Raw genomic sequence first — 115,343 nt, 5'->3', positions numbered from 1 at the left:
CTACAGAACCAGCGCAAGGACCAATTCGCCACGCGCGTAGAGCTGGACGGGAGTACCAAGAACACCGACGTAAGCCCTTTCCAGGCATTCATCGCAATTCTGCGTAACGCCTTCGTAGAGGCTTTCTCGGCGCGTTTCGAGCGCTCGCTGGGTGAAGATGAGGAGTAAGCGCGAACACCGACGGAACGGCCGCCCATTCAGTGACTGAATGATCCGCTCACGTTCACACTCGCGCGCCCATCACTTATAGTCGGTCGTCTAAATCAACATGAAGTGCCTGCGTGCCAGGCCCGATCCAAGGAAACTCCGATGAAGTTCGAAGGCACCCAGTCCTACGTCGCCACAGACGATCTCAAACTTGCCGTTAATGCGGCCATCACCCTGGAGCGTCCGCTCCTGGTGAAAGGCGAGCCGGGCACCGGTAAAACCATGCTGGCCGAGCAACTGGCTGAATCATTTGGCGCGCAGCTGATCACCTGGCATATCAAATCCACCACCAAAGCCCATCAGGGGCTTTACGAGTACGATGCCGTCAGCCGACTGCGTGACTCGCAGCTGGACTCCGACCGTGTCCACGACGTACGCAACTACATCAAGAAGGGCAAGCTGTGGGAGGCGTTCGAGTCCGAGCAGCGCGTCATCCTGCTGATCGACGAGATCGACAAGGCCGATATCGAGTTCCCCAACGATCTGCTGCAAGAGCTCGACAAGATGGAGTTCTACGTTTACGAGACCAACGAAACCATCAAGGCCAAGCAGCGGCCGATCATCATCATTACCTCGAACAACGAGAAGGAACTGCCCGACGCCTTTCTGCGCCGCTGTTTCTTCCACTACATCGCCTTCCCTGATCGCGACACGCTGCAGCGGATCGTCGACGTGCACTACCCCAATATCAAGAAGGACCTGGTGGCCGAAGCGCTCGATGTGTTCTTTGATGTACGTAAGGTGCCAGGCCTGAAGAAGAAGCCTTCCACCAGCGAGCTGGTCGACTGGCTGAAACTATTGATGGCCGACAACATCGGCGAAGCTGTCCTACGCGAGCGCGACCCGACCAAGGCGATTCCGCCGTTAGCCGGCGCCCTGGTGAAAAACGAGCAGGACGTGCAATTGCTTGAACGTCTGGCGTTCATGAGTCGTCGCGCCAGTCGCTGACCGGCGGCGGTTCACAGGAGCCGGACGCCTCACTTACTGGAGAAAGATCCATGCAAACGCATACCGGTAGTTGCCTCTGTGGCGTCGTTCGTTATCGCATCGACGCTCCGATCAACGAGCTGACCCATTGTCACTGCAAGATGTGTCGCAAAGCCCACGGTGCGGCTTTTGCCACTTATGCGGGCGTGCCGCTGGATTCGTTTCACTTTCTCTCCGGCAAGGATCAGTTGGGTGTCTATCACTCGTCCGACCATGTGACTCGGACGTTCTGCATTCGCTGCGGCTCCAACCTGCAATTCGTCGACAACCGCGAGCATGAGCTCGGCGTTGCTGCCGGCACGCTCGACTCGCCGTTGCCCGCCCCGCCTCAGGAGCACATTTTTGTGGGCTCGAAGGCGGACTGGTACGAGATCCGCGACGGACTCCCGACGCACGACGAAGACCGCTGACCATTAATACAAGGTGCCGCGATGACGGCACGCCTGAGGTTCTGCCATGTTGCTTGGCCTGTTCAATGAGATGCGCGCCGCCAAGGTTCCGGTGTCGGTGCGCGAGCTGCTCGATCTGATCAATGCGTTGAAACACAACGTCGTATTCGCCGATATGGATGAGTTCTATTATTTGTCCCGGGCGATTCTGGTGAAGGACGAGCGACACTTCGACAAATTCGATCGTGCCTTCGGCGCCTATTTCAAAGGCCTGGAAAATCTGGATCAGCATATCGAAGCCTTGATTCCAGAAGAGTGGCTGCGCAAGGAGTTCGAGCGTTCCTTGAGCGATGAAGAGCGCGCCAAGATCGAGTCCCTAGGCGGCTTGGACAAGCTGATCGAGGAGTTCAAGAAACGTCTTGAGGAGCAGAAAGGCAAACATGCCGGCGGCAACAAGTGGATCGGCACGGGCGGTACCAGTCCTTTTGGCTCCGGCGGCTACAACCCCGAGGGCATCCGCATCGGTGACGCAGGCAAGCGTCAAGGCAAGGCGGTGAAGGTATGGGATCAGCGCGAATACAAGAACCTCGACGATCAGGTCGAGCTGGGGACGCGCAACATCAAGGTCGCGCTACGCCGCTTGCGCAAGTTCGCCCGCCAGGGTGCGCAGGACGAACTGGACCTGGACGGCACCATCGACCACACCGCTAAAGACGGCGGCCTGCTGAATATCCAGATGCGCCCCGAGCGTCGCAATGCGGTGAAGCTGCTGATCCTGTTCGACATTGGCGGTTCGATGGATGCGCACGTCAAGGTCTGCGAAGAGTTGTTCTCCGCCTGCAAGACGGAGTTCAAGCACCTCGAGTACTTTTACTTTCACAACTTCATCTATGAGTCGGTCTGGAAAAATAATTTCCGCCGGACTTCCGAACGCACCTCGACCCTGGACCTGCTGCATAAGTACGGCGCTGACTATAAGGTGGTCTTCGTTGGCGACGCGGCCATGGCGCCCTACGAAATCACCCAGCCTGGCGGCAGCGTAGAGCACTGGAACGAGGAAGCTGGCTACGTCTGGATGCAGCGCTTTATGGAAAAATACAAGAAGCTCATCTGGATCAACCCTTACCCGAAGGACACCTGGGGCTACACCTCCTCCACCGGCATCGTCCGCGACTTGCTGGAGGACCGCATGTATCCACTAACCTTGAGCGGACTGGAAGAAGGCATGAAGTTTTTGTCGAAATAGGTCGCTATCGACCTTCAGCTGCAGGGACGCACCGATGAAAACACAGTTGGCCCTTTGGGCCGCCACAGCCGTGACGGCCATCTCCATGGCCGGTGCGCTACAAGCAGCCTTTGGCTTATCAGGTGAGCGTGCCATACATAGCATCGGTGCCAATGCGCCAGCGATAGCCCGCTTTGCGTTGGGCTATAAGCAGACCATCATCATCGTGAATCTAGCCGCTTCGGCTCTGCTACTGATTTGGTGGCTAACCGCAACGGCCAGGCCGACTCACCGACCCGCGTTGAGGCTGGCAAATGCTGCCTTCGGTAGTTGGATACTGGTCCAGATGCTGGTGATCTGGACGGCTGTCTTAGGCATTCTTCAGCAGGTCTCAGGATTAGCCGATGGAGAGCCTATTCAAGCTGCCTTACTGATCATTGGGGCCTCGTCGCTCAGATGGCTAATCCCGTCGACCTTCTTCTTGCCTATCCTTCAGTTAGGTTCGGGGGAATGGGCTTACCGGGTCACCGCGCGAGTAGCACATCTCCAAGGCGTCCGGACTATCGCTTCGACTGAAGCGGGCTAGCCGTACGACGGCGGCGTCGATAACGCTGTGGAAACAGAGCCTGGCGAAGCAAGACGAAGAGGCTTTCAATGATCCAGGCAAGCAACAGCGCGCAGCTTAGGCCCCAGGCGATGGCCTCGGGCGCCAACAGTACCTGAAAGCGGTAGCTATTCCATACCTGGCGTCTTATCTCACTGTTTGCCCCGACCAACACGTGCCAGGCCTGTGCGTACCAGGGCCCTTCCATGATCCGCCATTCACGATCAAGCAAACGTGCGCGCTCGACCAATGCCAAAACGCTGCGCGCATCGCTCTGAAACACCGCATCTTCGCTGGCTCGGTAATGCTCGACCAAGGCGTTCAGATCACCTTTGAAAAATCGCCCGGCTGTTTCCTGGAACCCAGCCAGACCCAGCTGCGCCTCTAGCCGACGCGCCTCGACGTGATCACTGTACGCATCGATGAAGCCCGGCACCTGAATACCGATGAGCAACCCAAGGGCAAACAAGGTCAGCCGCAGATAGCTTCTCAACATCATTGCACCTGCCCGCGCGCAACACACTCGCCCAGACGCCACAGCGTCCATTCGCCCGATTGATGAATATCCCACTGCTCGTTGTCGGTTAATGGCTCGGTTGCCAGTACCGTTACGACGTCGTTTGGCGTCGTCTCCGCGTTGAAGTCCACCGTCAGTTCGGCATCTTTCAGTTGCGCCGGGCCGAAAGGGGCGCGACGGGTGATCTGCGCCAGCTTGGTTGAGCAGAAACTGAACAGCCATTCACCGTTGCTGAGCAAGCAGTTGAATACGCCTTTGGTACGGTAACTGGCACAGGCATCGAGCAGATGCGGGACCAGATCCTCCGCAGCGACCCGCTCGGGAAAGTCGCCGCGTATGAGATTGAGCAGATCGCAGAATGCCGCTTCGCTGTCCGTATCCCCTACCGGCTGATAGAAGCCGCGCGCCGGGCTGAAATCCGCTAGTTGGCCATTGTGGGCAAAACACCAATGCTGCCCCCACAGCTCCCGGACGAAAGGATGCGTATTGACCAGCGCGACTTTGCCGACGTTGGCGTGACGGATATGGCCGATCACCACATGACTCTTAATCAGGTAATGCTGAACCATCTTCGCCACTTCCGACTCGCAGCTGGCCACCGGATCTTGGAACAGTCGCAGACCGCGACCTTCGTAGAACGCAATACCCCAGCCGTCCTTGTGTGGTCCAGTGCGGCCGCCGCGTTGCATCAGCCCAGTGAAGCTGAAATGGATGTCGGTGGGTACATTGGCGCTCATGCCGAGCAGTTCACACATGCGCTATCTCCCGATAGGTTTCTGCTGCGCCTTGGGCGAGAAAGGTTCAGTGTCAGAGTCTGGGTTCGGTCCGCGCCTCGTAGCGGTTCATCGGACGGTAGTCCTCTTCGTCGTCATCCTCGAGTCGTTCGCGCAGGGTACGAGGGTCCTCATGGCGCGATTCGCTCGGGTGCTGTTTCGCCCGCCGCTCGATCAGCCACCGTATAAGCACAAAAACCCCATAGGTCGCGAATGCAATCAAGCCGTAGAGCGCGAGGTCAGCCACGGCACGCCAGGCATTACTGCCGACCTTGAACAGCAGATCCAGAGCTGTGATGGCGACCGCCGGGGCGAATAGATCCTTGGCGGGATCGACGATGGTCGGCGTCAGCAGCAATACGGCCATGATCAGCCGCAACGGTTCGCGCAGCCAGCGCCACAGGGGACGGGTGATGCGCAACCAGACCAGCAAGCAGCCCAGCGCAGCGATACCGTAGGCAGACCAGGCAAGCAAATATTCATTGGCGGGTAGGAACATGGCGATCTCTGTACAGGCCGGAGGAAGCCCCGGCATTAACGCCGGGCATGATAACAGTCGTGAGCGACGGCACGGCTAGCCAACTGATGCAATGCAGCTGGCCATTGCGCATCCAACGCCGTATAAACCCTGAAAAAAAACGCGTTGCAGCCCATATCGCGTGCCTAGAAGCCATACTTGTAGCAACCGACATTTCAGGAGATTCATCATGATCTACCAGCATATTCTGGTCGCCACCGACCTGAACGACGATTGCCATCCTGTGGTCGCGCGCGCTCAGGCGCTGGCGACCGCCAGCGGTGCGAAACTGGCGTTGGTCCATGTCATCGAACCCATGGCGATGGCCTTCGGTGGGGACGTGCCAATGGATCTTTCAATGCTGCAACAACAGCAGTTCGACCAGGCCCGTGAGCGCTTGGCCGGGTTCGCCGATCGTTATCCGGGGCTAACCGCGGAACAACGCCACCTGGCCTACGGCCAGCCTCGTCAGGAAGTTCACCGACTCGCCAAGGAGCAAGGCTGTGATCTGGTAGTGGTGGGCAGCCATGGCCGCCACGGCCTCGCTTTGCTGCTCGGCTCCACGTCCAATGACATCCTGCATGGTGCGCCCTGCGATGTGCTCGCCGTACGCCTGAAAAAACCCGAGTGATTCGTCTCCCGGCCTGAGTCAGCTGGTTCAGGCCGTTTCGACACCGTCCCCCGCGCTCATCACAAGTGGCCGAATCTTTTGCAGCTGCGTCTCCAACGAGTAGGTCAGGCTCGATGCCATGGAGAAGAAGGTCAGGAAGGCCTTTAGGTTCGAGTCCTCATGACAGGTATCGTGGATGCGCTGCCAGAACGCTTGATTGACCAGCTGCAACTGCTGGAACGACCTCACCAATCCCCGCAACTCCCAATCGGCGTGCCGTCCTTCGCGCAGGTTGAAGTACTGTCTCGCCAGGTACAGCGATACCGCCCGAAGTACAAACTCCTGATTGCTCGCGAACGGCAAATGCTGATGGGCCATCGGCTTGAGCCGGCCAAGTATCGGACATGCACTGGTGGCCATGATCACACCCAGAAGCGCGCGCAATCCCTCTTCCAGCCCGACCAGCTTGTTGTACTCCCGCTCAGGGGTACGGACATGCACCTGCGCTTTACGAATGGCGGGCAGACCTTGGAAATCCTCGATGACTCGATGCAGGTCAACCGCCGCCGGGCAATGGCTGAACTCGTTACGACTCAACGGGCAATTGTTGCACTGCTGATGATCCAGGCGCGTCCATCTCGGCGCCAGCTTCGCAGTCTCGTGATCAAAGACACGGTCCGGCTCGATCCGGTAGCAGAACTCATGCTCGTCATCGAGGGTGATTCGGTATTCGATTGCCATCTATGCTCCGTCTGCTGGCAGATATCGTTATCTTCACGAAGTCCCGCTCAACGCAGACTCGTAAGTCGCACGCTCTATCGGTGAACGTGCGGGTCTTGCAGGCTGGCGTTGCGGACGGCTCAGCCCTCCAACTCGGCCCAACGCTCGAGCAGCGCATCGAGCTCCAGCTGCATCGCTTCGAGCTTGGCAATGGTTTCGCCGGTCCGCTCAGCACTCTGCTGATAGAACGCCGGCTGTGCCATCTCCTCTTGCAGCGCAGCGATGCCCTTTTCCACTGCGTCAATCTTGCCCGGCAGTGCTTCCAGCTCGCGCTGAACCTTGTAACTGAGCTTTTTTTTCGCTGGGGCCGGCTCAGCAGGCGCTTGCTGTGCAGCCGGCTTTGCCTGAGCCGCCTCAGCCTTCGCCTCTTTGCTCTCCTTACCTTCACCGACGCCGAGCAACTTTACCGAGCCGCCTTGACGCAGCCAATCCTGATAGCCACCGACGTATTCACGAACCACGCCATTGCCTTCGAATACCAGCGTGCTGGTCACTACGTTATCGAGGAATGCCCGGTCGTGGCTCACCATCAGAACCGTACCCTGGAAATTCAGCAGGACTTCCTCCAACAGCTCGAGGGTTTCCACATCGAGATCGTTGGTGGGCTCATCGAGGACCAGCAGGTTGGCGGGTTTGCTGAATAGCTTGGCGAGCAAGAGCCGTGCCCGCTCGCCGCCCGAGAGTGCTTTAACCGGCGTACGGGCGCGCTGGGGACTGAACAGGAAGTCTCCAAGGTAGCTCAGGACATGTCGGTTCTGGCCGTCGATGGTGATGAAATCGCGTCCCTCGGCAACGTTGTCGACGACGGTCTTTTCCAGTTCCAGCTGGTGACGCAGTTGGTCGAAATATGCCACTTCCAGCTTGGTGCCGGGTTCTACCGTGCCGCTGGTTGGTTGCAAATCGCCAAGTAGAAGCTTGAGCAACGTGGTCTTGCCGGTACCGTTGGCGCCGAGCAAGCCAATACGGTCGCCACGCTGCAACACCGCCGAGAAGTCGCGAATCAACAACTCGCCCCCCGGATGTCCGAAGCTCGCATGTTCGACGACGATGACCTGCTTGCCAGACTTTTCAGCGGCGTCAATCTGAATGTTGGCCTTACCCTGCTGCTCGCGTCGTTCGCTACGTTCAGCACGCAGGGCTTTCAGCGCTCGTACGCGCCCTTCATTGCGGGTACGCCGCGCCTTGATGCCCTGGCGAATCCACACTTCTTCCTGAGCCAGCTTCTTGTCGAACAGCGCATTGGCCGTCTCTTCGGCTGCCAGCTGCTGCTCCTTGTGCACCAGAAAGCTCGCGTAGTCGCCGTTCCAGTCGATCATGTGGCCGCGATCGAGCTCAAGAATGCGGGTTGCCAGGTTTTGCAGGAACGCGCGGTCGTGAGTGATGAACAGCACCGCACCGTTGAACCCGGTGAGCGCTTCTTCCAGCCAGGCGATAGCGCCGATGTCCAAGTGGTTGGTCGGCTCGTCGAGCAACAGCAGATCGGGCTCTGACACCAGCGCCTGGGCCAGCAGCACGCGCCGTCGCCAGCCACCGGACAACTCGGCGAGGGTTTTATCGGCCGGCAACTGCAAGCGGCTCAAGGTGCTGTCCACCAATTGCTGCAGGCGCCATCCATCCTTGGCTTCGAGCGCCTGCTGGACATGCATGAGCTTGTCGAGATCGGCTTCGTTCTGGATGTTTTGGCTCAGATGATGATATTCGGCAAGCAACTGCCCCACCCCGGCCAGCCCCTCGGCGACCACATCGAAGACCGTACGCTCATCGGCAATCGGCAATTCCTGCGGCAACTCGCCAATCTTCAACCCTGGCGCTCGCCAGATTTCGCCGTCATCTGGTAGCTGGCTGCCCTTGACCAGGCTGAGCATGCTGGATTTGCCGGTGCCGTTGCGCCCGATAATACAAACCCGCTCACCCCGCGCAATCTGCCAGGACACTCCATCGAGCAATGGATTGTTGCCATAGGCGAGGGACACATCGGTCAACTTGAGCAGGGTCATGACTATCTCCGGAAAACAGGGCGCGCATTCTAACAGAAGGCATCGCCCCGCCGGGCTGCAGCGGACGCCTGGCGGCCTGTTTGACGATAAATTTCCGCCGGCGCGTCAGCTTCTGCCTGAGCGGACCAGGACAGCCCTGACCCGGCACGGACATGACGCTCGTCGGAAGTTTCGCTTTGGACCTTTCAAGCGCTTAATCCTCGTTTAACTGCTTGAGCGGCCAAGCTAAGCTAGCCGCAGAAATTCCCGTACCTCCCCCCGTTTTCGGAAGTCTCATGCGCGGTCGACTCTCCAGTATCTGTTTGTCTCTGTTTCTCTCCGTCATCACCCTTGAAACCACCCAAGCTGCGAGTTTGCAGCAGCAGCGTCAGTTGTACGACGAAGCCAAGCGGGCCTTGGCCAAGGGCGATAGCGGACCATACCGGCGCCATGCCAGCGCCCTGCGTGACTATCCGCTCGAGCCCTATCTGGCATACGACGATCTGACCGCACGCTTGAAAACTGCCAGCAATGACGAAGTGGAGAAATTTCTCGCCGAGCATGGTGATTTGCCACAGGCGAGCTGGATGAAGCTGCGCTGGCTTCGGCTGCTGGCGGCGCGCGGCGACTGGCGCCCCTTCGTCGCTCACTACGACCCAAAGATGAACTTCACCGAACTTGACTGCCTGTATGGTCAATACCAGCTCATCAGCGCTCAGAAGGAACAGGGCTATGCCACCGCCGAAAAGCTCTGGCTGGTGGGCAAGTCCCAGCACAACGCTTGCGATGCCCTGTTCGAACGGTGGGAAGACGAGGGGCAGCTTACCGAGGCTCTGCGCTGGAAACGGGCCAAGCTGGCAGTCGAGAACGGCAACTATGGCCTGGCCAAGTTCTTGGTCAAAAGCCTGCCGACGCTGAAAGCACAGGGCGAGCTTCTGCTCGATGTCGCCCAGAAGCCACAGTTGCTCAGCCAGCCTGAACGCTTCTCGCCAGCCACCGAGACCATGGGTGATGTCGTCTCGATCGGCTTACGCCGGTTGGCCCGGGCAAACCCGGAGCAAGCCCTTGGACTGCTCGACAGCTACGCCAGGCGGATGTCCTTTTCGGCGGAAGAAAAGGTATCCATCGCACGTCAGATCGGCCTCACCCTGGCCAAGCGTTTCGACCCCCGCGCACTCAAAGTCATGGCTGAATACGACCCAGAGCTGCGTGATGACACGGTCAGTGAATGGCGGGCTCGTCTGTTGCTCCGCCTGGGCCGCTGGGATGACGTCTATGCGCTGACTCAGCGATTCCCCGAAGAGCTCGCCAACAGCAATCGCTGGCGGTACTGGAAAGCGCGCAGCCTGGAACTGGCGAAGCCCAAAGATGAGCGAGCCGTCCAGCTCTACCAACCGGTCGCTGGCGAGCGCGACTTTTACGGTTTCCTTTCGGCTGACCGCATCCAGGCGCCCTACAAGCTCAACCATCAGCCCCTCGCGCTTGACCCAAAGCTGGTCCAGAAGGTCCGCAATACCGCTGGGATTCGCCGCGCCATGGAATTCCATGCTCGCGGGCAAATCGTTGATGGGCGCCGCGAGTGGTATCACGTCAGCAGGCTGTTTAGCCGAGACGAGCTGGTTGCCCAGGCGCGACTGGCCTATGAGATGGAATGGTACTTCCCTGCAATTCGCACCATTAGCCAGGCGAAGTATTGGGACGATCTGGACATCCGCTTCCCCATGGCCCATCGCAGCAGCCTGGTGAACGCCGCGAAAGCGCGTGAAATCCACCCGAGCTGGGTGTTTGCGATCACTCGCCAGGAAAGCGCATTCATGGCCGACGCCCGCTCCCATGTGGGCGCCACAGGCCTGATGCAGTTGATGCCGGCTACAGCGAAAGAAACGGCCAAGCGCTTTGGCATTCCGTTGTCGTCGCCCCAACAAGTGCTCAACCCCAACATCAACATTCAGCTAGGCGCCGCCTATCTCAGCCAGATTTACGGTCAGTTCAACGGTAACCGAGTGCTAGCTTCGGCGGCTTACAACGCCGGACCCGGGCGGGTTCGCCAATGGCTGAAGAATGCAGACCACCTTCCCTTTGACGTGTGGGTCGAGAATATCCCGTTCGATGAAACCCGCCAGTACGTGCAGAACGTACTGACCTATTCGGTCATCTACGGGCAAAAGCTCAACTCGCCACAACCACTGGTGGAATGGCACGAGCGCTACTTCGATAATCAGCGATAAGGAGTAAGGATTGGATGAGCTGCGGCGTATGTTTGGCGCCGCAGCAGGCGCAGAAAGGCTTAGTTGTGGCGCCGTTCCAGGTGCGGTGGCTTGCCCCAGCCGAGGTTACTCGAGCACTTCAACAGGCATGCCAATCTGCAACTGGCCAGTGCCTTCGGCGATGAGATTCTGACCAAAGAATACGCCGCCATCGCCCTTCCGGTAGTTCATCAGCGTAGCCAGTGGCTCGCGGACGGGGCTCCGTTCACCGCTCAGCGGATCGATAGTCGGGATGATGCAACGTGAGCAGGGCTTGACCACGCGGAACGCCAGATCACCGATGCGAATGCGCCGCCAGCCATCCTCGGCGTAGGGCGCCGCCCCGGCGATCACTAGATTGGGCCGAAACCGGCGCACATCGAGTATTTGCCCAACCCGGGCCGAAAGATCATCGAGTGATCGCTGGCCGATCAACAGAAACGGAAATCCATCGCTGAATGCCGTGCATTCGCCTGGCCGGGCATAATCCTGATCGACCTGGATGCCCCGCGATGTGGGCAGATGCACCAGTCGACAAGGACGACCAAGCAGGCGTGTCAGCCACTCAGCCGCAGCGTCGCCAGCATCGGGCGCCTGTAGACTTTCCCGCCAGATCAGCACGCCACGCTCAACGCCACCCTCCTCCGGAACCGCAACAGCCAACGCATCCATCCCCGGCGCCGTCAACAGTAGCTCGGCGTCACCTTGCCAACGAGCGTTCAGCAACGCCATGCCGGGCAGCATTCGCTGGGTCAGGAATTTTCCGCTTGCGGCGTCGACCACCATCCAGCGCCGGTCACCATACACACCCAACTCGTCGCATCGTTCCTGTTCCAGTAACTCAGCCGAACCGGACTTGAGTGGAAAACGGTACAACGAGGAAAGGTGCATGCGGGGCCCTCGAGCGATTGGTCAGGTCAGCGTGTTTCGTCCAGCAACAAACGCTCGCGGACGACGTCCACCAGTTTCTCCGGCTGAAACTTGGAAAGGAAGTTGTCACAGCCAACTTTCTGCACCATTGCCAGGTTGAAGCTCCCGGAGAGGGAGGTATGCAACACCACGTAGAGATCACGCAGGCGCGGATCGTTGCGGATCTCCGTCGTGAGCCGGTAGCCGTCCATCTCCGGCATTTCGGCATCGGTGAACACCATGAGCAGACGATCAGTGAGCGCCTCCCCACTATCTGCCCAGGCCTTCAGTTTGTTCAAGCCCTTCATGCCATCGCTGGCGGAGTGCACGGTGATACCCAGCTGGCTCAAGGTTTCTCGCAGCTGCGCCAGGGCAACGGTCGAGTCGTCGACGCAAAGCACTTCGCGCCCTCTGGCGCGCTCGAGCACCGGATCAGTCAAGCGCTCCGGCGCGATGCTCGTGTTGTAGGGCACGATCTCAGCCAAGACCTTTTCCACGTCAATGACTTCGACCAGCCTGTCCTCGACCTTGGTGATCGCTGTGAGGTAGTGCTGCCGTCCCGCGGTGGTCGGCGGCGGCAACACTTCCTCCCAGTTCAGGTTGAGGATGCGGTCTACGCCGCCGACCAGAAACGCCTGAATCGAACGATTGTATTCAGTCACGATGATGGTGCTGCGCTCATCCGGAACCAAAGGTCGCAAGCCAATGGCACGCGACAGGTCGATGACCGGCAGCGTCTGCCCGCGCAGGTTGACCACGCCGCATACCGAGCCGTGCCGGTGCGGCATCAGCGTCATCTTCGGCAGCTGCACGACTTCCTGCACCTTGAACACGTTGATCGCGAACTGCTGCCGTCCGGACAGACGGAACATGAGAATTTCCAGGCGATTCTGCCCCACCAAACGGGTGCGTTGATCGACTGACTCCAGAATGCCGGCCATTGCGGGCTCCTTTGGCTAATAAGGGACTTAGGAGCTATCGGCCGCAAGTGCCCATGCTTTATCCGCTGGCGATAGATTTTGTCAGCCCTGCCCGCTCGTTGCGCTCGTATCTGAACCGCAAATGATCAGGCGGACGGATCATCGTGCTCGATCAGTGGCTCGTCACGCAGCAGCGGGCTGTCCGCAGGCAGGTGCAACCGCAGAGCTCGGCGTTTCACGGAGAAACGCATCTGCTTTGCAGCGACCGGTTCGCCGTCAAGATTAATACTGATTTCTTCGGGCGCCTCCACCTCGAACCATGGCGCACGGGCATTTACCGAGACCGTATCGATGCCCAGCAATCCGCCACTTAGCAAGGTACCGAGCGTCCCGACCGCATCGGCCGGCGCAGGGACGATACAAATATCGAGCAACCCGTCGACGATCGAGGCCTGAGGGCAAAGCTGCTGCCCACCACCCGACTGGCGACCGTTGCCAATGCCCAGCGCTAGAAATTCCCCCTCCCAAGTAAAACCGGGCGCCACGAAGCGCCCCCAAGTAGCCCGCAACTCACTGAAGCGCGACAGGCCGGTCAACAGATAGGCACTCCCGCCCAGAACCCGTTTAAGCTCTGACGAAGTGGTGGCGGTCACTTTGGAGCCGAAACCACCCGTCGCCATGTTCATGAAAAGCTCGCCGTTCATTTCACCGACGTCGACCCAAACAGGTTCGCGATTTAGCAGGGTGAGCGCGTCAAACGGTTCCAGCGGTATCTCTGCCGCATGGGCGAAGTCATTAGCGGTGCCCAGCGGCAACACCGCCAAACTCGCGTCAGTACCGCTGTCGATCAGAGCCTGTGCCATCTCCCGTAAGGTCCCGTCACCGCCGCCCGACACCAGGGTCCGATAACCCGCCGCCAGCGCTTCCTTGACCAGGCGCTCGGTGTCCCCCGGCTCCCACGTCACCCGGACGGCGAGCTCGTTACCCAGCTGACGCCATTCGGTTACGGCCGCCCTAAGTTCTTCGTTGAGCCCTTGCTTCCCATGAAGGACGAGCAATGCCTTGGGTTCATTCATGCAGGTCGTTCCAGTCATCCGTTTCAGTATGCGCAGATAGACACGCTGCAGGCGCATAAAGTTGTGGAAAGGCCCGCGCCACAGGCTTAAGCCGACCACGTAAAACACTGACCACCGGTCAGCGAAAGAAGCGGAAAAAGCCTGCAAGCCGACCTTTTTGATCGCTTTATCACTTACATATCAACGAGTTGCGTGGCGCATTTAATTCTTTTGGGGCAATTGGCTCTTTGCACGATTCCGGTGAACTCATTTCTTGAAGGGCGGTCGGAGCACTTGTCCAGGTGAGGGTTGCAATAGCGGCCTGCCATCAGAACCGCGGATCGCGGCGATCAAAACGAGTATTGAGCTAGCAATAGCCATAGGAAGGAGCCTTGTATGCGCTTACAGTCCGTTGGAACCCTTGAGTACGCCCACCCCAGTTTCGTTGATTACTTTCTTGCCAGCATTCGCCTGATTCACGGGCTGACCTCTGTGCTGCCGGGCGTTCTGTTGTTGCTGTTTCTGCCCCTCGACCTGCCCGCAGGCGGAGGCACGTTCAGCACCTTCCTGATGTTTTTCGGCGTGATCAGTGTCGTTATCTTTCAGTCGGTAGGCATCTACAGCGAGGAAGTGTTTAGCACGTTGCTGCGCTTTCGCACCATGCTCGTTGCCTGGGCCGCGGCTTTCAGCTTGATGATTTTCATGCACCAGGGCCTGGGCATGTTCGGCTACCTCGAAGCCAAACATCTGACCTTCTGGTTCGTCACGAGTGGCATCCTGTTCGGCGCCGAGCGACTGATGATGCTCGCGCTGTTCCGCCGCCTGATGTCGAAAGGCGTGTACCTGCAGAATGCCGTAATCCTTGGCGGCACCGACAACGGCGTGCGCGTTGCCGAGTATCTGGCTAATCACCGCGATATCCGCACTGGCGTGCTCGGCTTCATTGACGACCGCCTCGAGCGCCTGCCGAAGACGTTGGCCGATCTGCCGCTCCTGGGCAATACCCGCGACCTGGAACAGATGATCCGTGAGGAAAAGGTCACCCAGGTACTGGTCGCGTTGCCCTGGTTTGCCGACAGCCGCATCGGTCAGTTGATCAACGAGTTGCGCCGACTCCCCGTCAACGTTCTGCTGGTACCGGACATGGTCGCTTTCCGCCATGCCAACAAGCGCATCACCGAAGTCGGTGGACTGCCGACGCTGATTGCTTCTGATCTGCCGCTGCGTGGCTGGTCGCCAATGTTCAAGCGCATCGAAGACATCGTGCTTTCCAGCCTCGCTCTGCTGGCGGCTGCCCCGGTCATGCTCCTCCTCGCGCTGGCCATCAAGCTCGACTCGCCCGGCCCTGTGTTGTTCAAGCAGAAGCGCTACGGCTACAACAACCGACTGATCGAAGTGTTCAAGTTCCGCTCGATGTACCACGCCAAGTCGGATGCCAATGCCGAACGGCAAACGACGCGCGACGATGACCGCATTACCCGAGTGGGTCGTTTCATTCGCAAAACCAGCCTCGACGAGCTGCCACAACTGCTCAACGTATTCCTTGGCAGCATGTCCATGGTCGGTCCGCGCCCTCATGCAACCGCGACCAAGGCCGCAGGCGTGCTGTTCGAAGACGCCGTATCGGAATATTCCGCAAGGCATCGCGTCAAGCCGGGCATCACCGGCTGGGCGCAAATCAATGGCTACCGCGGTGAGACCGATACCCTGGAGAAGATCGAGAAGCGCGTCGAATACGACCTCGATTACATCGAGCGTTGGTCGGTCTGGTTCGACATCTACATCCTTGCCCGCACCATCCCCGCCCTTCTGTTCAACAAGGATGTCTACTGACCGCCACACGCATTGACCAGCTCCATCCTGGCACCAAGCCACATTCATGCGCGAGCGCAGCAGGAAGATTGAACTAATGAAGCGAGCCAATATCAGATTTGCGTTCTGCAACATGCAGACCTGTATGCCCATGACACCTGGGCTACGAGGCTGAGCGAAATGTTCCAGAACATATTGATTGTCTGTGTGGGCAACATCTGCAGAAGCCCCGCAGCCGAAGCGTTGCTAGCCCACAAACTTGAAGGCAAAGGCCTGACGATAAGTTCGGCAGGCATAGGTGCTCTAGTAGGCAACCCAATGGACAAGACTGCACATGAGGTGCTTAACGACCACGGAGTGGAACACACGTCCCACCGTGCCCGTCAGGTCGATAGCGAAATGCTGCATCGCGCAGACCTGATCCTTGTGATGGAACAAAGCCATGTCCAGCACATTCGTCAGATCGCACCCGAAGTACATGGCAAAACCTTCCTGCTGGGTAAATGGCTGGACGATACGGAAATCCCTGATCCCTACCGCCAGTCCAAGCCCGCATTCGAACATGTTCACAGCCTTCTGACTCAGTCCGTCGAAAGCTGGCTTCCTTACCTGAAATAAGAAGAAGGAACTTCAATGACCACCATGCCCCGACCCATCTATGAAACAAAAGAGGACAAGGACATTGACCTGGCCCACCTCTTTGACACGTTTCTAAATAACCGAGCGCTGATACTCACCATTACGGGGTTCTTCGCCGCGCTGGGTGTTGCCTATGCCCTGCTCGCGACGCCGGTATATCTGGCAAGCGCGATGATTCAGATCCAGGCGAAAGGTGGCTTGCCAAGCCTTACCGATGTGGTTGGCACCGCCCCAGCCGTTTCGCCGGCGCAGACCGAAATCGCACTACTCAAGTCGCGCTCGGTGGTTGGCGGAGCGGTCGAGGATCTGAACCTCGACATCATCATCGAGCCTCACCACTTCCCGGTGGTCGGCGGTTATATGTTCCGTCGATTCGAGCCCACCGAGGAAGGTGAGCTGGGCTGGTATCCCGAAGGCTTTGAATCCTACGCATGGGGTGGCGAATCACTGCGCGTCACGCAGCTGATCGTGCCAGACAAAATGCATGGCGAAGAGCTGACGCTGGAAGCCGCCGAAAACAACGGCTTCATCCTGCGCGACCCCGAAGGCGAGGTAGTCGTGCAAGGGGTCGTCGGCGAGCCCATCGAGACCCCGGATTACGGCATCACCGTGGCAGAGCTGAACGCACGGCCGGGCACCACCTTTACTGTGATCAAGAACCGCACCTACGCCACCACCGAGGACTATCAGAATCGCCTGAATGCCGGTGAGCGCGGCAAGCAGTCGGGCATCCTCAACGTGACGTTGGAGGGCACCGATCCAGAAAAAGCAGTCACGGTGCTTGAGGCAGTAGCGCAACGCTATGTCGACCAGAACATTGCGCGCAACGCGGCGGAAGCGACCCAGAGCCTTGAATTTTTGAGTGAGCAGGTGCCGGAGGTCCGCAAGAAGCTCGACGCCGCGCAGACAGCCCTGAACGAATTCCAAACCGGCAATCGTTCGGTGGATATCTCGGCGGAAACCCAGTCGGTGCTTGATCGCATCGTTGATCTGGAGAGCCAGATTTCCGAGCAGAACCTCAAGCGCACCGAGATGGAAAGCCGCTTCACCCGTCAGCACCCTAATTTCCAGGCGCTGATGAACCAGATCAATCAGTTGCAAGCGCAAAAGACTGAACTGGAAAAGCAGATCGGAACCCTGCCGTCTACTCAGCAGGAGCTGTTGCGCCTTAACCGCGATGTAGAGGTTTCTTCTGAAACCTATTCGATGCTGCTGAACAAGACTCAGGAGCTGGACATCATTCGTGCCGGGACAGTGGGCAACGTGCGCATCGTTGACCACGCTGCGGCAGACATCGACGAGCCAATCAAGCCGAACAAGCCGTTGATTGTCATCGTCGCCACGCTGCTTGGCGGGATTCTTGCGGTCGCCTTCGTATATGTCCGCGAAGCACTCAAGCGTGGCGTGGAAAATCCAGAAGAGATCGAGCGCGTTGGCATTCCGGTGTACGCGGCGATTCCGTTTAGCGAGAAGCAGGGCCTGCTGGAAAAGCGCCTGGCCAATTTCAAACGGGACAAGAGCAGCGCTTCGTATCTGCTCTCGATCAATGATCCCGCCGATCTGGCGACCGAAGCGATGCGCAGTCTGCGCACCAGCTTGCACTTCGCGATGATCGAAGCGAAGAACAACATTCTGATGATCACCGGCCCGAGCCCGGCGGTGGGCAAGTCGTTCGTGACCAGCAACCTCGCCGCAGTTATCGCGCAGTCCGGCAAGAAAGTTCTGCTGATCGACGCCGACATGCGCAAGGGGTATCTGCACAAGGTTATGCGCTGCCAGGGTGAAAAAGGCCTTTCCGACATCCTGTCTGGCCGTATCACGCTGTTCGATGCAATCCAGAAAACCCAGCTGAATAACCTGCACGTGATCACCCACGGCCAGCTACCGCCTAACCCATCGGAACTGCTGATGCACGAGAACTTCTCGCGCTTCGTCAAAGAGATCAGCAGCATGTACGACCTGGTGATCTTCGATACTCCGCCTATCCTGGCCGTCACCGACGCCGCACTGGTCGGCAGCCAGGCCGGCACCACCCTGATGGTGACGCGTTACGGGCTGAACGGCGTGAAGGAAATCGAGTTCGCCAAGCGACGCCTTGAGCAGAACGGACTTCTGGTCAAAGGCGTTATCTTCAATGCCGTGGTGCGCAAGGCGTCGACTTATAGCGAGTACGGTTATTACCAGTACGAGTATCAGAGCAAGTAACGCTTCTCTGACTTTAAGTAAGTCCCAGCACATTACCCACTGATGCTATCCGAACCGTTCTCCTGATTATCAAGGAGAACGGTTCGCATCGAGTACTTATCAACAGGGCCGTCGAGTTGACAGTTGGCCCTCTGGAGATAAAGGTCATCATGGAACGTCGCCCCCTTTCTCTTTTGTTTCGCACCGCAAGGTTGATAGCCGGCCTGACGATTGCCGGATGCGTGTCGTTTGTGCAAGCGCAGCCCAGCGAAGATAAAGGCATCGACCTGATCGGCATCAATATGTCCGGTGCAAACTTCGCTCCGCATATCACGCCTGGAAAACTCGGCACCAATTATTTTTATCCTGAAGAGAAATACTTCAAATATTACGCGGACAAGAACATTCGCTTGATTCGGTTCCCCTTCATCTGGGAGCGCCTGCAACATGATCTGTACAAAGGCGTGAATTTCGATCAGATGCGGTTGCTCAAGCGAACGCTCGACTTCGCCGCCCAACATAACCAGAAAGTCATTCTGGATATGCACAACTATGGGCGGTACAAGGGCAAGCTGATCGGTTCGCCACAAGTACCCTACGAAGCTTACGCAACTGTTTGGCGCAAGCTTGCCGAAGAATTCAAGGACCACCCTGCATTGTTGGGCTACGACATCATGAACGAGCCCCACTCCACCGATGGGTTGTGGCCTGGAGCAGCACAGGCAGCGGTCGATGCCATCCGCAAGGTGGATATGGACAGCTTGATATTCGTCGAAGGTGACCGCTGGGCGAGCACCTTTCACTGGCGCTACGTCAATGAGGATTTTCTGATCGAAGATCCGGCAAACAAGATCATCTACGAGGGCCACCTGTACCTCGACAAGGATTTTTCCGGGCGCTATGCGAAGGACGAGGTGGTCGATCCAATGTTAGGGGTGGAGCGCGTTCGGCCGTTCGTTGAGTGGCTGAAGGAAAACAACCTGAAGGGTTTTCTCGGCGAGTACGGTGTGCCTGGCCATTCAGATTCGATGCTGGTCGCGATGGACAACCTGCTCGGCTACCTCAACGAAAACTGCATGCCCAGCGCCTACTGGGCGGGCGGACCAGGCTGGGGCAAATATGTTTTGGCTATAGAACCGCTCAACGGCAAGGACAGGCCTCAGATGGATGTCCTGCAAAAGCACATTCCCAATAGCTGCAAGGAGTATGGCCCTACCCCGCAGCCTTGACAGGCTTGTGGCATGGTTCGCGGCGAATGGTGTGAAGCCGTTCAGAAGTTTTCAGCGAAACCTGAAAATCACACGCAACCCTGCCACTCCTCGCTTGTCCAAATTCAACCTTACATCGAGCGGCTTAATGCGGGCGGAACTCAAACACCCCTGCGCAATCCAATCAGCTTGGATACTGAACCATTGCTGGAGCCAGTTGGCCTACCACCGCTCAGCGGTACGAAAGGTGGCGGCGCACCGAAGCAATTGATGTGGCAATCCTGAAGCTTGAGTTTGTTGCGGCGTAGTTAATCTGGAATGGAAATGCACCTAAGGACCCAGGTGATGACAAACATCAGCTCGAAATTTTTCTTTTTGCCGTTGGCCGTGCTGGCAATCGTCTTGCACTTTTCGGTATTTGGCGACAGCACGCATAACCCGATCGGCTTCAAGTTCCTCAACGAAGCTTATCTGGCTGTTTGCCTAGGTCTTTCGCTCCTGTTGATTCTCGCCAGTACCGAGGAAGCTTCCAGAGAATTTCGCATCCTGATGTATTACGCTTTTTACAGCGTATTCGTGTTCACCGTGCTGCCTGCAATCTTCTCGTTCTATACCTTTGGCCAGCCAATCACCTACGGCCTGATCGAAGAACGTCGGATTCTTTTTACATTTGGCTTCGTACCGCTGCTATTGCTTGCCAAGCACATCAGCACCCGCCAGTTCGAGCATGCACTAATCTACGCGGCACTGATTGCTGTGATCCTCTCTTGGTGTTTCAAGTTCGGACTGGTCCCGGATCTGCGCGAGGAGCAAACATCCTGGGACCGCCCGGACCGCTCATCCATCGGACCGTTCCTGATTTGTTTCGCCTATTTCTACTGCATTCAGGTATGGGCAAAAGGCAAGTCGCCTATCAATGGCGAACAACGACAGCGAAAACTGTACCTCCTCATTGCCGCCGTACTGTTGCTGACCCTGGTCTTTGCCACTCAAACGCGTCAATTGATTGTGCTATGTCTAGCATTCACGTTGTTCTCATTGAGGGCCAAGGCAATTATCTGGGCTGCCTCGCTTTGCGTGCTGTTGTCGCCGTTGTTTTTTTATCCAGAGCTTCTTGAAGTCCTCGGCCTAAACATCGAGTTCTACGAGAACAGCCTAGATGGCGATGTGGAGGATGGCGTGCGCCCCTATACGATCGCCTCCGTCTTCAGTCATTTGAGCCTGGTTAACTGGCTACCCAGCGGATCTTTGTCGCTGATGTGGCAGGACGGCTTTATTCCCTATTTCGGTGAGCACTTCTTCCTGTCCGATATTGGCATCATTGGAACGCTGTTTCGCTTCGGTTTTCTCACTTTCCTGCTGGTCCCCCTGACATTGTTTGTCTACCGACGGATCGCCCGCAGTATCAACACCGAAATGGAGTTCACCTACGCAGTGATGCTTGCCTTCTTCGTGATATGGCCACTTAACGGTCTATTCGAATATACCCAACCAGTTATTTGTATGCTTTTCGTATTACATGCTCTACGGGCACGCCATCTTCGCAGCAAGGAACGAGTACATGAACGTCGCACTTATTCTCAACTACAAAGCTGCTACTGAGACGATCAGCTGCGCTGAAAGCCTGCTCGAGCATTGCACGACGATTGGCCATATCGTCATCATCGACAATGATTCGCAGGACGGTTCCGCCATCGCTCTTCAAAACTGGCTGGATGAAAAAGCTTATTCAAATGTGACTTTGCTTTGTAATCCAGACAACAGCGGTTATGCGGGTGGCAACAATTACGGGTTGCGCTGGGCAATGGAGCACCTGCAGCCCGAGTATTTCTGGGTTATCAATAACGACACCTATGTAGACAGTGATGCCTTCTCACCGCTATTGGAAGCATTGCAGCGCAATGATCGCCAGTTTGTCGGCTCGCTCGTATTGAGCGCAGACACAGGCCGACTGGAGTGCTACGGAGGCGGAAAGCTCTATCCGATTCTTGGCAAGGCTCGATTACTCGGAAAAGACCAGAGCATCGAAGCGTCTCAGCGACAGAATCCTCAGCACGTTCCAGACTACATTATGGGCTGCAGCCTGGCGTTTTCGGCCGCTTTGACTGAAGAAATCGGTTTGATGGATGAAGACTACTTCATGTATTTCGAAGAAGTGGATTGGCAATACCGTGCGAAACGCTTTGGTGTTTCGACGAGAGTGATCCCTGAAAGCCGCCTATATCACTACGGCTCACTCAGTCTGGGCAACCGCTCAGCGTTTTATCACTACTACCGCAACCGAGCAGCCACCCGTTTCAACAAGCGTTTCTACGGCCCAGCATTCGCGATTGTCTCCGCGTTCCTGCTTTCGGCCGTTACAACTGTCAAGGAATACAAAAATCCCACCCTCGCCTGGTCAGGTATCAAGGGCGCCTTTAAGGGAGTAGCAATGAGTGTCGAGTGATACTAATGCGTTCGGAATAGATTTCTTTTCCGGCAATAAGAAAACTTTATTGACCTGCATACGCGAGGGAGTCAAGCAACCCTATTCGTTTGTGGTGACGCCGAACGTTGACCACCTCGTTCAACTGGAACATGACGAACAGCTGCGTGATGCTTATTTCAAAGCGCGCTGGAGAGTCTGCGACAGCCGAATTCTTTTGTCGCTGTTGAGCCGCCTGGGCGTGCATCTGGATGAGGCTATTCCCGGCAGTGATTTGACGCTCGATCTGCTCAAATGGGCGGACCGGGATCGGCTGCGAATTGTACTGATCGGTTCGGCAGCGTCCGAAGCCGACAAACTCAGAGCCCTTTATCCCGGCATTTCCCTCTATCACTACAACCCGCCGATGGGCTTCATAAAGAAGCCGGAAGAAGTGCAGCGTTGCCTGCAGTTCATTCGTGAAAATCCATCGGAGCTGGTTCTGTATGCCGTGGGTACGCCGCGCGGAGAAGTCCTGGCCGCAGCCACTCAGCCCTATGAGCGCACGGGTATGGGCTTCAGTATCGGCGCCTCCATTTCTTTTGCGACGGGGACCATCAAGCGGGCCCCGAAGTGGATGCGCGAATACAAACTCGAATGGCTTCATCGCATGTGCATGGAACCGCGCAGGCTCGCCAAACGCTATTGGGCGGACGCGGTGTATATCGTGCCAGCCTTTTTGCGGGAAAAAAGCTCCAGGCAGAAAGGCAGCCCAGCAAAACAGGAGTCTTGACCAAATATTGCAAGCCATCTTCCGGACACACCGGTCACTGATGCAGTGGTCGGCAGTCTGGAAGCGTATTGAAAAACTTCGCTGCCGTTCAGCGCCACGTGCCAGGCAGGAGCGAAGCAAGAGCACCTAAGAAAACCTATCTTCGAACAGGGAAGAAAATGAAAGCAATCATCACGGGTATCACAGGACAAGACGGCGCCTACCTGGCAGAACTTCTGCTGGAAAAAGGCTATACCGTCTACGGCACGTTTCGTCGCACCAGTTCAGTCAATTTCTGGCGAATCGAAGAGTTGGGCATCGATAAGCACCCCAACCTGCATCTTGTTGAGTATGACCTGACCGACTTGTCTTCCAGCATCCGGTTGCTTCAGAACACTGGCGCAACCGAGGTGTACAACCTCGCCGCCCAGAGCTTCGTAGGGGTTTCCTTCGAGCAGCCGCTGACCACTCTGGACATCACCGGCGCGGGCGCCGTGAACCTGCTGGAAGCCATCAGGATCGTCAATCCTAAGATCCGCTTCTACCAAGCTTCGACCTCGGAAATGTTCGGCAAGGTGCAGGCCATTCCGCAAGCCGAAACCACACCGTTCTATCCCCGCAGCCCTTATGGCGTTGCCAAGCTCTATGCGCACTGGATGACAATCAACTACCGCGAGTCATACGGAATATTCGGCTGCAGCGGCATCTTGTTCAATCATGAATCTCCCCTGCGCGGACGTGAGTTCGTGACTCGGAAAATTACCGATTCGGTGGCCAAGATCAAACTGGGCAAACTCGACGTGCTAGAGCTCGGCAACATCGATGCGAAGCGTGATTGGGGCTTCGCCAAGGAATATGTCGAAGGTATGTGGCGCATGCTGCAGGCGGACGAACCCGATGTTTTCGTGCTTGCAACCAACCGAACCGAAACAGTGCGTGATTTCGTGACGCTGGCATTCAAGGCGGTTGATGTCGAACTTCAATGGGAAGGCTCCGGCGAACAGGAGCAAGCCACCGACGCGGCAACCGGCAAGGTCGTTGTACGGGTCAATCCGAAGTTCTATCGCCCGGCAGAAGTCGATCTTTTGATCGGCGATCCGCAGAAGGCCAAGGACGTGCTGGGCTGGGAGCCTAAAACGACACTCGAGCAACTGTGCCGCATGATGGTTGACGCTGATATGCGCCGCAACCAGCAAGGCTTTTCGTTCTAGGGCCTTCGACCGGCGCTCCTCGCTCTTGATCAGGCTCCCGGCTGAGATCCGTTTACCCAGATGGGTAACCACTCAGGATAGCCAGCCGATACCTGATCCGGAGCGGCCTGTTCGCGGTCCCTGCGGTCGGCGGCACCGGCTCTGCTGGCACACCGAGCCCGTGTTGGCGTTATGGCACCGCTCGGCCTAATGGAGCCATTGACGGTATCCATAACGCCATATCCCACGCCTATACCAAGGCTTTGCATCGCCGTAGAAACTGGACTTTCATCCTATCGGGAAGATCATGCGTAAAGTGCTGATTACCGGCGCCACCGGTTTTACCGGCCGCTACATGGCAGAAGAGCTCGCAGCCTGTGGCTACGAGGTCCATGGCCTCAGCTATCGTCAACCCGTCGGCGAACTGCCTGCGGCTATTTCAGCCGTCCATTGCTGCGCACTGAACAATGCAGAGCTGCTACGAGCCTTGCTGGCGGAAATACGCCCAACCTATGTCGTGCACTTGGCGGCGGTCTCGTTCGTCGCACACAGCGATGCGGATGCCATCTACACAGCCAACCTGCTCGGCACTCGCCATCTGCTGGAAGCGTTACGTACCACCGCTGCGACCGAACTCGAAGGCGTGCTGCTAGCCAGCAGCGCAAACGTCTATGGAAACGCTACCGAAGGCGTCCTGGATGAGTCGTCGCCCTTTGCTCCCGCCAATGATTACGCTGTGAGCAAAGCTGCCATGGAGTTCCTCGCCAGGCTTTACCAGGGTCGTTTACCGCTGATAGTCAGCCGCCCGTTCAACTATACGGGCGTTGGGCAGGCTGAGCAGTTTCTCATCCCGAAAATCGTGACGCACACGCGCCGTCGGGCCGCGGTCATCGAGCTCGGCAATCTGGATATCGCCCGCGATTTCTGCGATGTCCGTCAGGTTGTCCAAGCCTATCGACGCTTGCTCGAAACACCGGCTGCGATTGGCCAAACCGTCAATATCTGTTCTGGATCAGCCTATACGCTCGAGTACGTACTCGAACAGGCAGCGGCCATCTCCGGTCACCGCATGGAGGTCCGGGTCAACCCAGCGTTCGTGCGCAGCGCGGATGTGAAGAACCTGTTCGGCAGCAGAGCCAAGCTGGACTCGTTGATTGGCGACATGTCCCGAATCGAATTGAAGGAGACGCTGCGCTGGATGATCGAGCATCCCTCCACAGCGAGCGCATGACGCTAATCAGCGTTACTACCAGCATCGAGGTGGCGGATCTCGGTCTACGGCGGTACTCGCGCCTAAGCGCACAAACAATGAGTTTAAAAGTGCCTCGCTCAACGGCCTGCCGTGCTTAGTGGGGTCGATTAACCTTATCTGGCCAGGCAATACCAATGTCCGAAACCGTCACTGGCATGCTTTGTTAATTTTCTATTTCGCTTGGCGACGGCAGCGTTGCAGCCCCGCCTCATTTATGCACATCCGTCGTGAACCGCAGAGAAACGGAGCGGTCTATGGCTACTGTGAGCAACGCAGCGCCTTCTCCCTATACGGGAAAGACGCTAACCCAAGGTTGAGCGGAACCTATTCAGTGGCTCATCCAGCACCGATCTCACAAAAAGTCTGAAGATATACCTCTCAGAGCTTGCAGTAGCGGCATCAGGAACAGCTGAGATTGGATGCGTTTGTTGCACCGCCGAAAGAGCTTCGGCGATTGTCGATAGACGAGTCAGTGTCGGCTCGCTCCTTCAGCTAAAGGTGAATTGCGCTGTTTCACTTCGTAAAAACAACTATTCCGTCAAGGATGAAGAAACCATGAAACCACTATTTGCTCTCGCTTTCTCTTCCGTGCTGGTGTTGCAGGGATGCGTATTCTCTCCTGGTCAGCACCTGGATCCCGATCAGTTCAAGGACGGCGCAGAAACGGAAGATGGCACCGTCCAGCTGATGCGCATTACCCCTGAAATGCTCAAGGGCGAAGTCTCTTCCGACCAAGGCACCTCCAGCAAGCAAGAGCTACTGAGCTTCAAGCCCGAGGCTTACCGCATCGGCGCTAATGACCTTCTCTACATCACCGTCTGGGACCATCCTGAACTGACCGCTCCTTCGGGCCCGCAACAGCAGCTGGATGCTAACGGTCGCCTGGTTCGTCCCGACGGCACCCTGTTCTATCCCTACATCGGGAACATCGAAGCAGCTGGCAAGACGATCGAGCAACTTCGCTCCGATATTTCCAAAAGGCTGGCCAATTACATCGACAGCCCTCAAGTCGACGTCAGCCTGCTGCGTTTCGGTAGCCAGCGCATCGTGCTTTCCGGCGCATTCAATACGGCTGGCGAAGTCGAAGTGACTACCGCTCCGATGACCATCATGCAGGCTATTGGTCAGGCCGGTGTCGATACCGATACGGCGGATCTGTCCGGTCTGATGCTCAAGCGTGACGGCCGTGAGTACATGCTCGATCTCGACGATCTGAACCGTCCGGACTCCTGGCTGCACAAGGTTTATCTGAAGGACGGCGACCAGCTCCATCTGCCGTACAACGATCAGAAGAAGGTCTACGTTCTGGGCGAGGTGGTGAATCCGCAAGCCATGACATTCAAGGCAACCAGTCTCAACTTGATGGATGCTATCGGCACCGCAGGCGGCATCCGTCAGGACACCGCCGATGGCGAAGCGGTTTACGTTATTCGTGGTGCAGAGAATATCGCCACTGAAAAAGCCACAGTGTTCCAGCTGAATGCCGCATCCCCTGCGGCCTTCGCTCTGGCTCAACACTTCCCACTGCAACCGCAGGACGTCGTGTTCGTTGGACCGGCTGGTATCACTCGCTGGAACCGCTTCATCAGCCAGCTGCTGCCGTCAGCTAACGTCATCGGTACCGGCGCTGCGTTCAACCGGTAACACAAGTAATCATCAGGTCTGAATCGGCCTGATCAAAACCGCAGTCAGCCATAAGCGACTGCGGTTTTTTATTGCTCTATCGAACCCGCCTGAGTTGCAGCATGCGCTGACCCTGTTCAACTACTCAGTCGGAATCGTCGGGTCATCTTCGAATATATCGGCGTCTTCATTGCTGACTTTCGTTTCTTCTGTATCGGACATCGGCGCATCGTTGATGCTAGCGCCGTCCGAATCGCCCGGAAGGGGCTGGTCGCTGCTCGCATCATTCGCAGCTACTAGCCTTCCAATATTGCCATGTGTTCCCCACAACATTTCGTCTCGCATGACTCACCTCGCTACCGGCCGCCAGTGACTTAGAGATCCGAGCCATACGAACGCGGATCGTGCGTGTCCGCCAGTCGGGCCCCACAGCGGCTGCGTAACGTTCTAAAGATGCTGGCGCAGCGCAGAAATTGATCAGGCTCGCATGTAGTACCGTAAGGCATGAAAAATTCCCGTTAATCGACGGGCTTTTTCGCAGACGTCCTTGGTCACCTCCCGCGCTCCACCGCCACCATTCAGTGACCGAAGCAAGGTCGGTGTTCAACTTTCAAATGCATCGCAGAACAACGGCTCAGTAAAGACATACGGGACAATGCCGCGGCGTCCCTGCCCCTTGCAGAGCTCACTCAGTAGCGCCGCATGGCAGCCTGGCGCACGGAGCGCTCGCTCTCCTGATAAACTTGCCAGCCTTTTTTCGAGGCGACTGGTCGAGCAGTTACTCCAGTCGGCCTGCAACGCGCTCTGATGGTCGCTATTTCGCCACAGCCACCCGGCATAAACGTGTTGAAACAGCTAGAGCGCGTCCGAAAGACTCAGCCGGAAAGCCGCATGAACGCTAGCTACAAGCCCGTTACCAGTCCCTCTCAATTACCGCGCCGATTCTCCGTTGCGCCAATGATGGATTGGACTGACAGGCACTGTCGGTATTTTCTGCGCCAGCTTTCTAGCCACGCCCTGCTTTATACCGAGATGGTCACCACCGGCGCATTGATTAACGGCGATGCTGATCGCTTCCTCCGTCATGATGAAGCGGAGCATCCGTTGGCGCTACAGCTTGGCGGCAGCGTGCCCGGTGATCTCGCTATTTGCGCAAAGATGGCCGAAGCGGCGGGTTATGACGAGGTGAATCTCAACGTCGGATGCCCCAGCGACCGCGTGCAGAACAACCTGATCGGCGCGTGCCTGATGGGCTATCCGGCACTGGTCGCCGACTGCGTGAAAGCGATGCGAGATGCGGTGGATATCGATGTAACAGTCAAGCACCGCATCGGTATCAACGGACGCGACAGCTATGCCGAACTTTGTGATTTCGTTGGACAGGTCCGAGAGGCAGGCTGCCGCAGTTTTACCGTTCATGCCCGTATTGCGATTCTGGAAGGACTCTCACCGAAGGAGAATCGGGAAGTGCCGCCCCTTCGCTATGACGTTGCGCAACAATTGAAACGCGACTTCCCGGATCTGGAAATCATCCTCAACGGCGGCATCAAGACGCTGGACCAATGTGAAGCCCACCTTGAGCAGTTCGATGGGGTAATGCTCGGACGCGAGGCTTATCACAATCCTTACCTGCTAGCGCAGGTTGATGCCAGGCTGTTTGGCAGCCAAGAGCCGACTATCACCCGCGCCGATGCACTGCGACGGATGCGCCCTTATATTCAGAATCATCTTGATAGCGGCGGCTCGATGCATCACGTTACCCGTCATGTTCTAGGCCTGGGCCAGGGTTTCCCAGGAGCTAGACGTTTTCGCCAGTTGCTATCGGTCGACATCCACAAAACCAAGGAACCACTGGCGCTGCTCGATCAAGCGACCGCACTGCTCGAAGGACACTGAATCGGTCGCCGGGAACACGCGACCGCATTTTTGATCCAACAGCTGCCCCACCCGGACCATCCGATCCAAATGGCGCGATGGCCACGGATTCAAGTTACGTCAACCAAAGGATAGAGCGCCCATATGACGTCCAAGCTGGAACAACTCAAGCAATTCACCACCGTGGTTGCCGACACCGGCGACCTCGATGCCATCGCCCGCCTCCAACCGGTTGATGCGACCACCAACCCATCGCTTCTGCTCAAAGCCGCCGCCCTGCCCCGCTACGCCGATCACCTGCAGGCGGCTATGTCCAACTGCGAGGGCGACATTGGCCTGGGCTGCGATCTGTTCGCCGTCGCGGTTGGTCAAGAAGTGCTCAAGTTGATCCCGGGTCGGATCTCCACGGAAGTCGATGCAAGGCTTTCCTTCGATTCACAGGCCATGGTTCAGCGCGGCGAACGCCTGATCGGTCTGTACGAGCAGGCCGGTGTATCCCGCGACCGCGTATTGATCAAACTGGCCTCGACCTGGGAGGGCATTCGTGCCGCTGAGCAGCTAGAAAAGTCGGGAATCCAGACCAACCTGACGCTGCTGTTCTCTTTCACCCAGGCAGTCGCCTGTGCCGAGGCCGGTGTATTTCTAATTTCACCCTTCGTCGGTCGTATCTATGACTGGTACAAAAAATCCGAAGGTCGTGACTACGTCGGTGACGAAGATCCAGGCGTACAGTCGGTCAGCCGGATTTACGACTACTACAAGACACACGGTTACGAGACCGTCGTGATGGGCGCCAGCTTTCGCAACGCGGGGCAGATCGAAGCGCTTGCCGGCTGTGATCGACTGACCATCAGTCCCGAGCTGCTGAGCCAGTTGGCGCAGGAGGAAGGCACTCTGGAGCGCAAGCTGTCACCGGGCCGTCGATCCGAGCCACGCATTACGCTGGACGAACGCAGCTTCCGCTGGGGATTGAACGAAGATCCAATGGCGACTGAGAAGCTGGCCGAGGGGATTCGGCAGTTCGCGAGGGATCAGGAAAAGCTCGAAGCGCTCCTACCAACGAAGCTGTAGTTCAGGACCGTTCCAACGCTGTCACGAGGTCGCGAAAGGCCTCGCGGTTGGATTCGTTGAGGCTCATCAGAATCCGGTGCGCCTCAAGCACCTTGTCTTTCACGACTTCCTCAGACTGATCCTGGCTTGGCAGGTCGGCCAATTGCTCAGGCGACGGCAGCGGTTGGTCGACAATGTTGAAGACCTGATCGAAGCCCATCGATTGCAGAAGACGCGTAATGTCTGCGTGGGTGGTGACCAATGTCGGCAGCATGCCGATCTTCCGCCGCGAAAGTATGGAAAGTTTGGCGAGCAGGCCTAGCGTCGTGCTGTCGATGCTACGGCTTTCGGTGAGGTCGATAACGATCGATGAGAAATTGCGTGACGAAAAGATCTTCTCGATCGTTGCGTCCAGCGCCGAGCAAAGTGTCAGGCGAATCTCACCGACGAACTTAAGAACGAATGTACCGTTCTGCTCAGCAAACTGGATTTTACCAGTGCTCATGCAAGGTTCCTGCTCAGTACCAACAACGCGATGTCATCGGGCATGTCCTCTAGATCGGCTAGGCCCAAAACTCGCTGTAGCCCGCCCAGCGTGCCGCCTGCTTCGCGAATCAAACCGGGCAGCCCAGCCTCTTTATCTTTGAGGGTATCGCCCGGCAAAAGGTCCAAAATGCCATCGGAAAGTAGCGTCAGGCTGAAAGATTCAGGCAACTCTATCTCGTAATTATCATAGGTCGCTTCGACGAACAAACCGACCGGTAGACCTTTCCCTTCGAGATACTTGGCGACGCCATCAGCGTATATCACCGGCATCGGAAGGTGGCCACCGATACTGTAATGCAGCACGTTGCGTTCCTGATCGATCACGCCGCCCAGCATCGTGACGTGCTTGCCGAGTTTGCAATTGATCAGCCCACGATTGATGTGGTCAAGCACCTCGGACGGCTTGAATGCGCGCAGCGCTCTGCCCCGCCGGGATTCGTAGAGCAGGCGCGTGGTCATGAACTTCAACAGGACCGTGACGAATGCAGAGGAGGCGCCATGGCCAGACACATCCGCCAGATAGAAGCCAATGCGGTGCTCGTCGACGCGAAAATAATCGACGAAATCACCTGAGAGGTAGAGCGAGGGGATGATCTGATGGGCGAACTGAAATTCGTCGAGGTTGCAGGGCGTGACCGGCAGCATGTTCATCTGCACCTGGCGGCCGGCATCTTGATCTTCCTGCAGCAGATGCAAGCTCGCCTGCAGATCGCGGTTAGCCGTTTCCAGCTGCTCGCGGTAGCGCCTGTTCTCCAGACGCAAGCGCGAACGATCAAGCGCTCGACGGACAGAGTGTTCGAGCATCGCCAGATCTTCGAGGGGCTTGATCAAATAATCAGCTGCGCCCAATCGCAGAGCCTCGACGGCATCGCTCATCACACCTGCACCTGAGACCACGATGACCGGAAGGTCAGCCTGGCGCTCACTGATCAGCCGGATCAGCTCAAGACCATCCATTTGCGGCATGCGCAGATCGCAAATCACCAGGTCAGGGTGCTCCGCGTCGAACAGCTCCACTCCACGCGGTCCGTTAGGCGCCTGCAAGACCTTGAAACCGCTGTCATCCAGATAGGCAGCCAGGCTGGCTCGTACCACATCGTCGTCATCTATGATCAGCAGCGTCGCGCTTGGGTTATGCATGTTCCTACCAGGCGGTATCGCCAGGATGATTGGCGAAAGCATCGGCCCTGCGCGCGCGCTGGGCATGGGATCTTTTCAAGGCGCAGACGGTACTCCCATACGATCTGTGTTTCAAGCCAGGCGCGGTCCCTGCGTCTGTCCTTTACAGGCGGAATTGACGGGCGTTATAAGAACCGACGAAACAAGAACTCAGAGGACGAAACAATGACTCAGCGAGATCGAGACTACAGTGAAAAACGCGACTTCATTCGCATGAATGTCGAGACCGCAATCACCCTGACGCAGGGTGACCAGCACTACGAGGCGACCTGCCTGGACCTTTCCAGCACGGGGATGCAGGTGGTCGCAGCGACCCGCTTGCAGATGGGTGACAAAGTCCATGTGCACATCCCCTCGGAGCACAGCGAACTGAAGGGCCTGGACGCTGAAACAGAAGTGGTGCGGGTCGGCATGCAGGAGGATGGACGGCAAAGTCTAGGCCTGGCCATCCTTTCGATGAGCTGAGAATTGTTTGACGCGAACGCCTTGGCATGGCCGTGGCGTGACGAGGCGGACGGACCGCACTGGCCGAGCCAATGCGGTCCGAGCGACGGTTAGAAGTCGTCTTCGACCTGACCATCCTGCGTGCGAAATTCGCGGTTCTGCAGATAAGCGTTGCGCACGAAGATATACCGGTCGCCAGTGATCATTTTTTCTGCCGAGAGCAAATCGGCACGCAGGTCGACAACGTTGACGGCTCGCGTCACATTGCGTGTCGGCACATGGTCCATGTACGGATATGGCTGCAGCAACGAATCGGGTACGCGTCCTGCCGCATCGCGCACGGTGCTCGGCCCCAGCAGGGGCAACACCACATACGGCCCACTGCCCAGTCCCCAGACGCCCAGCGTCTGTCCGAAGTCCTCATCATTCTTCTGCAAGCCCATACGGGTCGCGACGTCAAAGAAGCCCAGTACGCCAAAGGTGCTATTGAACAGGATGCGGCTGGTATCGATCCCTGCGTCACGGACCTTGCCCTGCAGCAGGTCATTGGTCAGCACCACGACGTCGCCCAGATTGCTGAATATGTTGCCAATGCCATCCTCGAGGACGTTTGGCGTGATCTTCTGATAGCCCTGCGCAAGCGGCTTGAGCGTATAGGTATCGACCTTGTCGTTGAAGGTAAAGATCGCCCGGTTGACGCCTTCCCAAGGATCCTCCTCGGCTGCCTGCACTGACGAAGCGCCGAACATCCCCAGCACAACGACGAAGGCAACAGTGAAGTTCTCTACCCAATCCTTGCTGATCAATCGCATCGCAGGCTTCTCCTTTATTCGTATGCGGGTGGCTGCCCATCAAAGCGCAGCAGTATAAATCTAATCACACCGCTCCCGGCAGCAGGCAGACATGCGGATCAGTAGCGGCGAACTTCACCGCATTCTACCCAATCAAATCAACGACAAGGCTGGGCCGCTGGTTTAACCTGATCTCATCGTGCCTTGGCGGAAGCTGGCCCCGAAAAAATCACAGAGGGATGAAATATGCCGGAACATGATCTGCAGTCACAGCTTGCGGAGCTGCGTAGTCAACTAGCCTCGGACGCTCCGCTTACAGAAGAAGAGCGCGCGTCGCTCCAACTGATTGCTCAGGACATCGAGCTGCGCCTGGCCAACCAGGGCGTAGTCGATCACCAGAACGACTCACTGGTCGACGGCGTCAACCTGGCGGTCGAGCGTTTCGAAGTCAGCCATCCCAACACCGCAATGACGCTGCGCAACATCATGCAAACATTGGCGAACATGGGTATCTGAGCGAAACCTGCTCAAGCTATCAGAGCGTGGATGGGTCCACGCTCTCCGACCGCAGCGTTTATTGCCGAACCTGCCGACCATTGTCTGGCAATACGTCGTGAGTGCTGCGGTACGGATTGATATCCAGCCCGCCGCGACGCACATAGCGTGCGTGAACGCTCAGTCGATCAGGTCTCAGCACGCGCTGCAAGTCGAGGAAGATCCGTTCAACGCACTGTTCATGAAAGTCCGCGTGTTGGCGAAAGCTCACTAGATAGGCAAGCAGGCTGCCGTGGTCCAGCGCGGCGCCCCGATATTCGATCACCACTGTGCCCCAGTCCGGTTGCCCGGTGACGGGGCAGTTGGATTTCAGCAGGTGGCTGTAGACGCGCTCTTCGACCTGACGCCCTGAGTCGCTGCGTAGTAGCTCGGGGCGCGGTGAATCATAGTCTTCGATGGTGACATCCAGATCATCGATACAGAGCCCGTCTAGCGCTGCAATCCCCTCTTCAGCCACTTCGTCCAGCGTCCGCAGGCGAACGCCGACGGGTTTACCCGCAGCGGCTGACAAATCCCGCGTCATAACGTCCACGAGCGCCTGCCGGCTCTCGAATACCGACTGGTTCAGAGAGTTCAGATAGAGCTTGAAGGACTTGGATTCGATGATGTTGGGCGAGTCGGCAGGAATGCTGAACTCACCAATGGCTACCACTGGTTTGCCAGACGGCAACAGCCAGGACAGCTCGTAGCAGTTCCAGATATCGACGCCACCATAGGGCAAGGTTTCGGCTGTCAGCCCCAGCTCGGCCCACTTCGGTGCGCGGGGGATGGGAAAGAGTTGCTCAGGACTGTAGGTCGCAACATAGGCGCTGGATTTGCCCAGCGGGGATAGTTCGGCGGGGTGCTGCATGGCGGAAACCTGTGCGAAAAACGGCCGCAAGTGTATCGGTTCCCGCCCGGTTTATCATGGCCCGGCCGCCGTTCGCTCCCGAACGGTCGGCCGTTAACGTAAAACTACTGGCGCATGCCTCGGCCACTCTTGAGCAAGTGAATGCACCACAGGTACATGCATGCTGCCGCCACAGCCATGAAACTGATGGCGATGCCGATACGGATATCCGAGACGCCCAGGATGCCGTAACGGAACGCGTTGACCATGTGCAGGATGGGGTTGGCCAGCGACAGCGTCTGCCAGAACGGCGACAGCAGGTTGATCGAATAGAACACGCCGCCCAGATAGGTCAGCGGGGTCAGCACGAAGGTTGGAATGATCGAAATGTCATCGAAGTTGCGCGCGAACACCGCATTAATGAAGCCACCCAGCGCGAAGATCGTTGAGGTCAGCGTAATCACGAGCAGCGTGACGCCTAGATGATGCACCTGCAGATCGGTGAAGAACATCGACAGCAGCGTCACGATCAACGCAACCGCTAGCCCGCGAGTAATACCGCCGAGGGCGAAGCCGATCAGAATCACGTGAGGTGACACCGGCGAAACCAGCAGCTCTTCAATGGATCGTTGGAACTTGCTGCTGAAGAAGCTGGAAACCACGTTGCTATAAGAGTTGGTGATTACCGACATCATGATCAGCCCCGGCACGATGTACTCCATGTAAGTGAAGCCATCCATCTCGCCGATTCGCGCCCCGATGAGATTTCCGAAGATGACGAAGTACAGGATCATGGTGATCGCTGGGGGTAATAACGTCTGCGGCCAAATGCGTGTGTAGCGGCGGATCTCGCGATGGACGATGGTCTGCAGGGCAACCAGATTGGGCCGGAGTTCTGCGTTCATTTGGCCCCCTGCGGCAGGTTGTTTTCCACCATGGAGACGAACAGTTCTTCAAGCCGATTGGTCTTGTTGCGAAGGCTCAACACTTCGATACCTTGCGCTGAAAGCATACGGAACAGATCGGTCACGCCCTGGCTCTTGTCCACCTGCACCTCGAGGGTGTGGTGATCGACCAGGCGTGCCGGGTAGTTGCCCAACTCGGGCGGCACCAGCTGTGATTCCTTGAGATCGAGCAGGAACGTCTCAACATGCAGCTGCTTGAGCAGCTCGCGCATGCTGGTGTTCCTGACGATATTGCCGCGATCGATGATCCCGATATTGCGGCACAGTTGTTCAGCCTCCTCCAGATAGTGCGTGGTGAGGATGATGGTGATGCCTTCGCGGTTCAGTTCGGTGAGGAACGACCACATCGAGCGGCGCAGCTCGATATCGACGCCCGCGGTCGGCTCGTCGAGAATCAGCAGCCGCGGCCGGTGAATCAGCGCGCGGGCAATCATCAAACGCCGTTTCATGCCGCCAGACAGCATGCGCGAAGACACGTCGCGCTTGTCCCACAGCCCCAGCTGGTTGAGGTACTGCTCGGCGCGTTCCTTGGCGACTTTTGCCGGAATGCCGTAGTAACCGGCCTGGGTGACGAGAATGTCGAATGCCTTCTCGAACTGGTTGAAGTTGAATTCCTGTGGCACCACACCCAGGCAACGCTTGAGCCCGGACGGGTCGCGGTCAAGGTCGTGACCGAACACGTTTACTGTGCCGCCGGTCTTGTTCACCAGCGTGGAAAGGATGCCGATAGTGGTGGACTTGCCGGCGCCGTTGGGGCCCAGCAAGGCAAAAAAATCGCCTTCAGCCACGTCCAGGTCAATGCCCTTGAGGGCCTCGAAGCCGTTTCCGTAAACCTTGGTCAACTGCCGAATGGACAGAGCAGTAGTCATATAAGAATGCACACAACGCGAGAGATTCAGAATAGATAAGGGCACACCGGGCCAATTGCAACGCCGAAACCAAAACGGCGGTCGGTAGCCAATGCGCACTGGCGAATAAACAGGGTCGCGCGGAGCGGTCACATTCGAACTCCCCTGTTGCGGTCCGGTCATTATCTGAAACCAAACGCGTCGTCCTGTCCCTTCACCCCGCACTCCTCGAAAGCCTATGCTCAAGAAGGACGCCATTCGACTAACAAGGAAAACCAAATGACCCTGCTCTGGCTGCTCGTGTTACTCATCGGCATCGCCGTGATCGCTCACTTACGGGTTTCCCCCGTCCCCGCGCTGGCTATCGTTGCGGCTTATCTGGTTCTTATGGGCGCGGCCGAGGAGACGCCGGCCTGGCTGATGGTCATCCTCTGGCTGGTGCTGATTGCCTTCGCGGTGCCTTTACTGGTGGCCGAACTGCGCATCAAGTATTTCAGCGGCCCCATGTTCGACTGGTTCAAGAAGGTCCTGCCGCCTATCTCCGCCACCGAGCGTGATGCCATTGACGCTGGCACGGTCTGGTGGGACGGACAGTTGTTCAGCGGCAAACCGGATTGGGACGTGCTGCTCGGCTATCCAAAGGCCGTGCTTACCGAGGAAGAACAAGCCTTCGTCGATGGTCCGACGGAAACCCTATGCGCCATGGTCAGCGACTGGGAGATCGGCCAGCGCATGGACCTCCCTCAGGAAGCGTGGGATTACATCAAGGCAGAAGGCTTCTTTGCGCTCATCATTCCCAAGGAATACGGCGGCAAAGGCTTTTCAGCCTACGCCCACTCACAGATCGTCATGAAGCTGGCCACCCGCAGCGGCGACTTGGCGACCACCGTGATGGTGCCGAACTCTCTCGGCCCGGCCGAGCTGTTGATGCACTACGGCACCGACGAGCAGCGCAACCATTACCTGCCACGTCTGGCCAATGGTACGGACATACCCTGCTTCGCCCTGACCGGGCCCTACGCCGGCTCCGATGCCGGCGCGATGAACGACAGTGGCGTGATCTGTCGCGGCCAATGGGAAGGCGAAGAAGTGCTCGGGCTGCGTCTGAACTGGGAGAAGCGCTACATCACCCTCGGTCCGGTCGCCACGCTACTTGGTGTCGCCTTCAAGACTTACGACCCGAAGCACCTGCTAGGGGACGAGGAAGAACTGGGCATCAGCCTGGCGCTGATTCCGACCGATACCGCTGGCGTCGAAATAGGTCGCCGTCACCTGCCCCTTGGCGCCGCGTTCATGAACGGCCCGAACTGGGGTAAAGATGTGTTCGTGCCCCTGGAAGCGATCATTGGCGGGCGCGACATGATCGGCAAAGGCTGGATGATGCTGATGAACTGCCTCTCGGTCGGGCGTTCGATTTCACTACCTGCTACCGGTGCCAGTGCGGCCAAAACCTGCAGCTACGTCAGCGGGCGATACGCGCAGATCCGCGAGCAATTCAATGTACCGCTGTCAGCATTCGAAGGTATCCAGGAACCGCTTGCGCGAATCGGCGGCAACGCCTGGTTGATGGATAGCGCGCGGATTCTGACCGCCAACGCGGTCGACCTGGGGGAAAAGCCGTCAGTGCTTTCGGCCATACTCAAATATCACCTCACCGAGCGCGGCCGCGAGTGCATCACCGACGCCATGGATATCCACGGCGGCAAGGGCATCATCATGGGACCGAACAACTACCTCGGCCGCATGTGGTTGTCGGCGCCCATTTCGATCACGGTCGAAGGGGCGAACATTCTCTCGCGCAACCTGATGATCTTCGGCCAAGGCGCAATCCGCTGCCATCCATTCGTGCTTCGCGAAATGGAGCTGGTTCATGAGCCTGACCGCGATGCTGCCATCAAGAAGTTCGATACGCTGCTGATGCAGCACATCGGTTTCGCCGTCAGCAACACGGCTAGCACACTGGTGCTTGGCCTGACCTTCGGACTGTTCGGGAAGGCGCCAGGCAACGAACTGACCCGACCGTATTTCCGATCCCTGGATCGGATTGCAGCGGCATTCGCCATGCTCGCCGACCTGTCCATGATGTTGCTAGGCGGCGAGCTCAAGCGCCGTGAACGGCTCTCGGCGCGCCTGGGTGATGTGCTAAGCCACCTGTATCTGGCGTCGGCAGCGCTCAAGCGCTACCACGATCTTGGTCATCCGGCCGAGCAAGCGCCGCTACTGCGCTGGGCGATGGAAGACTGCCTGTGCAAAGCCGAGCAGGCCCTCGCCGACACGCTGGCCAACTTCCCCAACCGCCTGCTTGGCGGCCTATTGAAGGTATTGGTGTTTCCCTTTGGCGCTCGCCACAAAGGGCCGTCAGATGAGCTGGATGCCGAAGTCGCTGGCATTCTCGGGCGCCCGGAAGGCGATCCCGCCTTGGAGCAGATCCTGGAGGGCGTCTATCGCCCACATGGCAGCGACGAAGCCTTGGGTGCGCTGCGAGACGCGTTCGACACCCTGGCGGCCTCGCAGCCACTGCAGAAGAAGCTGCACAAAGCGCTCAAGGCGGGCGATTTCAAGCCCACTGCAGGCGAGGATCCGATCAGCGCCGCCCTCGCGGCTGGCGTACTGGATGCCGCCGAAGCGCAGCAGCTCACCGCTGCAGAGGCGGCACGCCGCAAGGTCATCAGCGTGGATGATTTCGATAAGGAGCCGTTGGAGCTAACCGAAGGCAAGGTTCGCTAGCAACTGCTGGCGACTCGTTTACTACCAACCCGATGGTCCCTGCCAAGCGTCGCGCGCAACACGCGGCGCTTGGCAAGCCACCTTTCCAACCGATGTCTGTCGCCCTGCAGGCAGCACCGTCAGCTAATGCCTGCTCCACGTGAGCGCGCCCCGCCTTCTTCAAGGCACGTGACCCCGCCGCAGCAATCCGACCTGCGTACCGAACCCAGTCCCACGACTCGAGTCAACTAGACACGTCCCCAATTAACCCGCGCACCTCTATAATCGCGCGCCCAATCGACTCAGGTGAACCATGGCCAACCCTTATCACGATCACAACCTGGCGCTTCTGGCCCATCTGCGTGGCATCCTGCTTGCCATGGGTGAAACCGAACAGGTTTCGGAAGAAAGCCATGCGTTGTTTCTCGAGCGGTTCGACGAGCTGATCATGAACCTTCAGAACGTGCCGGAAGAACGGCACATGGGCCAAGACATGATCTGCCAGGTCTTCCACCGCTACCCGCAGATTGCACATCTGGTTCCGCGTGATCTGCTCTGGTACTTCGGCGGCGACTGCCTTCACTTCATGCCGGACGAAGAGATCGAAATCTTCCAGCGGCTGGAAGAGCGTCGCTATGAAGCGGAGCAGAACGACGAACCGTTCGACTGGAATATGGAAAGACAACTCATGAGCATGCCGGAAGAGAGCCCACGGCACTGAACCGCTAGCAGTCGTTCGGCGTCCCGTAAGACGGGGCCTACTACTGCCGGGAAGGGTTAGCGCCCCCTTGGCGCCACCCTTCCCAGCTGCCGCTTAGAGTGCTCGACCCGAGCTGGTTAAGGCTGGTTGGCGGCCACGGCAGCCATGTTCGATCTGCACCGAATTCAGCCCAGACGCCCTAGACATCGGCCACGGCGCCACTCGCCGCACTGCTGTGATAGTTTCGGTCTTGCCGGACGCCGCCAGTTATCGCTGCGCATCTGGCTTTCAAGTTTCAAAGTGGGGGCCGGATAGCCGAAGCCGCCGTCAGCAGCATCCCGAATCGGCTCTACCCCGGCACAGTCGTACCATGCAGCAGCGTTGGTGACGCAGGGCTAACCCTGGGCAGTTCGCGAGCGCAGCATTCCGGTTCACGAAATGGATCGACCCGGCCAACGCTGGACGGCGTGACGCTTGTGAAAAGCCCGCCGAATTGCTGTGCATCGTCCAAACGCCCTGCTCGGTAATGCGCGGGCATTGGTCGCGGGGATGATGCCGGGACAAAACGGAAACTTTGGGCCAAGCTTGTAGCTCAGGGTTTGTGTTTGGCTGACCAGAGCGTCACTCAGCACGGCCGGGGGTACCGGTTTCAGGCTGGACGAGCAGCCGACACAAGCGCTTCAAGGAAATTCCGCTTCGTTTTGAATCCTCGGCCAAAGATGCTGCCCAAGCTGCATACGCCAATGCGTCGACAATCAGATACTCAAGTGATTCAGTCACTTATGGATATAACGGCACGCCGCTCGCGACATGGCAGCCTGCCTTCACGGATAAATTTGCTCAAGGTTGTTTTGTTATGACGTCGTTACTAGCCCCCATCAGCTCGCTGCTGGGTGGAGTTGCATTCCTCCTGCTCGGCCATGGATTGCTGAACACGCTGCTGACGCTGCGCGGCATCGAAGAAGGCTACTCCACTGGGTTGATCGGCCTGCTGATGTCCGGCTACTTCGCCGGGTTTCTCGTCGGCACTTGGCTGGCGCCTTCGCTTATCCGGCGTATCGGCCACATCCGAACCTTCGCTTTCTATGCCGCCCTCGCCTCGATCGCCGTGCTGCTTCACGTCCTGATCGTGAATCCATGGGTGTGGTTGGTGCTGCGCGTGATGTATGGCGTCGCCCTGGTCACGCTGTACATGGTTATCGAAAGCTGGCTCAACGCGCAGGTCAGTGGAGAAAAACGCGGTCAGGTGTTTGCGCTGTACATGGCCGTCAACCTTGGCTCGCTGGCCGCCGCTCAGCAATTGCTGAGCCTCGACAGCCCCATGAACTTCACGCTTTTTGCGCTGGCTGCAATCTTGATCTGCGCCGCGCTGATGCCGATTACCCTGACACGCCAGGCACAACCCGCGCAGCCCGACATGCCCGCGACCGACCTGTTGCAGTTGGCTCGAATCGCCCCGCTGCCGCTGATGGCCGCCGGGATCTCCGGCCTGACGCTTGGAGGATTCTGGGGGCTGGCGCCGGTCTACGCCTCGCAGAGCGGTTTCGATGCCTCGGGCGTAGGTCTGCTGATGAGTATCACCATTCTCGGGGGTGCCGTTCTGCAATGGCCCATCGGGCTGTTTTCCGATAAGCATGATCGTCGACTGGTCTTGCTCTGGGTCGTGGCAATCGCTGCGGTGATTGGCGGTCTGATTACCCCCCTGACCTCCGGTCCCCTGCTGCTGGGGATGATGTTCGTCTGGGGTGGTCTGGCGTTTTCCATCTACTCGATCGCCGTGGCTCAGATGGTCGACCAGCTGCACCCGGACGAGATTCTGTCAGGTTCCAGCGGCCTGTTGCTGGCAAACGGTTTCGGCGCTGCCTTTGGCCCGGTGATAGCAGGCGGCCTGATGAGCTTTTTCGGACCCAAGGCGCTGCCGGTGTTCTTCGCGGTTACCCTGGCGTTTCTGGCCCTATATTCCTACTTCCGCTCGCGCCGCGTATTCGATCTGGTAACCGAGCCGCACGGCCATTTCACACCGATGTTGCGCACCAGCCATACCGTGCTCGAGTTGATGCCCGATACGCCGGAGGGCGAGATCGCCGAGGCGGACATCCTCGACGAAGGCCAGCAGCCCGTCGACGAAGAAGAGGCCGTCGAACCGCGGACCGGCACGCATTCTTAGGCGAGCGATGCTGGGCTGATCCTAGCGTTCGCTACATTGTTGAGCTCTTAGCGACTCGCGATTACAGGTTTGCAGGGCAAGCCCGAACCAGGCGAGTCGTGTCTGCCAGCGGTGCAATGCCGCTGGCAGGTCTCAGAAATCCACTTTGCCACGCCCAGCCTTGATCGCACCGCGCTTGGTCTTGCCTTCCAGGCGCCGTTTTTTCGAGCCCAGCGTGGGACGCGTTGGGCGACGCGCTTTTTCCACTTTCGTCACGCTACGGATGATCTCGGCCAGACGCTCCAAGGCATCGGCGCGATTCTGCTCCTGGGTCCGATACTGCTGCGCCTTGATCACGATTACACCGTCACTGGTGATGCGACTGTCGCGCAGCGCCAGCAAGCGCTCCTTGTAGAACGGTGGCAATGACGACGCGTTGATATCGAAGCGCAAGTGCAACGCACTGGACACCTTGTTGACGTTCTGCCCGCCGGCACCCTGGGCGCGGATGGCGGTCAGTTCGATCTCGCTGTCGGCTACCTGCACATTGCTGGATATGTCGAGCATCGGTCCTTCAACAATCGGGATGGAAAGGTCATTGTCCACAACCGGAGCGTTGCGGACATGTTTTTATATGATTTGGAGCCGCTACGGGTCAGCCGGTTCGGCTACCGTAGCGCACTCGAAACAGATGGAACCCTGCATGGACTCGATAACCCAAGCCCTTCTCGGCGCCACGGTTCAGGCGTCGCTGTTGGGCCGTTGGCAAGGCCGCAAGGCCCTGCTCTATGGTGCAGTGCTCGGCACGCTGCCCGACCTTGATGTGGTCATCGATTATGGCGATGCAATCGCCGACATGACCTATCACCGAGGCTTCAGCCACTCACTCTTCGTGCTCAGCACGCTGGCCGTTGTGCTGGCCTGGCTGGCGCGACGAATACGACCTAATCCAGCTTACAGCGGCAGGCGCCTGTTCCTCACGGTCTGGCTGGTGCTGGTGACGCATGTGTTGCTGGACGCCTTCACCAGTTATGGCACCCAGCTATTCTGGCCGCTGACCACACCGCCGGTGGCCTGGTCCAGCGTATTTATCATTGACCCTCTCTACAGCATCCCGTTGCTGTTGGTGGTGTTGGTCGGTGCCATTGCGGGATTGAAGGGTCGCAGCCCCCGTTTGGCGGGTGTCGCGCTGGCGTTGTCGACGGCGTATCTCGGCTTCACCCTGGCCGGCAAGCAAATGGCCGAGCAGCGCGTCGAAACGGTGATGGCGGAGCAAGGCATTCAGGCGAGTCAGATGTTCAGCACACCGACGCCGTTCAACAGCCTGCTATGGCGGGTCATCGTCATCGACGATGATCGCTACCATGAAGCGCTGGTGAGCTGGTTCGATGACCGACCACCCGAACTGGTAGCCATTCCACGTGGCAAACGGCTCGCCGCGGCACTGAGCGAGTCGCCGCAGCATGCTCGTTTGCAATGGTTTACCGGCGGCGTGTTGCGCTACGACGAAGTTGCGGGCCAGCTGTTGGTAACCGACGTGCGCCTCGGCATGACTGGCTTCCACCCCTTCCGCTTCGCCCTGGCCGAGCGAAACAGCGCTGACTGGAGGCTGATCCCTTTTGTCGACCGGCTCCCAGCCGAACGCGGCGATATGAGCCGACTCAAGCAGATCTGGCAGCGTATCTGGCATCAACAGCCGGGGCTGCCCTTGGCTGAATGGGCCGCTGAGCTCAATCAACGCTAACCGCCGCGCGCCCTTTACGCCAATGCCCGATTCCATAGAGCAAGGCACCCAGCGCCATCAACAGCCCGGCACGCAACCAGGTGCCGGCGCCTTGCTGGGACAGCAACACCAGACAGGAGAGGATCGCCAGGACAGGCAGAAGGGTCGGCGTGCGAAAATGCGGCGCGTCGATCTTGTCCTTGCGCAACACCAGCACCGCGACATTGGTGCTCATGAATACGAACAACAGCAGCAGCACTACTGTCTCCGCCAGGGCTGTCAGCGTACCGGTCACGGTCAGAATCATTGCTAACAATGTGGTCAGCACGATTGCCAGCCAAGGCGTGCGCCGTTCAGGCAGTACGCGGGTCAGAACAGAGGGCAGCAGCCCCTCGTCGGCCATACCGTAGGCCAACCGGCTGGACATGATCATGGTGAGCAGCGCGCCATTGGCGACCGCCACTAGCGCTACCGCCGCGAATAGCCAGTGCGGCACGGCATAACCGGTGGCGCGCACCACGTCGAGCAAGGGCGCGGATGATTCCGCCAAGGCCGCTGGCGGGAGTATCGCCGTGGCTGCGATACCAACCCCCACGTAGACCAGCCCCGCCACCAACAACGCACCGAACAGCGCGCGCGGGTAGTTGCGGCGCACATCTTTGACCTCTTCGGCCACGTTGGCTGACACCTCGAAGCCGACAAAGGAATAGAAAGCGATCAGCGCCGCGCCAAGTACGGCGATCGCAGGCGACACGCCAGGCGCGAACTCCAATACCCGCGACGGCTCGCCCTGCCCGCTCATAAGGAAGCGTGCGGCCAGCACCACCACGAACAACAGGCCGGACACTTCGATCACTGTCATTACCGCGTTGGCTCCCAGCGACTCCTTGATGCCACGAGCGTTCAGCAGCGCAACGATCGCGAGAAACACCAGCGCAGTCGGCACCGCCGGGGTGTCGAAAAAGGCACCGAGGTAATCGCCAGCAAACGCCAGGGACAATCCCGCCGCGCTTGTCACACCCGCAGCCAACATGCAAAAGCCCACCAGAAAGGACACTAATGGTTTGCCAAATGCCCGCTCGGCAAATACCGCAGCGCCGCCGGCCTTTGGATACTTAGTGACCAGCTATGCGTAAGACGCCGCAGTGAGCATGGCGAAACCCAGCGCGACCAGCAGCGGCACCCAGACCGCCCCGCCTGCTTCACCAGCAATCTTGCCGACCAGCGCATACACGCCGGCACCCAGCACGTCACCGAGGATGAACAGAAACAGCGCTGGGCCAGTGATCGCTTGCTTCAGCCGGGACTCGCCCGCAGCGAATACGTTGGTTTTCATCGTTGGGCAGCCTCGATTTCGAGGCAGAAACCGGCAAGCGACAAGGCGTTCAATCTTCTTCTCCCGAGCATGCAGCCGCAGCCGCGTCACCTTTCTAGATAGGTGGAGTCTCGCCGGAGTTCAGCGCCATAAGCGACAAAGCCCCGGCAAGAGCCGGGGCTTCGCTGCTGCAGAGAAAAACTCAGGTGCGGAAGCGCGCCACTAGCCCTTGCAGTTCGACGCCCAAGCGCGCCAGCTCGGCACTGGACGCAGCGGTCTGCTCGCTGCCGCTGGCGCTTTGCTCGCCAATGTCGCGAACACGGGTCACGCTCTCGGAGATGTTCTCAGCGACGGCGCTCTGCTGCTCAGCTGCCGCCGCGATCTGCTGGTTCATCTGCTCGATGGTCGAAACCGACTCGGTGATGCGGCCCAGCGCGATGCCTGCTTCGCTGGCCAGATCGACGGTGCGTTGGGTCAGGTTACGGCTGGTCTGCATTTGCTCAACGGCCTTTTGCGCTACGCGCTGCAGGTTGGCGATCAGGCCTTCGATTTCCTCGGTGGAGTCGTGCGTGCGGCGAGCCAGGGCGCGGACCTCATCAGCCACCACGGCGAAACCGCGGCCCTGTTCACCGGCGCGGGCGGCTTCGATCGCCGCGTTGAGTGCGAGCAGGTTGGTCTGTTCAGCCACCGCACGAATCACTTCCAACACGGTGCCGATACGACCGCTTTCGGTATTCAGCTCTTCGATGGCATGAGCGGAATGCTCGACCTCGCCAGACAAGCTGCCGATCTGACCGATAGCCTCCTGAACGACGCGGTCGCCCTGGCGCGCCTGCTGGTCGGCCTCGCGGGCTGCATGCGATGCCTGCTCCGCATTCTGCGCGACTTCCTGAACGGTCGCTGCCATTTCGTGCATGGCGGTAGCGACCTGTTCAGTCTCGACCCGCTGCTTCTGAACGCCAGCACTGGTCTGCGCCGTCACCGCGGACAACTGCTCCGCGGCGGTAGCAATCTGACCGACGCCACCACCGATGCGGCCGATCAAGGTGCGCAGGCTCTCAGTCATGTCGGACATCGCTTTCTGCAGCTGGCCGAGTTCGTCGCGACGGGTCACCTTCTGCGACTGGGTCAGGTCGCCCTCGGCCACGCGCTGCGCCAGCTGTACGGTGTAGCGCAGCGGTACGACGATCATGCGGGAGATCGCCGTCGCGGCCACCAGCCCAATTACCACGGCCAGAACGCTGATGATTCCGAGCCAGGTGTAGGCACTGCGGCGCTGCTCCTGCATGGCCTCGGTGGCACCCGCCAATGCCTGATCGGCCGTATCCAGGATGCGCTGAGCCTGGCCCACCATCGCTTGCTCGAGCGCGATGCGCTCGGCGCGGTTGTTGCGGAACTCACCAAACGCCTGCTGATAGGCCGCTAGAGCGTTGAGCGCACCATCCATGGTGGCTTTCTGCTCGTCGTTGAGCCAGGTTTTCAGACTGCTGCCGATGGTGGTCACGTCCGCATAGGACTCGTTCCAGCTGTCCACCGCGGCTTGCGCGCTATGGGCGATGAACATGCTTTCGAAGGTACGCAGATCGAGGATGCGCTTGGTCAGCCCGGACGCCGCTTCGGCGATGGTCAGCGGGTCGCTGCCCTTCAAGTGGTCACCTTCCAGACGCAATACGCGCACGGCGTCGTACATATCCAGTTCGATGTATTCAAACTCTTCACGGCTTTTTTGTGCGGCATCGGCCATACGCTCGCGAAGCACCACACCTTTGCTGATCAGCTCACCGTACTGAGTGAAGTTATCGGCATAGACGGCCGCATCGCTGCGAATCTGCTCCAGCTTCTGCTGGTCTTCTTCAGACGAGCTTTGCGCAAGCTCGTCCAGCTCTTGATTGAGCTTGGCCAGGGTGCTGCGCAAGGTTGCGGCGGATTCGTCACTGCGAGTCAGTGCAAAGTCGCGCTCCAGGCCACGGGCCTCCAGAATCGCAGCGTTGATCCGTAACAGCTGATTCATCTGATATGAGCGATTCAGGATCGAGTCCACGGCGTAAAAGCCGGTCCCGGCGACACCCAAAGTCAACAGCAGGACCATGGCGAAGCCAAGCAGCAGCTTCTTGCCGACAGAAAGGTTGGCGAAAAAATCGACGGACTGCATCAGAGAATCCCTAAAAAGTAAGCGCGCTTATGGAGTCGGCAGGTTGCGACTAAAGTTGAATGCGAAAGCGGCGCAATTTAATCAGGAATTGACGTCAATTTGCCAGCGCGCACTGAGCCGGCTGGCACTGCGCGCTCAGGGTTGTGCCCGATACCAGCCTCAATGTTGCTGAAGATGCCCGTAAAGCTTGGCGTAGAGCCCGCCGTCAGCAATCAGCTGCTGGTGATCGCCCTGCTCCGCAATGCGCCCGCCGTCGAAAACGAGCACCCGATCGGCCTGTTTCACCGCCGACAAACGGTGGGCGATGATCAGCGTCGTGCGCCCTTGCAGGAAACGGTTGAGTCCCTGATGCAGGGCATACTCGGTGGCCGCATCCAGAGCCGACGTAGCCTCATCAAGGATGACCACTTTGGGCTCAGCCAGCACCATGCGCGCCACCGCCAGTCGTTGTCGTTGTCCCCCTGAGAGGCGAACACCGGAACGACCAACGATGCTGTCCAGTCCGGCTGGCAGCTGCCGGATCGTATCGGCCAGCTGAGCTATTTCCAGCGCACGCCAGCATGCCTGATCGTCCCGCTCGCGCCCCATCAGCAGATTGGCGCGCACCGTGTCGTTGAACAGGGCCGGATGCTGCAGTACCACGGCGACGTTGTCGCGAACCGTTGGCAGCCCGATATCCTGCACCTCGACCCCTGCATAACGAATATGTCCGGCCTGCGGCTGATAGAGCCCCAGCAGCAACTGCACCAGGGTGCTCTTGCCGCCGCCGCTGGCACCGACGATGGCCACCTTCTCACCCGCCGCGATGGTCAAATCCAGCCCTTCCAGGACCGGCTCATCCTGATAGGAGAAACGCAGCCCCTGGACTTGAATGTCGACGGTATCGCGACCAACGAACGGATCCTGACCACCGGGATATTGCGGCTCGTCGGCACGCGCCAGCAGCTGGTTGATGCGGCTTAGCGCACCGCCCGCCGCGTAGAAGGCGTACTGCAGATTGAGCAGCTGCTCCACCGGGCCGATCATGAACCACAGGTAGCTGAACACCGCGAGCATCTGTCCGATAGACAGGTCCGAAAACAGCACCGTGAGCATGGCCGCGGCACGGAAGATGTCGATACCGAACTGGAACAGCAGGCCACTGGCGCGGTTGGAGGCGTCTGTCTTCCACTGCGAGGCCACCGCGAAATCACGCACTTCCCGCGCGCGCAGGCCGAGGCGTCCGAGAAAGAACCCCTGGCGGTTGCCGGCGCGCACTTCCTGAATCGCATCTAGCGTTTCGGTGAGCGCCTGGGTGAATAACGACGTGCTGTCGTTCTCCAGTTTCTTCAGGTGTTTGACGCGCTTGCCCAGCTGCACCGTGGCGTAGATCACCAGAGGATTGAACAACAGGATCAACAGCGCCAGCTGCCAATGCATCCACAGCAGGATCGCCGCCGTACCGGCAATCGAGAGCACGGCGACCAACAACCGGCTGAGGGTCTCGCCGATGAATTTATCGATAGTCTCAAGATCGGTGACCAGATGCGCCGCGACGGTCCCCCCACCCAGGCTTTCGTACTCGCTCAGCGCAATACGCTTGAGCCGCTCGATCAGCCGTACTCGGATGCGATAGACCAGATCCTTTGATAATCGGGCAAACAGACGCGCCTGCAGAACGTTGAAAATCAAAGCCGATGCGCGCAGCAACAGCGTTATGCAAAGCATCAGGCCGATATAGCCGACGGCGGTCTGCCACTCCGCCGGAAGAAAGTTGTTCATGACCTCCAGCGCGGCGTCGCCCTGCTTCAACAACACCTCGTCGACCAGCAACGGCAACAACAAGGGAATCGGCACGCTGCAAAGCGTCGCTAGCACCGCGACCAGATTGGCCAGTACCAGGGCTTTGCGATGGTGAAGGGCGAGGCGGCGAATTTCGGCCCAGCTGAGCTGATCAGGCATTGATATTGTGATCCAGCCAGCGTGCCAGCAGCGGTGATAGGGCTTCGAGCGGTTGGAATCCGTTCGTCACCAATGCCAGCTGGCCATCGTGTTCAGCCAGCAAGGTAGGAAATCCCGCAATACCAAGATTGCGCGACCACTCAAAGTCCGCAACGGTGGCATCACGTGCGGCCTGGGAATCGAAGCGGTCGGCGAACTCGATACGCGGAATTCCAGCGGTCTCGGCCAGCTCGACAAGTTCCGGCGGCAGCGTGACGTTGCGCCCCTCAACGTAGAAGGCCTGCTGGATCAGCCCAGCGAGTCGCCACGCGGCTTGGCTGTCGAGATCACGTGCAGCAACCAGCGCACGGCAAGCCGGCTCGGTATCGTAGACCAGCCCGTCGGGCAAGCCCGCCTCGAAGTTGAAAGGCTGGCCGCTCGCCTCATGTACTGCGTGCCAGTAGGAGGCAGTGCGGTCACGAGCGGCCTGATCCATCGCGGTACGTTCCTGGCGCAATCCACCAGCCACTAGCTCCGAACCCACCCCGCGCGCCTGGGCCTGTTCGATCAGCGCCTGCACGACCGGCGCGAAACCCCAGCACCATGAGCACATCGGGTCCATCACATAGATCAGTCGGCTGCTCATCGGCGCTCCGGTTCTATCAGGGTAAAGCGCGTGTAGCGCGCTTCATGGCTGTACTCGGTTACACACCCGCCTTGCGATAGTTGTAGCCAATGGGGTGTGGCTGGTTGCGCTCGAGCGCCAGTTCGATCTGCTTCTGCCGCTCACGCGCACTATGACGCGTCTTTTCGCTGAGGTTATCCCAGCAGTGGGGACAGCTGATGCCTGGAGCGTAGTGCTCCGATTGGCGGTCCTCCAGCGAGATCGGTGTACGACAGGCGTGGCATTGGTCGAAGTCGCCCTCGGTGAGGTCATGACGGACGGTCACCCGGTTGTCGAACACGAAGCAATCGCCGCGCCAGCGCGTTTCTTCTTGCGGCACTTCTTCGAGGTATTTCAGGATGCCGCCCTTGAGGTGATAAACCTCCTCGAAGCCCTCGCCAAGCATGTAGCTGGAAGCCTTCTCGCAGCGGATACCACCGGTGCAGAACATCGCGACCTTCTTGTGCTTGGCCGGGTCGTAGTGCGCCTTGATGTAATCGGGAAACTCGCGGAAGGATTTGGTTTGCGGGTCGATTGCGCCTTCGAAGGTACCGATGGCCACTTCGTAGTCGTTGCGGGTATCGATCAACAGCACTTCCGGATCTCCGATCAGGGCATTCCAGTCCTTCGGATCGACATAGGTGCCGACGCGCTGGTTGGGATCGACGCCGGGCACACCCAGGGTGACGATTTCCTTCTTCAGCTTGACCTTGGTGCGGTAGAAGGGCTGCTCGTCGCAGTAGGATTCCTTGTGATCGATGTCGGCCAGGCGCGCATCAGTCCCGAACCAGGCGAGCAAGGCATCGATCCCTTCACGGCTGCCGGACACAGTGCCGTTGATGCCTTCTTCGGCCAGCAAAAGCGTGCCTTTGATGCCGTTGGCATCGAGGGTTTCGAGCAGGGGTTCACGCAACGCGACGTAGTCCGGCAGAGAGACGAACTTGTACAGCGCCGCAACGACGATCTTCTGGGTCATGCGGGTACTTCCTCCAGTGGTCGCCCACGCAAAGGGCGGACCGGGAATGCGAAAACGACAACGCCGGCGTGAGCCGGCGCGGCGCGCATTCTAGCAACAATCTTGATCAGGCCTAAAGCCGCCAGACAGCTTGTTATTTGTGCCCCCCGGCACAGACCGGTGACGCAGGCGCGGCGCCCTGCTCGGCCCACTCTTCCGGGGTATAGGTGTGCAGCGCCAGGGCGTGAATCTGCTGCATGAGATCGCCCATTGCAGCGTAGGCGCGCTGGTGGCGCTTGACCGCATTCAGGCCGGCGAACTGCTCGCTAACGATCACCGCCTTGTAATGGGTTTCCTGGCCGCGGCTGTGCATGTGGCTTTCGTCCAGCACTTGCAGATGCTGAGGTTGCAGTGCGCTTTGCAGCGTCTGTTCGATGGATTCGAGTTTGGACATCCGGGCGGCTCCGTCAGGGCTTTTTCTGAGTATCGAGTTCGGCAGTCATCTCTGCCAGTAGCTTGTTGACCTGGGGCACGGCGCTTTGCAGCTTGGCCTGGGTAACCTGCGCCGAACGCGCATTCAGCTCCGGCAGTTTGGTCAGCATCTTCTTGCCAAGCGCCGACTCGTAGAAGTCGTTCAACTGGCTGAGCTCCTGCTCGGTGAAGGTTTCGGTGTAGAGCGTGATCAGGTCCGGCTTGACCTGCTCCCAACCGATGGCCTTGTCCAGCGCGGCGTCGGCCTTCGATTGGTAGCGCTCGAGCAATGCGCGCTTGCTCATGGGCGCTTGGGTCTGCTCGAAGCGCTCGGCGAACATCTGCTGCACCTGGGCATACACCGGCACAGCGAGTCGATCAGCGTTGACCAGCTCCAGGAAGCGCTCGGCCTGGGCCTGGTGACCCGCACTGTCAGCGTTGGCCTGGCCGCTGAGCAGCGCCATCGACAGAACGCTACAAAGGCCGAATGTACGAAGAATGTGCATGAGATGATCCTTGGCGATCGTTAAGTGAGCCTCAATGGACACATTCTGCGCGCGGAGTTCCCGGCGCTCAAGGAACAGCTGCAGGCCAGATTGAACCTGTGCCCACAGCCAGCAACCTAACAGGGATACCTCATCGATGGAGCACGGCATGACACGCACCGAAACCGACAGCCTGGGTCCAGTGGAAGTCCCGGAACAGGCTTACTGGGGCGCCCAGACACAGCGCTCGCTGATCAATTTCGCCATCGGCGACCAGCGCATGCCCCTTGCCGTCTGCCATGCGCTGGCGCTGATCAAGAAAGCCGCGGCGCGGGTCAACGACCGCATAGGCGATCTACCGCCGGACATCGCGCGTCTCATCGAACAGGCCGCCGACGAAATACTCCACGGCCAGCACGACGATCAGTTTCCTCTGGTGGTCTGGCAGACGGGTAGCGGCACCCAGAGCAACATGAACGTCAACGAGGTCATTGCCGGGCGCGCCAATGAACTGGCCGGCGGAGCACGTGGCGGCAAGAGCCCGGTGCACCCCAACGACCACGTCAACCGCGCACAGAGCTCCAACGATTGCTTCCCCACCGCCATGCACATCGCCGTTGCGCGAGCAATCCAAGACGATCTGTTGCCCGCCATCGCCGAGCTGTCTGGCGGCATCGCTGAACAGGCGGCACGCTATGGTCAGCTGGTCAAAACCGGGCGCACCCACATGATGGATGCAACCCCAGTGACCTTTGGCCAGGAGTTGTCGGCCTTCGTGGCCCAGCTGGATATCGCCGAACAGTCGATTCGACATTCCCTGCCCGCCGTTTACGAACTGGCCCAGGGCGGCACCGCAGTGGGCACTGGTCTCAACGCCCCGCATGGCTTCGCCGAAGCGATTGCTGCTGAACTGGCGGCACTCTCCGGTCTTCCGTTCGTGTCTGCGCCGAACAAGTTTGCCGCCCTTTCCGGCCATGAGCCGCTGGTCGCACTCTCCGGCGCCCTGAAAACACTGGCCACGGCGCTGATGAAAATCGCCAACGACCTGCGCCTGCTCGGCTCGGGCCCGCGGGGTGGTTTCGCCGAAGTGCGTTTGCCAGCCAATGAGCCGGGCAGCTCGATCATGCCAGGCAAGGTCAACCCGACGCAGTGCGAGGCATTGTCCATGCTTGCCTGCCAAGTGATGGGCAACGACGTGACGGTCGGCTTCGCCGCCAGCCAGGGCCATCTACAGCTCAATGTGTTCAAGCCGGTGATCGTGCACAACATGCTCGAATCGATCCGACTGCTGGCCGATGGTTGCCGAAACTTCAACACCCACTGCATCGTCGGCCTCGAGCCGGACGCGGCACGCATGGCCGAGCATCTGGAGCGGGGGCTGATGCTGGTGACAGCACTGAACCCACACATCGGTTACGACAAGGCGGCCGAGATCGCCAAGAAGGCCTATGCCGAAGGCACTACCCTGCGCGAAGCGGCGCTGGCGCTTGGCTATTTGACCGACGAGGAGTTCGACCAGTGGGTCCGACCGGAGACCATGCTCGAATCCAGTCGCAGCTGAGCTGAGGTAGCAACCTAGCCGCGGGGTGGTGGGCTGAAGCCCACCCTACAGGCCAAGTTACGTCGTAGGGTGGGCTTCAGCCCACCGGAAACTTCACCGCAGAGCAACTCAGTCGTCTCTGGCACATGTTGCACCTTTGCATCGCTAGCCTGGAGCCAGACGCAGACCGGATAACCTGGCGCACGAGCTGAAGCCCAGCCAAGGAGCGACCAAATAGTGATCAGGCATGAAAAACCCGCGCCATCTGGCGCGGGTTTCTTTTAGTCGTCCCTGCGACGACTGATCAGCGCACCGCTTCGAACAGCCCAGACGCACCCATGCCGCCACCAACGCACATGGTCACAACCCCGTAACGCAGATTCCGGCGTTGCAGCTCGCGAACCAGATGGCCCGCGGTACGCGAGCCGGTCATGCCGAATGGGTGGCCGATGGAAATCGAGCCGCCATTGACGTTGAACTTCTCATTGTCGATCTCCAGCGTATCGCGGCAGTACAGGCACTGCGAGGCGAAGGCCTCGTTGAGCTCCCACAGGTCGATGTCGCTGACCTGCAGACCGCGCGCCTTGAGCAGGCGTGGCACCGAGAACACCGGGCCAATGCCCATCTCCTCAGGCTCGCAACCGGCCACGGTAAAGCCGCGGAAGAAGGCACGCGGCTTGAGGCCGAGCTCAAGCGCCTTGTCCAGGCTCATGACCAATGTCATCGAGGCGCCATCGGAGAGCTGCGAGGCATTGCCCGCGGTCACCGAACCATCATCGGCGAACACAGGTTTGAGACCCGACAGGCTTTCCAGTGTGGTGTCCGGGCGGTTGCAGTCGTCACGGTCTACCACACCTTCATGCTCGGTGCGCTCACCGGTGTTCTTGTCCTCGGTGAAGTAGCGAACGTTCATCGGAACGATCTCATCGTCAAACAGGCCTTCCGCCTGAGCTCGTGCAGTGCGCTGCTGGCTCTGCAGGGAGTAGATGTCCTGCTGTTCACGGGTGACGTTGTAGCGGCGCGCAACCAGCTCGGCGGTCTGGCCCATGCTGTGATATAGACCCGGCACCCGCTCCTGCAAAACCGGGTTGAAGAGGTTGTCACTGTTGCGGCTCTTGGCCGTCATGGTGATCGACTCGACACCACCGGCAACGATGATGTCGCTGCAGCCGGAAGCGATCTGATTGGCCGCGATGGCAATGGACTGCAAGCCGGACGAGCAGAAGCGATTGAGTGTCATGCCCGCGCACTGGATACCCAGGTTCGACAGCACCGCCACGTTACGACCGATGTTGTAGCCCTGTGCGCCCTCGTTGGAGCCGGCACCGACGATGCAGTCCTCGACCAGCTTAGGGTCCAGCCCGTTACGCGACAGCAGCGCGTTGACGCAATGAGCCGCCATGTCGTCAGGACGGGTCATGTTGAACTTGCCGCGGAAGGACTTGGCCAGGCCGGTCCGTACGCTGTCGACGATCACTACTTCACGCATGGCATACCTCGAATGGTTGGGCGGCCGCTGCGGCGGCCGGCCTGTTGACGATTGACCGAGCATAGTTCCGGCCCTTCACCAAAGGCGACGAACATTCAGCAGGGATATGGCTGGCCATTGTCCGCCGTCCCTTGAAACTCAGCTGATCGCTTCTTCCAGCGCGTCGTTGAGCGTGCGCAATACCTTGACCCGGGCAAAGCGCTTGTCGTTGGCCTCAACCAACGTCCAGGGCGCAATTTCGGTGCTGGTGCGATCGACCATGTCCGCCACGGCATTGCTGTAGTCGTCCCATTTTTCGCGATTGCGCCAGTCTTCCTCGGTGATCTTGAAGCGTTTGTGCGGCGTATCTTCCCGCTCCTTGAAGCGCTCCAGCTGCGTTTGTTTGTCGATCGAGAGCCAGAACTTGACCACCACCACGCCTGCGTCGACCAGCTGTTCCTCGAACTCGTTTATCTCGGAATAGGCCCGCAGCCACTCGTCTGGCGAGCAGAAGCCCTCGACACGCTCGACCAGCACGCGGCCGTACCAGGATCGATCGAAAATGATGAACTGCCCGCGCGCCGGGACGTTGCGCCAGAAGCGCCACAACCATGGCTGCGCCAGTTCGTCTTCGCTGGGCGCGGCGATTTGTATGGTGCGATACAGCCGCGGATCCAGCGCCCCCGTGACCCGGCGAATGGCGCTGCCCTTGCCCGCCGCGTCGTGGCCCTCGAACAGGGCCAGTACCCCACGCTTGCGCAACCGCGGATCACGCAGAAGCTGGCTCAGCCTTGCCTGTTCATGCCCCAGCTGTTGCTTGTAATGGTCCTTGAGCGATTGCTGCATATCGAGACTGCCAAGCAGGCTCGCCTGATCGAGCTTCAGCTCGATCGTCGCCGTGTGCGGCTGCGAGAGCGGTTGGTCCGCAGCGTCCAGCGCAGCATTGAGCCCCTCGAGCAGCAACCGGCCGGCGGTCAGGCTTCGGTATCGTTCGTCGCTGCCCTCGATGACGTACCAGGGCGCAAAGTCCCGGCTGCTGCGGCGCAGGATCAATTCACCGTGCTTGACGAACCGGTCGTAGGTTTTCGACTGCTGCCAATCCAGCGGGCTGATGCGCCAGCTGTGCAGCGGATCATCCTTTAGCGACTCAAGGCGCTGCAGCATGCGGTCCTTGGACAGGTGAAACCAGAATTTGAAGATCAGCGTGCCTTCAGCACAGAGCATGCGTTCGAACCGCTGGGCACGGTCGATGGCCAGCTCCAGCTCAGCTTTCTTGATGCGCCCATGAACCCGGTCCTCAAGCAACTTGCTGTACCAGTTACCGAAAAAGATACCGGTCTGTCCTTTCGGGGGCAGGCGACGCCAGTAGCGCCAGGCGGGCGGATGCGAGAGTTCTTCATCGGTCGGCACATCGAAGCTGTCGACCCGGATTAGCCGCGGGTCCATCCACTCGCTGAGCAACTTGATCGTTTCGCCTTTTCCGGCACCCTCGATGCCATTAATCAGGATGAGCACTGGAAACCGCGTCTGCTCTTTGAGGCGGTACTGCGCTTGCAGCAATGCTTCACGCAGAACGGGCACTTCTTTGTTGTAGGTGTCCTTGTCGATGGTGTGGCCGATTTCTGCGGACTCGAACATCGTGTACTCCAGGAATGGATGCTGTGATGAACCCTAGCAGGCCAAGGTAGCTGCAGTACTGATGCAGCTCCGCCTGTTAGCGCTTGGTGCGCTGGCCTGCGCGCTTACCGATGCGACAAAGCGCGCCCGCAGCAGGTTTCACGCTGCTGCTAGAATCGCGATTTTTCTCCGCAGGAAACGCCGATGTCCGCCGCGATCCCACCCGGTTTTCAACATGCCGAGCTCGACTGGGACGAGAACGGTCAACCGCAATCGCGGCGCTATGGTGATGTATATTTTTCTCGTGGCTCAGGCATGGCCGAAACCACCCACGTATTTCTGCAACCCAACCGATTGGCCGAACGTTTCGCCGCTCTTCAGGCAGGGGAACGCCTGGTGATTGGCGAAACGGGCTTTGGTACTGGCCTCAGTTTCCTTTGCGCCTGGGCGCTGTTCGAGCGCACTGCGCCTGCCAATAGCGCCCTGCACTTCGTCAGTGTTGAAAAGCATCCACTCACGCGCGACGACCTGGGTCGCGCGCTGACGTTGTGGCCCGAGCTGCAGCTGCAGGCGCGCCAGTTGCTGGACCAGTATGTGGCGATCAATCCGGGATTCCAGCAGTTTCGTTTCGGCCAGGTGACGCTGACGCTATTGGTAGGCGATGCACTCGAGCAACTGAAAGAACTGGATGCCCAGGTAGACGCCTGGTTTCTAGATGGTTTCGCACCGCCGAAGAACCCGGACATGTGGCAGCCCGAGCTATTTGAGCAAGTGGCGCGGCTGTCCGCCCCGGGTGCCACGCTGGCGACCTTCAGCAGCGCCGGCAGTGTGCGACGAGCCCTCAAGGAGGCGGGCTTTGAGATCAAGCGGATACCGGGCTTCGGCCAGAAGTGGGAAAACCTCCAGGGCCACCTTGCCGCATCGCCAAAAACCTTGGAGAGCCCGTGGTTCGCGCGCCCGTCGCATCAACCAACGCAGCGCAAGGCATTGATCATCGGCGCAGGCCTGGCGGGTTGCGCCAGCGCCGCCAGCCTGGCGGCGCGCGGCTGGCAGGTGACACTGCTGGAGCGGCATGACGACGTCGCCCGAGAGGGTTCTGGCAATCCACAGGGTGTGCTCTATCTGAAGCTGTCAGCGCACGGCACCGCGCTTTCGCAGCTTGTCGCCAGCGGCTTTGGCTACACCCGTCGGTTGCTGCAGAACCTGCAGCAAGGCCAGGACTGGGATGCCTGTGGCGTGCTGCAGCTTGCCTTCGACCACAAGGAAAACGCCCGCCAAGCAGCACTGTCCGATGCCTTTCCGCCCAGTCTGCTGCGCGCGGTGCAGCGCGAGGAAGCTGAGCAGCTGGCGGGCGTGACGCTGGACCATGGCGGGCTGTTCTATCCGGACGCGGGTTGGGCGCACCCGCCAGCGCTGTGTCGCTGGCTGATCACGCACCCCGCCATCGAGCTGCTTCGCCACCAGCACCCGGTCGAGCTGCGTCGCGCAGGCGAGCAGTGGCAGGCGCTGATCGGCGATGAGCTGCTGGCCGACGCGCCGGTAGTGATTCTGGCTGGCGCCGCCGACGTTGCGCAATTCAGCCAAAGTGCCTGGCTGCCGCTCAAGCGAATCCGCGGACAGATCACCGCCCTGCCGGTGACCGAACGAAGCAGCGCGTTGCGCACCGTGCTCTGCGCCAAGGGCTACGTCGCCCCGCCCCGTGAGGGTCAGCACACGTTGGGGGCGAGCTTCAATTTCGCCGAAACCGACCCGGCTCCGAGCGCAGCGGAACATCACTCCAACCTGGAGATGCTCGCGGAGATTTCCGCTGATCTGCATCAGCGCCTCGAGGCCGACACCGTCGATATCGACCAACTGCATGGACGCGTCGCGTTCCGCTGCACCAGCCCTGACTACCTACCCATCATCGGCGCGCTGGCCGATCCAGCACGCTTCGCCGAAGCCTATGCCGTGCTGGCGAAGGATGCTCGGCAAGTGCCTGATACGACGTGTCCCTGGCTTGATGGGCTGTACGTCAATACCGCACACGGCTCGCGCGGCCTGATCACCGCGCCACTGTCGGGCGAGCTGCTCGCCGCGTGGCTGAATGACGAACCGCTGCCCGTACCGCGCGCCATCGCCGAAGCCTGCCACCCCAATCGCTTCCTGCTGCGCAAGCTCATTCGACGGATCGACTGAGCGTCTCATCGAGCGCTTGCCTATTCGACCCTCGTGACCAAGCTGCCAAAGGTTAGCCTCGGCGAAACGGCTCATCCCAAAATGGCCGGGTGATTTCGGTTTCGATATCGGCCCGGCTCAAACCGATGTCCTTGAGCATCTCGTCACTCAGCGAGGCCAGTTGCTGGCGCTGGCGATACAGCGCGTGCCAGCGGCCGAACTGCTGCCAGGCCGCTCGCAGCGACCGTCCGAGCGAGAAATGGGGCGTTGCGCTCCGGGCGCAGGAATGAACGAACTCAGCATGGCTTTTCATCGGGTACACCTCCGAGTGGATGGCGCCAGTGTCCCGCCGGGCTTATGATCAATCCAACGAATGTTTGTGATGATGTCCATCTCGGAGATTGATGAATGGCCAACTACCCGAGTATCGATGCCGAGCTGCTGCGCAGCTTTGTGGCAATTGCCGATCACGGCGGCTTCACCCGTGCTGCGGAAGCCGTCAATCGCACGCAGTCGGCAATCAGCATGCAGATGAAGCGGCTGGAAGAGGACGTACTGCAACGTTCGGTATTCGAGCGCGACGGGCGCCAGGTCAAGCTCACCGCAGAGGGCCAGATCCTGCTTGGTTATGCGCGAAGAATTCTGAAGCTGCACGGCGAGGTGCTGACCACCTTGCGTGAGCCGCACATGGTCGGCTCGGTGCGCATCGGCACCCCGGACGACTATGTGATGCGCTTCCTACCGGGCATCCTGTCGCGCTTCGCCCAGGCCTATCCGCTGGTGCAGGTGGAGGTGCATTGCGAACCGTCTTACCAGTTGCTGCAGCGACGCGACCTGGATCTGTCCATCGTCACCCGCGAGCCGGGTACCGAGATCGGGCAGTTACTGCGCCGCGAACGCTTCGTCTGGGCCGAAGCCCCGGGCTTCAACACCCATGAACAACGGCCCATGCCACTGGCCATGTTCAATACCGATTGCTTCTGCCGGGCCTGGGCCTGCAATGCCCTCGACAGCCTGGACGTTCCCTACCGGGTTGCCTATACCAGCCCGAGCCTTTCAGCGCTGATGGCGGTGGTTAACGCCGGGCTCGCGGTGACCGCGCAGCTGCAGAGCCTGGTCACGGCCGACATGCGATTGCTGGGCGAAGCAGAGGGCATGCCGGAGCTACCCCTGAGCAGCATTGTCCTGCTGCGCAACGAACGTAGTCAGTCGCAAGTCAGCGAAACACTGGCCGAGCATATTGTCGAAGGCTTTCGTCTATAGCAGACGGCAGGCTCAGCCGGGCTGCTGACTATTCCCTCGAACCGCATATCGAGGCGGCGCGAAGCAGCGCCGCAGTGATTCCGTGCTGTTCCCATTCCGGCAACGCCGCGAAACGTGCAACGAACTCCGGCGGCAGCAAAGACGGGGCCTGTTGCTGCAGTGCGCGACCCTCGTCAGTCAACAGCAACCATTGGCGGCGGCGGTCCTGATCATCGCGCTGGCGCGACAGCAGTCCGCGCTCGGCGAGCCGGTCGAGCTGCCCGGACAGGGTTGCAGGCGTAAGGCTGACGCGCTTGCTCAGCGCACTGGCGGTGAGCTGTCGCTCGCTCGCAAGCACCTGCAGAATCATTAGCTGCACCGGGCTCAGTCCACCGTAACGTGCCAGCCGCTTGGCATGCATTTCGGCGTCCTGCTGCAACCGGCGCAGAGCCTGAAACAGCGACAGTTCAAGCCTACTCTCCGGCTTTTCGATAGTTTCAGCTCGAATATTTTCTTCGTTCATAAACAACATAATCAGCTGGATCACGGTTTGACATGAAAGCACTTCCTTTGTTTCCCTGTAAAACCTGACTGACGCAGCAGGGCGCGATTCAGCCTGTGCGGGACGCACCTGAATAATCACTGCAGCCGGCGAGCCAGAGCGCTATACGCTGGTCTGAAAACCTGAACTTCGCGATCCGAGCATCAGTCACACTCCCCAACGGCAACACCGGTAAGGATCTTATGTGCGGCATAGCTGGCGAACTTCGCTTCGATAATCAACCGGCCGATCTGGCCGCGGTTGAACGCATCACTCAATCCCTGACTGCTCGCGGCCCAGACGCCTGTGGCTTCAACAGCCAAGGCCCTCTGGCGCTCGGTCACCGACGCTTGAAAATCATGGACCTGTGCGAGGCCTCGGGTCAGCCAATGGTCGATTCGGCACTCGGTTTGTCGATGGTTTTCAACGGCGCCATCTACAACTATCCGGAGTTGCGCGCCGAGCTCGAGGCACTGGGCTATCGCTTCTTCTCCGAGGGTGACACTGAAGTGTTGCTCAAGGGCTTTCATGCCTGGGGCGAAGCCTTATTGCCGCGCCTCAACGGCATGTTCGCCTTCGCCATCTGGCAGCGCGACGTACAGGAACTGTTCATCGCCCGTGATCGTCTCGGCATCAAGCCGCTCTATCTGTCACGCACTGGCGAGCGCCTGCGCTTCGCCTCGACGCTCCCGGCGTTGCTCAAGGGCGGTGACATTGCCGGTGTGCTGAACCCGGTGGCACTAAACCACTACATGAGCTTCCATGCCGTGGTGCCAGCACCGGACACTCTGATTGCGGGCATCGAGAAGCTGCCTCCCGGCACCTTCATGCGTGTTGATGCCAGCGGCAAGACCAGCCAACACCGCTGGTGGACGCTGGAGTTCGGGGCGTCAGAAGAGGAACAAGGCTACAGCTTCGAAGACTGGCAGGAGCGCACCCTGACAACCTTGCGCGAGTCCGTCGCCTTGCGTCATCGCGCGGCGGTCGACGTGGGCGTTCTGCTTTCCGGTGGCGTCGACTCCAGCTTACTGGTCGGCCTGCTTCGCGAAGCTGGCGCTGCGGATAACTTGCAGACCTTCTCCATCGGCTTTCAGGATGCCGGTGGCGAGCGTGGCGACGAATTCAAGTATTCGGATCTGATTGCACAGCATTACGGGACGCGCCATCACCAGCTGCGGATTCAGGAGAAAGAAATCCTCGAACAGCTGCCTGCCGCCTTTCGCGCGATGAGCGAACCGATGGTCAGTCACGACTGCATCGCCTTCTACCTGCTCTCACGGGAAGTGTCCAAGCACTGCAAGGTGGTTCAGAGCGGTCAAGGTGCCGATGAGCTGTTCGCTGGCTATCACTGGTATCCGCAGGTGGACGGTGCCGAGGACCCTGTAGAGGCTTATCTCAACGCCTTCCGCGACCGCAGCTTCGAGGAGTACGCCGACACCGTGCAGCAGCAGTGGGTCAAGGGCGACTTCTCCGGTGATTTCGTTCGTCAGCACTTCGCGCAGCCGGGCGCCGATGCGGCGGTCGACAAGGCCCTGCGAATCGACAGTACGGTGATGCTGGTCGACGACCCGGTCAAGCGCGTCGACAACATGACCATGGCCTGGGGCCTCGAGGCACGGGTGCCGTTTCTCGATCACAACGTGGCCGAGCTTTCCGCACGAATACCTGCGAAGTACAAGCTGCCCGATGGCGGCAAATATGTGCTCAAGGAAGCCGCGCGCAAGGTCATCCCGGCCGCGGTCATTGACCGCCCCAAGGGCTATTTCCCGGTGCCGGGCCTCAAGCACCTGCAGGGTGACACGCTGAACTGGGTGCGCGAGCTGCTGACGGACCCGAGCCAGGATCGGGGGCTGTACAACCCGGCAATGCTGGACAAGCTGTTCAACGACCCCGAGGGCCAACTGACGCCCCTACGCGGCTCGAAATTGTGGCAGCTGGCAGCGGTCAATCTATGGTTGAGCGAACAAGGCCTTTAAGAACCCGATCATGACGGCACGGCGCCAGGCCGGTTGATACGACAAATGCCGTGACGTCGTGACAAGCTCCAAGGAACGTACCATGCAGAAGTCTCAAGCCTATGGACAGCGGCTGTTACGCGGCCAGACACCGACCTACGAGCGCCTGCAGCAACGACTCGCGGAAGATGGCCAGGCGGAACCTCAGGCGCCCGTAACCCTGCACTGTGGCTGGGGCCGCATCCTGATCGGACACACCTACTCCGACCCTGAAAAGCTCGCTGCCGACCTGCTCCATGAACAGGCCGGAGAGCGGGACATTGCGCTGTACGTTGCCGCGCCGCACCAGGTGCTCGCCTATGCGCCGCAGCAGCTGTTCCTTGACCCCTCGGACACCTCTCGCATCTGGTTCACCGATTACCGCCCGGCCCGCCGCAGCTTCCGCGGTTTCGGCATCCGGCGCGCCCAGAGCGAGGAGGACTGGAAAGCGATCAATAGCCTGTACCAGTCCCGCCATATGCTGCCCGTCAACCCGGAGCTGTGCACCCCACGAGAGCAAGGTGGTCCGGTTTATTGGCTGGCCGAGGACGACGACTCTGGCCAGATCATCGGCAGCGTGATGGGCATCAATCACCACAAGGCTTTCAACGATCCGGAGAACGGCTCCAGCCTCTGGTGTCTGGCGGTCGCGCCAACCTGCACCCGCCCTGGCGTTGGCGAAGCGCTGGTTCGCCATTTGATCGAACACTACATGGGGCGCGGGCTGGCCTACCTCGATTTGTCAGTGCTGCACGACAACAAGCAGGCCAAGGCGCTCTACGCCAAGCTCGGTTTCCGTGACCTGCAGACCTTCACGGTCAAACGCAAGAACACCTTCAACCAGCCCTTGTTTCTAGGGCCTGGCCCGGAAGCCGAGCTGAATCCCTATGCCAAGATCATCGTCGACGAGGCACGGCGCCGCGGCATCGAAATCACCATCGACGACACCGAAGCCGGCCTGTTCACCCTGACCCAGGGCGGCCGAAAGGTTCGCTGCCGCGAATCATTGTCGGACCTCACTTCAGCGGTGAGCATGACGTTGTGCCAGGACAAGAGCCTGACGCACCGCACCCTCGCCCGCGCTGGGCTCAAACTGCCAGCGCAGCAGCTCGCAGGGACACCAGAGGATAACGAGGCGTTTCTGGAAAAGCATGGCAGTGTCGTGGTCAAGCCGCTCGATGGCGAACAGGGCCACGGGGTCTCGGTCGATCTTCGTAGCCCTGAGGACGTGGAGGAAGCGATTTCCCGAGCACGCCACTTCGATCAACGCGTCTTGCTCGAAAGCTTCCATCCCGGTCTTGACCTGCGCATCGTGGTGATCGGCTATGAGGTGGTCGCTGCAGCAATTCGACGTCCGGCTGAAGTGGTTGGCGACGGCAGCCACTCCATCCAAGAACTGATCGAAACCCAGAGTCGCCGTCGCCAGGCCGCGACGGGTGGCGAAAGCAAAATCCCGATGGATGAGGAAACCCATCGGTGCATTAGTGAAGCCGGCTTCGATTACGACAGCGTGCTGCCACGTGGCCAGCATTTGACGGTTCGTCGTACCGCCAATCTGCATACTGGCGGCACGCTCGACGATGTAACCGATCAGCTGCACCCCGAGCTGATCGACGCTGCAGTCCGCGCGGCCCGTGCGCTGGATATCCCGGTGGTTGGTCTCGATCTGTTGGTGCCGGCGGCAGACCAGCCTGAGTACGTTTTCATTGAAGCGAATGAGCGAGTCGGACTGGCCAATCATCATCCGCAGCCGACCGCCGAACGCTTCGTCGACCTGCTCTTTCCACTCAGCTACGGCACCCATTAGCGGGGCAACCAGGCCGTTGATGGCCTGGCTCCGGCACCCTCAGGTGCCGGAATGGCCCAGCCGCCTCGCTTGCGGCACTACCGCAGCTCAACTTCACTCACCTGAATGGCGGCAGCCCGTTTTTCGCCGCTAAGGAATGATCATGACTGCCAAGCTTCCAGAACCAGACCTCAACTACCTGCAGCGTGTGCTGCTGGAAATGCTCGCCATTCCCAGCCCCACCGGCTTCACCGACACCATTGTTCGCTACGTGGCGGAGCGGCTGAAGGAGCTTGGCATTCCTTTCGAGCTGACCCGTCGCGGGACCATCCGCGCCACACTCAAAGGCCGTCGGTACAGCCCGGATCGAGCCATCGCCGCACACCTGGATACCATCGGCGCCAGCGTCCGGGAGATCCAGGACAATGGCCGACTTGGCTTGTCTCCGGTGGGCTGCTGGTCGAGTCGTTTCGCCGAAGGCAGCCGCGTCAGCGTGTTCACCGACACCGGCGTGGTCCGGGGCAGCGTGCTGCCTCTTCTGGCGTCGGGACATGCATTCAATACTGCGGTTGACGAGATGCCGATCAGCTGGAACCACGTCGAACTGCGCCTGGACGGGTACACCGCAGGCCGCGCCGACACGCTTGCGCTAGGAATCAATGTGGGCGATTTCGTCGCGTTCGACCCGATGCCCGAGTTCACCGACAGCGGTTACATCAGCTCCCGCCATCTGGACGACAAGGCCGGAGTGGCAGCCTTGCTGGCGTCGCTCAAAGCCGTGGTTGAAAGCGGCCGTGAGCCGCCGATCGACTGCCATCCGCTGTTTACCATTACCGAGGAAACCGGTTCTGGTGCAGCCGGCGCCCTGCCCTGGGATGTCAGCGAGTTCGTCGGCATCGACATTGCGCCGACGGCCAAGGGACAGGAATCCAGCGAACACGCCGTCACCGTAGCCATGCAGGATTCAGGCGGGCCTTATGATTTCCACCTGTCGCGGCACCTGTTGAAACTGGCGGAAGCCAATGAGGTACCGGTGCGTCGCGATCTGTTCCGCTATTACCACAGCGATGCGCAGTCGGCGATTGCAGCCGGTCACGACATCCGCACCGCTTTGCTGGCCTTTGGTTGCGACGCGACGCATGGCTATGAGCGCACCCACATCGACAGCCTGGCGGCCATGAGCCGCTTGATTTCGGCCTACTTGCTGAGCCCACCGGTCTTCACCAGCGATGCCCACACGAGCAAAGACTCACTGGAAAACTTCAGCCATCAACTCGAACACGTGACCCAAATGGAGAACGACACGCGCGTGCCGGCAGTCGATTCGATCTTCGACAAACAAACCGATGATTCGTCCGGTTGATGGCCACGTTTCATGATGCGCCGCCAACTTGAGGCATTTGCCGATTGCGGGGCGGCGCTGATCCGGGCAAAGTCGCAAACCTCTGAAATATATGGATGCTTGGCCAGTCAGGCATGAATCGAAGGAATTTATCCTTCGCGCGACTGGAAACTGCGTTTTGCGAGTTTGCACGCCTTGGGTCAATAACATGCTGCCGCGTCTTTTTCTGGCCGTCTTCCTATTCTGTCTGACCGCTCAGGCATCGGCCTTTGAGCCCGTGCCTGTGGATTCACAGCATTTTCGCCAAGCACTGGGCAGCTCAAGTTACTTTCTGAGAGACCCTGCCGCCGAACTGAGCGTGGCCGAGGTGTTCGCGCTACCCGAAAAAACCTTCGAGCCAGTATCAGGCGTACACCCCAATAAGGGGAAGAACGATTCGGTCTGGTGGTTCCGTGTCGAGCTGGACAACCAACTCCACGACCCTCTCGGCGGCTTCGTAGAAATCAACTACCCGCTGCTTGACGATATCCAGCTGTATCTCCGTCACCCGGACGGTCGTATCAGCCGACAGCACTCGGGGGACAACCATCCGTTCAGTGAGCGCTCGGTCAGGGTCAGCAACTTCTTGTTTCCAGTAGAGCTCGCGCCCGGCACCTCGACCTTGCTGTTGCGTGTGCAAAGCACCAGCACCCTGTACGTCCCGCTGTATTTCAGCACCTACGCCGCTAACGCCGAAGCAACCGAAGACTCGATGGGCTTGGCCGGGGCCTTCTATGGCGTGCTGTTTGCGATGTTCTGCTACAACTTCTTCCTGTTCCTCTCGCTGCGTGAGCCAGCGTATTTTTGGTATCTGATCTACAACCTCAACGTGGGCCTGTTCGCACTCAGCTTCGATGGCTTGCTGGTCAAATGGCTGAACGATGCAGGCGACGTGGTCGCGTTAGGCATCTACGCGCTGATGTTCAGCCATTGCCTGGTGTCGGTCCAATTCAGCCGCCATTTTCTGCATACCCGAGAGTACTTCCCGCGCCTGGACTTCGCCCTGCGTGTGGTGCTGATCCTGTCGATGGGTGCGCTGCTGTCCGGATTCGTTCTGGAAACGCAGGTCTGGAGCGTGCTCGCCAGTGTAATGGTCATCGGCTCTTCGATCGGCCTGTTGCTGACTGGCGCTTTCGTCTGGAGCCGCGGCGTGCGCTATGGCCTTTATTACACGCTGGCCTGGGGCGTCCTGCTGGCGACGTTCGTCATCGTCACAGCTGGTTCACTGGGCTTCAACCTGTTGGGCCTGTATGGCGCGTCGATTGTCAAAGTTGGCATCGCCTTCGAGTTGATCACGCTGTCGATCGGGCTCGCCGACCGTATCAACCTGCTTAAGGAAGAAGGCTTCCGTTCGCGCCAGGCAGCCGAGCGGGCAGAAAGCGAGAACCAGGCAAAAAGTCGCTTTCTGGCAAAAATGAGCCACGAGATCCGCACGCCATTGAACGGCGTACTGGGCATGCTGCAATTGCTGCGTGAGACCCCGCTGGATCGTAACCAGCGCTTCTACCTCGATACGGTTGCCAGCTCCAGCAACTCGCTGATGACGGTCATCAACGACATCCTCGACTACGCAAGGATCGGCGCCGGCAAACTGGTCTTGGAGGACATCGAGTTCGACTTGGAAGCGCTGGCCTCCGAAACCATCAGCCTGTTCACAGCCCAAGCGCTGCAGAAGCAGCTGAACCTGCATCTCAGCCTTGCGCCCGGTGTGCCACGCCGTCTTCGCGGCGACCCGACCCGTCTCAAGCAAGTCCTGATGAACCTGCTGAGCAATTCGTTGAAGTTCACCGAACAGGGTTGCGTGGTGCTGCAGGTCGTCTGTCAGGGACCGGAGGGCGGCCGAAGCCTGGTCTTTACGATCACCGACAGCGGCATCGGCATGCGCGCCGAGGTGCTGGCCCAGCTGTTCGAGTCCTTCGCACAAGGTGATTCCAGTACAACCCGACGCTACGGTGGCAGCGGCCTGGGCTTGGTCATCAGCAAGGAACTGGTGGAAATGATGGGCGGCCAGATCGAAGTGCAGAGCACGCCTGGCCAGGGCAGCCAATTCAGCTTCGACATTCCGCTGCGGGAGGCGAGCGATAACTCTGACCCACTCACGACCTTGCTCGAAGGCCGAACCGCCGTGATCGCGTCTCGGGATATCTGTGCACTGGATGCGATGGGCAATCTGCTCCACCGTTGGGGCATGCGAATCGTCCGTTGCGAGGAGCCGCAACGACTGCGCCGCTACCTCGACGATCAGGCTTCAGCCCCGCTGCTGGTGATCATGGCACCCTGGCCTGGCAAACCACAGGCATGGCTCAACGCCGTGGCCGACCAGCTCGAACCAAATCAACGCGTAATGCTGCTCTACCCGCCACAAAGCGAGCCCTCACCTGCGTCGTCATCGTTGCACCTGGCAAGCCTGCCGTTGCCCCTGTTGCTCGGCCCCTTGCGCGAAGCACTGCATCGCCTCTATCAGGGAACCCGAACGCCTAATGGCGCTGCGATGGTGGCCGCCGACAGCCTGACAGGCCGCAAGCCGCTCATCCTAGTAGTCGAGGACAACCCGGTCAGCCAGATGGTCGTGTCCAGCCTGCTGCGCAAACGCGGCTATGAGGTCATGGTTGCTGAAAACGGGCACAGGGCAATCAGTGCGTACAGCGAGAACCCGGCCGCTGTGCAGCTGATTTTGATGGACTGCGAGATGCCGGAAATGGACGGATTCGAGGCCAGCCGACAGATCCGCCGACTCGAAGCGCAATTGCAGTTGCGACCCGTGCCGATCATCGCACTGACCGCCCATGTGCTCGAGGAGCATCGCCGCGCTGGCAGCGAGGCCGGCATGGACGATTTCATTGGCAAGCCATTGGACAGCGAGCAGCTGTATGCTTACCTGGATCGGTTCCTCAACGCGCCGATTAGCGAACCCGACCTGCACCATCCCACTTGATCCGACGCCGATGCTCATCCCTTACGACCAGCTCGAACCTGACACCCTGACCCGCCTCATCGAAGACTTCGTGACCCGCGAGGGCACCGATAATGGCGACGAGACGCCGCAGGAAACCCGCGTCGAGCGGGTACGCCAGGCACTGCGCAAAGGCACCGCGGTCATCGTGTTCGATGTTGATCATCAGCAGTGCCAGCTCGCGCTCAGGCGCGAGGTACCGAAGGAATGGCTGGAAGACTAGATTTCAGCTGAATACCCCGCCGTCACGCTCCCAGGCACAGCGCATACGCAAATCGCGCTGATGGGGGCTGTGCGAACCGCTTTCGGTTTCCCAGCGGAAGGTATGAATGCCGTTGAGTTCGGTCTCTAGGTGAACCACCGCGCTGGTCCAGTAGAGTTCGTTCAGCAGTGCCTCGAAGTGACGCACCCAGAGCGCCCATTCATATTCGACCGCGCGGTAGCTGGCGCCGAAGTGAATGATCTGGGTCTGATACACGCCTTCATCCATGCAGCAGGAAAACATTTCTCTTCCGAGAAAAGGCCAACCCTCACCTTGCGGCAAGCTGTACAGCGCACGGCGGTTGACTGCACGGCGCAGCCGACACTGCTCGGGGTCGGTCGAAGGCCAGTCACGAATGCTGCCGTAGACGATGGATTCCGGCTCCACAGGAACACTCCAGGCGAAAGTCCGACATGTTCGACCAATTCCGCTCGGCCTTCCAGCGCCCCGTGCGGACATGGCCCGCACGCGAGTCGCAGAGGTGACGCAGACCACAACCTAGGGTAATAGCGGCACCTTTAGGGCGTCGTCGCAGCAGACAGATCTCGGCGGGGCGCCAGCCGCAAGGCAAGCAGCGACATTGCCGCTGACATGGTCGCGAGTACGAGGAAAGGTTCACGGTAATCACCGGCGATATCGCGGCCCAACCCGGTCAGCACCGGCGTGAAACAGGCCAGGCAGTAACCGGTGCAAAGCATCATCGCCGTCAGGCGGCTAACCGCAAGCGGTGAGTTCGCTTCGTACATCGGCAATACCAGTGACATCGAAAAGGTCCCGTTCAGAGCCACGCCCAGCAGCATGCAGACCAGCAAAGGATTGACCTGAGGAAGCCAGGCAATGACCAGCAGACACACCGTCGCCAGTACGCCGCAGCAAGCCATCAGCAGGTGCCGCCGACCGAAGCGCTGCGCCAGCCAAGGCATGATGAACGCGCTGGGTAAACCGATCAGCATGAAGCCACTGAAAAATGCATTGCTCTGCAGCAGGCTGAAGCCGACCTCGTGGTAACGCGCCACCAGCCAAGTCGCCAGTGCGTAGAACAGACCGGCCTGCAAGGCGAAATAGATGCTCACCAACCAGGCGCGTGGCTCACGCCACGGCAGTCCGGCGCGGCTCTCGACTGACGGCTCCGACTGGTTCGGCAGGCGCCACCAGATCAACAGCGCCAGCATCGCGGGAATAGCCCACAACGCCAGCCCCCAGGTCCAGCGCTGGCCCAGCAGTTCGGCCGCCGGTGCGGTAAGCACCACGCCGATGGTGCCGCCAACAGCCATGCTCAACGAATAGTAAGCGGCAGTCTTACCCATCTGCTCGAGGAAATAACGCTTGATGAAGCCTGACAACAGCGGCCCGGCGACCGCGATTCCGGCACCGACCATGGCCGCCGTGCCAATCAACACTGGCGCGCTTTTACCGAACAGACGCAGTAATAGCGCCAGGCCGATCAAGCCAAGGCACAGGCTGATGGTGCGCTCCAGTCCGAACCGCACCGCCAGACGTGGCGCCAACGGCGCGAGCAACCCCATCAGCAGCACCGGCAAGGCGGTAGTAAGGCTAATAACGCTGCGGCTGAGACTGAGCTCCTCGGCGATGCGTTCGATCAGGGGTGCGAACGAGGTAATACCGGGCCGAAGATTGATCGCGGCCAGCACTAGAGCCAGCATGAGCAGCCAGCGAGACGGATTTTTCACAGTGAGTCCAGAGGCAGACTAGGTAGGACCGGCAACCCTACTCTCGCCCCTGGATCAGGACAAGCAAAACGGACCGACTGGTCAGGTTTTGCTTTTGCTACGTTTCTTTTCTGCCAGCAGCGCCATCTCGTCATAGATAGCCTGAGGGTTGTGCTGCTTGATTTTCCAAGCCGCCCGGCCTTCGTCATGCGGCAGGATCATAAACACGCCTTCGGCAACCTGACGGTAGATGTAGTCGGCGATGTCGGCAGCGGAAATAGGCGACGCTTCGAGCAGCTTGCTGATCTGCGCTTTCATGTTGGGCGTCGGCCCACGATAGGAATCCATCAGATTGGTCTGGAAGAACGACGGACAGACCACATGAACCCCGACTTCCTGCTGCTTCAGCTCCACCAGCAGGCTTTCGGACAACGCCACTACGCCGGCCTTGGCCACGTTGTAGTTGCTCATTCCTGGCGCTTGCATCAGAGCCGCCATGGACGCGATGTTAATGATCTTGCCCTGGCTCTTCTGCACCAATGGCAGGAACGCCTTGCAGCCCTTGACCACGCCCATCAGGTTGATCGCGATCTGCCAGTCCCAGTCCTCCAGCGACAGTTCTTCGAAAAAGCCACCCGAAGCGACGCCGGCGTTGTTAACCACTACATCGATGCCGCCGAAATTGCTCTCGCAAGCCTGTGCCAGCGCTGTCAGCTGACTGTAGTCGCGCACGTCACAGCGTTGAGTGAAACCATCGCCGCCCGCCTCACGGACCATCTTCAGAGTTTCAGCCAGGCCGGCCTCGTTGACATCCGACAGTGCCAGCTGCCAACCCTCGCGCGCCCAGCGCAACGCAATTTCGCGACCCAGGCCAGAACCGGCCCCTGTGACCATCATCCGATTTTGCATCGTTTGTAACCTTTTGTTCGTGGAGTTGCCACGAGTCTAGCGAAAGCCGCTGCAGGCTCCGGCCTCTATCGAAATGCTGAATGACTGGCATACCTCGCACCCGATTGACCGGCCTCTGAGCCGCCCATAAACGGGTGAAGGCGCATAAAAAACAGCCCGAAGGCTGCTTTTTTTGGGTGACCTGTGAGGTCAGTGGGCGACCGCACCACTCGAGCCCAGACCGGTCTGCGAACGGATGAATTGCGGGAAGAAACGTGCGCGCTCTTCAGCAGCCGCTTTCGACTTGTCGGTAACCGAGAAGAACCATAGACCCGCGAACGACGCGATCATGGCGAACAGTGCCGGGTACTTGTACGGGAAGATGGCCTTCTCGAAGTGCAGCACATCGACCCATACCGTCGGGCTGAGAATGGTCAGCAGCAACGCCGTGCCCAGGCCCATCGCGCCACCGATCAGCGCACCGCGGGTAGTCAGGTTCTTCCAGTACATCGAAAGGAACAGAATCGGGAAGTTGCAGCTCGCGGCAACCGAGAATGCCAAGCCCACCATGAAGGCAATATTCTGGTTCTCGAAGGCCACACCAAGCAGGATGGCCAGCACGCCCAGGGCCAGCGTGGTGCGCTTGGTCACCTTCATCTCGTCCTCTTCCTTTGCCTTGCCCTTCATGATCACGCAGGCATAGAGGTCATGGGCGACAGCGGAAGCACCGGCCAGCGCCAGGCCCGAAACCACCGCGAGGATGGTGGCAAAGGCCACCGCGGAGATGAAGCCCAGGAACAGATTGCCGCCGACTGCGGAAGCCAGGTGGATGGCGACCATGTTGGTGCCGCCGACGATGGCGCCGGTGGCGTCCTTGAAGCTCGGGTTGGTGCTGACCAGCAGGATCGCGCCAAAACCGATAATGAACGTCAGGATATAGAAGTAGCCGATGAAGCCGGTCGCATAGAACACGCTCTTACGCGCTTCTTTGGCATCAGCAACGGTGAAGAAGCGCATCAGGATGTGCGGCAGGCCAGCCGTGCCGAACATCAATGCCAGCCCCAGCGAGATCGCGGAAATCGGGTCGGAAACCAGGCCGCCCGGGCTCATGATCGCCTGATGGCTCGGATGCAGCGCCACCGCCTCGGAGAACAGACGGCTGAAATCGAAGCCGACGTTGTACATCACCATGACCGCCATGAAGGTTGCGCCAGACAGCAGCAGCACAGCCTTGATGATCTGCACCCAGGTGGTCGCCAGCATGCCGCCGAACATCACGTACATGACCATCAACACACCAACCATCACCACCGCGACCAGATAGTCCAGGCCGAACAGCAGCTGGATCAGCTTGCCCGCCCCGACCATCTGCGCGATCAGATAGAAGGCCACCACGATCAGCGAACCACATGCAGAAAGGATACGGATCTGAGTTTGTCCCAGGCGGTAGGAGGCTACGTCGGAGAAGGTAAATTTACCCAAGTTGCGCAGTCGCTCGGCCATCAGAAACAGAATGATCGGCCAGCCCACCAAGAAGCCGATCGAATAGATCAAGCCGTCGTAGCCGCTGGTGAAGACCAGCGCGGATATTCCGAGGAACGAGGCAGCCGACATAAAGTCACCCGCGATCGCCAGGCCGTTCTGGAAACCCGTGATGCTGCCGCCAGCGGTGTAGTAATCGGAAGTCGAGGTGTTGCGCTTGGCCGCCCACTTGGTGATACCCATCGTGAACACGATGAATACGATGAACATCGAAATGGCGGTCCAGTTGGTGGCCTGTTTCTGTACATCGCCGGTCAGGGCGTCAGCAAACAGCGCCGGAGCAACTGCCATCAGAGCAGCTGCAGTCAGCAGGCGAGCGAACATTATTTCTGGGCCTCGTCGAGAATGTCCTGGGTGATACGATCGAACTCGCCATTGGCGCGTTGCACGTAGATTCCGGTCAGCACGAACGACAGGAAAATCAGGCCCAGACCCGCCGGGATACCCCAGGTGGTGACGGAGCCAGTGCTCAGAGGTGTTCCCAGCACCGCAGGGTCAAACGCGATGACAAGAATAAATGCGAAGTAAGCGGTCAGCATGATGGTCGCCAGCATCCAGGCGAAACGACCACGCTTGGCAACCAGGTCGTGGAATCGTGGATCAGCATTGATCTGCTGAATAACTGTCTCGTTGTTCATTGGGGTCTCCACACGGTCTCTGCCCACACATGAAGGCAGGGCGGCTACTTTAGGGCCGGCCCGTGTTAAAGCCACTCGACCATGGTCTTGTTTTTATTTCGCTAGAGGCCCATGCCAGACGCGTTGGTGCCGATCAGGTCTACGCAAACAGAAGGTTATAGTGCTGGCCTATCTGATCCATCGAACACGGCGATTTCCTACGCTCCTCAGCCATGAGCACACTTCACAGCAACAGAGAATAATTCTCGATCGCTGCGGAGAATCGACCATGACCAAGACCGTTACCTTTACCCTGATGCACTTTTGCATCGCGTTCTCGGTCACCTACGCCTTGACCGGCAGCGCAGCGGCCGGTGGCTTGGTTGCCGCTATCGAGCCCCTGTGCAACTCGGTGGGCTTTTACTTTCACGAGAAGGTCTGGCAGCGTCTGGACAAGCGTCAGGCTGTCGAGAGGCACATTCCCGCTCACGCCTGGCTACATCACCAGGCGTAAGCGCTACCGCTCTCATCCAGCGCTACAGCTGCAATCCCACGAAGCACCTGTGCCGTTAAGAAGCGTCCCGGCAGCCTTGCGCAATGACTCTCGACTCAAACGTCTTGCGCCTACCGAGGGTTGACCAACCGGTCACTAATCCACACCAGCCAGTTCGCAACCGGCTTTTTGCTATCACCGCTTAAAAGCGACGCAACCTGCCGGCTTAATTGCGGTCAATGCTTAGCGAAACGACATAGGGCGGCCAATTCCAGGCATCATCCGAGCGCGAAAATGCATGGTCACCGCGATCAGGCCAACTCGCTGCCGACACGCCAACCGGTGTCGCAATCATCGTCAAGTGCACCGAACGGACCACGGCCCCGCCGCCGGCCCCTGAAAACTGAATATCAACCAGCCAAACCCCACGTAGTCACCGGAGATCACCTCATATGCGATTGCTGCTGTGCCTGAGCGCACTGCTTGCACTGGTCGTTACGCCTGCCCACGCGGCAGACATCAGCGTCGAGCAATATGGCTATCCCTTAAGCAACCCATTCGAGGCGACGATAGCCACGACACCGGCGCCATTTCGCGTCGACTTGCCTGAAGATGACGACATTGATCAGGCAGACTACAGCCTGCGGCTACGTCCCGAGCGGGAGTTCACCCTGCCTGATAACTTCTGGGCGGTAAAACGACTCACATATCGGCTAGCAAAACAGCCTGGTCCAGCTCCGCTGATGTTCATCATCTCTGGCACGGGTGCGAGCTACTCAGCCGGCAAGACCGAGTCGCTGAAGCGGTTGTTCTACGGGGCCGGCTATCACGTGGTGCAACTGTCCTCTCCCACCAGCTTCGACTTCATCGCCGCTGCCTCGCGCTACGCAACGCCAGGCTACAGCCCGGGTGACGCCAAAGACCTCTATCGGGTAATGCAAGCCGTTCGCGCGCAGCAGCATGAGCTGCCGGTCACTGAGTTCAACCTGGTCGGTTATAGCCTGGGCGCGCTTAATGCTGCATTCGTCAGCAAGCTCGACGAGACGCGACAGAGTTTCAATTTCAAGCGCGTGCTGATGATCAACCCCCCGGTGAACCTCTACACATCGATCAGCAACCTCGACAAGCTGGTGCAGACACAGGTCGATGCCATCGACAGCACCACTACCTTTTACGAAGTCGTCCTGGAAAAGCTCACTCGGTACTACCGCCAGCAAGGCACGATCAACCTTGACGAGGCGATGCTTTTCGATTTCCAGCAATCGGCGCTGCGACTTACTGACGAGCAGATGGCCATGTTGATCGGCTCGGTTTTCCGCTTCTCGGCGGCCGATATTGCCTTCACCTCCGACCTGATCAACCGACGCGGCCTGATCGTGCCACCGAAATACCCAATCGATGAAGGCACCAGTCTCGAGCCGTTCTTCCGCCGCGCGCTGCTCTGTGATTTCGATTGCTATATCACCGAGCAGCTGATTCCCATGTGGCGCGCGCAGCAGGACGGCGGCAGCATGGCGCAACTGGTGCAACAGGTGAGCCTGTATGCGCTCGAGGATTACATGCGCAACAGTCCGAAAATCGCCGTCATGCATAACGCCGACGACATCATTCTCGGCGCTGGAGATCTGGGGTTCCTTCGTCGCACCTTCGGTGATCGCATGACGCTCTATCCTCGCGGTGGCCACTGCGGCAACCTCACCTACCGGGTCAACGCCCACGATATGTTGGAGTTCTTCCGTGGTTAATCGCGCTTTGCTTGCCGTCATGCTGCTAATCAGCAGCGTGACCCATGCCCAGACGGGGACTGTCGATGAGGATGGTTTCACCCATCCGCTGCGTAACCTGGAGTTCAACCCCGGCCTCGACCAGCGCGAATTTGAACGCGCCACCTTCGACGCGCTGAACATTTACGACCCCTGGGAGTCGCTGAACCGGCGCATGTACTACTTCAACTACCGCCTGGATCAGTTTGTGATGTTGCCTGCCGTCCGCGGGTACCGTTATGTCACGCCCAAGATCGTGAGGACCGGCGTCAGCAATTTCTTCGATAACCTCGGTGAAATCCCGACGCTTTTTAACAGCATCGCGCAACTTAAGGGCGAGCGAGCCATGACCACGACTGCGCGCCTGCTGTTCAACACGATTCTCGGCGTCGGTGGTGTGTGGGACCCTGCAACGCGTATGGGCTTGCCCCGCTACAATGAGGATTTCGGCCAAACCCTCGGTTTCTATGGCGTACCTCACGGCCCGTATCTGATCCTGCCCGCACTCGGCCCGTCGAACCTGCGGGACACCGCTGGCCAGGCAGTGGATTTTGGCGTTGAGCGACAGGTCGACTACTTCAGCTATGCCGAAGCCAGCGGTGGTGAATTCGGTCTCACCGCGCTGCGATTGATCGATATCCGTCACACGACGCCCCTGCGCTACGGTCAACTCAATTCGCCGTTCGAATACGAGAAGGTCCGCTACGTCTACACCCGCGCGCGGGAGCTACAGATCGAGGAATGATCGACTGAATCGATACGAAAGGTTCTAATTTCGCGCAAATGCATCGAGCCGCTGGTCGTAGTCTTAGCCCATCTGTTCTAGGAGCGATGCTATGACCAAGCGTGAAATCCTTTCTGTCAGCACCGGCCGCGTCACCTCCGATGGCGCCGGCGTCAGCCTGACAAGGCTGTTCGGCGGCGCCGCGCCGGAGCGCTTCGATCCCTTTCTGATGCTCGATGAGTTCGGCTCGGAAAACCCGGACGAGTACATCGCCGGTTTCCCGGCGCATCCGCACCGTGGCTTCGAGACCATCACTTACATGCTTGAAGGTCGCATGCGCCACGAGGATCATCTCGGCAATGTCGGCCTGCTCGAGAGCGGGGGTGTGCAGTGGATGACCGCCGCACGCGGCGTCATTCACAGCGAGATGCCTCAGCAAGAACACGGCGCAATGCGCGGGTTTCAGCTGTGGCTCAACCTGCCGGCGAAAAACAAGCTGGACGAACCGAGCTACCGCGACTTCTCTCCCGCCGAAATCCCCCGAATAACCCTGCCGAGCGGTGTCGAAGCAGTGGTGATTGCCGGCCAGCTCTGCGCCGAAGGCGTCACACAAGCCGGCGCTGTGCAACGCCCGGATACCGAGCCGCAGCTGTTCGATCTTTGCCTTCCAGCCGGCACGCGGCTGACGCCGCAGCTGTCCGACGGGCAGCGAGTCATTTTGTATGTGTTTGACGGCGAGCTGATGGTGGGTGGGCAACGCCTTGCAAAGAATCAGCTCGCCCGACTCTCCGACCTGGGTGAACTGGAGCTTTCAACCAGCAGCGGCGCCCGCGTCCTTTTTCTGGCAGGCCGCCCGATCAACGAGCCGATTGTCCAGTACGGCCCGTTCGTGATGAACAGCCGCGAAGAGATCGAGCAGGCGCTGCGTGATTTCCGCGACGGGGTGTTTACAGGCTGACCGGCTTCTTCGGGCGCTTGCGGTACAGACTCGACTCCCCCTCCGGTCGGGTCTTGAAGCGCCGGTGAGCCCACAGGTACTGCTCAGGGTGCTGCCTGACTGCGTCTTCTATCCACTCGTTGATGCGGCGACAATCAGCCTCCTCGCTTTCGCCGGGGAAATCGTCCAATGGCGGATGCACCACCAGGCTGTAGCCTTTTCCCTCAGGCAGGCGTTCCAGCGTGTAAGGGATCACCCTAGCCCGACCCAGGCGTGCGAACTTGGTCGTTGCGGTCACGGTTGCCGCCTGAATGCCGAACCAGGGTACGAAGATGCTTTGCTTGCGGCCGTAATCCTGATCTGGCGCATACCAGATTGCCCGGCCCGCACGCAGAACCTTGAGCATGGCACGCACATCTTCACGCTCTATCGCTGTCGCATCCAGGTTGTGCCGCTCCCGGCCACGCCGCTGCACGTAATCGAACACCGGATTCTTGTGCTCACGGTACATTCCATCGATGGTGTGCCACTGGCCGAGCAGCGCTCCGCCGATTTCCAACGTGGTGAAATGCAGCGTCATCAGGATCACGCCCTGCCCTTCTGCCTGCGCCTGCTGCAGATGCTCAAGCCCTTGGATTTGCGCCAGTCGCTGCAAACGCGACTTGGGCCACCACCAGCTCATGGCCATTTCGAAGAAGGCAATCCCGGTCGATACAAAGTTCTCGCGCAGCAGTCGTTCACGCTCCTTTTCGCTCAACTCCGGAAAGCACAGCTGCAGGTTGCGCCGGGCGATCTGCCGTCTCGAGCGGGCAACCCGATACATAACTGCGCCCAGTCCACGCCCCAGCAACAGCAGAATCCGATAGGGCAATTGCACCACCAGCCACAGTAGACCGAGGCCAAGCCACAGCAACCAGAAACGAGGATGAAGAAATGATGCGCGAAAACGAGGACGATCCATTGGCAGTCCAAACCGATAAAAGCGCGCATTCTAGCGATAAATCACCCGCCAATGCGGCAGCGTTGCGATGCACGGCACCCGTCCGACAGTGTGGGCGAGACTTGCAGGCGGCAGTTCGCCCCGCTATAAGTCCTCGCCATTTACCGCAGCAGGCAGACCATGAGCCAAGCCGATCTTACCGACCAAGCCCCCGTATTCCAGCTCAAAGGCAGCATGCTCGCCATCACCGTGCTGGAGCTGACACAGAACGACCTGCAGCGCCTGGATCAGCAGCTCGCCGTCAAGGTCGAACAGGCCCCGGACTTCTTTAACAACACGCCGCTGGTGCTAGCGCTGGACAAGCTTCCCAGCGATTGCAACCTCGACCTGCCTGCCCTTATCGCGCTCTGCCGAAAGCACGGCCTGCGTACCCTTGCGTTGCGTTCAGCCGACCCGCAAATCGTCGACGCCGCCGGCCGGCTCGATTTGCCCGTGCTACCGCCGTCGGGCGCTCGTGAACGCAAGCTTGACGTCACCAGCAAGGCCCCAAGCGAACCCGCCAAACCGGCAGAGCCCGCCTACCGCCCCACCCGCGTGATCACCACCCCCATCCGCGGCGGCCAGCAGGTCTATGCCCAGGGTGGCGATCTGATCGTGCTGGCCGCGGTGAGCCCCGGCGCGGAACTTCTCGCCGATGGGAACATCCATGTGTACGGCCCGCTGCGCGGGCGTGCGCTGGCAGGCATCAAGGGCGATGCCAATGCACGTATTTTCTGTCAGCAGCTAGCTGCTGAAATGGTCTCGATTGCCGGGCATTACAAGGTCGCCGAAGACCTTAGACGCGACCCTTTGTGGGCCGAAGCCGTGCAAATGAAGCTATCCGGCGACGTGTTGAACATCACCCGCCTTTAACGGATACTGCCGCGAATTTTCAAGCACCAAAACGGGCGCACTGTAAGCCGACTCGGCTACGGTCCCGACTTCATATTTAGGGTGAATCACCTTGGCCAAGATCCTCGTAGTCACTTCCGGCAAGGGTGGCGTCGGTAAAACCACTTCCAGCGCCGCCATCGGTACCGGCCTCGCCTTGCGCGGCCACAAGACCGTCATCGTCGACTTCGACGTCGGTCTGCGTAACCTGGACCTGATCATGGGCTGCGAGCGTCGCGTGGTGTATGACTTCGTCAATGTCATTCAGGGCGATGCCACCCTGACCCAGGCACTGATCAAGGACAAGCGTCTCGAAAACCTCTACGTCCTCGCGGCCAGCCAGACCCGCGACAAGGATGCGCTGACGCTTGAAGGCGTCGGAAAGGTCATCGACGAATTGGCCAAGACCTTCGAGTTCGTCATCTGCGACTCGCCGGCCGGCATCGAGAAAGGCGCGCACCTGGCCATGTATTTCGCCGACGAAGCCATCGTCGTAACCAATCCGGAAGTCTCCTCTGTTCGCGACTCGGACCGCATGCTGGGCCTGCTGGCAAGCAAATCCCGTCGCGCCGAAAACGGCGATGAGCCGATCAAGGAACATCTGCTGTTGACCCGCTATAACCCCGAGCGGGTGGTCAAGGGCGAAATGCTCGGTGTCGAGGACGTCGAGGAAATCCTGTCGATTCGTCTGCTCGGCGTCATCCCAGAATCCCAAGCCGTACTAAAAGCCTCCAACCAGGGCGTGCCGGTCATCCTCGATGACCAGAGCGACGCCGGCCAGGCCTACAGCGACGCCGTGGATCGACTGCTGGGCAAGGAAGTGAACCATCGCTTCCTCGACGTGAAGAAGCAGGGCTTCCTGCAACGCTTGTTTGGAGGCCGCGAATGAACCTTCTCGACTTCTTTCGTGAACGCAAGAAGAAGGAAACGCCAGCCAACATCGCCAAGGAACGTCTGCAGATCATCGTCGCGCATGAGCGCGGCCAGCGCACCCAGCCGGACTACCTGCCGGCGCTGCAGAAAGAGCTGGTCGAGGTGATTCGCAAGTACGTCAACATCGACAGCGATCAGGTTCAGGTAGCCCTGGAAGATCAGGGCAGCTGTTCGATCCTTGAGCTGAACATCACCTTGCCCGATCGTTGATCGACCAGGTAGTCGCCAGCACCGTAGTGTAGCGACAGATTCATCGGCGACTTCGGTCGCCGATGTCGTTTGCGGAATTCGAAAATGCCCCTCAGTCACATCCAGTTCGTTCACCAAGATGCCGCTCTGCTGGTCATCAACAAGCCCACTCTCCTGTTGTCCGTACCCGGCCGCGCGGATGACAACAAGGACTGCCTGGTCACCCGCCTGCAGGAAAACGGCTATCCAGAGGCGCGCATCGTCCACCGGTTGGATTGGGAAACCTCAGGCCTGATCGTCCTGGCGCGTGACGCCGACAGCCACCGCGAGCTGTCGCGACAGTTCCACGACCGCGAGACGGAAAAAGCATACACCGCGTTGTGCTGGGGCGGGCCCGAGCAGGACAGTGGAAGCATTGAACTGCCGCTGCGCTATGACCCTCCAACCAAACCGCGGCATATCGTCGACCATGAACTGGGCAAGCATGCGCTGACGTATTGGCGAGTGCTGGAGCGCTGCGGTGATTACAGCCGGGTCGAGCTTACCCCGATCACCGGCCGCTCCCATCAGCTGCGTGTCCACATGCTCTCGATCGGCCATCCCCTCCTGGGTGATCGCCTCTATGCGCACGAACGGGCGCTCACCGCGTATGACCGGCTCTGCCTGCACGCCAGCATGCTTGTCCTGACCCATCCTCAAACTGGCGAACGTATGCGATTCGAGTGCCCGGCGCCGTTCTAAAAGGAGCCGCTACAGGCTGTGCGGCCTGTAGCTTGCACCTGATTCCGCGATAAACTCCGAGCCATTGCCGTCCGGAGCCAACCATGCACGAAGAACTCAACCAGGGTCTGATCGATTACCTCAAGGCCTCCCCTACCCCATTTCATGCCACTGCCAGCCTTGCCCATGCCCTGCAGGCCTCTGGCTACAAGCCCCTGGATGAAAGCGAGACTTGGCACACCGAACCAGGCGGTCGCTACTACGTCACCCGTAACGACTCCGCGATCGTCGCTTTCCAACTGGGTAGCCACTCGGTCATCGAACAGGGCATGCGCCTGGTCGGTGCGCACACCGACAGTCCCTGCCTGCGCGTCAAGCCGCAGCCCGAACTGCAGCGCCAGGGCTTCTGGCAGCTTGGCGTAGAAGTGTACGGCGGCGCGCTGCTCGCTCCGTGGTTCGACCGCGACTTGTCCTTGGCTGGACGCGTGACCTATAGCCGCGACGGTCGAATTGAAAGCCAGCTCATCGATTTCAAGCTGCCCATTGCGGTGATTCCAAGCCTTGCGATCCACCTCAATCGGGAAGCCAATCAGGGCTGGACAATCAACCCACAGATCGAACTGCCACCGATCCTGGCGCAAGTCGCCAGCGAAGACAGCCCAGATTTCAGAGCGCTGCTGGCGGACCAACTCAGCCGCGAGCATGGTCTGGTTGCGGACGTCGTACTCGATTTCGAGCTGAGTTTCTACGATACCCAGAGCGCTGCCGTGATCGGCCTGAATGGCGACTTTATCGCCGGAGCCCGCCTGGATAACCTGCTGTCTTGCTACGCAGGCCTACAGGCCCTATTGCGTGCGGGCACTGAGGAAACCTGTGTACTGGTCTGCACCGATCATGAGGAAGTCGGTTCTACGTCGATGTGCGGTGCGGACGGGCCTTTTCTCGAGCAAGTGTTGCGCCGCGTATTGCCTGAAGGCGAATCCTTCCAACGCAGCATCAACCGCTCACTGATGATCTCGGCCGATAATGCTCACGCGGTGCATCCTAACTACAGCGACAAGCATGACGGCAACCATGGCCCGAAACTCAATGCTGGGCCGGTGATCAAGGTCAACAGCAACCAGCGATACGCGACGAGTAGCGAAACCGCCGGCTTCTTTCGCCATCTCTGCCTGGAAAACGAAGTCTCGGTGCAGAGCTTCGTCACCCGCAGCGACATGGGCTGCGGCTCGACCATCGGCCCAATCACCGCCAGCCAGCTGGGCGTGCGCACGGTGGATATTGGCTTGCCGACCTTTGGTATGCACTCGATCCGCGAGCTGGCCGGCAGCCAGGATCTGGCGCATCTGGTGAAGGTACTCAGCGCATTCTATTCGAGCGCTGAGCTGCCTTAACTCTGGTCTCCAGGCGCATGCGCCTGGATTGTTTAGGCCAGACTGTCGTCGATAACCAACGCAACCTTCCCGGACACCTGGTTGCTTGCCAGGGCAGCAAATGCCGCTTCCACGTCTCGCGCCGGGAAACTGCGTTCCAATCGCGGCGAAAGAGTCTGGTTGGCGAAGAGCGGCCAGATTTTGTTCTGCATGTCAGCCAGCAAATCGGCTTTGTCATCAGCCCCGCGGCTACGCAACGTCGACCCGATCAGCTGGATTCGTTTAGCCAGCAGCAACCCCAGATCAACCTCGGCTTTGCGTCCGCCCATCAGGCCAATCATTACCCAACGTCCATCCGTCGCCAGGAGCTGGGTGTTGAGCGCTACATACTTCGCACCAACCGGATCGAGAATCAGCTCAAAGGGTCCGAAATCGCGAAGCGCTTCCAGTGATTCACCCCGGAGCACGCCGCCCTGGGCACCCAGCGACTCGCAATAGGCCAGACGATCGGCCGAACCGACGCTGACCCAGCATGGGTTGCCAAAGGCTTTGCACAACTGAATTGCAGCCGACCCCACACCACTGGCACCCGCGTGCAAGAGAACCTTCTCGCCGGGCTGCAGCACACCCAGGCGGAACAGATTGAGCCATGCCGTGGCATATACCTCGGGAATAACCGCGGCCTCTGTCAACGACAGGCCTTGCGGTACCGGAAGAACATGGCGGCTATCGACCACAATCTCCTCGGCCATGCCGCCACCCGCCAATAGAGCACATACACGGTCACCGATCTGGTAGGAAACCCCAGCCCCAACCTCGCTGATCACTCCGGAGCATTCCAGACCAAGGATATCGGTCACGCCGGGGGGCGGCGGATAGTGCCCCGCCCGTTGCAGCAAATCAGCACGGTTCAGGCCTGCAGCGGCTACTTGAATCCTGACCTCTCCATCACCGCACTTCGCCGCGGTACGCTCCACCCACTCCACCTGTCCGTCGACGCCTTGCAATGCCTTCATGCTGCCTCCATAGTGGTTCATACCTGCGCCCGCTAAACCGTGACTCCGGCAGTGCAGGCCGTTGATTGAGTTCTGCCGAGGCCACATAGCGATACGCCCGTCTAAAACCGTGGAATGCCTTTTCGGTATCCTCCGGTGCAGCGAACCGCTCTGCCCCTCGGTGAGATCTGAATCGCGGCGTGCCAGCCGCCAGATACCATCGGGCTGTGTTTTTCCCGCCGAGCGGATTCCGTCCCGGCGCCTGATTTGATGGCCTAATATGCGTTATTACTCAGCCTCGCGTCGCTCCTTTGATATGAAACGATCATTGACCGCAGTCTTTCTAGCCCTGCTGGTTGGCCTTCAGGCCACTGCCACCTTCGCCAAACCTGCCGACCCAAATGCATGGGACTACCTGCAGCCTGACCGTGACCAGGTGATTGCCAGCCTCAACGTAGTCGAGCTGCTCAAGCGCCACCACTACAACAAGCCACCGCTGAACGACGCCCGTTCGGCGAAGATCTTCGACAGCTACCTCGAGATGCTCGACCCTTCGCGCAGCTATTTCACTGCAGGGGACGTTGCCGAATTCGAAGTCTGGCGCAACCAGTTCGATGACTTCCTGAAGAACGGCAACCTTGAACCCGGGTTCATCATCTATAAGGTGCATCTGGAGCGACTGCAGAGCCGGCTGCAATATGCGCTGAGCCTGCTGGAGCAAGGCGTCGACAGCTTTGACTTCACGGTTGACGAGGAGCTGTTGATCGATCGCGAAAATGCAGCGCGTCCCGAGAACGAACAGGAACTGGATGACCTCTGGCGCAAGCGCGTAAAGGATGAGGTGCTGCGGTTGAAGATCGCCGGCAAGGAACCCAAGGCCATCGAGGAACTGCTCACCAAACGCTACAAGAATCAGCTGTCGCGCCTTGAGCAGACTCGCGGCGAAGACGTGTTCCAGACTTACATCAATGCCTTCGCGCAGTCCTACGATCCGCACACCCAGTATCTGTCTCCTGACAATGCGGAAAACTTCGATATCAACATGAGTCTTTCTCTGGAAGGTATCGGGGCTGTACTGCAGAGCGACAACGAGCACGTGAAGGTGGTGCGCCTGGTGCCGGCTGGCCCTGCCGAGAAGAGCAAGCAGATCGCGCCTGCCGATAAGATCGTCGGCGTTGGTCAGAGTAATGAAGAGATGGTCGATGTGATCGGCTGGCGGCTCGACGAAGTCGTCAAACTGATCCGCGGTCCCAAAGGATCAGTTGTCCGACTCGAAGTCATCCCGGCGAGCAACGCGCCAAACGACCAGAGCAGCAAAGTCGTCGCGATCACCCGCGAAGCGGTCAAGCTTGAGGAGCAGGCGGCGAAGAAGTCGGTGCTTAAACTCAATCAGGGCGGTCGTGACTATAAGCTCGGGGTCATTGAAATTCCGGCGTTCTATCTCGATTTCAAGGCCCTGCGTGCTGGCGACAAGGAATACAAGAGCACGACCCGAGATGTGAAAAAACTGCTCACGGAGCTGGAGAAGGAAAACGTCGATGGAGTCGTCATCGACTTGCGTAACAATGGCGGCGGTTCCCTTCAGGAAGCCACCGAGCTGACCGGCCTGTTCATCGATCAAGGCCCTACGGTCCTGGTCCGCAATAGTGATGGCCGCGTCGACGTTCTGGCTGACGAGCAGCAAGGCGCGTTTTATAAGGGGCCGCTGGCAGTGCTGGTTAACCGACTGTCCGCATCGGCCTCGGAGATCTTCGCCGGCGCCATGCAGGATTACCACCGGGCACTGATCGTCGGTGGACAGACATTCGGCAAAGGCACCGTACAAACTGTCCAACCGCTTAATCACGGTGAACTCAAGCTGACGCTCGCCAAGTTCTACCGAGTCTCCGGGCAAAGCACTCAGCATCAAGGCGTCATCCCGGACATCTCCTACCCCGCCGAGGTTGATACCAAGGAAATTGGCGAAAGCGCTCTGCCTGAAGCGATGCCATGGGACAGCATTCGCGCAGCAGTCAGCCCGGACATGAATCCGTTCAAGCCGTTCCTCGCCGAACTCAAGGCTCGCCATGAGGGGCGAACCAATGAGAATCCAGACTTTGTATTTACTCGGGATCGCCTCGCACTGACGCAGGAGCTTACTCACGAGACGACTATTAGTCTCAACGAGGAAAAGCGCCGGGCGCAGCAGGAGCGGATCGAGAAGCGTCAGCTGACACTGGAAAACACCTTGCGCAAGGCCAAGGGCGAAGAGCCGCTGGCCAAGCTCGAAAAAGAAGATGAGACGACACCGCACGTTGAAGATAAAAAAATCAAACCCGAGGACGATGCCTATCTGTCAGAAAGCGGCAGAATTCTGCTGGATTACCTGGGTTTGCAAGAGACGATGGCTAAGAACCAGCCTGTCGAGCGCTAAGCAACAGATGTCATCAAAATGACATCGTAGTGTCGTGAAATGCGAAGGGCCGCCATTGTGCGGCCCTTCGCATTTTAAGGCCGCACGAGACCATCATGACCGTTACCGAGCAGTTGAGCACGCTGGATTCCATCCTTGCTCACGGCAGCGTTACCAGCCTGTTCCAGCCCATCGTGTCGCTTTCCAAACGACTCATCCTCGGCTACGAAGCGCTGACACGAGGGCCATCGAACACCTCGCTACACTCCCCTATCAACCTGCTCGCAGCGGCTCGACATGCCGGCCGACTCAATGAGCTGGAAATGACCTGTCGCGAGAATGCCTGTCGTCGCTACAGCCAGCAGCAGCTGCAGAGCAAACTGTTCCTCAACGTTTCGCCGGAAACGTTGTTGGATGCTAAGCACAAGCCGGGCCGCACTCTAGAGTTACTGCATCAATACGGCATCTCTGCCGAGAAGGTCGTGATCGAACTTACGGAGCAAACGCCCACCGACGATTTCGAGCTGCTTCGTGCCGCCTTGCATCACTACCGTGACATGGGCTTCTCCATCGCTCTGGACGACCTCGGTGCTGGCTATTCCAGTCTGCGCATGTGGTCGGAGCTGCGCCCCGATTACGTCAAGATTGACCGCTACTTCATAGATGGTCTTCACCGCGACGCCGTGAAGCGCGAGTTTGTCGAATCGATCATGAAGATAGCCAGAGCGTCACAGGCTCAGGTCATCGCGGAAGGCATCGAGCTGAGTGAAGAACTGCACGTCCTTTCAGACATGGGCATCGACCTGGTTCAGGGCTATCTGTTGGGGCGACCTGAGGAGGAGCCAAGCGCCAGCGCTAGCCTTCGTTTGCCTAATTTTGCAAATCATGGCAAGCCATTAGGAGACGACCACCCGGCTTGGGCGCTCTGGCATTCAAGCAAAGCGCGCTCCTTCCCTTCCATTCGGGCAGCCTGTTGTAACTGTTCCATCAACAGGCAAATTTGAACATCGCAGCGCGACACGCAAGCGGGCTTCAACGTAAGCAAAAGCTGCTGTCCGGCGACCTGTCACAGCAGCACCACCACTGACGATGGATGATCTCGTCGAGGCTAGCAGCAGTGGAGGCAGCATCGGGCGACGACATTTTCCTTTCGCCGTTATCGGCTCATAAAACGGGGCGATCAATCCTGATCTCGATCGCCCAATGTCCGGCGCGGGCGATGCTCCATATCGGTATCCGTGTCGCCATGATTGGATTGCTCATAAGCCTGCTGCGGTCGCTGGTCGGGTACTTTGCGATCCTTCTCGGAATCTTCCGGTAGTCGCTCGATACCCGCACCGGTGCCCATAGACCCATTACCTAGGGTTCGATCGACCGAGCCCGAGTTCTGCGCCAGCTGAACGGTGCCTGGCATTGTGACGCCAGCTGTAGCCGTGGCTGTAGCTGCAAGCGCCGCTACCAGTGCGATAGGCAAATAGCTCCGCATACCCTTCTCCTCTATTCGAGCGCTCCCAGCTATTTAGGCAGCCGGCTGCCGGCATAGGTCCACGTTGCCGACAGATGGAAAGCGGAACCGTTGTTTGCATTTCGCGGTCCACTACATCGAGAGCAGATGATGTCTAGTTAGAAAGGAATCCAACGATGATCACACCGCCACTGGTAATTCTTCTGATTGTGATTGGCTGGAGTGCAGCCGCCCTGGCAATGCTTTGGGGCATGCTGCGAATCGCGCGTCACCATCACAAAGCGTCCCCTAGCGCACGACCGGCTCGACACCAGCCCCCCTCGTCCGAGCCCCACGCCGCGCATGTTTCGCTAACTGCCTGACGAAAGATTGTCCGTTTGGCAATAAAACCGTGACAGATCAACCGAAAGATGTAGAATGCCGCCCACAGACGCGGGATGGAGCAGTCTGGTAGCTCGTCGGGCTCATAACCCGAAGGTCGTCGGTTCAAATCCGGCTCCCGCAACCAAATACGAAAAGGCCACTCAATCGAGTGGCCTTTTTCGTTTGTATCGCTGCATGACGCCTGAGTGGATGTGCTCAGCTCGTTGTGCCAAGCCAGCCAACCTGGCTAACCACCTGAAAATAAAACGCTTTATCGCCGCGGAAGGTTGACACGGGTTCGTCAGCCTGTAGAATGCCGCCCACAGACGCGGGATGGAGCAGTCTGGTAGCTCGTCGGGCTCATAACCCGAAGGTCGTCGGTTCAAATCCGGCTCCCGCAACCAAATAGAAGGTCACTCATTGAGTGGCCTTTTTTTTTGCTGTTCGCTTTGCCTCATAAATAACTTATCTCGCATATAAAACCCGCCCCTTCTTTTAATTTTTCGGAATAAATGAAGAAGCTTTCAGCGCACATCTATTTGTTGCGCAAATGGTCGTAGATCAAACGGATTAGTTCCGAAGATTGAGCCAAACTAAGCCCCTCCCGACCTTCGCCTGCCTATCAGAGTAAGAACTCCCTTTGCTATCAATGAATTGAGATAAAGCACCCCGTTGGTGCATTTATTTTTTGTTTCGGATCTTGACTGCCGTCAGGTTCTGAATGTTAACTACATCACATAAATCAGCGGCAGTTCATTTAGGGCGGCAAACCAAAGGAAGCCGGTACTGCGCTGATGCACATGGATGGCGTTTCCCCCAGTTGTAGCTGGGCTGCCTGCGACAATAAATACTTTGATGCTTATCTCGAATTCTAGCCGAGTGCGGTAGCTCTGCCTGAAGCCTACTGCGGAGCCAGCCACTCTGGTTCAACAACAACGCAGACAGGGCCACAGGCGCCTAAGCGGCTGGTGGCGGTAGGTTCGCCAGGACGAATTACGTTAGCGGGAAGTCTATGCAGCGCTACTTGGGCTCATAGTTTTCTCAACGGTAATGCCACCTGCACCAGCCAATACCGTTGTCGAGCAGATTTGACTTTCCTAATACCTGACTAAAACGCTTACTCGACTGTATTATCCAACTGGAGTGCATCGTGAATACATCTTTTCGCAACTTGGAAGCGTCAGCCCTTCAGCTAATTACCAGCGAAATAAACAACAAAGGAAGCTCCTGCATTACCAACTTCCTATCAAACGAACAACTGGCATCGCTTCAAGAAAGCGTCCGGGTCGAGGCCGAAAAACATAAAGGAAGTTATTTCGCTCATCATGGTGGCGGCGAAATAGAAAGTTGTCTATTGGGCGCGCTAGGCGCTTCGCCAGAGTTTCGGAATATGTTGGCAAGTGTCTATCAGGCGGGCGCAGGGCAAGCCGCTTATAGCGATGAAATACTTAAAGTCCTGCGCTGTGTGCAGGGGACCTCAGGCCGGCGCGAGTCCAATTGCTTTCACTACGACGCCAGTCTGGTCACCGCACTACTGCCCATCGAAATTCCTCAAGACGGGGTCGATCGGGGTGATCTCATTCTGTTCCCCAATGGTCGCCGCATACGCTCCAATGTCCTGATTAACGTTGTGGAAAAAGCGTTATTGCAGAACGCACTGAGTCGAAAACTGATCAGCTCGGCCATCCGCCACAAGCTTTTGCGACCCGAAAAGCTTCAACTTGTCCCGGGCAACCTCTATCTGTTCTGGGGCTACCGCACACTGCATGCGAACGAACCCTGCGATCCCTCCCACCGCCGCGCAACAGCCATCTTCCACTATGGCGATCCCCACGCCGGAAGCTTCGCGACCCGCATGATCCTCAAGCTGAACCAGCGCCGGGCACGACGCGCAACAGCCCTGGGTACGCAACCTACTGCGTGATCTCACAGACGCACTTTTTTGCGTCCGCTATCCGCCGTGACGACCGATAAGGACATCGAGATGATCAATGTCACCAAATCGTATCTGGGCAATAAAACCAAATTCCTGGGCTACGTCGACAGCATCTACGCATCCGGTTGGTTGACCAATCATGGCCCGCTGGTGACTGAGCTGGAGGAGCGGCTGCGCGATTACCTGGGTGTCAGGAATATCATCCTGACCAACAACGGGACCTTGGCGCTGCAGATCGCTTATCGGGCACTGAATCTCTCCGGCAGCGCCATCACAACTCCGTTCAGTTTCGTCGCCACCACCAGTTCGCTGCAGTGGGAGGGCGTCCGGCCGATATTCGCGGACATCGACAAGGCCACCTGGAACCTGGATCCCAAGGCGATCGAAGCGAGGATAGAGGCCGACACCCAAGCGATCGTGGCCACCCATGTCTTCGGCAATGCGTGCGACGTCGAGACTATCTCGCAGGTTGCGCAGCGGCATCGCCTGAAGGTGATCTACGACGGCGCCCACGCGTTCAGTGTCCGCTACAAGGACCAGTCGGTATTCAACTGGGGCGACATCAGCACGCTCAGCTTTCACGCTACCAAGCTGTTCCACACCATCGAGGGCGGCGCCATCGTCACCAATGATGACGCCTTGGCGGAAAGGATTCGCTTGCTCTGCAACTTCGGCATTGTCGACACCGACATCATCGACGGCATCGGTATCAACGCCAAACTCAACGAATTTGCCGCCGCAATGGGCCTGTGCATCCTCGACGAGATGGCGTTGATTCTGGAGCAGCGAGAGGAAATCGCCAGCCGCTACGAACAACAGCTCGGTGATCATTTCGACTTGCAGCGCCAGCAGCCGTACTCACAACGCAACCACAGCTACTTCCCGATAGCCCTGACGGATGAAAACCAACTGCTGCATTGCCGGGCGGCGCTTAAGAACGAGGGTATCAACCCGAGGCGCTACTTCTACCCCTCGTTAGACACGCTCAGCTACGTGCAGCCGCAGATCCCACAAACCGAGTCCCGCGCCCTGAGTCGCCGGGTGCTGTGTCTGCCGATCTACCCGGGCCTGCCACGGCACGTCCAAAACACGGTTATCGAAACGCTATTGAATCAGTCATCGCAGGGCAGCCGCCTGGCCACCGAACGCGTCTGGCCTCAGGTCGCTGCCAGTCTGTTGCTGGAAGACCGTTTACGCCCGCCAGCCCCAGCGTACAAGCGCATTTTCTGACTCAATTAGAACGGCTGACGACATGTCCGATCGAAATCTATCAATGCTTCGCAACACCGGCCTTAGCTACGCAGGCCAAGCGTACGCCATGCTCATCGGCATCCTTATCCTGCCTTTCTATCTCGGGCACCTGGGCGCCGAGGCCTATGGCCTGATCGGCTTTTTCGCAGTCCTGCAGGCCTGGCTGCAGCTGCTGGACGCCGGCCTGTCCCCTTCGTTGGTTCGTCAAATAGCGCATTTTCGCGGTCGTAACGGCTCCGCGGCGCAACGCTACGAACCGGGACGACTGCTGCGTTCGTTCGAACTCATCTTCCTGCCGTTGGCCCTGCTCACCGCGCTCAGCATCCATTTCGCCAGTGGTTGGATCGCTCACCAATGGTTGCAGGCAGAGGAGCTGAGCAGCGCCACGATCGTCCATTGCATCAGCCTGATGGGCTTGATGATCGGCCTCAAGCTCTACGCCACCCTCTACAAGAGTGGCCTGCAAGGGCTTGAGCTGCATGCTTGGCTGAATGGCGCAAACGTCACCGTCGCCACACTGCGCTATTTCGGTGGATTGTTTCTGGTGGCCAATATCAGCCAGAACCCGCAGGACTTCTTTGTCTTCCAGGCCGCTGTCGGACTGCTCGAAACGCTTATCTTCGCCGTCAAGGCGTACAGTTTGATGCCCAATCCGAAGCTGCTGGTCGGCTTCAACTGGGCAGTGGTCAAGCCGGTTCTGCCCTTCGCCGCTGGCATTTCGCTGACCTCGGTGCTGTGGATCGTCCTGACGCAGCTGGACAAGGTGCTGCTGTCCAACGTGCTACCGCTTAAAGAGTACGGCTATTTCTCGCTGGTCGCGCTGATGGCGACCGGCATCATGACGTTGACCAATCCATTGGTGCAGACGCTGCTGCCGCGGATGACGATGCTCGTTGCTGAAGACCGGATCGCCGATATGCAGGCGCTCTATCTGAACGCGACCCGGTTCGTCTGCAGCCTATTGTTCCCGTTGGCGGGAGTGATCGCATTTCACGCCGCCGATCTGGTTTTCGCCTGGACCGGTGACGCAGAGGCAGCGAAATGGAGCCGCCAGATACTGCCTTGGTACGTGGTCGGCAGCGCGATCATGGCCGTCACCGCCTTTCAGTTCTATCTGCAATACGCCTACGGTCAGCTGCGCCTCCATGTGTGGTTCAGCTTGGTCAGTGCAGTGCTGAGCATTCCCGTGGTCATTTACGCAACCCTTGAGCATGGCGTGTACGGCGCAGCGCTGGCCTGGTTCGGGCTACGCATGCTGACCTTTCTGATTTGGCCGTCGATGGTGCACAAGCGCTTCGGTGCCGGCCTGCATCGACCCTGGCTACAAGATCTGTTGCGTATCACGGCCATGACCGGCCTGGGTCTGCTGATCGGCGAACCGGTGTTCGCCGCCATCGCCAGCGAAAACCGATTCGACATTCTTCTAGGGCTGGCCGTCAGCGGGCTGATCTGCCTGACGCTGGTGGCCTTCACCTCCAGGCCGGTAGTGATGCGGCTTTACGTAATGATGACCAAGTCGAGCGTTTGAAATGGATACCCAATCGAAAACCGAACAGGACGTCATGGCAGCGTGGGGCAATCAACGATCTCCCCTGCTGAGCATCATCTGCCTGACCTACAACCATGCAGCGTTCATAAAGGAAACGCTGGAAGGATTCATCAGGCAGGAAACCGATTTCCCATTCGAGGTGATCGTCCATGACGACGCCTCGACCGACAGCACCACGGCAATCATCCGTGAATACGCCGCACGCTACCCGAACCTGATCAAGCCGATCTATCAGCGGGAGAACCAGTACAGCCTAGGGGTGCCGTTCAGCACGCGACTGTTCGCTCAGGCCCGCGGCAGGTATATCGCCTATTGCGAAGGGGATGACTACTGGACAGATCCACGCAAGCTGCAGATCCAGGTGGACTTCCTCGAAAAATATCGCGACTACGTGATGACCTATCACGATGCATTCATGTTCAACAGTCAGGGCGTCGTCCGTACCCCTCATCTGACCGGCAAATATCGAAAGGACGCGAGCGCTCTACAGCTGAAACAAGCGCGCCCGATTTCAACCCTGACCGTCTGCTTTCGCAATCTGCTGCATGAGCTTCCGCCGGAGCTGCACGGTGTCGAGGTTCTGGACATCTGTTGGTGGTCGTTGCTTGGTGCTCATGGCAAGGGCAAGTTCATCGAAGAGATCAAACCTGCGGCCTATCGGGTGCACGAAGGCGGCATCTTCTCGATGCGCAGCAGCAAGCAACGCATCCAGATGACCACGCACGCCTATTACAACCTCGCGCGTTACTACCAGCGCATCGGCGACCCGTCGCTTTACGAGTACTTCATGATTCAGGTGTTCGCTCAGGTACTCGCTTCGATCTCCCCGCTCAGCAAGCTCCAGGCGCTGGGCCAGGTCTTCCAGAACATCAGCATCAATCTTTTGCGCAGGCTGACCCCAGGTGTCTGACGAACACCTGGCCGTCACGCCCGCTGCTGCACCGATGGCGCAACACTCAAGGAAGGAACCCGCAATGACTGCAATGGCCCGCTCTTCGCTGGACTACGACGGCGATAATCGGATCGATCTGGCGCGCATTCTGCGCGTGGCGTTCGATCACAAGCGTCTTATTTTCACCATCACCACCCTCTTCGCGCTGCTCGGCGTCGCCTATGCCATCGTCGCCACACCCATCTACGAAGCCACCGCGATGATCCAGATCGAACCGAAGAAGGCGGGTATCACCGGCATTCCAGAAGCCGTGCCCCGGCCTAACTCGGTATCCCAGGCGATCACCGAAATAGAACTGATCAAATCCCGTGCTGTGCTGGGCAGCACGGTCAATGATCTGAAGTTGTACATAACCGCACGGCCTAAGTACGTCCCGCTGCTTGGCAGCTACCTGGCCCGCCAACACGATCCCGTAGAAGACGGCGAGCTGGCTGCGCCGATATTGGGAATGGACAGCTACGCTTGGGGCGGAGAAAAGCTGGACATCTTCCAGCTGGACGTGCCGGAAGCCTACCTGGGCGAGAAAATGCTACTGCGTGCAGGCACTGCCGGCTCATACCGTCTGTATGACGCTGATGAAAAGTTGCTGCTGGCTGGCAAGATCAACGAGGCCGTGCAGCACGACGATTTTCGGGTACAGGTCGCTGAACTCAAGGCCCGTCCCGGCACCGAGTTCATCGTCGTGCGCAGCCGCCCGCAGACCACCGCACTGGACTACCAGAAGCGACTGAAAGTGGGGGAAGCCGGGAAGGACTCCGGAATTATCTATCTCACGCTCGAGGACCCGGATTCGGAGAAAGCCAATCGGGTCCTCGATAAGATCAGTCGCCTGTACGTGCTGCAGAACATCGAACGCAGCTCCGCCGAAGCAGCGCAGCGCCTGGAGTTCCTGCGGTCGCAGGTGCCGCTGGTGCGCAAGGAACTGGAAAAGGCTGAAGCCGCCCTCAACGACTATCAGACCAGCGCCCAGTCGGTGGATATCAGCATCGAGACCAAGGGCGTGCTCGATCAGATCGTCGCGCTGGAATCCCAAATCTCCGAGCACAACCTCAAGCGCACTGAATACAACCAGCTCTACACGCCGGAACACCCGACCTACCAGACGCTGATGAAGAAGATCGGCCAGTTGCAGGCGCAGAAAGCCGCGCTGATGGAGAAAATCGACACCCTGCCGATGACGCAGCAGGAACTCCTGCGCCTGAACCGCGACATGCAGGTCACCACGCGCACCTACACGCTGTTGCTGGACAAGGCACAGGAGCAGGACATCCTGCGTGCGGGCACCATCGGGAACGTGCGGGTCATCGACAGCGCGTACGCGGTGGTGGAAAAACCGGCCAAGCCCATCAAGCCCCTGGTGGTACTGGTTGCGATCTTCGTCGGGCTGCTGGTGTCGGCGATGGTGATCTTGCTGCGACAGGTGTTCTATCGCGGTATTGAAAGCCCCGAAACCATCGAACATCTGGGTACTCCCGTGTATGCGGCGCTGCCCTTCTCGCCGAAACAGGAGCACCTGTACCGGTTGCGGAAAATCCGCGATGGCCGAAGCAAGCTGCTGGGTCGCGCCGATCCGGCCGACCTGGCGATCGAATCTCTCCGCAGCCTGCGCACCAGCCTCAAATTCGCCATGCTCGAGGCACGCAATCAGGTGCTGGTCATCACCAGCCCTACTCCCTCGGTGGGCAAATCCTTCGTCGCCAGCAATCTGGCCTCGGTCATCGCCCAGGCCGGTCAGCGCGTACTACTGATCGATGCCGACATGCGGCGCGGCTATCTGGCCGGCATGTTCGGCCTGGCGCCACGCAACGGGCTGTCCGACGCCCTAGCCAGCGGTTTGCAACTCGCCGCCGTCGTCAACAAAACCGATCAGGCCAACCTGCATTTCATCGCTAGCGGGCATTCCGCGCCCAACCCCTCGGAACTCTTGATGCATGAGAACTTTGCCCGTTTGCTGAAAGAAGCCGAGCGTGAATACGACTTCGTGATCGTCGATACACCACCGGTGTTGGCAGTAACGGATGCCGTCCTGGTTGCACAACAGGCCGGCACTTGCCTGTTGGTGGCCCGTTATGGGCTGAGCACCGCCGGCCAGGTCGAAGCCTCCAAGCGACGCTTGGCGCAGAACGGCGTACTGCTCAAGGGCGCCATCCTCAACGGCGTCAAACGCAGGGCCTCGAGCTCCGCCTACGAGACCGGGGCCTACGGTTACTACAGCTATTCTCAAAAAGCCTGACACACGCGAGGGATAAGCCCGTGCTCAGAACCGTCTCGATGATGCAGCCCTACCTGTTCCCCTACCTTGGCTATTTCCAGCTGATCGCGCGCAGCGATGTCTTTGTGCTGGGCGACGACCTTCAGTACGTCAAGGGCTCCTGGATTAACCGTAACCGCGTGCTGGCGAACGGGCAGCCAAAACTGATCACGTTCCCGTTGCGCAAAGCCAGCCAGTTCTCCCCGATCAACCAGCGCTGGCTATGCGACGAGTTCGAGCAGGAAGCTCAGAAACTGTTGAAAACGCTGGAGCTGAGCTACTCACGCGCACCACACAAGACCGAGGTGATAACGCTGGTGCGCCAGATTCTGGCTCATCCGGAGCGCAACCTGGCGCGCTTCATCGAAAACTCCATTCGGCGGATCTGCGCCTATCTGCAGATCGCAACGCCTATCCGCATCGGCTCGGAGTTGGGCTTGCCGGCACGCATGGACAAGCAGGAACGCGTCGTCACCATCGCCCACAAGATGAACGCCGAGCTGTACATCAACCCCATTGGCGGCACGGCGCTCTACTGTCCTGCCTACTTCAGATCGAACGGACTGGTGCTGCGCTTTTTGCGCATGGATGACTTGAGCTATCCGCAGTTCAACCATCCCTTCGTGCCCTCGCTGTCGATCATCGACGTATTGATGTTCAACAGCCGAAGCGAAGCGCAGGCACTGCTCAAACGCTTTTCTCTGGTCGAGGGAATAGAGCAGTCGGCCACGTTGCAAGGCGCATGACGTCGACAGAACGGACATTGAAATTTTCACTACGGAAGGCAGTTCATATGACCTCGCTCAGCAGCGCTCGCTGGTACCTGATCCAGACCAAACCCCGCCAGGAAAGCCGCGCCGAAGACAATCTTCGACGTCAGCACTTCGAGTGCTACCGGCCAGTAAAGCCAAACGCCGCAGGGAACGGAAAGGCGGACGAAGCGCTCTTTCCGGGCTACCTGTTCATCCGTCTCGATCGGCAGCTGGATAACTGGTATCCGATCCGCTCCACTCGCGGCGTCGCCCGAGTGGTGGCCTTCGGTAGCGAGCCGACGCCGGTCAGAGACGAGCTGATCGAGCAGTTGCGCCAACGCCTGGCGGCCCCGTCCCAGAAGCCGCAGTTCGAACCCGGCGAAAAGGTGCAGCTGCACGGCGGCAGCTTCAACGAGCTCGAGGCGATCTTTGTCAGCGCTGACGGCGAGAAGCGTTCGGTGATCTTGCTGAACCTGCTGCAGCGTGAACAAAAGGTCCGTGTGCCCACGCGCTACCTCTGCAGCACCGCCGCCCTTCTGGCCTAGCGCTGGCCTGTCGATCGGATTGACGGCTCATTGAGGGGCGCACCATGAAAGTCCTTGTTCTACACAGTTTGTATGCGCCCCATATCGGCGGTGGTGCCGAAATCGTTGTTCGCCAGATAGCCGAAGGGCTCCAGCGTCGCGGCTGCGACACCGTCGTCCTGGCGACCGGACCAGAGGCCGGGCTGCACGAAGAAGAGCTCGACGGCGTGCGGATCTACCGAGCCGGGCTGGATAACTTTTATTGGCATTTCACCCAGTCCCGTCCCAGCCGACTGTTGCGGCTCGGTTGGCACTATCGAGACCGTTACAACCGAAGCATGCGGCGGCATGTGCGCCACGTCATCGAGCATGAACGGCCTGACGTTGTGGTGTGTAACAACCTCACCGGGTGGTCGATATCGGCCTGGGATGAGATCAGCGCGGCCGGGCTGCCGATCGCTCAGGTGCTGCACGACCTTTACCTGCTTTGCCCCAAGGACACCATGTTCAGCAAGGGCCGAAGCTGCGAGCGCCAGTGCGGCATGTGTTCGGCCTTTCGCCAGCCGCATGCTGCTGCGTCGGCTCAGGTCGCAGCGGTCATCGGAGTGAGTCGTTTCGTCCTCGATCGAATAACGGCCGAGGGCTACTTCAGCCGGGCCAGCCAGCATGTAGTGCACAACTGCGTCGACTCCAGCCACAGCCACTCGGCCAAGCCACGCCTGCATCACAGCGGCCTGCTGCGCTTCGGTTACATCGGCACGCTGTCTGAAAACAAGGGGGTGGGCTGGCTGATCGAGCAGTTCCAGGCGCTGTCCATCAACGCCACGCTGGAAATCGCCGGTCGCGGCAAGCTGGATTACGAAGCGAAGCTCAACGAGCTGGCCGACCCTTCCAAAGTGAGGTTCGTCGGCTATCAGCCTTCAGAACGCTTCATGCAGGGGATCGATGTACTGGTCGTACCGTCAATCTGGGCTGAGCCTTTCGGGCTGGTGGCGGTCGAGGCCTGCGCGCAGCATCTACCCGTCATCGCCACGAACATGGGCGGCCTGCCGGAGATCATCCGGGACAACCTGAATGGCTTGTTGTGCACGCCGACCGATCCCGACTCCCTCGGCAGGGCCATGCTCAAGCTCTATCTGGACAGCGGCCTGCGCCATCGATTGTCCAGCCAGGCACGCGATAGCGTCGCCACTTTCTTAGATACGGAACGAATGCTCGATCAGTATCAGTCGATCCTGTGTTCCACGCTGCACGGCCGGAGCGCCCACGATGAACCCGAGTTCGCTGACCATTTCGCACCGCAGGTCGAGACCGCTGGCGATTGACAAACCCACCGTGCTCACGCTGATCGCGGCCTCGCTGCTGATCAGCGAAACCTTTGCCGGCGCACTTCGCTACTACCTGGATGTTGCCGGCGTATCCGCCCTGCTCTACCTGCCAAAGCTGGCCTGCGTCGCCGCGGTTGCGTTGGAATTACCCAGGGCCCAAAGCAAACCCGGCGTGTGGCTGGTGCTGTTTGCTGTGCTGGTCTCGAGCCTGTTCGCGCTGCTGCACGGCGCCACACTCGGCAATGTCGGCTTCAGTCTGTTTATTTACATTCCGCTGCTGTTCGGCTTGTTCTGCGGCGGCTACCTGGAACAGAGAACCCGCCTGCTCAGCTGGGTAATCGGCCTGTGCCTGGTCGCGTCCCTGCTCGGTATTGCGCTGGACATGTTCACCAGCGTGCCGTGGAAGGGCTATAGCTACATGATGGGCGATGTCGAGTTGACCGCTAACAAATCATGGGCCTTCGGCAGTACCGACCGTCTCGCCGGGTTCGCCAGGATGTCGACCAACCTGGCCGTGATGATCGCCTTGTACAGCCTGTTCCTGGCGGCGTTCCTGCAGTCGCGGCTGTTACGGATGGTGCTGTACCCGGTGGCCTTCGGCGCAATCTTTCTGACGACCAATAAATCCACCGCCGCTGCGTACCTGCTGACCCTGATGATGCTGTTTTTGGCCGGCTATCGCCTGCCCAGCGCCACGGCATTTTTCATTGCCGTGCTGACCGGAATGGCATTGCCGATCGCCAGCCTGCTATTGAACATTCCGCAGAGCGAGGCCTATAGCGCCAGCCTGCTGGCGTCCTTCAATGACCGATTGATTCACAGCTGGCCAAATTTCATCGACGTCGTGACCAATGAAGGTTGGGGCTGGTGGGGCGCGGGTTTCGGTGCAGTAGGCAGCAGCGCGGCAGCCTTTCCATTGGCCTGGCTGGAGCTGCTGAGCATCGCCGATAACACCGCGCTGTATCTATGGGGAATGCTCGGCGTATTCGGCGTGCTGCTGTATCTGTTGCTGTTTCCGCTGCTGCTGCGCCTGCATGACCGTGGCCCGCGCATTCGCGACGCGCTGCTGGGGATCGTTTTCTGCACCATCCTGATTGGCTGGGCAACCGACGTACTGGAAGTCACTACGGCCACCCTATTCCTCGGCATGGCCATCGCACATGCCCTGACGCCGCGTGAGCGTCACCACCCGATTGCTACGGTATCAACGCGCTACGGCCTTGAACTCGACAAGCGAAAAACCAGGGACGACCGGCCATGAAATGTCGCCATCCACTACACCGTTTGGCGATTGCCGCCGCTGTGACCGTCCTTGCCATGCAGGCACCGGCACAGCCAGCTGAGGACCCGTTCATTCTGGGGGTCTGCTCGCATGATCTGCACCTACGCGACAGCACCAGCAAGGGCGTGCAGCTGCTGAAACAAGCTGGCATCGAGTCCGTGCGCACCGATGCGCACTGGGCCTTCCTCGAGCGCAGGCGCGATCAGCTCAAGGTGGAACCGCACTGGCCTAAGTATCTTGCCGGCAACGAAGCGCAGGGGATCGACAGCCTGTTCATTCTTGGCTACGGCAATCGCTTTCACGGCGACGGCGAGAAGCCACGCAGCGAACCGGTACGCACCGCATTCAACCGCTACGTGGCGTTCACCGCCGAGCAGTTTCGCGGCCGCATCAAACATTACGAGATCTGGAACGAATGGGATGTCGAGGACCCGGTCGATCCGCAGTTCACCGCGGACTACGCCCGGCTAATCACCGATGCCGCGGGCATCATCCGCCAGCATGACCCGGACGCCAAAGTGCTGGCCGGTGCAGTGACCACGAAGGGCATCGAATCCGGCTTCGCGCTGCGCCTGATCGAGGCCGGAATCATGCAATCGGTCGATGGCCTCTCGTTGCACCCCTACGTCCATTGCAGGCGTCGAGGGGAGAACACACCGGAAGCCTGGATCGAATGGCTCGCCGGCGTCGACATGGAACTGTCCCGTGCCGCCAATAAACCGGTGCCGCTTTACCTGACGGAAATGGCCTGGCCTGCGCACCAAGGTGCCTGCGGCATCGACGAAACCCTACAAGCAGCGTATCTGGCACGGAGTTTTTTCCTCGCCAGGACACTACCCAACGTGCGCGGATACTGGTGGTACGACTTCCGCAACGACGGCACCGACAAGCGCGAACGGGAACACAACTTCGGCCTGCTCAGGCAGGACTACTCGCCAAAACCTGCATACCAGGTGCTCGAAGCGATCAGTCCGATCATCAAGGATTACCAGTTCCTGGGCCGGGTCGAGGAATCCCGAAACAGCGTTCTGCTGCGCTTCGGCAACGACGAAGATCAGCTTCTGGTGGCCTGGAGTACTACAGACCAGACCCGCCCGGTCACCATCACCTCGGCAGGCAGGTCAGCCAGCAACCTGAAACTGCTGGATACCGCTCAGCCCGACAAGGGGTGGACCACCGCTATCGCCTGGCAATGCCCGAGCAACGCGGATCACTGCGCCGCCCGCGTCGAACTCAGCGCGTTTCCGAAAATCCTCAGCCTCGGACCTGATTCGGTCGGATCCGAGCCCTTGCAACCCATCTCGACTCGTTGAACAGAAGGAACTCAAGATGATCGTGATCAATGCTCGCTTCCTGACCCAGGACATGCGGGGCGTACAGCGGTTCGCTGAACAAATTTCCCTGCAGCTGAAGGACATGCGCGACGACTTGGTCTTCGTCGCACCCGAAGACATACGCCTGCACGAAAGCGCAGAGCAATTGCAGGTCCGACGTATTGGCCGACACCGAGGGCATGCATGGGAGCAGCTGGACCTCCCACTGTGGCTGGCACGCAACGGCTACCCCCCCCTGGTCTCGCTGTGCAACACCGCCCCTCTGTTCTATGGCAACCAGATCGCAACGCACCACGACATCACTTACATCAGGCACCCGGAAAGCTATTCCAGGACATTCAGAGCCATGTACCGAAACCTGACCCCGTTATTGCTTGGACGAACCAAAGCCTTGATCACCGTCAGCGACTTTTCCAGAAAGGAAATAGCGAGCCATTACGGTTATCCAGCAAGCAGCATATGTGTCGTGCCGAACGCCGTGGATGGGCGTTTCCAACCATTTTGCGCAGAGCAATGCCCGCGCGAGGCGGCGCCTTACCTGCTGGCGGTGTCGTCACCCAGTGCACACAAGAATTTCGCCCGTATGGTGGCGGCATTCCTCAGCATGGAAGGTCGGTGTGAAGTCGAGCTACGCATCATTGGCGACTCGAACCGGATCTTCTCGGGCAGCCTTCACGACGTGCCAGGCAGTCGGCGCATTCGCATGCTGGGCAGGCTAACCGATGAGGAACTGGTCGAAGCCTATCAGGGTGCGACTGCCTTCGTGTTTCCTTCGCTGTATGAAGGGTTCGGCATCCCGCCGCTCGAAGCCCAGGCCTGCGGTTGCCCGGTTATCGCTGCGCGCGCCGCATCTATTCCGGAGGTTCTGGGCGACAGCGCACTGTACTTCGACCCCCTGAACGTCGAGGACATCGCACAGAGCATGCAGCGAATCCTCAACGACGCCGCGTTACGTCAGGACCTGCGGCGACGAGGCAAGGCTAACGTCGCGCGGTATTGCTGGAACACCTCGGCTCGTCAGGTTTCCAGGCTCATCGACCAAGCGTTCACTGGAGCACGAAATACCAATGTTGCGGGCATCAATTCGCTGCCATTCAGCCAGCCAAAGCACTAGCCCGAGGCCCGGTCCGCCACCTGACTGTTCCGACGCACCACCCCCGCCCGCCGGTACAGCAGTAACGGCATCGGCTGCGATTCCCGTCACGGCAACTGAGGGGACGGCCGCCACTCCCCAACCTACAAAAAGGCCATCGCAATGAAAATCGCCATAATTCATGACTGGCTAGTGACCTACGCCGGTGCTGAGAGGGTGCTTTCCGGACTACTGGACGTCTGGCCGGAAGCCGACCTCTATTCCGTGATCGACTTCCTCTCCGACGAAGACCGCGCCAACCTCGGCGGCAAGCGCGCCACCACGACCTTCATTCAGCAACTGCCGAAGGCGAAGACGCACTACCAGAAGTATTTGCCGTTGATGCCACTGGCCATCGAGCAGCTGGACATGTCGGGTTATGACCTGGTGATTTCCAGCAGTCACGCCGTCGCCAAGGGCGTATTGACCGGCCCCAACCAACTGCATATCAGCTATGTGCACTCGCCGATTCGCTATGCCTGGGATCTGCAACATCAGTACCTGCACGAAGCGAGCCTGGACCATGGTTTCAAGGCCAAGCTGGCACGCATGCTCCTGCACTACATGCGCATGTGGGATCAGCGCACCGCCAGCGGCGTGGATGACTTCGTCGCCAACTCGCACTTCATCGGCCGGCGAATCAACAAGAGCTACCGACGCGAATCCACGGTGATCTACCCGCCGGTCGACACGCGCCAGTTCACGCTCCACGCGGAGAAGGAGGATTACTACCTGACCGCCTCGCGAATGGTGCCTTACAAGCGCATCCCGATGATCGTCGAGGCGTTTTCGCGGATGCCGGACAAGAAGCTGGTCGTGATCGGCAGCGGACCTGAGATGGAAAAGGCCAAGGAGCTCGCCACGTCGAACGTAACGCTGATGGGGTATCAGAGCTTCGCGGTGCTGCTGCACCACATGCAGCGCGCCCGCGCCTTCGTCTTTGCAGCGGAAGAAGACTTCGGCATAGCACCCATCGAAGCCCAGGCATGCGGCACGCCCGTTATCGCCTATGGCAGAGGGGGTGTACTGGAAACCGTACGAGGAATCGACCACCCCGAGCCGACGGGCGTGTTCTATACCGAACAGACGCCGGAGTCACTGATAGCCGCTGTGGGGCAATTCGAGGCGCAAGCGCATCTGATCCTGCCTGAGACTTGCCGCACAAGCGCAGAGCGATTTTCAACCGAACGATTCAGGCAGGAGATTAAGGTGTTCGTTGATACTAGGGTTCGAGAGGTTTCGTTGCTTCAAGGGCAGGACGCGCTGTTGCATCGACCAACGGTAACCCCTCTGAGCGTGGCTCAGGTTTACCCGACGGCTGTACCGATGAAGCACGCCTGACCGAGCCCTCATTCCCCATTGCGAGGCTTCAAGGATGAACACAACCACCGCAACACACCGCATTCAGACCCTTTCGGCATTAAGCCTCGCGCTGCTGATCAGCGGGACAACAAACGCCAGCCACAAAACCGGCTCAGCATACGATGAGCAGCACCTGCACGAGTATGAGAGTGCTGCGCAGGGCACGTCCCGCTGTGCGGCTGGAAAGAATATCTACAACCTCGGGTCACGCCAGAGCGTTAGCCCATGCATCGTGGTCAACCACGCCGACACACCATCTCCTGCCCCAATTCGCTTGGCGAAGCCGCTTTCCGGCAGCCCGTACATCCGCTCAGGCGAAAGCACTCGTTACTCGTTTTAACCCGCGACCTATTTGGAGACGCCATGGACAGTGCAGACCAAACCAAGCAAACGCTGGTGTATGCAGACGGGTATTCCTATACGGAAATATTCCAGGCTCCGGCAATCGCCGGCATGCCCGGTAATAACCCATTGATCAGTGTCTTCCACGCGTTCTTTACCGCAGAGGACGATAGCCCTTCTTCCGCCGATCGATCGGCCAATGGAACGTATCTAGCAATCAGCAACGCACCCGACAAGATCGTTTGATTCAGCTGTAGACCACGCTCAACGAGTTCCCGCTATCGCTCCAACCGCATCGCCGCAAGGGCCTTGCCAGATGAGCCACGCTATCAAGGTAGCGGGCATCCTCAGGATTCACGCCGAGACAACCATGACTTCGAAAACCACTGTGGTTACCGTGACCTACGGCGACCGGCTGCCCTATCTCCAGCAACTGATCGAACGGGCCCTGAGCTTTACCGCCATCAGCGGCGTGGTGGTGGTAAGCAACGCGGCGCTGGCACCACTCGATCAGTTGACGGAACGCTGGCCGGACCAGGTCCGCCTGATCGAGCTGACAGAGAACACCGGTTCGGCCAATGGCTACGCGGTGGGCCTTCAGGCCGCCTTGGCTACGGATGCCGATTACATCTGGATGATGGACGACGACAACGCGCCCACGGCTGCCGCGGTATCGATTCTGCACCGCGAGCTTGCGCGCCTCACTAGCCTGCTCGGCAAGGATCGGGTCGCGGTGCTGGGCTATCGGGCAACGCAACAAGCCGACGTTGCGCAAGGCGTGCCCCCGCGGTACATCCGCCAGCCGCGCTCCAGCTACTTCGGTTTTCATATCGCCCAGCTGCCTTACAAACTCTGGCGTCGGCTGCCCTGGGGCAAGCGGCCCAGTAGGCCACCCACGAGCATCAGCCTGCCATTCGCCCCCTACGGCGGCATGCTCGCCCATCGAAGCCTGTATGAACGGATAGGTCTGCCGCTCAAGGAACTGGTCCTCTACGTTGACGATACCGAATACACCCGGCGCATTACCGCCAGCGGTGGACGACTGTATCTCTTTACCGAAGCCGTGATCGAGGAGCTGGAGCAGTCCTGGAACATCAAGGAGCGCACCAGCAACATCTACGAAACCTTCCTGCTTGGTGATTCCGATTTCCGCGCCTACTACACCGCGCGCAACCAAGCATGGTTCGACAAAAACGTCTGGGCCGCTTCGCCCCGGCTTCACTGGCTCAACCGAGCGGTCTTTCTCACCCTGTTGCGCCTCTTTGCCCGCTTGCGTAACAGCCGGGAGCGCCTGGCGCTTCTCGAGCAGGCCATCCATGACGGCGAAAACGGTGCATTGGGCATGAACAAGACCTTCCCACTGCGTTGACTGTTCTGGACTTGATTAGGAGACGCGCATGGATATCGCATCGGTGCAACGCGACGAAAACAACTTTGACTTTCTACGCTTCTTCGCTGCGTCCGCAGTGGTGCTTGGCCATTGTTACTGGCTGTCCGGACTGGGCGCTGTCGAACCGGTGCGGCTGTTCACCGGTTCGATGGATACGGCCGAGATAGCGGTGAATCTATTCTTCGTCATGAGCGGTTTTCTGATTGCCGCATCGTGGATTCACAGCCGCAGCAGCCTGGACTTCGCCGGCAAACGAGCGCTGCGAATATTTCCGGCGCTAGCGGTATCGACGCTGTTCACGGCTTTCATTGTCGGCCCGCTGGCCACCGAATTGTCGCTGAGCGAGTACCTGCTCAATAGCCAGACCGTCCGCTATCTGACGAATGTGGCGCTGTTCACCCAGTTCCACCTGCCTGGCGTATTCACCGAAAACCCGTTCCCCGAGACGGTCAATGGATCAGTCTGGACGCTGCCTTATGAAGTGCTGATGTACACGATGTTGTTGTTGCTGGGGCTGCTCAAACTGTTCGGACGAATCGCCGTACTGGCAGTGCCAATCGCGCTTATGTTCATCCATTTCCACTTGGCGCCTAACCTTGGGCTGGAGAGCGACATGCTGCGCAAGGTGACTCGCCTGGGCATGTTTTTCTTTCTCGGATCAGCGCTCTATCTGTATCGCAAGATCCTGCCCTGGGACTGGAAGATCGCGGTCGTGCTGCTTACGCTTTCGCTGATCAGCGCGAGGACCGAGTGGTGGTTCCTCGTTCATGTGCTGACATTGCCCTACCTGACCATTTACCTGGCGCACCTGAGAATTCCGCGACTGTCTCGCTTCGGCCGATACGGTGACTTTTCGTATGGCATCTACATTTTCAGTTTCCCAGTGCAGCAGCTGTTGGTTCATTGGCTGGACCCGAAGCTTTCGCTGCCAATGTTCATGGCGATCAGCCTGGCAGCGAGCATCGCCATCGCTGCATTGTCCTGGCACCTGATCGAGTCGCCAGCGTTGCGCCTCAAGCGCTTCCTGCCAAGCAACCGGCAAGGTGTCAGCGGTGCGGGCCTAACCCCGGCGCCCTGAGCGCAGCAGCCGGCCGGCCATTAGGGAGCCGGCTCTAAAGGCTTGCCGCCAGTCTCGATGAGATGGCGAATGGTGGTCACCAGCTTCTCAAGCCCGGTGCCCTTGGGCAGAAAATGATCGACCAGATCGTCGACCGGCAACTGCTGAGGCAAGGCAGCACTCATCATCAGAATCGGCACGTCGTCGAACGCCGGGTTCTTGCGTATCGTGCAAACCATCTCGTAGCCATTGAGCTCGGGCATCATATAGTCAGTGATGATCAGCGCCGGTTTTTCCTGCTCAAGCTTGGCCAAGCCCTGCGCGCCATTTGCCGCTTCGACGACTCGGTAGCCCTCGTCCTCGAGAATCATCACCATCAGCTTGCTGAGGCCGAGCTCATCCTCGACCAGCAACACGAGCGGGTCGAGCTCTTGCGGCTGCTCGTCACGCATCCCGCCCTCCCGTTAGGGTCTGACGGTGGGGCTGCCCCGTCACGACCCCCTCGGTACGCTCCATCCTCCCTCCGAGCTTGAATCCTCCCTCGCCCAGATAGAACTCATATACATAGGGATCGAAGCCGCTTTCACGCATCTTCAAAATGGCTAGAGTACGGTAGAGCCTCGACTCGAGTTCCGCGTACCGCAGCAGAATGATGTTCTCCGCTATCGCCGAGACCGCCGCGAACTGCAGCCCATGTTCGCCACCGACGATCTCGGCCAGCTCGGCGCTAAATACCGTAGTCACGCCCTCGCAACGCAGGATAGCGGTAAGAGTGCTGACAAAACGGCCCAGCCGCTGCTCGTTCACCGCCGCCTGCTTGAACGCGTCGATGCCGTCGATGAACAGCCGTTTGACGCCCCGGCGGCGGACCTCCTCGATAATTTCTTCAGCGAGCTGATCCTGTAACAGCTCCGTCGGGGAGTGATGGACCACCTCCACCACGCCGCTGTCGATCATCGCGCCCAGCTCAAGCCCAAGCGCTTTCGCACGACGTCGCAGTCTGTGGGCGTCCTCGTAGAAGCCGAAAATGAGCCCAGGCTCGGCTTCGCTGCTCTCGCAGATGAAGCTCAGTCCCAAGGTGGTCTTGCCTACCCCTGTCGGGCCTACCAGCAAGGTCGTCGAGGAAAAAGGAATGCCGCCCTGAATGATGTCGTCGAGCCCGGCGACGCCCGTGCTCAAGCGCTCGTCGCGCATGTTTGCCGACTGTAGATCGCCAGTGACCGCCTCGAGCCGCGGAAACACGCGAAAACCGTCGCTGGTGATCGAGGTCATGTGCCGACCGGAGATGAAGTCGCTGCCGCGGAACTTGCGCACCTGTAGATAGCGGTAGGTGCGGAACTGGTCCTCGTCGCTCCCCAGGTGCAACCAACCATCAACCATAGTGAACTCAGGGCTACCGGAGTCGCGCTTGCTGTTGGTCAGCAACAGAATGGTGCACCCAACCACGTCAGCGTAGATCGACAAGTCGTTGATGAACTCACGGAACGCTCGCTCCGAGGCGGCGTTTTCTTCCAGCGCGAACAGGCCGTCAATCACGATCAGCGAAGCCTGCTGGCGCTTGCCGTTGCGCGTGAGGTAGCGAAGGATGCCTTCCAATCCGTCGGTACGCAGAATGTCGAAAGCACTTTCATAGACCACCGAAGTTCCGGCGAATTGGTTGTCCATGAATCGCATGTTCTGCAAATGACGAAGCAGACGGTGGTGGGTTTCAGCCAGCAAGGTGACATACAGCGAGCGCTCGCCACGAGCCGCCCAGCTGTAACAGATCTGGTTGGCAAGAATGGTCTTTCCCTCGCCAGGCCCACCCTGAACGATATAGACCGCTCGGGGTAGCAGCCCACCTTTGAGGACAGCGTCCAACCCTGGCACGCCGGTCGGAACATGAGTCGGCGCGGTTGGCGAATAGGTAGAGTTGTCGGTCACAGCAGCTTTCCGTTTCGATCAATGAGCGCATGGTAGCAAAGGGACCCCGGACCTAATTACTCGCCGGTGCACATTGGTCACCTGCCGCGCTCGGTTGTTCATGTTTTACCCATGATAGCGAGGGGGACGCAGTCAATAATCTTGTTTGCCTGCTCGATGACCGTGTTAGGGTCTCGCGAGTTACCCCCTGAGCCAGGAGCAGCCAGCCCTATGTCGACTGATTGCAGTCGTTGCTGGAGGCAAACAAAATCTCTACATCGCACCGTTACCGAGACTGATTACAACCGGAATTATGCAAACCGCTCGCCTACCTCGCTTGGACTTGCGCCGACTGATCATCCTGTTGGCAATGCTGAGTGGCTTGATCACGCTCGGTATCGGCTTCTACGCCAGCTATAAGGTCCAGCGTGACTCGCTGATCGGCAGCACGCTGGCTGCCAACCGCGCTTATGCGGCAAAACTGGCAGACGGGACAGAATTGTTCTTTCACTCGGCCCAGCAGCAATTGGCCGTCAGCGCTGAGAATATCGCTGCCCAGTTTCCTGACAACGGTGTACTGAACGAGGAAGCCAGACGGCTTCGGCAGCAGACAGACAGCTTCAATGCCGTCGTTGTTACCAGCGCCCAAGGCGAAGTGCTGGCGACCGCTCCGAATACCGGCCTATTGGTCGGGCAAAAGCTGAACTCACCGGGTGCTCTCCGAGCCTTGGCTAAGCGCGAGCCGCTGATCAGCAGCCCGTACACGTCGGCACTAGGTACGTTGGTAATCCTTATTTCGCATCCTATCGTCGCCCGTGACGGTACCTACCTCGGCTATATAGGCGGGGTGATTTCTCTGCGCGAGCGCAACATCCTCCATAGCATGTTGGGCGAGCACTTCTATCAGGACGGCTCCTACCTTTATGCCGTCGACCAGTCACGAAGGCTCCTCTATCACCCGCAGCCGAAACGCCTGGGTACAGTAGTGGGCGAGAACGAAGTCATCGACAGGGTGCTGCAAGGGGAGTCCGGCAGCCTTCGAGTGATCAACAGTCAAGGCGTGGATATGCTGGCTGGCTATGCGGCCTCCCCAGCAGCAGGCTGGGGCATCGTGGCCCAGCGACCAACCGCCGACACGCTGCAGCCGCTCGATGATCTGATGCTCAAAGTCATCCGAGAGACGGCACCGCTCGCCCTGCTGACGCTGCTTTGCATCTGGGGACTGGCGACGTTGATAACGCGACCGCTTTCTCAGCTGGCCCAGCGCGCCAGCGAAATGGATGCTCCCAACAGCGCTGAGCGCATTCAGCGTATCCGCTCCTGGTATTTCGAAGCGGCGCAACTCAAGCGCGCCATGCAATTGGGCATCAGCCTGCTGCATCAGCGCATCGGCAAGCTCAACCTGGACGCTCAAACCGATCCGCTGACCGGGCTGCACAACCGTCGCGGCCTCACACTGGCCCTCGAGATGCTCGCCAGCGAGGGCCGATCATTTGCGGTCATAGCGCTGGATATCGACCATTTCAAGCGCATCAACGACACCCACGGTCATGATGTGGGCGATACCGTCATCCGCCAGATGGCTGGACTGATGACGACCTGCTCACGGGACGCTGACGTTCTCTGTCGCAGCGGCGGCGAGGAGTTCTTGATGCTGCTGCCCAATACCACCCTCGATTCGGCGTTGCTGGTAGCCGAGCGTCTGCGCACCAGCGTCGAGCTGGAGCAAATCCCCGTGGTCGGCAACATTACCGTTTCACTGGGAATCGCAGTCTGGCCCATGCACGCCAGCGACATCGAACGCGTCCTGAAGCTGGCCGATGCCGCGCTGTACCGTGCCAAGCAAAACGGCCGGAATCGCTCGGAAATCGCTGAGCCCGATCAGTACTCGCCGGAAGATTCCAAAGCGGACGCCTGATCCTTGGCTCGCCCCTAATGGCATTGATGCCTTGGCCGGGCGACGGCAGACATGGCTAAAAAATGCCCAGCTCTATATACTCGCGCGCCTTTTTCATGCGCGGTTTTCGAGGTTCAAAGTCGATGAGCAAAACGCCAACAGTCGGGTTCGTCAGCCTGGGTTGCCCCAAGGCAACGGTCGACTCTGAACGCATCCTCACCCAGCTGCGCATGGAGGGTTACCAGATCGTGCCGTCCTACGAGGACGCCGACGTGGTGGTGGTCAACACCTGCGGCTTCATTGACAGCGCCAAGGCCGAGTCGCTGGATGCCATCGGTGAAGCCATCGCCGAGAACGGCAAGGTGATCGTCACCGGCTGCATGGGCGTTGCTGAAGACAATATCCGTAGCGTGCACCCCAGCGTGCTGGCGGTAACCGGCCCACAGCAGTACGAGCAGGTGATTAACGCCGTACACCAAGTGGTGCCGCCGAACATCGATCACGATCCCTTCGTCGATCTGGTGCCGCCGCAGGGCATCAAGCTGACCCCGCGTCACTATGCCTACCTGAAGATTTCTGAAGGCTGCAACCACACCTGCAGCTTCTGCATCATCCCCTCCATGCGCGGCAAGCTGGTCAGCCGTCCGGTGGGCGACGTGCTCAGCGAGGCCGAGCGCCTGGTCAAAGCCGGCGTGAAGGAGATCCTGGTGATCTCCCAGGACACCAGCGCCTATGGTGTTGACGTCAAGTACAAGACCGATTTCTGGAATGGCCAGCCGGTCAAGACGCGCATGCTCGAGCTGTGCCAGGCGCTGTCGAGCATGGGCGTGTGGGTGCGACTGCACTATGTGTATCCCTACCCGAACGTCGACGACGTGATCCCGCTGATGGCTGCGGGCAAGATCCTGCCGTACCTGGACATTCCCTTCCAGCACGCCAGCCCGAAGGTGCTCAAGGCCATGAAGCGCCCAGCCTTCGAAGACAAGACACTGGCACGCATCAAGAAGTGGCGTGAAATCTGCCCGGAGCTGACCATCCGCTCCACCTTCATCGTGGGCTTTCCCGGCGAGACCGAAGAGGACTTCCAGTACTTGCTCGACTGGCTGACCGAAGCCCAGCTCGACCGTGTTGGCTGCTTCCAGTACTCGCCGGTCGAGGGCGCGCCCGCTGAAGCGATGGACCTTGAACCCGTACCGGACGACGTCAAGCAGGACCGCTGGGACCGTTTCATGGCCCATCAGCAAGCCATCAGCGCGGCGCGCCTAGAACGCAAGATCGGACAAGAACTGGACGTGCTGATCGACGAGGTGGACGAGGACGGCGCCATCGGTCGCTCATGGGCCGACGCCCCTGAAATTGACGGCATGGTCTACATCGACAGCGAGCGTCCACTTCAGGCTGGCGAAAAGGTCCGCGTCCGCGTGACCAACGCCGACGAATATGACCTCTGGGCCGAAGTGATCTGATCATTACCGCCCGAAACGTGAAGCCCCGTACCTGCGGGGCTTTTTTGTGTTCAGCAACTCGCCACCGTCCCGGCACTTCTAGGTGCTCCTAACGACAGGTTCAACATGGCAGCCCGTCAATGAATACCAGCTCGCCCGAGCCGGGCGGATGGCTAAAGGCTTGCATCGAGATGAAGCATTGTCCGTTCGGTCAGGTTCTTTCTGGGGCAGGAAGACACTCCGAGAGCGGACGATGCCGGAATCGTCGCTAACCGATAACTACAACCTATTGAAAAATAACAACTAAACCGAACATACGGTGAGCCCATAGCATTTGGCTCAAGACTTGCTATGACAGATTCATCTGACCGTTCGGCCAAGAAAAAGCACACATAACGCAACAGGAGCGCTACATGAAATCCATACTGACCACTGCCGCACTCGCAAGCAGCATGATGCTCGCTGGCCAGGCAATCGCCGCACCGATGCTCTGGCAAAACAACAGCCTGACCTATCTGTACGGGAACGATTTCAAGGTCGACCCCGATACCCAGCACACCCTGACCTTCGAACATGCCAGTGGCTGGACCTATGGCGACGTGTTCCTGTTCGTCGACTACAAGTGGAACGAAAGCCAGGACGACAGCGAGGCCGCACGCACCTACTACGGCGAGTTCAGCCCGCGTCTGTCGCTCGGAAAGACCACCGGAATGGATTTCTCCTACGGCCCGATCAAGGATGTGCTGGTGGCCTTCACCTACGAGCGCGGCGAGAACGAAGTGCAGAACTACCTGCTCGGCCCCGCCGTTGATCTGGCAGTCCCGGGCTTCGACCGTCTGGCCATCAACACCTATTACCGCAAGCCTGACGGCATTCGTAACAAGGCCTCCGGCCAGTGGCAGATCACCCCGACTTGGGCCATCACCATTCCCGTCGGCAGCTCGGACATTCTCATCGATGGCTATATCGACTGGGTGGTCAATGACGCCGGCAATGAAGGCTCGGACGACTTCCAATCGAAGAACCTGCACATCAACCCGCAGGTTAAATATGACCTCGGCAAGGCCGTGTACCAGAAGGCCGGTCAGCTCTATGTCGGTATCGAATATGACTACTGGTCGAACAAGTACGGCATCAAAGACGGCGGCTTCGTCAGCGAGAACTTTGTCGGCCCGACCGACCAGAGCGCCTGGAACGCCATCGTGAAGGTGCATTTCTAATATGCACAGCCGCTCGTTCCACGGGCGGCATGCCGCCTGAACGGTCTTGTTCACCAGCGGCGGCGCCCAAACGGTGCCGCTGTTGTGCTTTCTCGACCCCCGCTTCAGTTCGGCGTGGGCGCACGACCCGTCCGAAGGTCTGTAGCCACCTTCTCCGTAGCCCGCGTAGGCTAGCATTCGATAGCGCATCGGGCCTGATGCCGCCGACACAGGGAAAGGACCTTATGACCACTTTCGACGCTTTGCTGCCGCAGACGCCCACCGACGGTAAACGCACCGGACGGATTCGTCAGAAGAACGAGGAGCTGATCCTTTCAGCCGCAGCCGAAGAATTCGCCCGCCACGGCTACAAGGGCACCAGCATGAATGCAATTGCGCTTCGCGCCGGGCTGCCGAAGGCCAACCTGCATTACTACTTCACCAACAAGCTCGGCCTCTACGTCGAAGTGATGCGCCATATCCTCGAGCTCTGGGATAGCGCGTTCGATCATCTGACCGTGGAAGACGACCCAGCCATTGCGCTGGCGGACTACATCCGCACCAAGATGGAGTTCTCTCGCAAGCAGCCACAGGCCTCGAAAATCTTTGCCATGGAAGTCATCAGCGGTTGCGAATGCCTGTCCGCACACTTCAACGAGGATTATCGCGAGTGGTTTCGCGGTCGCGCCGCCGTACTGCAGGGCTGGAGCGATGCCGGCAAGATGGACCCGATCGACCCCATGCATCTGATCTTCCTGATCTGGAGCAGCACTCAGCACTACGCTGATTTCTCCGACCAGATTCGGCGCATCACTGGCCAGCGCCGCATCACCAAGGACGATTTCGAACGTGGCACCGAGACGCTGATCAGAGTGATTCTCAAAGGCTGTGGCCTGACGCCGCCGCGCTGACCCCTGCGCCATTCTGCCGCCCACCCCGAGCCATCAATCTGTATGTCCCGTCGTCTGCGCATTCATTCCCCCGCGATTCATTACTTCGACATGGTGCGACGCTGTCAGTCGATCCGCGAAGCCGCGCGCCGGCTCAACGTGGCCTCCTCCGCCGTGAACCGGCAAATCCTCAAACTTGAGGCCGAAATAGGTTCACCGCTGTTCGAGCGCCTGCCGGCCGGGCTGCGTCTGACCGCTGCAGGTGAGGTATTCGCTCGCCACGTGCTCGTGGTCTTGCAGGACGCTGCGCGGGCCAGCTCCGAGCTGGACGCATTGCAGGGGCTGCGCACCGGCCATGTGGAGATTGCAACGGTCTCGGGCGTCACGGTCGACCTGCTGCCTTCGGTGCTCGAAGGCATGACAGCGCGCTATCCGCATATCACCGTCGGGGTGACCAGCTTGGGCTCGCAAGCCATTCCCGAGGCGGTTACCAGCGGTCAGGCTGATATCGGGATCGCCTTTGCGCTGCGGCGAACCGCTGATTTGCAGCAGCTGGGCGTCGGCCACTTTCGACTCGGTGCCATTGTGCCCGCCAATCATCCGTTGGCGGGACGCCGCGAGGTGAGTTTCTCAACCTGTGCCGAACACCGCCTGATCCTGGCGAAAAGCGACCTTTCGATTCATCACTTGCTCGCCCCGGTGTTGGCGCGCACCCGCTCGCCGCAGAAAGCGGCGCTGGAGACCAGCTCGGTGGAGCTTGCAGCGCAAATGGCCAAACGTGGCGCTGGCATCGCGTTCCAGACGCGCATCGGCATCGAAGCGGAACTGTCCACCGGCACTCTTGTGCACTTGCCACTCAACGACAATGGTCAGGTGCTCAGTGATCTCGGGGTGTACGTGCGCAGCTCACGCTACCTCCCGGTGGCGGTGGACGCGTTCGTTCGCGCGCTCTGCGAGGAAATCACCCGCCGCGAACAATACGAGCGCGCCGAGACCGAGTGCACCTGATTCCCTCTGTTCACCTTCTACCCGCACCGTCCGATCCCCCTCCTCGCCTTATCTCTCTGCGCGCTCAGATTTCAATCGCCGGCGCGCTCTGTATTCGACGCGCCAGCCCTGGCATGTGAAATTTTTCAACCTCATCAGAAGGCACCCTGAGTGCTCCATTCCGGGGCGCAGCGCCTCGCCAAACAATGACGCCAAGCAACCCAACCCAACGCCGGCGCAGGATGTCGTAAGCCCCGTATTAGAGCGATTCCCGCCCTCAAAAGAGGCAGTAACAACCGATGCCGAAACGGCATCGGGATGCTCGATATTCTCTTCTTTTGCGTACAGCTAACGCACCGGATACTGCGCCACAACGGGCCCCCGCCCCTCCGTTGCAGGTGCCATGTCATGGCCTACCCACTCAGTTCAGACCCAGCCCAAGCGTGCTACCTGCCGCTGATCGACCTGACCGGATTGGTCAGCAGCGATTCACAGCAACGCAATGCCGTCGCCGGGCAGATCGGACAGGCCTGCCGTGAGTGGGGCTTCTTCTACATATACAAGCATGGCATCGATGCGAGGTTACAAGCGGCCGTGTTCGAGCAGACGCGGCAGTTATTCGACCTGCCTGACGAGGCCAAGCGAGCACTCGACAAGGCCGCGTCACCAGCCAACCGCGGCTATGAAGCGCTGCGAGGCCAGTGCCTGGAGCCCGGCGCGCCGGCTGACATGAAGGAAGGCTTCTACCTGGGCCGCGACCTGCCGGCAGACGACCCGCGCGTGCAAGCCGGGCGCTTCAATCACGGGCCGAACCAGTGGCCGGTGGCGTTGCATGGCTTCCGCCCCGCCATGGAGCGTTATCACGCCGCCATGACCGATCTCTCAGAGCGATTGATGGCAGGCCTGGCGCTATCGCTTGAGTTGCCGGAGAACTACTTCGCCGGCTTTTGTGATCAAGCCATGGCCACCCTGCGCCTGCTGCACTATCCACCGCAGCCCGAAATGGCAGCACTTGGCGAGAAGGGGTGCGGCGCGCACACCGACTTCGGCGGCCTGACGCTGTTGCTGCAGGACGATAATCCTGGCCTGCAGGTCTGGAGCCGTAGCGCGCGAGCCTGGATGGACGCCCCGCCGCTGCCCGGTACATACGTCGTCAACCTCGGCGACATGATCGCTCGCTGGACCAACGACCGTTACCGCTCGACCCTGCACCGCGTGGTGAATCTATCCGGGCACGAGCGCTACAGCGTGCCCTTTTTCTACGGCGGCAACCCTGACCATCAGGTGAGCTGCATCCCGACCTGCCTCGAAGCCGGCGAAGCGCCGCGCTACCCTGGCGTGACGGTGGAAGAACACTACCGCGAGATGTACAGGAGGACGTATGCCTGACCGTCATGTCGTATTGATTCACGGCGCTTGGGCTGGCAGCTGGGTCTGGGACCGCTTGCTCGACGGGCTGCGGGCTGCCGGATTCAGGCCTCACGCCGTGGACCTGCCCGGAAACGGTAGCGATGACACGCCAGCAGCGGCGGTAAGCCTCGACATCTACGCCGCGCACGTATGTGCCCTGATCGATCAACTGGAAGGG

Annotated in this window: 102 protein-coding genes, 2 tRNA genes and 1 pseudogene (2 of these 105 cut by a window edge); 68 read left to right on the top strand and 37 right to left on the bottom strand. The window is 59.3% G+C overall.

Translation table 11 applies throughout. The features are described from left to right. From C1896_09105 to C1896_09085, 5 genes are all read left to right on the top strand, one after another. On the top strand, nt 1-168 hold the end of the coding sequence (locus C1896_09105) for a hypothetical protein (protein ID AZZ45054.1). 909 nt of this gene lie to the left of the window's left edge; the window shows 168 of its 1,077 coding nt (coding positions 910-1,077); its start codon lies beyond the left edge, outside the window; the stop codon is at nt 166-168. Between the two features lie 141 nt (nt 169-309). Beyond that, complete coding sequence (locus tag C1896_09100; GenBank protein AZZ45053.1) at nt 310-1,155, top strand: ATP-binding protein; 846 nt, start codon at nt 310-312, stop codon at nt 1,153-1,155. A gap of 50 nt (nt 1,156-1,205) precedes the next feature. Further along, a complete protein-coding gene (locus C1896_09095; protein AZZ45052.1) occupies nt 1,206-1,604 on the top strand; it encodes a GFA family protein in 399 nt (132 codons plus the stop codon). A gap of 46 nt (nt 1,605-1,650) precedes the next feature. Next, the gene (locus C1896_09090; GenBank protein ID AZZ45051.1) at nt 1,651-2,829 is read left to right on the top strand and encodes a VWA domain-containing protein; all 1,179 of its coding nucleotides are present in this window, start codon (nt 1,651-1,653) and stop codon (nt 2,827-2,829) included. Nucleotides 2,830-2,863: 34 nt separating this feature from the next. Then, a complete protein-coding gene (locus C1896_09085; protein AZZ45050.1) occupies nt 2,864-3,394 on the top strand; it encodes a hypothetical protein in 531 nt (176 codons plus the stop codon). On the opposite strand, the gene C1896_09080 is transcribed toward C1896_09085, so the two are convergent. Genes C1896_09080 through C1896_09070 form a run of 3 tightly spaced genes read right to left on the bottom strand, consistent with a single transcriptional unit; the run spans nt 3,369 to nt 5,201 of the window. Next, nucleotides 3,369-3,908: a DUF2937 domain-containing protein gene (locus C1896_09080; protein AZZ45049.1), complete on the bottom strand. Its 540-nt coding sequence runs from the start codon at nt 3,906-3,908 to the stop codon at nt 3,369-3,371. The genes C1896_09085 and C1896_09080 overlap by 26 nt on opposite strands. Next, complete coding sequence (locus C1896_09075) at nt 3,908-4,684, bottom strand: class II glutamine amidotransferase (protein ID AZZ45048.1); 777 nt, start codon at nt 4,682-4,684, stop codon at nt 3,908-3,910. Before C1896_09075 ends, C1896_09080 begins: the two co-directional genes overlap by 1 nt. Before the next feature lie 52 nt (nt 4,685-4,736). Next, nucleotides 4,737-5,201 carry an MFS transporter gene (locus C1896_09070; GenBank protein AZZ45047.1) on the bottom strand — a complete coding sequence of 155 codons (465 nt, stop codon included), beginning with the start codon at nt 5,199-5,201 and terminating at the stop codon, nt 4,737-4,739. 208 nt (nt 5,202-5,409) lie between these two features. Here C1896_09070 and C1896_09065 point away from each other — a divergent pair, with 208 nt between their 5' ends. Further along, on the top strand, nt 5,410-5,850 hold the full coding sequence (locus tag C1896_09065) for a universal stress protein UspA (protein AZZ45046.1): 441 nt from the start codon (nt 5,410-5,412) through the stop codon (nt 5,848-5,850). 27 nt (nt 5,851-5,877) lie between these two features. On the opposite strand, the gene C1896_09060 is transcribed toward C1896_09065, so the two are convergent. Then, complete coding sequence (locus tag C1896_09060) at nt 5,878-6,570, bottom strand: hypothetical protein (GenBank protein ID AZZ45045.1); 693 nt, start codon at nt 6,568-6,570, stop codon at nt 5,878-5,880. Nucleotides 6,571-6,689: 119 nt separating this feature from the next. Continuing rightward, a complete protein-coding gene (locus C1896_09055; protein ID AZZ45044.1) occupies nt 6,690-8,606 on the bottom strand; it encodes an ABC transporter ATP-binding protein in 1,917 nt (638 codons plus the stop codon). A 275-nt stretch (nt 8,607-8,881) separates the two neighbouring features. On the opposite strand from C1896_09055, the gene C1896_09050 reads away from it, so the two are divergent. After that, a complete protein-coding gene (locus C1896_09050; GenBank protein AZZ45043.1) occupies nt 8,882-10,813 on the top strand; it encodes a lytic murein transglycosylase in 1,932 nt (643 codons plus the stop codon). Nucleotides 10,814-10,918: 105 nt separating this feature from the next. On the opposite strand, the gene C1896_09045 is transcribed toward C1896_09050, so the two are convergent. The 3 genes from C1896_09045 to yegS all read right to left on the bottom strand — a co-directional run bounded on the left by C1896_09045 (nt 10,919) and on the right by yegS (nt 13,736). Continuing rightward, nucleotides 10,919-11,722, bottom strand: coding sequence for an MOSC domain-containing protein (locus C1896_09045; protein AZZ45042.1), 804 nt, complete (start codon nt 11,720-11,722; stop codon nt 10,919-10,921). A gap of 26 nt (nt 11,723-11,748) precedes the next feature. Next, nucleotides 11,749-12,681, bottom strand: a complete 933-nt coding sequence (locus C1896_09040; protein AZZ45041.1) for a chemotaxis protein CheV — start codon at nt 12,679-12,681, stop codon at nt 11,749-11,751. 125 nt (nt 12,682-12,806) lie between these two features. Beyond that, a complete protein-coding gene (gene yegS, locus C1896_09035) occupies nt 12,807-13,736 on the bottom strand; it encodes a lipid kinase YegS (GenBank protein ID AZZ45040.1) in 930 nt (309 codons plus the stop codon). 375 nt (nt 13,737-14,111) lie between these two features. Between yegS and C1896_09030 the strand changes: the two genes are divergently transcribed. From C1896_09030 to C1896_08985, 10 genes are all read left to right on the top strand, one after another. Then, nucleotides 14,112-15,548: an undecaprenyl-phosphate glucose phosphotransferase gene (locus tag C1896_09030; GenBank protein AZZ45039.1), complete on the top strand. Its 1,437-nt coding sequence runs from the start codon at nt 14,112-14,114 to the stop codon at nt 15,546-15,548. 159 nt (nt 15,549-15,707) lie between these two features. After that, nucleotides 15,708-16,145: a low molecular weight phosphotyrosine protein phosphatase gene (locus tag C1896_09025; GenBank protein AZZ45038.1), complete on the top strand. Its 438-nt coding sequence runs from the start codon at nt 15,708-15,710 to the stop codon at nt 16,143-16,145. Between the two features lie 15 nt (nt 16,146-16,160). Beyond that, nucleotides 16,161-18,371, top strand: coding sequence for a tyrosine-protein kinase (locus C1896_09020; protein ID AZZ45037.1), 2,211 nt, complete (start codon nt 16,161-16,163; stop codon nt 18,369-18,371). A 191-nt stretch (nt 18,372-18,562) separates the two neighbouring features. Next, a complete protein-coding gene (locus C1896_09015; protein AZZ47589.1) occupies nt 18,563-19,579 on the top strand; it encodes an endoglucanase in 1,017 nt (338 codons plus the stop codon). A 324-nt stretch (nt 19,580-19,903) separates the two neighbouring features. Continuing rightward, entirely contained in the window at nt 19,904-21,160 is a 1,257-nt protein-coding gene (locus C1896_09010; GenBank protein ID AZZ45036.1) for a hypothetical protein, read from the top strand. Continuing rightward, complete coding sequence (locus tag C1896_09005) at nt 21,120-22,004, top strand: glycosyltransferase family 2 protein (GenBank protein AZZ45035.1); 885 nt, start codon at nt 21,120-21,122, stop codon at nt 22,002-22,004. Before C1896_09010 ends, C1896_09005 begins: the two co-directional genes overlap by 41 nt. Beyond that, nucleotides 21,994-22,755, top strand: a complete 762-nt coding sequence (locus tag C1896_09000; protein AZZ45034.1) for a glycosyltransferase — start codon at nt 21,994-21,996, stop codon at nt 22,753-22,755. The genes C1896_09005 and C1896_09000 overlap by 11 nt, the downstream gene beginning before the upstream one ends. A 158-nt stretch (nt 22,756-22,913) precedes the next feature. Further along, nucleotides 22,914-23,945 (top strand): GDP-mannose 4,6-dehydratase, encoded by a 1,032-nt coding sequence (gene gmd, locus C1896_08995; protein AZZ45033.1) that lies wholly within the window; start codon nt 22,914-22,916, stop codon nt 23,943-23,945. Nucleotides 23,946-24,231: 286 nt separating this feature from the next. Continuing rightward, a complete protein-coding gene (locus tag C1896_08990) occupies nt 24,232-25,155 on the top strand; it encodes a GDP-mannose 4,6 dehydratase (protein ID AZZ45032.1) in 924 nt (307 codons plus the stop codon). A gap of 576 nt (nt 25,156-25,731) precedes the next feature. Further along, on the top strand, nt 25,732-26,820 hold the full coding sequence (locus C1896_08985) for a capsular biosynthesis protein (GenBank protein ID AZZ45031.1): 1,089 nt from the start codon (nt 25,732-25,734) through the stop codon (nt 26,818-26,820). 120 nt (nt 26,821-26,940) lie between these two features. Here C1896_08985 and C1896_08980 read toward each other — a convergent pair whose 3' ends face one another. Beyond that, entirely contained in the window at nt 26,941-27,144 is a 204-nt protein-coding gene (locus C1896_08980) for a hypothetical protein (protein ID AZZ45030.1), read from the bottom strand. A gap of 546 nt (nt 27,145-27,690) precedes the next feature. Between C1896_08980 and C1896_08975 the strand changes: the two genes are divergently transcribed. Beyond that, nucleotides 27,691-28,695 (top strand): tRNA dihydrouridine(20/20a) synthase DusA, encoded by a 1,005-nt coding sequence (locus tag C1896_08975; protein ID AZZ45029.1) that lies wholly within the window; start codon nt 27,691-27,693, stop codon nt 28,693-28,695. 123 nt (nt 28,696-28,818) lie between these two features. Then, nucleotides 28,819-29,745: a transaldolase gene (gene tal / locus C1896_08970; protein AZZ45028.1), complete on the top strand. Its 927-nt coding sequence runs from the start codon at nt 28,819-28,821 to the stop codon at nt 29,743-29,745. Nucleotide 29,746: 1 nt separating this feature from the next. Here the strand turns inward: tal and C1896_08965 are convergent, their stop codons facing one another. Continuing rightward, nucleotides 29,747-30,229, bottom strand: coding sequence for an anti-anti-sigma factor (locus C1896_08965; GenBank protein ID AZZ45027.1), 483 nt, complete (start codon nt 30,227-30,229; stop codon nt 29,747-29,749). After that, nucleotides 30,226-31,410, bottom strand: coding sequence for a fused response regulator/phosphatase (locus C1896_08960; GenBank protein ID AZZ45026.1), 1,185 nt, complete (start codon nt 31,408-31,410; stop codon nt 30,226-30,228). Before C1896_08960 ends, C1896_08965 begins: the two co-directional genes overlap by 4 nt. 204 nt (nt 31,411-31,614) lie before the next feature. On the opposite strand from C1896_08960, the gene C1896_08955 reads away from it, so the two are divergent. Next, the gene (locus tag C1896_08955; protein ID AZZ45025.1) at nt 31,615-31,914 is read left to right on the top strand and encodes a PilZ domain-containing protein; all 300 of its coding nucleotides are present in this window, start codon (nt 31,615-31,617) and stop codon (nt 31,912-31,914) included. A gap of 89 nt (nt 31,915-32,003) precedes the next feature. On the opposite strand, the gene C1896_08950 is transcribed toward C1896_08955, so the two are convergent. Next, nucleotides 32,004-32,705 carry a hypothetical protein gene (locus C1896_08950; GenBank protein ID AZZ45024.1) on the bottom strand — a complete coding sequence of 234 codons (702 nt, stop codon included), beginning with the start codon at nt 32,703-32,705 and terminating at the stop codon, nt 32,004-32,006. A 225-nt stretch (nt 32,706-32,930) separates the two neighbouring features. On the opposite strand from C1896_08950, the gene C1896_08945 reads away from it, so the two are divergent. Beyond that, the gene (locus C1896_08945) at nt 32,931-33,200 is read left to right on the top strand and encodes a DUF4404 domain-containing protein (GenBank protein ID AZZ45023.1); all 270 of its coding nucleotides are present in this window, start codon (nt 32,931-32,933) and stop codon (nt 33,198-33,200) included. A 58-nt stretch (nt 33,201-33,258) separates the two neighbouring features. On the opposite strand, the gene queF is transcribed toward C1896_08945, so the two are convergent. From queF to C1896_08930, 3 genes are all read right to left on the bottom strand, one after another. Continuing rightward, nucleotides 33,259-34,089: an NADPH-dependent 7-cyano-7-deazaguanine reductase QueF gene (gene queF / locus C1896_08940; GenBank protein ID AZZ45022.1), complete on the bottom strand. Its 831-nt coding sequence runs from the start codon at nt 34,087-34,089 to the stop codon at nt 33,259-33,261. A gap of 104 nt (nt 34,090-34,193) precedes the next feature. Next, nucleotides 34,194-34,973, bottom strand: a complete 780-nt coding sequence (locus C1896_08935) for an ABC transporter permease (GenBank protein AZZ45021.1) — start codon at nt 34,971-34,973, stop codon at nt 34,194-34,196. After that, nucleotides 34,970-35,902, bottom strand: a complete 933-nt coding sequence (locus C1896_08930) for an ABC transporter ATP-binding protein (protein AZZ45020.1) — start codon at nt 35,900-35,902, stop codon at nt 34,970-34,972. The genes C1896_08935 and C1896_08930 overlap by 4 nt, the downstream gene beginning before the upstream one ends. Nucleotides 35,903-36,160: 258 nt before the next feature. On the opposite strand from C1896_08930, the gene fadE reads away from it, so the two are divergent. From fadE to C1896_08915, 3 genes are all read left to right on the top strand, one after another. Continuing rightward, the gene (gene fadE, locus C1896_08925) at nt 36,161-38,608 is read left to right on the top strand and encodes an acyl-CoA dehydrogenase (GenBank protein AZZ45019.1); all 2,448 of its coding nucleotides are present in this window, start codon (nt 36,161-36,163) and stop codon (nt 38,606-38,608) included. Nucleotides 38,609-38,900: 292 nt separating this feature from the next. After that, nucleotides 38,901-39,308, top strand: coding sequence for a dehydrogenase (locus C1896_08920; GenBank protein ID AZZ45018.1), 408 nt, complete (start codon nt 38,901-38,903; stop codon nt 39,306-39,308). Between the two features lie 835 nt (nt 39,309-40,143). After that, nucleotides 40,144-41,454: an MFS transporter gene (locus C1896_08915; GenBank protein ID AZZ45017.1), complete on the top strand. Its 1,311-nt coding sequence runs from the start codon at nt 40,144-40,146 to the stop codon at nt 41,452-41,454. Nucleotides 41,455-41,586: 132 nt separating this feature from the next. On the opposite strand, the gene C1896_08910 is transcribed toward C1896_08915, so the two are convergent. Further along, a complete protein-coding gene (locus C1896_08910) occupies nt 41,587-42,000 on the bottom strand; it encodes an aminoacyl-tRNA hydrolase (protein ID AZZ45016.1) in 414 nt (137 codons plus the stop codon). A 136-nt stretch (nt 42,001-42,136) separates the two neighbouring features. Between C1896_08910 and C1896_08905 the strand changes: the two genes are divergently transcribed. Next, a complete protein-coding gene (locus C1896_08905; protein ID AZZ45015.1) occupies nt 42,137-43,177 on the top strand; it encodes a hydrolase in 1,041 nt (346 codons plus the stop codon). Here the strand turns inward: C1896_08905 and C1896_08900 are convergent. The 7 genes and pseudogenes from C1896_08900 to C1896_08870 form a co-directional block, all read right to left on the bottom strand. Next, a pseudogene (locus tag C1896_08900) lies at nt 43,164-44,492 on the bottom strand (amino acid permease). The gene C1896_08905 and the pseudogene C1896_08900 sit on opposite strands and share 14 nt — an antisense overlap. 181 nt (nt 44,493-44,673) lie before the next feature. Further along, on the bottom strand, nt 44,674-46,623 hold the full coding sequence (locus C1896_08895; GenBank protein AZZ45014.1) for a methyl-accepting chemotaxis protein: 1,950 nt from the start codon (nt 46,621-46,623) through the stop codon (nt 44,674-44,676). A gap of 159 nt (nt 46,624-46,782) precedes the next feature. After that, on the bottom strand, nt 46,783-48,564 hold the full coding sequence (locus C1896_08890; GenBank protein ID AZZ45013.1) for an ABC transporter ATP-binding protein: 1,782 nt from the start codon (nt 48,562-48,564) through the stop codon (nt 46,783-46,785). After that, on the bottom strand, nt 48,557-49,189 hold the full coding sequence (locus tag C1896_08885; GenBank protein AZZ45012.1) for a disulfide bond formation protein DsbA: 633 nt from the start codon (nt 49,187-49,189) through the stop codon (nt 48,557-48,559). The genes C1896_08890 and C1896_08885 overlap by 8 nt, the downstream gene beginning before the upstream one ends. Before the next feature lie 58 nt (nt 49,190-49,247). Further along, nucleotides 49,248-50,183, bottom strand: a complete 936-nt coding sequence (locus C1896_08880) for a hypothetical protein (protein ID AZZ45011.1) — start codon at nt 50,181-50,183, stop codon at nt 49,248-49,250. Nucleotides 50,184-50,316: 133 nt separating this feature from the next. Continuing rightward, complete coding sequence (locus C1896_08875; GenBank protein ID AZZ45010.1) at nt 50,317-50,616, bottom strand: BolA family transcriptional regulator; 300 nt, start codon at nt 50,614-50,616, stop codon at nt 50,317-50,319. Nucleotides 50,617-50,629: 13 nt separating this feature from the next. Next, nucleotides 50,630-51,139, bottom strand: coding sequence for a hypothetical protein (locus tag C1896_08870; protein AZZ47588.1), 510 nt, complete (start codon nt 51,137-51,139; stop codon nt 50,630-50,632). Nucleotides 51,140-51,287: 148 nt separating this feature from the next. Between C1896_08870 and C1896_08865 the strand changes: the two genes are divergently transcribed. After that, a complete protein-coding gene (locus tag C1896_08865; GenBank protein ID AZZ45009.1) occupies nt 51,288-52,679 on the top strand; it encodes a class II fumarate hydratase in 1,392 nt (463 codons plus the stop codon). Nucleotides 52,680-52,962: 283 nt separating this feature from the next. Here the strand turns inward: C1896_08865 and C1896_08860 are convergent, their stop codons facing one another. Both C1896_08860 and pap read right to left on the bottom strand, forming a co-directional pair. Continuing rightward, on the bottom strand, nt 52,963-54,147 hold the full coding sequence (locus tag C1896_08860; GenBank protein ID AZZ45008.1) for an acetyl-CoA C-acyltransferase: 1,185 nt from the start codon (nt 54,145-54,147) through the stop codon (nt 52,963-52,965). A gap of 138 nt (nt 54,148-54,285) precedes the next feature. After that, nucleotides 54,286-55,764 carry a polyphosphate:AMP phosphotransferase gene (gene pap / locus C1896_08855; protein AZZ45007.1) on the bottom strand — a complete coding sequence of 493 codons (1,479 nt, stop codon included), beginning with the start codon at nt 55,762-55,764 and terminating at the stop codon, nt 54,286-54,288. Nucleotides 55,765-55,947: 183 nt separating this feature from the next. On the opposite strand from pap, the gene C1896_08850 reads away from it, so the two are divergent. Continuing rightward, complete coding sequence (locus C1896_08850) at nt 55,948-57,921, top strand: bifunctional tRNA (5-methylaminomethyl-2-thiouridine)(34)-methyltransferase MnmD/FAD-dependent 5-carboxymethylaminomethyl-2-thiouridine(34) oxidoreductase MnmC (protein AZZ45006.1); 1,974 nt, start codon at nt 55,948-55,950, stop codon at nt 57,919-57,921. 52 nt (nt 57,922-57,973) lie between these two features. Here the strand turns inward: C1896_08850 and C1896_08845 are convergent, their stop codons facing one another. After that, the gene (locus C1896_08845; protein ID AZZ45005.1) at nt 57,974-58,213 is read right to left on the bottom strand and encodes a DUF1127 domain-containing protein; all 240 of its coding nucleotides are present in this window, start codon (nt 58,211-58,213) and stop codon (nt 57,974-57,976) included. Nucleotides 58,214-58,308: 95 nt separating this feature from the next. On the opposite strand from C1896_08845, the gene C1896_08840 reads away from it, so the two are divergent. Next, the gene (locus C1896_08840) at nt 58,309-59,163 is read left to right on the top strand and encodes a LysR family transcriptional regulator (protein AZZ45004.1); all 855 of its coding nucleotides are present in this window, start codon (nt 58,309-58,311) and stop codon (nt 59,161-59,163) included. Nucleotides 59,164-59,191: 28 nt separating this feature from the next. Here the strand turns inward: C1896_08840 and C1896_08835 are convergent, their stop codons facing one another. Beyond that, nucleotides 59,192-59,665: a MarR family transcriptional regulator gene (locus tag C1896_08835; GenBank protein AZZ47587.1), complete on the bottom strand. Its 474-nt coding sequence runs from the start codon at nt 59,663-59,665 to the stop codon at nt 59,192-59,194. Between the two features lie 221 nt (nt 59,666-59,886). On the opposite strand from C1896_08835, the gene C1896_08830 reads away from it, so the two are divergent. The 5 genes from C1896_08830 (at nt 59,887) to C1896_08810 (ending at nt 68,020) form a co-directional block, all read left to right on the top strand. Beyond that, the gene (locus tag C1896_08830; GenBank protein AZZ45003.1) at nt 59,887-61,659 is read left to right on the top strand and encodes an N-acetylglutaminylglutamine amidotransferase; all 1,773 of its coding nucleotides are present in this window, start codon (nt 59,887-59,889) and stop codon (nt 61,657-61,659) included. 82 nt (nt 61,660-61,741) lie between these two features. Then, nucleotides 61,742-63,484 (top strand): N-acetylglutaminylglutamine synthetase, encoded by a 1,743-nt coding sequence (locus C1896_08825; protein AZZ45002.1) that lies wholly within the window; start codon nt 61,742-61,744, stop codon nt 63,482-63,484. Nucleotides 63,485-63,626: 142 nt separating this feature from the next. Next, nucleotides 63,627-64,826, top strand: coding sequence for an osmoprotectant NAGGN system M42 family peptidase (locus C1896_08820; GenBank protein AZZ45001.1), 1,200 nt, complete (start codon nt 63,627-63,629; stop codon nt 64,824-64,826). Nucleotides 64,827-65,013: 187 nt separating this feature from the next. After that, the gene (locus C1896_08815) at nt 65,014-67,779 is read left to right on the top strand and encodes a hybrid sensor histidine kinase/response regulator (protein AZZ45000.1); all 2,766 of its coding nucleotides are present in this window, start codon (nt 65,014-65,016) and stop codon (nt 67,777-67,779) included. A 10-nt stretch (nt 67,780-67,789) separates the two neighbouring features. Next, entirely contained in the window at nt 67,790-68,020 is a 231-nt protein-coding gene (locus C1896_08810) for a hypothetical protein (GenBank protein AZZ44999.1), read from the top strand. A gap of 3 nt (nt 68,021-68,023) precedes the next feature. On the opposite strand, the gene C1896_08805 is transcribed toward C1896_08810, so the two are convergent. The 5 genes from C1896_08805 to C1896_08785 form a co-directional block, all read right to left on the bottom strand. After that, nucleotides 68,024-68,446, bottom strand: a complete 423-nt coding sequence (locus C1896_08805) for a hypothetical protein (protein ID AZZ44998.1) — start codon at nt 68,444-68,446, stop codon at nt 68,024-68,026. 131 nt (nt 68,447-68,577) lie between these two features. Then, on the bottom strand, nt 68,578-69,723 hold the full coding sequence (locus C1896_08800; protein AZZ47586.1) for an MFS transporter: 1,146 nt from the start codon (nt 69,721-69,723) through the stop codon (nt 68,578-68,580). Nucleotides 69,724-69,831: 108 nt separating this feature from the next. Then, nucleotides 69,832-70,638, bottom strand: coding sequence for a short chain dehydrogenase (locus tag C1896_08795; GenBank protein ID AZZ44997.1), 807 nt, complete (start codon nt 70,636-70,638; stop codon nt 69,832-69,834). Nucleotides 70,639-70,827: 189 nt separating this feature from the next. After that, entirely contained in the window at nt 70,828-72,483 is a 1,656-nt protein-coding gene (gene actP, locus C1896_08790; protein AZZ44996.1) for a cation acetate symporter, read from the bottom strand. After that, a complete protein-coding gene (locus C1896_08785; GenBank protein ID AZZ44995.1) occupies nt 72,483-72,797 on the bottom strand; it encodes a DUF485 domain-containing protein in 315 nt (104 codons plus the stop codon). The genes actP and C1896_08785 overlap by 1 nt, the downstream gene beginning before the upstream one ends. A gap of 268 nt (nt 72,798-73,065) precedes the next feature. Here C1896_08785 and C1896_08780 point away from each other — a divergent pair, with 268 nt between their 5' ends. From C1896_08780 to C1896_08765, 4 genes are all read left to right on the top strand, one after another. Continuing rightward, a complete protein-coding gene (locus C1896_08780) occupies nt 73,066-73,290 on the top strand; it encodes a DUF2061 domain-containing protein (GenBank protein AZZ44994.1) in 225 nt (74 codons plus the stop codon). 431 nt (nt 73,291-73,721) lie between these two features. After that, nucleotides 73,722-75,014, top strand: coding sequence for a serine/threonine protein kinase (locus C1896_08775; protein AZZ44993.1), 1,293 nt, complete (start codon nt 73,722-73,724; stop codon nt 75,012-75,014). 19 nt (nt 75,015-75,033) lie between these two features. Continuing rightward, the gene (locus C1896_08770) at nt 75,034-75,777 is read left to right on the top strand and encodes a VacJ family lipoprotein (protein ID AZZ47585.1); all 744 of its coding nucleotides are present in this window, start codon (nt 75,034-75,036) and stop codon (nt 75,775-75,777) included. Nucleotides 75,778-75,868: 91 nt separating this feature from the next. Continuing rightward, complete coding sequence (locus tag C1896_08765) at nt 75,869-76,714, top strand: quercetin 2,3-dioxygenase (protein AZZ44992.1); 846 nt, start codon at nt 75,869-75,871, stop codon at nt 76,712-76,714. Here C1896_08765 and C1896_08760 read toward each other — a convergent pair. Continuing rightward, complete coding sequence (locus tag C1896_08760; protein AZZ44991.1) at nt 76,704-77,654, bottom strand: lipid A biosynthesis lauroyl acyltransferase; 951 nt, start codon at nt 77,652-77,654, stop codon at nt 76,704-76,706. The genes C1896_08765 and C1896_08760 overlap by 11 nt on opposite strands. Before the next feature lie 159 nt (nt 77,655-77,813). Between C1896_08760 and C1896_08755 the strand changes: the two genes are divergently transcribed. The 5 genes from C1896_08755 (at nt 77,814) to C1896_08735 (ending at nt 81,799) form a co-directional block, all read left to right on the top strand. Beyond that, nucleotides 77,814-78,545, top strand: coding sequence for a septum site-determining protein MinC (locus C1896_08755; GenBank protein ID AZZ44990.1), 732 nt, complete (start codon nt 77,814-77,816; stop codon nt 78,543-78,545). Between the two features lie 91 nt (nt 78,546-78,636). Next, complete coding sequence (gene minD / locus C1896_08750) at nt 78,637-79,452, top strand: septum site-determining protein MinD (protein AZZ44989.1); 816 nt, start codon at nt 78,637-78,639, stop codon at nt 79,450-79,452. Next, complete coding sequence (locus C1896_08745; protein AZZ44988.1) at nt 79,449-79,706, top strand: cell division topological specificity factor MinE; 258 nt, start codon at nt 79,449-79,451, stop codon at nt 79,704-79,706. Before minD ends, C1896_08745 begins: the two co-directional genes overlap by 4 nt. An 84-nt stretch (nt 79,707-79,790) precedes the next feature. Beyond that, on the top strand, nt 79,791-80,426 hold the full coding sequence (locus tag C1896_08740; protein ID AZZ44987.1) for an RNA pseudouridine synthase: 636 nt from the start codon (nt 79,791-79,793) through the stop codon (nt 80,424-80,426). Between the two features lie 83 nt (nt 80,427-80,509). Continuing rightward, a complete protein-coding gene (locus tag C1896_08735) occupies nt 80,510-81,799 on the top strand; it encodes a M18 family aminopeptidase (GenBank protein AZZ44986.1) in 1,290 nt (429 codons plus the stop codon). 32 nt (nt 81,800-81,831) lie between these two features. Here C1896_08735 and C1896_08730 read toward each other — a convergent pair whose 3' ends face one another. Then, a complete protein-coding gene (locus C1896_08730; protein ID AZZ44985.1) occupies nt 81,832-82,794 on the bottom strand; it encodes an NAD(P)H-quinone oxidoreductase in 963 nt (320 codons plus the stop codon). A 295-nt stretch (nt 82,795-83,089) separates the two neighbouring features. On the opposite strand from C1896_08730, the gene C1896_08725 reads away from it, so the two are divergent. Then, nucleotides 83,090-85,186: a tail-specific protease gene (locus C1896_08725; protein ID AZZ47584.1), complete on the top strand. Its 2,097-nt coding sequence runs from the start codon at nt 83,090-83,092 to the stop codon at nt 85,184-85,186. 95 nt (nt 85,187-85,281) lie between these two features. Further along, entirely contained in the window at nt 85,282-86,169 is an 888-nt protein-coding gene (locus C1896_08720) for an EAL domain-containing protein (protein AZZ44984.1), read from the top strand. Between the two features lie 176 nt (nt 86,170-86,345). Here C1896_08720 and C1896_08715 read toward each other — a convergent pair whose 3' ends face one another. After that, entirely contained in the window at nt 86,346-86,651 is a 306-nt protein-coding gene (locus tag C1896_08715; protein AZZ44983.1) for a hypothetical protein, read from the bottom strand. Nucleotides 86,652-87,061: 410 nt separating this feature from the next. Between C1896_08715 and C1896_08710 the strand changes: the two genes are divergently transcribed. The 17 genes from C1896_08710 to C1896_08630 all read left to right on the top strand — a co-directional run bounded on the left by C1896_08710 (nt 87,062) and on the right by C1896_08630 (nt 105,456). Then, nucleotides 87,062-87,138, top strand: a tRNA-Met gene (locus C1896_08710). A gap of 182 nt (nt 87,139-87,320) precedes the next feature. Then, nucleotides 87,321-87,397, top strand: a tRNA-Met gene (locus tag C1896_08705). Nucleotides 87,398-88,143: 746 nt separating this feature from the next. Further along, entirely contained in the window at nt 88,144-88,917 is a 774-nt protein-coding gene (locus C1896_08700; protein AZZ44982.1) for a hypothetical protein, read from the top strand. A 60-nt stretch (nt 88,918-88,977) separates the two neighbouring features. Further along, on the top strand, nt 88,978-90,159 hold the full coding sequence (locus C1896_08695; protein ID AZZ44981.1) for an aminotransferase DegT: 1,182 nt from the start codon (nt 88,978-88,980) through the stop codon (nt 90,157-90,159). 22 nt (nt 90,160-90,181) lie between these two features. Beyond that, nucleotides 90,182-91,708, top strand: a complete 1,527-nt coding sequence (locus tag C1896_08690; protein AZZ44980.1) for a polysaccharide biosynthesis protein — start codon at nt 90,182-90,184, stop codon at nt 91,706-91,708. A 1-nt stretch (nt 91,709) separates the two neighbouring features. Next, on the top strand, nt 91,710-92,639 hold the full coding sequence (locus C1896_08685) for a glycosyl transferase family 2 (protein AZZ44979.1): 930 nt from the start codon (nt 91,710-91,712) through the stop codon (nt 92,637-92,639). Nucleotides 92,640-92,703: 64 nt separating this feature from the next. After that, nucleotides 92,704-94,914: a tyrosine-protein kinase gene (locus C1896_08680; GenBank protein AZZ44978.1), complete on the top strand. Its 2,211-nt coding sequence runs from the start codon at nt 92,704-92,706 to the stop codon at nt 94,912-94,914. 20 nt (nt 94,915-94,934) lie between these two features. After that, complete coding sequence (locus C1896_08675) at nt 94,935-95,678, top strand: hypothetical protein (GenBank protein ID AZZ44977.1); 744 nt, start codon at nt 94,935-94,937, stop codon at nt 95,676-95,678. A 47-nt stretch (nt 95,679-95,725) separates the two neighbouring features. Then, on the top strand, nt 95,726-96,229 hold the full coding sequence (rfaH, locus tag C1896_08670) for a transcription/translation regulatory transformer protein RfaH (protein AZZ44976.1): 504 nt from the start codon (nt 95,726-95,728) through the stop codon (nt 96,227-96,229). A gap of 44 nt (nt 96,230-96,273) precedes the next feature. Beyond that, entirely contained in the window at nt 96,274-97,533 is a 1,260-nt protein-coding gene (locus C1896_08665) for a glycosyl transferase family 1 (GenBank protein ID AZZ44975.1), read from the top strand. Further along, nucleotides 97,478-98,797 carry a hypothetical protein gene (locus C1896_08660; protein AZZ44974.1) on the top strand — a complete coding sequence of 440 codons (1,320 nt, stop codon included), beginning with the start codon at nt 97,478-97,480 and terminating at the stop codon, nt 98,795-98,797. Before C1896_08665 ends, C1896_08660 begins: the two co-directional genes overlap by 56 nt. Next, nucleotides 98,794-100,131 carry a hypothetical protein gene (locus C1896_08655; GenBank protein AZZ44973.1) on the top strand — a complete coding sequence of 446 codons (1,338 nt, stop codon included), beginning with the start codon at nt 98,794-98,796 and terminating at the stop codon, nt 100,129-100,131. The genes C1896_08660 and C1896_08655 overlap by 4 nt, the downstream gene beginning before the upstream one ends. Before the next feature lie 16 nt (nt 100,132-100,147). Next, complete coding sequence (locus C1896_08650; GenBank protein ID AZZ44972.1) at nt 100,148-101,266, top strand: glycosyltransferase family 1 protein; 1,119 nt, start codon at nt 100,148-100,150, stop codon at nt 101,264-101,266. A gap of 141 nt (nt 101,267-101,407) precedes the next feature. After that, nucleotides 101,408-102,625 (top strand): glycosyl transferase, encoded by a 1,218-nt coding sequence (locus C1896_08645; GenBank protein ID AZZ44971.1) that lies wholly within the window; start codon nt 101,408-101,410, stop codon nt 102,623-102,625. Between the two features lie 384 nt (nt 102,626-103,009). Further along, nucleotides 103,010-103,234 (top strand): hypothetical protein, encoded by a 225-nt coding sequence (locus C1896_08640; protein ID AZZ44970.1) that lies wholly within the window; start codon nt 103,010-103,012, stop codon nt 103,232-103,234. A gap of 124 nt (nt 103,235-103,358) precedes the next feature. After that, complete coding sequence (locus C1896_08635; protein AZZ44969.1) at nt 103,359-104,357, top strand: glycosyl transferase family 2; 999 nt, start codon at nt 103,359-103,361, stop codon at nt 104,355-104,357. A 28-nt stretch (nt 104,358-104,385) separates the two neighbouring features. After that, nucleotides 104,386-105,456 (top strand): acyltransferase, encoded by a 1,071-nt coding sequence (locus C1896_08630; protein AZZ44968.1) that lies wholly within the window; start codon nt 104,386-104,388, stop codon nt 105,454-105,456. A gap of 20 nt (nt 105,457-105,476) precedes the next feature. Here the strand turns inward: C1896_08630 and C1896_08625 are convergent, their stop codons facing one another. Together C1896_08625 and C1896_08620 are read right to left on the bottom strand one after the other, a co-directional pair. Beyond that, nucleotides 105,477-105,887, bottom strand: a complete 411-nt coding sequence (locus C1896_08625) for a response regulator (GenBank protein ID AZZ44967.1) — start codon at nt 105,885-105,887, stop codon at nt 105,477-105,479. Then, the gene (locus C1896_08620; GenBank protein AZZ44966.1) at nt 105,880-107,358 is read right to left on the bottom strand and encodes a DUF2075 domain-containing protein; all 1,479 of its coding nucleotides are present in this window, start codon (nt 107,356-107,358) and stop codon (nt 105,880-105,882) included. Before C1896_08620 ends, C1896_08625 begins: the two co-directional genes overlap by 8 nt. A 292-nt stretch (nt 107,359-107,650) precedes the next feature. On the opposite strand from C1896_08620, the gene C1896_08615 reads away from it, so the two are divergent. The 7 genes from C1896_08615 to C1896_08585 form a co-directional block, all read left to right on the top strand. After that, nucleotides 107,651-109,255, top strand: coding sequence for a diguanylate cyclase (locus tag C1896_08615; GenBank protein AZZ44965.1), 1,605 nt, complete (start codon nt 107,651-107,653; stop codon nt 109,253-109,255). A 122-nt stretch (nt 109,256-109,377) separates the two neighbouring features. After that, nucleotides 109,378-110,700 (top strand): 30S ribosomal protein S12 methylthiotransferase RimO, encoded by a 1,323-nt coding sequence (locus C1896_08610; protein ID AZZ44964.1) that lies wholly within the window; start codon nt 109,378-109,380, stop codon nt 110,698-110,700. A 392-nt stretch (nt 110,701-111,092) separates the two neighbouring features. After that, nucleotides 111,093-111,899 (top strand): hypothetical protein, encoded by an 807-nt coding sequence (locus C1896_08605; protein AZZ44963.1) that lies wholly within the window; start codon nt 111,093-111,095, stop codon nt 111,897-111,899. A gap of 224 nt (nt 111,900-112,123) precedes the next feature. After that, nucleotides 112,124-112,789 carry a TetR family transcriptional regulator gene (locus tag C1896_08600; GenBank protein AZZ44962.1) on the top strand — a complete coding sequence of 222 codons (666 nt, stop codon included), beginning with the start codon at nt 112,124-112,126 and terminating at the stop codon, nt 112,787-112,789. Between the two features lie 42 nt (nt 112,790-112,831). Further along, a complete protein-coding gene (locus C1896_08595; GenBank protein ID AZZ44961.1) occupies nt 112,832-113,776 on the top strand; it encodes a LysR family transcriptional regulator in 945 nt (314 codons plus the stop codon). Nucleotides 113,777-114,163: 387 nt separating this feature from the next. After that, on the top strand, nt 114,164-115,144 hold the full coding sequence (locus tag C1896_08590; protein ID AZZ44960.1) for an isopenicillin N synthase family oxygenase: 981 nt from the start codon (nt 114,164-114,166) through the stop codon (nt 115,142-115,144). After that, nucleotides 115,137-115,343: the 5' portion of an alkyl salicylate esterase gene (locus C1896_08585; protein AZZ44959.1), read on the top strand. 555 nt of this gene lie beyond the right edge of the window; 207 of the gene's 762 nt are visible here — the first part of the coding sequence; its start codon is at nt 115,137-115,139; its stop codon lies beyond the right edge, outside the window. Before C1896_08590 ends, C1896_08585 begins: the two co-directional genes overlap by 8 nt.

The sequence above is a fragment of the Pseudomonadaceae bacterium SI-3 genome (assembly GCA_004010935.1).
GTDB lineage: Bacteria > Pseudomonadota > Gammaproteobacteria > Pseudomonadales > Pseudomonadaceae > Stutzerimonas.
The sequence above is the reverse complement of the archived record's forward strand: the minus strand, read 5'-3'. Positions and strand labels throughout refer to the sequence as shown.

Coding starts and splice junctions, on each gene's coding strand:
- C1896_09100 (AZZ45053.1), top strand. CDS start 310: ATGAAGTTCGAAGGCACCCAGTCCTACGTCGCCACAGACGATCTCAAA.
- C1896_09095 (AZZ45052.1), top strand. CDS start 1,206: ATGCAAACGCATACCGGTAGTTGCCTCTGTGGCGTCGTTCGTTATCGC.
- C1896_09090 (AZZ45051.1), top strand. CDS start 1,651: ATGTTGCTTGGCCTGTTCAATGAGATGCGCGCCGCCAAGGTTCCGGTG.
- C1896_09085 (AZZ45050.1), top strand. CDS start 2,864: ATGAAAACACAGTTGGCCCTTTGGGCCGCCACAGCCGTGACGGCCATC.
- C1896_09080 (AZZ45049.1), bottom strand. CDS start 3,908: ATGTTGAGAAGCTATCTGCGGCTGACCTTGTTTGCCCTTGGGTTGCTC.
- C1896_09075 (AZZ45048.1), bottom strand. CDS start 4,684: ATGTGTGAACTGCTCGGCATGAGCGCCAATGTACCCACCGACATCCAT.
- C1896_09070 (AZZ45047.1), bottom strand. CDS start 5,201: ATGTTCCTACCCGCCAATGAATATTTGCTTGCCTGGTCTGCCTACGGT.
- C1896_09065 (AZZ45046.1), top strand. CDS start 5,410: ATGATCTACCAGCATATTCTGGTCGCCACCGACCTGAACGACGATTGC.
- C1896_09060 (AZZ45045.1), bottom strand. CDS start 6,570: ATGGCAATCGAATACCGAATCACCCTCGATGACGAGCATGAGTTCTGC.
- C1896_09055 (AZZ45044.1), bottom strand. CDS start 8,606: ATGACCCTGCTCAAGTTGACCGATGTGTCCCTCGCCTATGGCAACAAT.
- C1896_09050 (AZZ45043.1), top strand. CDS start 8,882: ATGCGCGGTCGACTCTCCAGTATCTGTTTGTCTCTGTTTCTCTCCGTC.
- C1896_09045 (AZZ45042.1), bottom strand. CDS start 11,722: ATGCACCTTTCCTCGTTGTACCGTTTTCCACTCAAGTCCGGTTCGGCT.
- C1896_09040 (AZZ45041.1), bottom strand. CDS start 12,681: ATGGCCGGCATTCTGGAGTCAGTCGATCAACGCACCCGTTTGGTGGGG.
- yegS (AZZ45040.1), bottom strand. CDS start 13,736: ATGAATGAACCCAAGGCATTGCTCGTCCTTCATGGGAAGCAAGGGCTC.
- C1896_09030 (AZZ45039.1), top strand. CDS start 14,112: ATGCGCTTACAGTCCGTTGGAACCCTTGAGTACGCCCACCCCAGTTTC.
- C1896_09025 (AZZ45038.1), top strand. CDS start 15,708: ATGTTCCAGAACATATTGATTGTCTGTGTGGGCAACATCTGCAGAAGC.
- C1896_09020 (AZZ45037.1), top strand. CDS start 16,161: ATGACCACCATGCCCCGACCCATCTATGAAACAAAAGAGGACAAGGAC.
- C1896_09010 (AZZ45036.1), top strand. CDS start 19,904: ATGACAAACATCAGCTCGAAATTTTTCTTTTTGCCGTTGGCCGTGCTG.
- C1896_09005 (AZZ45035.1), top strand. CDS start 21,120: ATGAACGTCGCACTTATTCTCAACTACAAAGCTGCTACTGAGACGATC.
- gmd (AZZ45033.1), top strand. CDS start 22,914: ATGAAAGCAATCATCACGGGTATCACAGGACAAGACGGCGCCTACCTG.
- C1896_08990 (AZZ45032.1), top strand. CDS start 24,232: ATGCGTAAAGTGCTGATTACCGGCGCCACCGGTTTTACCGGCCGCTAC.
- C1896_08985 (AZZ45031.1), top strand. CDS start 25,732: ATGAAACCACTATTTGCTCTCGCTTTCTCTTCCGTGCTGGTGTTGCAG.
- C1896_08980 (AZZ45030.1), bottom strand. CDS start 27,144: ATGCGAGACGAAATGTTGTGGGGAACACATGGCAATATTGGAAGGCTA.
- C1896_08975 (AZZ45029.1), top strand. CDS start 27,691: ATGAACGCTAGCTACAAGCCCGTTACCAGTCCCTCTCAATTACCGCGC.
- tal (AZZ45028.1), top strand. CDS start 28,819: ATGACGTCCAAGCTGGAACAACTCAAGCAATTCACCACCGTGGTTGCC.
- C1896_08965 (AZZ45027.1), bottom strand. CDS start 30,229: ATGAGCACTGGTAAAATCCAGTTTGCTGAGCAGAACGGTACATTCGTT.
- C1896_08960 (AZZ45026.1), bottom strand. CDS start 31,410: ATGCATAACCCAAGCGCGACGCTGCTGATCATAGATGACGACGATGTG.
- C1896_08955 (AZZ45025.1), top strand. CDS start 31,615: ATGACTCAGCGAGATCGAGACTACAGTGAAAAACGCGACTTCATTCGC.
- C1896_08950 (AZZ45024.1), bottom strand. CDS start 32,705: ATGCGATTGATCAGCAAGGATTGGGTAGAGAACTTCACTGTTGCCTTC.
- C1896_08945 (AZZ45023.1), top strand. CDS start 32,931: ATGCCGGAACATGATCTGCAGTCACAGCTTGCGGAGCTGCGTAGTCAA.
- queF (AZZ45022.1), bottom strand. CDS start 34,089: ATGCAGCACCCCGCCGAACTATCCCCGCTGGGCAAATCCAGCGCCTAT.
- C1896_08935 (AZZ45021.1), bottom strand. CDS start 34,973: ATGAACGCAGAACTCCGGCCCAATCTGGTTGCCCTGCAGACCATCGTC.
- C1896_08930 (AZZ45020.1), bottom strand. CDS start 35,902: ATGACTACTGCTCTGTCCATTCGGCAGTTGACCAAGGTTTACGGAAAC.
- fadE (AZZ45019.1), top strand. CDS start 36,161: ATGACCCTGCTCTGGCTGCTCGTGTTACTCATCGGCATCGCCGTGATC.
- C1896_08920 (AZZ45018.1), top strand. CDS start 38,901: ATGGCCAACCCTTATCACGATCACAACCTGGCGCTTCTGGCCCATCTG.
- C1896_08915 (AZZ45017.1), top strand. CDS start 40,144: ATGACGTCGTTACTAGCCCCCATCAGCTCGCTGCTGGGTGGAGTTGCA.
- C1896_08910 (AZZ45016.1), bottom strand. CDS start 42,000: ATGCTCGACATATCCAGCAATGTGCAGGTAGCCGACAGCGAGATCGAA.
- C1896_08905 (AZZ45015.1), top strand. CDS start 42,137: ATGGACTCGATAACCCAAGCCCTTCTCGGCGCCACGGTTCAGGCGTCG.
- C1896_08895 (AZZ45014.1), bottom strand. CDS start 46,623: ATGCAGTCCGTCGATTTTTTCGCCAACCTTTCTGTCGGCAAGAAGCTG.
- C1896_08890 (AZZ45013.1), bottom strand. CDS start 48,564: ATGCCTGATCAGCTCAGCTGGGCCGAAATTCGCCGCCTCGCCCTTCAC.
- C1896_08885 (AZZ45012.1), bottom strand. CDS start 49,189: ATGAGCAGCCGACTGATCTATGTGATGGACCCGATGTGCTCATGGTGC.
- C1896_08880 (AZZ45011.1), bottom strand. CDS start 50,183: ATGACCCAGAAGATCGTCGTTGCGGCGCTGTACAAGTTCGTCTCTCTG.
- C1896_08875 (AZZ45010.1), bottom strand. CDS start 50,616: ATGTCCAAACTCGAATCCATCGAACAGACGCTGCAAAGCGCACTGCAA.
- C1896_08870 (AZZ47588.1), bottom strand. CDS start 51,139: ATGCACATTCTTCGTACATTCGGCCTTTGTAGCGTTCTGTCGATGGCG.
- C1896_08865 (AZZ45009.1), top strand. CDS start 51,288: ATGACACGCACCGAAACCGACAGCCTGGGTCCAGTGGAAGTCCCGGAA.
- C1896_08860 (AZZ45008.1), bottom strand. CDS start 54,147: ATGCGTGAAGTAGTGATCGTCGACAGCGTACGGACCGGCCTGGCCAAG.
- pap (AZZ45007.1), bottom strand. CDS start 55,764: ATGTTCGAGTCCGCAGAAATCGGCCACACCATCGACAAGGACACCTAC.
- C1896_08850 (AZZ45006.1), top strand. CDS start 55,948: ATGTCCGCCGCGATCCCACCCGGTTTTCAACATGCCGAGCTCGACTGG.
- C1896_08845 (AZZ45005.1), bottom strand. CDS start 58,213: ATGAAAAGCCATGCTGAGTTCGTTCATTCCTGCGCCCGGAGCGCAACG.
- C1896_08840 (AZZ45004.1), top strand. CDS start 58,309: ATGGCCAACTACCCGAGTATCGATGCCGAGCTGCTGCGCAGCTTTGTG.
- C1896_08835 (AZZ47587.1), bottom strand. CDS start 59,665: ATGAACGAAGAAAATATTCGAGCTGAAACTATCGAAAAGCCGGAGAGT.
- C1896_08830 (AZZ45003.1), top strand. CDS start 59,887: ATGTGCGGCATAGCTGGCGAACTTCGCTTCGATAATCAACCGGCCGAT.
- C1896_08825 (AZZ45002.1), top strand. CDS start 61,742: ATGCAGAAGTCTCAAGCCTATGGACAGCGGCTGTTACGCGGCCAGACA.
- C1896_08820 (AZZ45001.1), top strand. CDS start 63,627: ATGACTGCCAAGCTTCCAGAACCAGACCTCAACTACCTGCAGCGTGTG.
- C1896_08815 (AZZ45000.1), top strand. CDS start 65,014: ATGCTGCCGCGTCTTTTTCTGGCCGTCTTCCTATTCTGTCTGACCGCT.
- C1896_08810 (AZZ44999.1), top strand. CDS start 67,790: ATGCTCATCCCTTACGACCAGCTCGAACCTGACACCCTGACCCGCCTC.
- C1896_08800 (AZZ47586.1), bottom strand. CDS start 69,723: ATGCTGGCTCTAGTGCTGGCCGCGATCAATCTTCGGCCCGGTATTACC.
- C1896_08795 (AZZ44997.1), bottom strand. CDS start 70,638: ATGCAAAATCGGATGATGGTCACAGGGGCCGGTTCTGGCCTGGGTCGC.
- actP (AZZ44996.1), bottom strand. CDS start 72,483: ATGTTCGCTCGCCTGCTGACTGCAGCTGCTCTGATGGCAGTTGCTCCG.
- C1896_08785 (AZZ44995.1), bottom strand. CDS start 72,797: ATGAACAACGAGACAGTTATTCAGCAGATCAATGCTGATCCACGATTC.
- C1896_08780 (AZZ44994.1), top strand. CDS start 73,066: ATGACCAAGACCGTTACCTTTACCCTGATGCACTTTTGCATCGCGTTC.
- C1896_08775 (AZZ44993.1), top strand. CDS start 73,722: ATGCGATTGCTGCTGTGCCTGAGCGCACTGCTTGCACTGGTCGTTACG.
- C1896_08770 (AZZ47585.1), top strand. CDS start 75,034: ATGCTGCTAATCAGCAGCGTGACCCATGCCCAGACGGGGACTGTCGAT.
- C1896_08765 (AZZ44992.1), top strand. CDS start 75,869: ATGACCAAGCGTGAAATCCTTTCTGTCAGCACCGGCCGCGTCACCTCC.
- C1896_08760 (AZZ44991.1), bottom strand. CDS start 77,654: ATGGATCGTCCTCGTTTTCGCGCATCATTTCTTCATCCTCGTTTCTGG.
- C1896_08755 (AZZ44990.1), top strand. CDS start 77,814: ATGAGCCAAGCCGATCTTACCGACCAAGCCCCCGTATTCCAGCTCAAA.
- C1896_08745 (AZZ44988.1), top strand. CDS start 79,449: ATGAACCTTCTCGACTTCTTTCGTGAACGCAAGAAGAAGGAAACGCCA.
- C1896_08740 (AZZ44987.1), top strand. CDS start 79,791: ATGCCCCTCAGTCACATCCAGTTCGTTCACCAAGATGCCGCTCTGCTG.
- C1896_08735 (AZZ44986.1), top strand. CDS start 80,510: ATGCACGAAGAACTCAACCAGGGTCTGATCGATTACCTCAAGGCCTCC.
- C1896_08730 (AZZ44985.1), bottom strand. CDS start 82,794: ATGAAGGCATTGCAAGGCGTCGACGGACAGGTGGAGTGGGTGGAGCGT.
- C1896_08725 (AZZ47584.1), top strand. CDS start 83,090: ATGAAACGATCATTGACCGCAGTCTTTCTAGCCCTGCTGGTTGGCCTT.
- C1896_08720 (AZZ44984.1), top strand. CDS start 85,282: ATGACCGTTACCGAGCAGTTGAGCACGCTGGATTCCATCCTTGCTCAC.
- C1896_08715 (AZZ44983.1), bottom strand. CDS start 86,651: ATGCGGAGCTATTTGCCTATCGCACTGGTAGCGGCGCTTGCAGCTACA.
- C1896_08695 (AZZ44981.1), top strand. CDS start 88,978: ATGATCAATGTCACCAAATCGTATCTGGGCAATAAAACCAAATTCCTG.
- C1896_08690 (AZZ44980.1), top strand. CDS start 90,182: ATGTCCGATCGAAATCTATCAATGCTTCGCAACACCGGCCTTAGCTAC.
- C1896_08685 (AZZ44979.1), top strand. CDS start 91,710: ATGGATACCCAATCGAAAACCGAACAGGACGTCATGGCAGCGTGGGGC.
- C1896_08680 (AZZ44978.1), top strand. CDS start 92,704: ATGACTGCAATGGCCCGCTCTTCGCTGGACTACGACGGCGATAATCGG.
- rfaH (AZZ44976.1), top strand. CDS start 95,726: ATGACCTCGCTCAGCAGCGCTCGCTGGTACCTGATCCAGACCAAACCC.
- C1896_08665 (AZZ44975.1), top strand. CDS start 96,274: ATGAAAGTCCTTGTTCTACACAGTTTGTATGCGCCCCATATCGGCGGT.
- C1896_08660 (AZZ44974.1), top strand. CDS start 97,478: ATGAACCCGAGTTCGCTGACCATTTCGCACCGCAGGTCGAGACCGCTG.
- C1896_08655 (AZZ44973.1), top strand. CDS start 98,794: ATGAAATGTCGCCATCCACTACACCGTTTGGCGATTGCCGCCGCTGTG.
- C1896_08650 (AZZ44972.1), top strand. CDS start 100,148: ATGATCGTGATCAATGCTCGCTTCCTGACCCAGGACATGCGGGGCGTA.
- C1896_08645 (AZZ44971.1), top strand. CDS start 101,408: ATGAAAATCGCCATAATTCATGACTGGCTAGTGACCTACGCCGGTGCT.
- C1896_08640 (AZZ44970.1), top strand. CDS start 103,010: ATGGACAGTGCAGACCAAACCAAGCAAACGCTGGTGTATGCAGACGGG.
- C1896_08635 (AZZ44969.1), top strand. CDS start 103,359: ATGACTTCGAAAACCACTGTGGTTACCGTGACCTACGGCGACCGGCTG.
- C1896_08630 (AZZ44968.1), top strand. CDS start 104,386: ATGGATATCGCATCGGTGCAACGCGACGAAAACAACTTTGACTTTCTA.
- C1896_08625 (AZZ44967.1), bottom strand. CDS start 105,887: ATGCGTGACGAGCAGCCGCAAGAGCTCGACCCGCTCGTGTTGCTGGTC.
- C1896_08615 (AZZ44965.1), top strand. CDS start 107,651: ATGCAAACCGCTCGCCTACCTCGCTTGGACTTGCGCCGACTGATCATC.
- C1896_08610 (AZZ44964.1), top strand. CDS start 109,378: ATGAGCAAAACGCCAACAGTCGGGTTCGTCAGCCTGGGTTGCCCCAAG.
- C1896_08605 (AZZ44963.1), top strand. CDS start 111,093: ATGAAATCCATACTGACCACTGCCGCACTCGCAAGCAGCATGATGCTC.
- C1896_08600 (AZZ44962.1), top strand. CDS start 112,124: ATGACCACTTTCGACGCTTTGCTGCCGCAGACGCCCACCGACGGTAAA.
- C1896_08595 (AZZ44961.1), top strand. CDS start 112,832: ATGTCCCGTCGTCTGCGCATTCATTCCCCCGCGATTCATTACTTCGAC.
- C1896_08590 (AZZ44960.1), top strand. CDS start 114,164: ATGGCCTACCCACTCAGTTCAGACCCAGCCCAAGCGTGCTACCTGCCG.